This is a genomic window from Azospira sp. MPR-LB4 (genome assembly GCF_058809525.1).
In genome coordinates this window covers 2,960,945-3,073,185 of record NZ_CM179521.1, presented here as the reverse complement: position 1 = coordinate 3,073,185, position 112,241 = coordinate 2,960,945, and the positions used below count along the sequence as shown (strand labels likewise).

Annotated in this window: 110 protein-coding genes (2 of these 110 running past the window's edge); 54 read left to right on the top strand and 56 right to left on the bottom strand. The window is 66.7% G+C overall.

Annotated elements, in window-relative coordinates; all coding sequences use genetic code 11:
- The 5 genes from AC3QLZ_RS14495 to AC3QLZ_RS14475 all read left to right on the top strand — a co-directional run.
- Positions 1-192: the 3' portion of a hypothetical protein gene (locus tag AC3QLZ_RS14495; RefSeq protein ID WP_014236618.1), read on the top strand. 96 nt of this gene lie to the left of the window's left edge; 192 of the gene's 288 nt are visible here — the last part of the coding sequence; the start codon falls outside the window, past its left edge; it ends in the stop codon at positions 190-192.
- A 31-nt stretch (positions 193-223) separates the two neighbouring features.
- Positions 224-934, top strand: coding sequence for a winged helix-turn-helix domain-containing protein (locus tag AC3QLZ_RS14490; protein WP_014236617.1), 711 nt, complete (start codon positions 224-226; stop codon positions 932-934).
- Positions 921-2,360: an ATP-binding protein gene (locus AC3QLZ_RS14485; protein ID WP_014236616.1), complete on the top strand. Its 1,440-nt coding sequence runs from the start codon at positions 921-923 to the stop codon at positions 2,358-2,360. The genes AC3QLZ_RS14490 and AC3QLZ_RS14485 overlap by 14 nt, the downstream gene beginning before the upstream one ends.
- Positions 2,361-2,525: 165 nt before the next feature.
- Complete coding sequence (locus tag AC3QLZ_RS14480) at positions 2,526-2,735, top strand: hypothetical protein (RefSeq protein ID WP_014236615.1); 210 nt, start codon at positions 2,526-2,528, stop codon at positions 2,733-2,735.
- Between the two features lie 635 nt (positions 2,736-3,370).
- Positions 3,371-3,568 carry a hypothetical protein gene (locus tag AC3QLZ_RS14475; protein ID WP_014236614.1) on the top strand — a complete coding sequence of 66 codons (198 nt, stop codon included), beginning with the start codon at positions 3,371-3,373 and terminating at the stop codon, positions 3,566-3,568.
- A 73-nt stretch (positions 3,569-3,641) separates the two neighbouring features.
- Here AC3QLZ_RS14475 and AC3QLZ_RS14470 read toward each other — a convergent pair whose 3' ends face one another.
- A complete protein-coding gene (locus AC3QLZ_RS14470; RefSeq protein ID WP_014236613.1) occupies positions 3,642-4,649 on the bottom strand; it encodes a sulfate ABC transporter substrate-binding protein in 1,008 nt (335 codons plus the stop codon).
- 87 nt (positions 4,650-4,736) lie between these two features.
- Complete coding sequence (locus AC3QLZ_RS14465) at positions 4,737-5,240, bottom strand: MarR family winged helix-turn-helix transcriptional regulator (protein ID WP_014236612.1); 504 nt, start codon at positions 5,238-5,240, stop codon at positions 4,737-4,739.
- 64 nt (positions 5,241-5,304) lie between these two features.
- On the opposite strand from AC3QLZ_RS14465, the gene AC3QLZ_RS14460 reads away from it, so the two are divergent.
- The 3 genes from AC3QLZ_RS14460 (at position 5,305) to AC3QLZ_RS14450 (ending at position 8,692) form a co-directional block, all read left to right on the top strand.
- Positions 5,305-6,756 (top strand): DHA2 family efflux MFS transporter permease subunit, encoded by a 1,452-nt coding sequence (locus AC3QLZ_RS14460; protein ID WP_014236611.1) that lies wholly within the window; start codon positions 5,305-5,307, stop codon positions 6,754-6,756.
- Positions 6,757-6,887: 131 nt separating this feature from the next.
- On the top strand, positions 6,888-8,222 hold the full coding sequence (locus tag AC3QLZ_RS14455) for a serine/threonine-protein kinase (RefSeq protein ID WP_014236610.1): 1,335 nt from the start codon (positions 6,888-6,890) through the stop codon (positions 8,220-8,222).
- The gene (locus AC3QLZ_RS14450) at positions 8,219-8,692 is read left to right on the top strand and encodes a TssQ family T6SS-associated lipoprotein (protein WP_130460098.1); all 474 of its coding nucleotides are present in this window, start codon (positions 8,219-8,221) and stop codon (positions 8,690-8,692) included. Before AC3QLZ_RS14455 ends, AC3QLZ_RS14450 begins: the two co-directional genes overlap by 4 nt.
- 72 nt (positions 8,693-8,764) lie before the next feature.
- On the opposite strand, the gene AC3QLZ_RS14445 is transcribed toward AC3QLZ_RS14450, so the two are convergent.
- Complete coding sequence (locus AC3QLZ_RS14445; protein ID WP_014236608.1) at positions 8,765-9,082, bottom strand: c-type cytochrome; 318 nt, start codon at positions 9,080-9,082, stop codon at positions 8,765-8,767.
- Positions 9,083-9,168: 86 nt separating this feature from the next.
- A complete protein-coding gene (gene purM / locus AC3QLZ_RS14440) occupies positions 9,169-10,218 on the bottom strand; it encodes a phosphoribosylformylglycinamidine cyclo-ligase (protein WP_014236607.1) in 1,050 nt (349 codons plus the stop codon).
- A gap of 75 nt (positions 10,219-10,293) precedes the next feature.
- Between purM and AC3QLZ_RS14435 the strand changes: the two genes are divergently transcribed.
- The 11 genes from AC3QLZ_RS14435 (at position 10,294) to panD (ending at position 19,225) form a co-directional block, all read left to right on the top strand.
- Positions 10,294-11,373, top strand: coding sequence for an AI-2E family transporter (locus AC3QLZ_RS14435; protein WP_043797916.1), 1,080 nt, complete (start codon positions 10,294-10,296; stop codon positions 11,371-11,373).
- Between the two features lie 16 nt (positions 11,374-11,389).
- On the top strand, positions 11,390-12,061 hold the full coding sequence (gene hda, locus AC3QLZ_RS14430; RefSeq protein ID WP_043798932.1) for a DnaA regulatory inactivator Hda: 672 nt from the start codon (positions 11,390-11,392) through the stop codon (positions 12,059-12,061).
- A 19-nt stretch (positions 12,062-12,080) separates the two neighbouring features.
- Entirely contained in the window at positions 12,081-12,743 is a 663-nt protein-coding gene (locus tag AC3QLZ_RS14425; protein ID WP_014236604.1) for a histidinol-phosphatase, read from the top strand.
- Positions 12,744-12,813: 70 nt separating this feature from the next.
- The gene (gene pcnB, locus AC3QLZ_RS14420; protein WP_014236603.1) at positions 12,814-14,199 is read left to right on the top strand and encodes a polynucleotide adenylyltransferase PcnB; all 1,386 of its coding nucleotides are present in this window, start codon (positions 12,814-12,816) and stop codon (positions 14,197-14,199) included.
- 15 nt (positions 14,200-14,214) lie between these two features.
- Positions 14,215-14,688, top strand: coding sequence for a 2-amino-4-hydroxy-6-hydroxymethyldihydropteridine diphosphokinase (gene folK, locus AC3QLZ_RS14415; protein WP_014236602.1), 474 nt, complete (start codon positions 14,215-14,217; stop codon positions 14,686-14,688).
- Positions 14,685-15,044: a DMT family protein gene (locus AC3QLZ_RS14410; RefSeq protein ID WP_130460104.1), complete on the top strand. Its 360-nt coding sequence runs from the start codon at positions 14,685-14,687 to the stop codon at positions 15,042-15,044. Before folK ends, AC3QLZ_RS14410 begins: the two co-directional genes overlap by 4 nt.
- A 100-nt stretch (positions 15,045-15,144) precedes the next feature.
- Positions 15,145-16,275 (top strand): methyl-accepting chemotaxis protein, encoded by a 1,131-nt coding sequence (locus tag AC3QLZ_RS14405; RefSeq protein WP_014236569.1) that lies wholly within the window; start codon positions 15,145-15,147, stop codon positions 16,273-16,275.
- A 118-nt stretch (positions 16,276-16,393) separates the two neighbouring features.
- On the top strand, positions 16,394-17,068 hold the full coding sequence (locus AC3QLZ_RS14400; protein WP_014236568.1) for a deoxynucleoside kinase: 675 nt from the start codon (positions 16,394-16,396) through the stop codon (positions 17,066-17,068).
- A 4-nt stretch (positions 17,069-17,072) separates the two neighbouring features.
- Positions 17,073-17,885 (top strand): 3-methyl-2-oxobutanoate hydroxymethyltransferase, encoded by an 813-nt coding sequence (gene panB, locus AC3QLZ_RS14395; protein WP_014236567.1) that lies wholly within the window; start codon positions 17,073-17,075, stop codon positions 17,883-17,885.
- A gap of 56 nt (positions 17,886-17,941) precedes the next feature.
- Positions 17,942-18,766 (top strand): pantoate--beta-alanine ligase, encoded by an 825-nt coding sequence (gene panC / locus AC3QLZ_RS14390; protein ID WP_014236566.1) that lies wholly within the window; start codon positions 17,942-17,944, stop codon positions 18,764-18,766.
- 90 nt (positions 18,767-18,856) lie between these two features.
- Positions 18,857-19,225 carry an aspartate 1-decarboxylase gene (panD, locus tag AC3QLZ_RS14385; protein WP_268907599.1) on the top strand — a complete coding sequence of 123 codons (369 nt, stop codon included), beginning with the start codon at positions 18,857-18,859 and terminating at the stop codon, positions 19,223-19,225.
- 211 nt (positions 19,226-19,436) lie between these two features.
- Here the strand turns inward: panD and AC3QLZ_RS14380 are convergent, their stop codons facing one another.
- The 3 genes from AC3QLZ_RS14380 to AC3QLZ_RS14370 are packed head-to-tail and all read right to left on the bottom strand — an operon-like array spanning position 19,437 to position 23,206.
- Complete coding sequence (locus tag AC3QLZ_RS14380) at positions 19,437-20,816, bottom strand: NYN domain-containing protein (RefSeq protein WP_014236564.1); 1,380 nt, start codon at positions 20,814-20,816, stop codon at positions 19,437-19,439.
- 48 nt (positions 20,817-20,864) lie between these two features.
- Positions 20,865-22,043, bottom strand: coding sequence for an ABC transporter permease (locus AC3QLZ_RS14375; RefSeq protein WP_014236563.1), 1,179 nt, complete (start codon positions 22,041-22,043; stop codon positions 20,865-20,867).
- Positions 22,044-22,045: 2 nt separating this feature from the next.
- Positions 22,046-23,206 carry an ABC transporter permease gene (locus tag AC3QLZ_RS14370; protein WP_014236562.1) on the bottom strand — a complete coding sequence of 387 codons (1,161 nt, stop codon included), beginning with the start codon at positions 23,204-23,206 and terminating at the stop codon, positions 22,046-22,048.
- A gap of 79 nt (positions 23,207-23,285) precedes the next feature.
- Between AC3QLZ_RS14370 and AC3QLZ_RS14365 the strand changes: the two genes are divergently transcribed.
- The gene (locus tag AC3QLZ_RS14365; protein ID WP_157870596.1) at positions 23,286-23,882 is read left to right on the top strand and encodes a hypothetical protein; all 597 of its coding nucleotides are present in this window, start codon (positions 23,286-23,288) and stop codon (positions 23,880-23,882) included.
- A 287-nt stretch (positions 23,883-24,169) separates the two neighbouring features.
- Here the strand turns inward: AC3QLZ_RS14365 and AC3QLZ_RS14360 are convergent, their stop codons facing one another.
- Positions 24,170-25,681 carry a protein adenylyltransferase SelO gene (locus AC3QLZ_RS14360; RefSeq protein ID WP_014236561.1) on the bottom strand — a complete coding sequence of 504 codons (1,512 nt, stop codon included), beginning with the start codon at positions 25,679-25,681 and terminating at the stop codon, positions 24,170-24,172.
- A gap of 102 nt (positions 25,682-25,783) precedes the next feature.
- On the bottom strand, positions 25,784-27,304 hold the full coding sequence (gene adh, locus AC3QLZ_RS14355) for an aldehyde dehydrogenase (RefSeq protein ID WP_014236560.1): 1,521 nt from the start codon (positions 27,302-27,304) through the stop codon (positions 25,784-25,786).
- Positions 27,305-27,604: 300 nt separating this feature from the next.
- Here adh and AC3QLZ_RS14350 point away from each other — a divergent pair, with 300 nt between their 5' ends.
- Entirely contained in the window at positions 27,605-29,545 is a 1,941-nt protein-coding gene (locus tag AC3QLZ_RS14350) for a sigma-54-dependent Fis family transcriptional regulator (protein WP_014236559.1), read from the top strand.
- Positions 29,546-29,652: 107 nt separating this feature from the next.
- On the opposite strand, the gene AC3QLZ_RS14345 is transcribed toward AC3QLZ_RS14350, so the two are convergent.
- Positions 29,653-30,417 carry an ABC transporter ATP-binding protein gene (locus AC3QLZ_RS14345; protein WP_240190361.1) on the bottom strand — a complete coding sequence of 255 codons (765 nt, stop codon included), beginning with the start codon at positions 30,415-30,417 and terminating at the stop codon, positions 29,653-29,655.
- 35 nt (positions 30,418-30,452) lie between these two features.
- A complete protein-coding gene (locus tag AC3QLZ_RS14340; protein ID WP_014236557.1) occupies positions 30,453-31,622 on the bottom strand; it encodes an efflux RND transporter periplasmic adaptor subunit in 1,170 nt (389 codons plus the stop codon).
- 219 nt (positions 31,623-31,841) lie between these two features.
- Between AC3QLZ_RS14340 and AC3QLZ_RS14335 the strand changes: the two genes are divergently transcribed.
- The 3 genes from AC3QLZ_RS14335 (at position 31,842) to sixA (ending at position 34,691) form a co-directional block, all read left to right on the top strand.
- Positions 31,842-32,534, top strand: a complete 693-nt coding sequence (locus tag AC3QLZ_RS14335; RefSeq protein ID WP_014236556.1) for a Crp/Fnr family transcriptional regulator — start codon at positions 31,842-31,844, stop codon at positions 32,532-32,534.
- A 140-nt stretch (positions 32,535-32,674) separates the two neighbouring features.
- Entirely contained in the window at positions 32,675-34,198 is a 1,524-nt protein-coding gene (locus AC3QLZ_RS14330; RefSeq protein ID WP_014236555.1) for a CYTH and CHAD domain-containing protein, read from the top strand.
- A 28-nt stretch (positions 34,199-34,226) separates the two neighbouring features.
- Positions 34,227-34,691 (top strand): phosphohistidine phosphatase SixA, encoded by a 465-nt coding sequence (gene sixA / locus AC3QLZ_RS14325; RefSeq protein WP_043797885.1) that lies wholly within the window; start codon positions 34,227-34,229, stop codon positions 34,689-34,691.
- A gap of 101 nt (positions 34,692-34,792) precedes the next feature.
- Here sixA and AC3QLZ_RS14320 read toward each other — a convergent pair whose 3' ends face one another.
- From AC3QLZ_RS14320 to AC3QLZ_RS14255, 14 genes are all read right to left on the bottom strand, one after another.
- Positions 34,793-35,188, bottom strand: a complete 396-nt coding sequence (locus AC3QLZ_RS14320) for a pilin (protein ID WP_014236553.1) — start codon at positions 35,186-35,188, stop codon at positions 34,793-34,795.
- A gap of 170 nt (positions 35,189-35,358) precedes the next feature.
- Entirely contained in the window at positions 35,359-36,948 is a 1,590-nt protein-coding gene (locus tag AC3QLZ_RS14315; protein WP_014236552.1) for an HD domain-containing phosphohydrolase, read from the bottom strand.
- Positions 36,949-36,958: 10 nt separating this feature from the next.
- Positions 36,959-39,325: a GspE/PulE family protein gene (locus AC3QLZ_RS14310; protein WP_014236551.1), complete on the bottom strand. Its 2,367-nt coding sequence runs from the start codon at positions 39,323-39,325 to the stop codon at positions 36,959-36,961.
- Positions 39,325-40,407 (bottom strand): cyclic nucleotide-binding domain-containing protein, encoded by a 1,083-nt coding sequence (locus AC3QLZ_RS14305; RefSeq protein WP_014236550.1) that lies wholly within the window; start codon positions 40,405-40,407, stop codon positions 39,325-39,327. Before AC3QLZ_RS14305 ends, AC3QLZ_RS14310 begins: the two co-directional genes overlap by 1 nt.
- A gap of 7 nt (positions 40,408-40,414) precedes the next feature.
- Entirely contained in the window at positions 40,415-41,188 is a 774-nt protein-coding gene (locus AC3QLZ_RS14300) for an MBL fold metallo-hydrolase (protein ID WP_014236549.1), read from the bottom strand.
- A 13-nt stretch (positions 41,189-41,201) separates the two neighbouring features.
- Entirely contained in the window at positions 41,202-43,415 is a 2,214-nt protein-coding gene (locus tag AC3QLZ_RS14295; RefSeq protein ID WP_014236548.1) for a CHASE2 domain-containing protein, read from the bottom strand.
- A gap of 43 nt (positions 43,416-43,458) precedes the next feature.
- The gene (locus tag AC3QLZ_RS14290) at positions 43,459-44,187 is read right to left on the bottom strand and encodes an FHA domain-containing protein (RefSeq protein ID WP_014236547.1); all 729 of its coding nucleotides are present in this window, start codon (positions 44,185-44,187) and stop codon (positions 43,459-43,461) included.
- Positions 44,188-44,209: 22 nt separating this feature from the next.
- Complete coding sequence (locus AC3QLZ_RS14285; protein WP_014236546.1) at positions 44,210-45,037, bottom strand: Stp1/IreP family PP2C-type Ser/Thr phosphatase; 828 nt, start codon at positions 45,035-45,037, stop codon at positions 44,210-44,212.
- Positions 45,038-45,053: 16 nt separating this feature from the next.
- Complete coding sequence (locus AC3QLZ_RS14280; protein ID WP_014236545.1) at positions 45,054-47,570, bottom strand: CHASE2 domain-containing serine/threonine-protein kinase; 2,517 nt, start codon at positions 47,568-47,570, stop codon at positions 45,054-45,056.
- A 233-nt stretch (positions 47,571-47,803) separates the two neighbouring features.
- Complete coding sequence (locus AC3QLZ_RS14275) at positions 47,804-48,775, bottom strand: ornithine cyclodeaminase family protein (protein ID WP_492783261.1); 972 nt, start codon at positions 48,773-48,775, stop codon at positions 47,804-47,806.
- Positions 48,776-48,777: 2 nt separating this feature from the next.
- Positions 48,778-49,479 carry a TerC family protein gene (locus AC3QLZ_RS14270; RefSeq protein ID WP_014236543.1) on the bottom strand — a complete coding sequence of 234 codons (702 nt, stop codon included), beginning with the start codon at positions 49,477-49,479 and terminating at the stop codon, positions 48,778-48,780.
- A gap of 212 nt (positions 49,480-49,691) precedes the next feature.
- Positions 49,692-50,588, bottom strand: coding sequence for a succinate--CoA ligase subunit alpha (sucD, locus tag AC3QLZ_RS14265; RefSeq protein WP_014236542.1), 897 nt, complete (start codon positions 50,586-50,588; stop codon positions 49,692-49,694).
- Between the two features lie 11 nt (positions 50,589-50,599).
- Positions 50,600-51,760: an ADP-forming succinate--CoA ligase subunit beta gene (gene sucC / locus AC3QLZ_RS14260; RefSeq protein WP_014236541.1), complete on the bottom strand. Its 1,161-nt coding sequence runs from the start codon at positions 51,758-51,760 to the stop codon at positions 50,600-50,602.
- A gap of 51 nt (positions 51,761-51,811) precedes the next feature.
- The gene (locus AC3QLZ_RS14255; protein WP_014236540.1) at positions 51,812-52,363 is read right to left on the bottom strand and encodes a DUF2889 domain-containing protein; all 552 of its coding nucleotides are present in this window, start codon (positions 52,361-52,363) and stop codon (positions 51,812-51,814) included.
- 233 nt (positions 52,364-52,596) lie between these two features.
- On the opposite strand from AC3QLZ_RS14255, the gene paaK (AC3QLZ_RS14250) reads away from it, so the two are divergent.
- Positions 52,597-53,913 (top strand): phenylacetate--CoA ligase PaaK, encoded by a 1,317-nt coding sequence (paaK, locus tag AC3QLZ_RS14250; protein WP_014236539.1) that lies wholly within the window; start codon positions 52,597-52,599, stop codon positions 53,911-53,913.
- Between the two features lie 96 nt (positions 53,914-54,009).
- Here the strand turns inward: paaK (AC3QLZ_RS14250) and AC3QLZ_RS14245 are convergent, their stop codons facing one another.
- Positions 54,010-55,374, bottom strand: coding sequence for an MATE family efflux transporter (locus AC3QLZ_RS14245; protein ID WP_014236538.1), 1,365 nt, complete (start codon positions 55,372-55,374; stop codon positions 54,010-54,012).
- A 154-nt stretch (positions 55,375-55,528) separates the two neighbouring features.
- Here AC3QLZ_RS14245 and paaK (AC3QLZ_RS14240) point away from each other — a divergent pair, with 154 nt between their 5' ends.
- The 12 genes from paaK (AC3QLZ_RS14240) (at position 55,529) to AC3QLZ_RS14185 (ending at position 67,497) form a co-directional block, all read left to right on the top strand.
- A complete protein-coding gene (gene paaK / locus AC3QLZ_RS14240) occupies positions 55,529-56,833 on the top strand; it encodes a phenylacetate--CoA ligase PaaK (protein WP_014236537.1) in 1,305 nt (434 codons plus the stop codon).
- Between the two features lie 157 nt (positions 56,834-56,990).
- Positions 56,991-57,356, top strand: a complete 366-nt coding sequence (locus tag AC3QLZ_RS14235; protein WP_014236536.1) for a response regulator — start codon at positions 56,991-56,993, stop codon at positions 57,354-57,356.
- Positions 57,357-57,360: 4 nt separating this feature from the next.
- Positions 57,361-58,632: a methyl-accepting chemotaxis protein gene (locus AC3QLZ_RS14230; RefSeq protein WP_014236535.1), complete on the top strand. Its 1,272-nt coding sequence runs from the start codon at positions 57,361-57,363 to the stop codon at positions 58,630-58,632.
- Positions 58,633-58,641: 9 nt separating this feature from the next.
- Positions 58,642-58,950: an STAS domain-containing protein gene (locus AC3QLZ_RS14225; RefSeq protein ID WP_014236534.1), complete on the top strand. Its 309-nt coding sequence runs from the start codon at positions 58,642-58,644 to the stop codon at positions 58,948-58,950.
- Positions 58,951-58,959: 9 nt separating this feature from the next.
- Complete coding sequence (locus AC3QLZ_RS14220; RefSeq protein WP_014236533.1) at positions 58,960-61,194, top strand: chemotaxis protein CheA; 2,235 nt, start codon at positions 58,960-58,962, stop codon at positions 61,192-61,194.
- An 18-nt stretch (positions 61,195-61,212) separates the two neighbouring features.
- Positions 61,213-62,835 carry a methyl-accepting chemotaxis protein gene (locus AC3QLZ_RS14215; protein ID WP_014236532.1) on the top strand — a complete coding sequence of 541 codons (1,623 nt, stop codon included), beginning with the start codon at positions 61,213-61,215 and terminating at the stop codon, positions 62,833-62,835.
- 12 nt (positions 62,836-62,847) lie between these two features.
- Positions 62,848-63,405 (top strand): chemotaxis protein CheW, encoded by a 558-nt coding sequence (locus tag AC3QLZ_RS14210; RefSeq protein ID WP_014236531.1) that lies wholly within the window; start codon positions 62,848-62,850, stop codon positions 63,403-63,405.
- Positions 63,405-64,217, top strand: coding sequence for a CheR family methyltransferase (locus AC3QLZ_RS14205; RefSeq protein WP_014236530.1), 813 nt, complete (start codon positions 63,405-63,407; stop codon positions 64,215-64,217). Before AC3QLZ_RS14210 ends, AC3QLZ_RS14205 begins: the two co-directional genes overlap by 1 nt.
- The gene (locus AC3QLZ_RS14200) at positions 64,217-64,714 is read left to right on the top strand and encodes a chemotaxis protein CheD (protein WP_014236529.1); all 498 of its coding nucleotides are present in this window, start codon (positions 64,217-64,219) and stop codon (positions 64,712-64,714) included. The genes AC3QLZ_RS14205 and AC3QLZ_RS14200 overlap by 1 nt, the downstream gene beginning before the upstream one ends.
- Before the next feature lie 8 nt (positions 64,715-64,722).
- Entirely contained in the window at positions 64,723-65,850 is a 1,128-nt protein-coding gene (locus AC3QLZ_RS14195) for a protein-glutamate methylesterase/protein-glutamine glutaminase (RefSeq protein ID WP_014236528.1), read from the top strand.
- A gap of 43 nt (positions 65,851-65,893) precedes the next feature.
- A complete protein-coding gene (locus AC3QLZ_RS14190) occupies positions 65,894-66,511 on the top strand; it encodes a chemotaxis protein CheC (protein ID WP_014236527.1) in 618 nt (205 codons plus the stop codon).
- Entirely contained in the window at positions 66,511-67,497 is a 987-nt protein-coding gene (locus AC3QLZ_RS14185) for a GGDEF domain-containing protein (RefSeq protein ID WP_014236526.1), read from the top strand. The genes AC3QLZ_RS14190 and AC3QLZ_RS14185 overlap by 1 nt, the downstream gene beginning before the upstream one ends.
- Before the next feature lie 6 nt (positions 67,498-67,503).
- On the opposite strand, the gene AC3QLZ_RS14180 is transcribed toward AC3QLZ_RS14185, so the two are convergent.
- From AC3QLZ_RS14180 to AC3QLZ_RS14170, 3 genes are all read right to left on the bottom strand, one after another.
- Positions 67,504-70,980: a bifunctional diguanylate cyclase/phosphodiesterase gene (locus AC3QLZ_RS14180; protein WP_014236525.1), complete on the bottom strand. Its 3,477-nt coding sequence runs from the start codon at positions 70,978-70,980 to the stop codon at positions 67,504-67,506.
- A 154-nt stretch (positions 70,981-71,134) separates the two neighbouring features.
- Entirely contained in the window at positions 71,135-71,851 is a 717-nt protein-coding gene (locus tag AC3QLZ_RS14175; RefSeq protein ID WP_014236524.1) for a fumarylacetoacetate hydrolase family protein, read from the bottom strand.
- 19 nt (positions 71,852-71,870) lie between these two features.
- The gene (locus AC3QLZ_RS14170) at positions 71,871-72,617 is read right to left on the bottom strand and encodes a Nif3-like dinuclear metal center hexameric protein (RefSeq protein WP_014236523.1); all 747 of its coding nucleotides are present in this window, start codon (positions 72,615-72,617) and stop codon (positions 71,871-71,873) included.
- A gap of 20 nt (positions 72,618-72,637) precedes the next feature.
- On the opposite strand from AC3QLZ_RS14170, the gene AC3QLZ_RS14165 reads away from it, so the two are divergent.
- Positions 72,638-73,792 (top strand): Do family serine endopeptidase, encoded by a 1,155-nt coding sequence (locus tag AC3QLZ_RS14165; RefSeq protein ID WP_014236522.1) that lies wholly within the window; start codon positions 72,638-72,640, stop codon positions 73,790-73,792.
- A 23-nt stretch (positions 73,793-73,815) separates the two neighbouring features.
- Positions 73,816-74,640 (top strand): class II glutamine amidotransferase, encoded by an 825-nt coding sequence (locus AC3QLZ_RS14160; RefSeq protein ID WP_014236521.1) that lies wholly within the window; start codon positions 73,816-73,818, stop codon positions 74,638-74,640.
- 69 nt (positions 74,641-74,709) lie between these two features.
- Here the strand turns inward: AC3QLZ_RS14160 and tatC are convergent, their stop codons facing one another.
- From tatC to hisB, 10 genes are all read right to left on the bottom strand, one after another.
- On the bottom strand, positions 74,710-75,585 hold the full coding sequence (gene tatC, locus AC3QLZ_RS14155; RefSeq protein ID WP_014236520.1) for a twin-arginine translocase subunit TatC: 876 nt from the start codon (positions 75,583-75,585) through the stop codon (positions 74,710-74,712).
- An 8-nt stretch (positions 75,586-75,593) separates the two neighbouring features.
- Positions 75,594-75,977 (bottom strand): Sec-independent protein translocase protein TatB, encoded by a 384-nt coding sequence (gene tatB, locus AC3QLZ_RS14150; protein WP_014236519.1) that lies wholly within the window; start codon positions 75,975-75,977, stop codon positions 75,594-75,596.
- Positions 75,978-76,055: 78 nt separating this feature from the next.
- Positions 76,056-76,280 carry a Sec-independent protein translocase subunit TatA gene (gene tatA, locus AC3QLZ_RS14145; protein ID WP_014236518.1) on the bottom strand — a complete coding sequence of 75 codons (225 nt, stop codon included), beginning with the start codon at positions 76,278-76,280 and terminating at the stop codon, positions 76,056-76,058.
- A gap of 1 nt (position 76,281) precedes the next feature.
- A complete protein-coding gene (locus AC3QLZ_RS14140; RefSeq protein ID WP_014236517.1) occupies positions 76,282-76,641 on the bottom strand; it encodes a histidine triad nucleotide-binding protein in 360 nt (119 codons plus the stop codon).
- A 39-nt stretch (positions 76,642-76,680) separates the two neighbouring features.
- Entirely contained in the window at positions 76,681-77,004 is a 324-nt protein-coding gene (locus AC3QLZ_RS14135) for a phosphoribosyl-ATP diphosphatase (protein WP_014236516.1), read from the bottom strand.
- Complete coding sequence (gene hisI / locus AC3QLZ_RS14130) at positions 77,001-77,408, bottom strand: phosphoribosyl-AMP cyclohydrolase (RefSeq protein WP_014236515.1); 408 nt, start codon at positions 77,406-77,408, stop codon at positions 77,001-77,003. Before hisI ends, AC3QLZ_RS14135 begins: the two co-directional genes overlap by 4 nt.
- A 7-nt stretch (positions 77,409-77,415) precedes the next feature.
- Entirely contained in the window at positions 77,416-78,177 is a 762-nt protein-coding gene (gene hisF, locus AC3QLZ_RS14125; protein WP_014236514.1) for an imidazole glycerol phosphate synthase subunit HisF, read from the bottom strand.
- Positions 78,177-78,917, bottom strand: a complete 741-nt coding sequence (gene hisA / locus AC3QLZ_RS14120) for a 1-(5-phosphoribosyl)-5-[(5-phosphoribosylamino)methylideneamino]imidazole-4-carboxamide isomerase (protein WP_014236513.1) — start codon at positions 78,915-78,917, stop codon at positions 78,177-78,179. Before hisA ends, hisF begins: the two co-directional genes overlap by 1 nt.
- 48 nt (positions 78,918-78,965) lie before the next feature.
- Positions 78,966-79,604, bottom strand: a complete 639-nt coding sequence (gene hisH / locus AC3QLZ_RS14115; RefSeq protein WP_014236512.1) for an imidazole glycerol phosphate synthase subunit HisH — start codon at positions 79,602-79,604, stop codon at positions 78,966-78,968.
- On the bottom strand, positions 79,604-80,191 hold the full coding sequence (gene hisB, locus AC3QLZ_RS14110) for an imidazoleglycerol-phosphate dehydratase HisB (protein WP_014236511.1): 588 nt from the start codon (positions 80,189-80,191) through the stop codon (positions 79,604-79,606). Before hisB ends, hisH begins: the two co-directional genes overlap by 1 nt.
- 125 nt (positions 80,192-80,316) lie before the next feature.
- Here hisB and hisC point away from each other — a divergent pair, with 125 nt between their 5' ends.
- Positions 80,317-81,393 carry a histidinol-phosphate transaminase gene (gene hisC / locus AC3QLZ_RS14105; protein WP_043798910.1) on the top strand — a complete coding sequence of 359 codons (1,077 nt, stop codon included), beginning with the start codon at positions 80,317-80,319 and terminating at the stop codon, positions 81,391-81,393.
- A gap of 153 nt (positions 81,394-81,546) precedes the next feature.
- Here hisC and AC3QLZ_RS14100 read toward each other — a convergent pair whose 3' ends face one another.
- The 4 genes from AC3QLZ_RS14100 to hisG are packed head-to-tail and all read right to left on the bottom strand — an operon-like array spanning position 81,547 to position 84,611.
- A complete protein-coding gene (locus AC3QLZ_RS14100; RefSeq protein WP_014236509.1) occupies positions 81,547-82,068 on the bottom strand; it encodes a chromate transporter in 522 nt (173 codons plus the stop codon).
- Positions 82,065-82,664 (bottom strand): chromate transporter, encoded by a 600-nt coding sequence (locus AC3QLZ_RS14095; RefSeq protein ID WP_014236508.1) that lies wholly within the window; start codon positions 82,662-82,664, stop codon positions 82,065-82,067. Before AC3QLZ_RS14095 ends, AC3QLZ_RS14100 begins: the two co-directional genes overlap by 4 nt.
- On the bottom strand, positions 82,657-83,964 hold the full coding sequence (gene hisD, locus AC3QLZ_RS14090; RefSeq protein ID WP_014236507.1) for a histidinol dehydrogenase: 1,308 nt from the start codon (positions 83,962-83,964) through the stop codon (positions 82,657-82,659). The genes AC3QLZ_RS14095 and hisD overlap by 8 nt, the downstream gene beginning before the upstream one ends.
- Entirely contained in the window at positions 83,961-84,611 is a 651-nt protein-coding gene (gene hisG, locus AC3QLZ_RS14085; protein ID WP_014236506.1) for an ATP phosphoribosyltransferase, read from the bottom strand. Before hisG ends, hisD begins: the two co-directional genes overlap by 4 nt.
- A 122-nt stretch (positions 84,612-84,733) precedes the next feature.
- Between hisG and AC3QLZ_RS14080 the strand changes: the two genes are divergently transcribed.
- Positions 84,734-85,621, top strand: a complete 888-nt coding sequence (locus AC3QLZ_RS14080; RefSeq protein WP_014236505.1) for a cation diffusion facilitator family transporter — start codon at positions 84,734-84,736, stop codon at positions 85,619-85,621.
- A 24-nt stretch (positions 85,622-85,645) separates the two neighbouring features.
- On the opposite strand, the gene AC3QLZ_RS14075 is transcribed toward AC3QLZ_RS14080, so the two are convergent.
- The 11 genes from AC3QLZ_RS14075 to AC3QLZ_RS14025 all read right to left on the bottom strand — a co-directional run bounded on the left by AC3QLZ_RS14075 (position 85,646) and on the right by AC3QLZ_RS14025 (position 93,123).
- Positions 85,646-85,915, bottom strand: a complete 270-nt coding sequence (locus AC3QLZ_RS14075) for a nitrogen fixation protein NifZ (protein WP_014236504.1) — start codon at positions 85,913-85,915, stop codon at positions 85,646-85,648.
- Between the two features lie 134 nt (positions 85,916-86,049).
- Positions 86,050-87,303 carry a UDP-N-acetylglucosamine 1-carboxyvinyltransferase gene (murA, locus tag AC3QLZ_RS14070; RefSeq protein WP_014236503.1) on the bottom strand — a complete coding sequence of 418 codons (1,254 nt, stop codon included), beginning with the start codon at positions 87,301-87,303 and terminating at the stop codon, positions 86,050-86,052.
- Entirely contained in the window at positions 87,296-87,541 is a 246-nt protein-coding gene (locus AC3QLZ_RS14065) for a BolA family protein (RefSeq protein ID WP_014236502.1), read from the bottom strand. The genes murA and AC3QLZ_RS14065 overlap by 8 nt, the downstream gene beginning before the upstream one ends.
- Positions 87,542-87,544: 3 nt before the next feature.
- On the bottom strand, positions 87,545-88,300 hold the full coding sequence (locus tag AC3QLZ_RS14060; protein WP_014236501.1) for an ABC transporter permease: 756 nt from the start codon (positions 88,298-88,300) through the stop codon (positions 87,545-87,547).
- Positions 88,297-89,220 carry an ABC transporter ATP-binding protein gene (locus AC3QLZ_RS14055; RefSeq protein ID WP_014236500.1) on the bottom strand — a complete coding sequence of 308 codons (924 nt, stop codon included), beginning with the start codon at positions 89,218-89,220 and terminating at the stop codon, positions 88,297-88,299. The genes AC3QLZ_RS14060 and AC3QLZ_RS14055 overlap by 4 nt, the downstream gene beginning before the upstream one ends.
- Positions 89,221-89,239: 19 nt before the next feature.
- Positions 89,240-89,527, bottom strand: a complete 288-nt coding sequence (locus AC3QLZ_RS14050) for an STAS domain-containing protein (RefSeq protein ID WP_014236499.1) — start codon at positions 89,525-89,527, stop codon at positions 89,240-89,242.
- Complete coding sequence (locus AC3QLZ_RS14045; RefSeq protein WP_014236498.1) at positions 89,527-90,156, bottom strand: MlaC/ttg2D family ABC transporter substrate-binding protein; 630 nt, start codon at positions 90,154-90,156, stop codon at positions 89,527-89,529. The genes AC3QLZ_RS14050 and AC3QLZ_RS14045 overlap by 1 nt, the downstream gene beginning before the upstream one ends.
- Positions 90,157-90,253: 97 nt before the next feature.
- The gene (locus AC3QLZ_RS14040) at positions 90,254-90,943 is read right to left on the bottom strand and encodes an MlaA family lipoprotein (RefSeq protein WP_083833936.1); all 690 of its coding nucleotides are present in this window, start codon (positions 90,941-90,943) and stop codon (positions 90,254-90,256) included.
- 113 nt (positions 90,944-91,056) lie between these two features.
- On the bottom strand, positions 91,057-91,527 hold the full coding sequence (gene mlaD, locus AC3QLZ_RS14035; RefSeq protein ID WP_014236496.1) for an outer membrane lipid asymmetry maintenance protein MlaD: 471 nt from the start codon (positions 91,525-91,527) through the stop codon (positions 91,057-91,059).
- On the bottom strand, positions 91,527-92,309 hold the full coding sequence (mlaE, locus tag AC3QLZ_RS14030) for a lipid asymmetry maintenance ABC transporter permease subunit MlaE (protein ID WP_014236495.1): 783 nt from the start codon (positions 92,307-92,309) through the stop codon (positions 91,527-91,529). Before mlaE ends, mlaD begins: the two co-directional genes overlap by 1 nt.
- A complete protein-coding gene (locus AC3QLZ_RS14025) occupies positions 92,302-93,123 on the bottom strand; it encodes an ABC transporter ATP-binding protein (RefSeq protein WP_014236494.1) in 822 nt (273 codons plus the stop codon). Before AC3QLZ_RS14025 ends, mlaE begins: the two co-directional genes overlap by 8 nt.
- 157 nt (positions 93,124-93,280) lie before the next feature.
- Here AC3QLZ_RS14025 and AC3QLZ_RS14020 point away from each other — a divergent pair, with 157 nt between their 5' ends.
- From AC3QLZ_RS14020 to AC3QLZ_RS13965, 12 genes are all read left to right on the top strand, one after another.
- Complete coding sequence (locus AC3QLZ_RS14020) at positions 93,281-94,744, top strand: sigma-54-dependent transcriptional regulator (protein WP_014236493.1); 1,464 nt, start codon at positions 93,281-93,283, stop codon at positions 94,742-94,744.
- The gene (locus AC3QLZ_RS14015) at positions 94,734-96,179 is read left to right on the top strand and encodes an AAA family ATPase (protein WP_014236492.1); all 1,446 of its coding nucleotides are present in this window, start codon (positions 94,734-94,736) and stop codon (positions 96,177-96,179) included. Before AC3QLZ_RS14020 ends, AC3QLZ_RS14015 begins: the two co-directional genes overlap by 11 nt.
- A 154-nt stretch (positions 96,180-96,333) precedes the next feature.
- Complete coding sequence (gene mshL / locus AC3QLZ_RS14010) at positions 96,334-98,238, top strand: pilus (MSHA type) biogenesis protein MshL (protein WP_014236491.1); 1,905 nt, start codon at positions 96,334-96,336, stop codon at positions 98,236-98,238.
- Between the two features lie 592 nt (positions 98,239-98,830).
- A complete protein-coding gene (locus AC3QLZ_RS14005; protein ID WP_238526365.1) occupies positions 98,831-99,502 on the top strand; it encodes a tetratricopeptide repeat protein in 672 nt (223 codons plus the stop codon).
- A complete protein-coding gene (locus AC3QLZ_RS14000) occupies positions 99,499-101,205 on the top strand; it encodes a GspE/PulE family protein (protein ID WP_014236489.1) in 1,707 nt (568 codons plus the stop codon). The genes AC3QLZ_RS14005 and AC3QLZ_RS14000 overlap by 4 nt, the downstream gene beginning before the upstream one ends.
- A gap of 9 nt (positions 101,206-101,214) precedes the next feature.
- A complete protein-coding gene (locus tag AC3QLZ_RS13995; protein WP_014236488.1) occupies positions 101,215-102,414 on the top strand; it encodes a type II secretion system F family protein in 1,200 nt (399 codons plus the stop codon).
- Between the two features lie 3 nt (positions 102,415-102,417).
- Positions 102,418-103,962 carry a hypothetical protein gene (locus AC3QLZ_RS13990; RefSeq protein ID WP_014236487.1) on the top strand — a complete coding sequence of 515 codons (1,545 nt, stop codon included), beginning with the start codon at positions 102,418-102,420 and terminating at the stop codon, positions 103,960-103,962.
- Complete coding sequence (locus AC3QLZ_RS13985; RefSeq protein ID WP_014236486.1) at positions 103,959-104,558, top strand: hypothetical protein; 600 nt, start codon at positions 103,959-103,961, stop codon at positions 104,556-104,558. Before AC3QLZ_RS13990 ends, AC3QLZ_RS13985 begins: the two co-directional genes overlap by 4 nt.
- Positions 104,559-104,576: 18 nt before the next feature.
- Positions 104,577-105,080 carry a hypothetical protein gene (locus AC3QLZ_RS13980; protein WP_014236485.1) on the top strand — a complete coding sequence of 168 codons (504 nt, stop codon included), beginning with the start codon at positions 104,577-104,579 and terminating at the stop codon, positions 105,078-105,080.
- A gap of 3 nt (positions 105,081-105,083) precedes the next feature.
- Positions 105,084-107,240 carry an L-type lectin family protein gene (locus tag AC3QLZ_RS13975; protein ID WP_014236484.1) on the top strand — a complete coding sequence of 719 codons (2,157 nt, stop codon included), beginning with the start codon at positions 105,084-105,086 and terminating at the stop codon, positions 107,238-107,240.
- The gene (locus tag AC3QLZ_RS13970) at positions 107,237-107,953 is read left to right on the top strand and encodes a type II secretion system protein (protein WP_014236483.1); all 717 of its coding nucleotides are present in this window, start codon (positions 107,237-107,239) and stop codon (positions 107,951-107,953) included. Before AC3QLZ_RS13975 ends, AC3QLZ_RS13970 begins: the two co-directional genes overlap by 4 nt.
- 88 nt (positions 107,954-108,041) lie before the next feature.
- Positions 108,042-109,358 carry an adenylate/guanylate cyclase domain-containing protein gene (locus tag AC3QLZ_RS13965; protein ID WP_014236482.1) on the top strand — a complete coding sequence of 439 codons (1,317 nt, stop codon included), beginning with the start codon at positions 108,042-108,044 and terminating at the stop codon, positions 109,356-109,358.
- Here the strand turns inward: AC3QLZ_RS13965 and AC3QLZ_RS13960 are convergent.
- The gene (locus AC3QLZ_RS13960) at positions 109,348-111,051 is read right to left on the bottom strand and encodes an ATP-binding protein (protein WP_014236481.1); all 1,704 of its coding nucleotides are present in this window, start codon (positions 111,049-111,051) and stop codon (positions 109,348-109,350) included. The genes AC3QLZ_RS13965 and AC3QLZ_RS13960 overlap by 11 nt on opposite strands.
- Positions 111,052-111,219: 168 nt before the next feature.
- Between AC3QLZ_RS13960 and AC3QLZ_RS13955 the strand changes: the two genes are divergently transcribed.
- Positions 111,220-111,897, top strand: a complete 678-nt coding sequence (locus AC3QLZ_RS13955; RefSeq protein WP_014236480.1) for a prepilin-type N-terminal cleavage/methylation domain-containing protein — start codon at positions 111,220-111,222, stop codon at positions 111,895-111,897.
- Positions 111,898-111,942: 45 nt separating this feature from the next.
- Here AC3QLZ_RS13955 and AC3QLZ_RS13950 read toward each other — a convergent pair whose 3' ends face one another.
- Positions 111,943-112,241, bottom strand: the 3' end of a protein-coding gene (locus tag AC3QLZ_RS13950) for a monovalent cation:proton antiporter family protein (protein ID WP_014236479.1). The gene runs 1,669 nt beyond the window's last position; only the last 299 of its 1,968 coding nucleotides appear in the window; the start codon falls outside the window, past its right edge; its stop codon occupies positions 111,943-111,945.

Here is a 112,241-nt window from a genome sequence, read left to right as displayed (position 1 = left end):
GCCCTCAGCCTCTATCACTGCAAGGAGAGCGGCCCCGGTGGCCGGGACAGCATCGCCGTCTCCCTGCCCGACGGCCAGTGTCTGCTCATCACCCTGCCCGAGCCCGCTGCCGGCCATCCGGAGCGGCGCAAACGGAGCGGCGCCGCGGGGGCCGCCAACGGCAAGGACACCCAGCCGCCAAAGTCGGGGTAAACTCGCGTTTTCCCCTTCCGCCTGGAGCGTCATGGCCGCCCCCCGCATTCTTCTGGTCGAGGACGACGAGCGCCTCGCCGAGCTGACCGCCGAATACCTGAGCAAGAACGACTTCGAAGTCGCCATCGAACCCCGGGGCGACACGGCCTGCACCCGCATTCCCGCCGACAATCCGGACGTGGTGGTGCTGGACGTGATGCTGCCCGGCAAGGACGGTTTCGAGGTCTGCCGCACCGTGCGCCCCCATTACCAGGGCGTGATCCTCATGCTCACCGCCCGGGACGAGGACATGGACCAGATCCTCGGCCTCGAACTGGGCGCCGACGACTTCATCTCCAAGCCGGTGCAGCCCCGGGTGCTGCTGGCCCGGGTGCGGGCCCTGTTGCGCCGGGCCGGCCCCAGCGAGGGCAGCGAAGGCGGCGGGGCCGGCGACGAGCTGGTGTTCGGCCGTTTCCGCATCAACCAGGCCACCCGCAGCGCCGAACTGGGCGATGCGGCCATCGACCTGACCACCGCCGAATTCGACCTGCTCTGGCTGCTGGCCTGCCACGCCGGCACCGTGCTGTCCCGGGACGACCTGCTGCAGCGCCTGCGGGGCATCGGCTTCGACGGCCTGGACCGCTCCATCGACGCCCGCATCTCCCGCCTGCGCAAGAAGCTGGGGGACGACCCGGACAATCCGGCCCGCATCAAGACCGTGCGCGGCAAGGGCTACCTGTTCTCCCGGCATGACTGGAATTGACCCCCGCCGCCTGCCGGAGCAGGAGGTAGAAGCAGCGCCGGAGGACAACAGCCCGGGCAAGGAACGGCGGGAGTCGGAACAGCGCTTCGCCCGCCTCTCCCGCGCCCGCTACAGCCTGTCCCGGCTGTTCTTCAATTTCTACCTGCTGGCCATGGGCTCCTTCGTCGGCATCGCCATGATCGCCGACTTCGCCATTTCCACGGCCCTGCAGGGCATCACCGACGACTACGCCAAGCGCTTCATGCGCGGCACCATCGTCCTCATCGAGGACGAGCTGCAGCGCTATCCCCGGCACCAGTGGGAAAAGCAGATCAAGGCCCTGGACGAGAAATTCGCCTACCGCCTGGTGCTGGAAGACCTGGACCAGGTGCTCCTGCCGCCCAAGCAAAGGGAAAAGCTGGAACTGGGCGACATCGCCATCGACTCCCACCGGGACATCATGTTCCACCGCATCCGCGGCGGCGACAAAGTGCTGGTGGTGGGCCCCCTTTCCCCTGACCTGAACCCGGAGTACCAGCGCGCCATCCCCCTGGAACTGCGCATCCGGCTGATGACCTGGACCGCCATCGGCCTCGGCTTCGCCGTCCTGGTATGGATCTGGATCCGGCCCATCTGGCGCGACCTGGAATCCCTGCGCCAGACCGCCCGGGCCCTGGGTGAGGGCCGTTTCGAGACCCGCGCCCCGGCGGCCCGCAGCAACCTGTTCGCGCTCCTGGCCGACACCCTCAACGGCATGGCGGAGCGGGTGCAAAAACTCATCGCCGCCCAGCGGGAGCTTTCCAGCGCCATCTCCCATGAACTGCGCACCCCCATCGCCCGCCTCCGCTTCGCCCTGGAAATGGCGGCCGACACGGACTGCCGCGACGAACGCCAGCGCCACTGGAAAACCATGGAAGAGGACCTGGAGGAGCTGGACAACCTGATCGACTCCAGCCTCACCCACGCCCGCTTCGAGCGGGAGCGCCCCACCCTCAACCTCACCTCCATCGCCCTGGTGCCCTGGCTGGAGGAGGAGGTGGACGACCTGCGCATACTGGCCGGACAACTGGCGGTGGAGGTGGACCTGGGCCATCTGCCGCCCAACCTGATGGCCCGCCTGGACCGCAAGTCCATGCCCTACGCCGTGCGCAACCTGCTGCGCAACGCTTTCAAGTACGCCAAGACCCGGGTCCGGGTCAGCGCCGAAGTGCAGGACGGCCAGGTGCAGATCCACGTCGAGGACGACGGCATCGGCGTACCGGCGGACGAACGGGAGCGCATCTTCGACGCCTTCACCCGCCTCGACCGCTCCCGGGACCGCACCAGCGGCGGCTATGGACTCGGCCTGGCCATCGTGCGCCAGGTCATGGAGGCCCACGGCGGCCATGCCAGCGCCGGCGAGTCCAGTCTCGGCGGCGCCCGCTTCACCCTCTCCTGGCCGGGCTGAAAGCCCGTGCCCAGGCGGCCCGGGGCCACTGGCGTTACATTGCGTTACAAACGCTCACGCTAGCGGCCATGACGCCAGGCCGCGTCCTGCCTAGAATGCAGCCCATACCGTGCCGGATGGCTCCACGGCCGTCCGCGGTATGCCCGCTCCACTAGCCCATCTTCAATGCCCCTCCCATCCGTCCCCGACTGCCTGCTGCGCTGCAAACGCCGTTTCAAGGCCACCTTTCCGGCGGCGGAGAGCCTGGGCGTCCTGCTCGGCATCCTGGGCTTCGACCTGGTCACCGAAGGCCGCGCCAACCTGCCCAAGGCCCTGCTGGCCACCGCTCTCTTCGCCATCGCCGTCATGGCCTGGCGCTTCTGGCGGCGGCGCTGAGCGCCCCCCTCCCCGCGCCACTGCCGAACGGCCCCGCCCCCTCGCCTGCCAAGGCTGCACATGGGGCATTACAAACCGTCAAAGTCCCTCACCCCCGGTTACACAACCCTCCTGCAATCGCCACAGACGGCAGCCGGGGGGCTCCCTAGAATGGATTCTGCGTTGACAGCGCATGACTCCCCCAAGTCCCATCCACCTCCCCCCCTTCGGATGGGCACCCTCTCCACCCCACCTCCCCCGGTGGGGTTTTTTTTGCCCGGATTTTCCGCTCCGGGTCTGTCTCCCGCCATACCCCGGGGGCTGTTACAAATGGAGAGGAGGACCGCCACAGACCGTTACACAAGGGCCCAGGAATCGCCACAGACGGCACCGCCGGGCCTGCCTAGAATGCATCCATGCGTTGACAGCGCATGACTCCCCCAAGACCCATCCCCTCCCTCCCTGGATGGGCCTCCTCTCCAACCCCGCCGCTCTCGGCGGGGTCTTTTTTTGTCACGCTGTCACACGCGGTCATCAAAGCGCATGGGCCGTTACCGGTCGCTACAGGGAGGCGACAGACGCAACCCGGGGTCCTGCCTAGAATGACCCCATCGACAACTACAAGGGCCCAGGCCCTCGCCTCCGGGAGAATCCACATGCAAGACAAGACCATGACCGCCAATGCCCGCAAGATCCTGCTGCTTACCGCCAGCGCCTTTTGCCTGTCGTCCGCGGGGGCCTATCTGGCTGCGGAAACCTTCAAGAGCGGCAACGAACGCCGCACCACGGAGCGCACCCAGCAGCGCGGCGACAACGACAGCCGTGCCAGCACCAACCTGGCCCTCGGCCGCTAAGCCCCGATCATTCAAAAAGAAGCCCCGGCCTTCCTCAGGAAGGCCGGGGCTTCTTGTTTGTGGTGCCGAAGAATCAGCGCTTGGTCTGGATCTGGTCGTAGATGGCGCCGTCGGCGAAGTGGGCCTTGGTGGCAGAGGTCCAGCCACCGAACAGCTGGTCGATGGTGAAGAGATTCACCTTGCCGAACTGCTTGGCGTACTTGGCCGCCACCTTGGGATCGATGGGCCGGTAGTAGTTCTGGGCAGCGATTTCCTGGCCGGCCGGGGTGTAGAGGTACTCCAGGTAGGCCTGGGCCTGCTTGCGGGTGCCGTGCTTGTCCACATTCTTGTCCACCACGGCCACCGGGGGCTCGGCCAGGATGGAGAGGGAAGGCGTGACGATGTCGAACTTGTCCGGCCCCAGTTCCTTCACCGCCAGATAGGCCTCGTTTTCCCAGGCGATCAGCACATCGCCCTGACCCCGCTCGACGAAGGTGGTGGTGGAGCCCCGGGCGCCCGTATCCAGCACCAGCACATTCTTGTACAGCCGGGCGACGAAGTCCTTGGCGCTGGCGTCGTTGCCGCCCGGCTGCTTGAGGGCGAAGCCCCAGGCCGCCAGGTAGTTCCAGCGGGCGCCGCCGGAGGTCTTGGGATTGGGGGTGATGACGCCGATACCCGGCTTCACCAGGTCGTTCCAGTCCTTGATGCCCTTGGGATTGCCCTTGCGCACCAGGAAGACGATGGTGGAGGTGTAGGGGGAGGCGTTGTGGGGCAGCTTCTTCTGGTAGTCGGCGGCGAGCAGGCCGCGCTCGGCCAGGGGATCGATGTCGCCGGCCAGGGCCAGGGTCACCACATCGGCCTCCAGGCCGTCGATGACGGAGCGGGCCTGCTTGCCGGAACCGCCGTGGGACTGCTTGATGGTCAGGGTCTCGCCGGTCTTTTCCTTCCAGTGCTTGATGAAGGCGGCGTTGAAGTCCTGGTACAGCTCCCGGGTGGGGTCGTAGGAAACGTTGAGCAGGGTGGCGTCGGCCAGGGCCTGGCCGGCGAAGGCCAGGGACAGGGATGCTGCCAGGGTGGCGATGAGCTTGCGGGGGTGAGCCATGATTTCTCCCAGGAGGTGATATGCGATGGGAGAAGTCTAGGGCGCCCTTTTTATAAGAAGAAATACTGTTTCGTAAATTGGTTATATCTATAAAGGAATATCAGACCCACTCTCCGGATCGACAGCTCCTTTGGCCAGCAGGCCTTCGGCCCGCTCCCGGACCGTTTCCAGGATGTCGATCATGGCCTCCAGCTGGGCCGGGTCCAGCCCCGCCAGCAGTTCGGCCCGCAACTCCTCCACCGTGGCTTCCATGCTCTCCGCCAGCTCCAGACTGGCGGCAGTGAGCACCACCCGTTTGCTGCGCCGATCCCGGGGATCGGACTGGCGCTGCAGCCAGCCCTGCTTTTCCATGCGGTCCAGGAGGCGCACCAGGGTGGGCGCCTCGATCCCCAGGCGCTCCGCCAGGACGGCCTGATTGCAGCCTTCCGGCTGGCGCCGCAGGGCAATCAGGGCGCGCCAGCTGGCCTGGGAAAAGCCCAGGGGCCGCAGGCGCCGGTCCAGGGCCGTGCGCCACAGGGCCGCCGTCTGGTGCAGCAGGACGGAAAATCGCTGCTGGGGCGGGAACGTCGCTTCAGGCTGGCGGTCTGACATATAGTTAGCATGCTAATTATTTGCTGATACAATCATTTTACTCAGCCCCCGCTCCGGAGTCACCGTGTCATTTTCAAGCTCTCCCCGCAGCCTGGAAGCCCTGCAGGCCCGCCATGGCGGACGTTACCCCTGGCTGGTCCTGGCGGCCATGGCCTGCGGCATGGTCACGGCCGTGCTTTCCTCCACCATTTTCAACGTGGCCATTCCCTCCCTCATGGCGGACTTTCACCTGGGCCAGGACCGGGTGCAGTGGGCCGTCACCGGTTACATGGCCGCCATGACCGTGGCCATGCTGCCCACCGCCTGGCTCATCGAGCGCTACAGCTTCCGCCGGGTCTTCCTCGGTGCCGTGCTGCTGATCGGCATCGGCAGCCTGGGCGGCGCCCTGGCCTGGAACTTCCCCTCGGTGGTGGCCATGCGCATTGTCCAGGGCCTGGCCGCCGGCCTGCTGCAGCCCATGAGCACCCTGCTGGTGCTGCGCCTCTTTCCCCTGGAACGCCAGGGCCGGGCCATGGGCATCCTGGGTTTCGGCATCATCCTGGCGCCGGCGGTGGCACCCATTGCCGGCGGCTTCCTGGTGGACCATTTCGGCTGGCGCGCTATTTTCCTCATCACCGTGCCCGGCAGCCTCGCCGCCCTGGCGGCGGGCCACCTGCTGCTGCCTCACAAGCCGGCGGCCCGGGCCGAGCACCCCTTCGACTGGACTGGCCTGTCCCTGCTCACCCTGGCCATCCTCAGCCTGCTGCAGACCGTCGGCGGCCTCCACGCCCACGGCCTGCTGTCGACCCAGAGCGGCGTCGGCGCCCTGGTGGCAGCCGCCGGCATCGCCCTCTTCCTGCGCCACGCCCGCCGGGTGCCCGGGCCGATCCTGGCCCTGGGCCTGTTCAGCGAACGGGCCTTCGCCATGGGCACCCTGGTGTCCTTCATCTTCGGCGTCGGCCTCTATGGTTCCACCTATCTGGTGCCGGTGTTCCTGCAGAGCATCCTCGGCTACAACGCCGCCACGGCGGGCCTGGCCCTGCTCCCCGGCGGCATCGCCCTGGCCCTCATGACCCCGGGAGCCGGCTACCTGGCGGACCGCATCCGGCCCCATCGGCAGACGGCCCTGGGGCTGCTGCTGTTCGCCATCTCCTTCGTGCTGCTGGCGCTGCTGGCCGGCATTTCCCTCGGCCTGCCCCTGCTGCCCACCCTGATGGGCACGGTGGTCATCGGCCGCATCGGCCTGGCCCTGATCCTGCCGGCCCTCAACCTGGGCGCCCTGCGCCCCCTGGCCCAGCGCCTGGTGGGCCAGGGCTCGGCCCTGCTCAATTGCACCCGGCAGCTGGGAGGCACCCTGGGCATCAGCCTGGGTGCCGTCTATGTGGAATGGCGCAGCAACCACCTGGGCCAGCCGGCCGGCAGCGCCCAGGCCTTCGCCGAGGTCTTCGCCCTGGTGGCCCTGGCCTTCTTCCTGGCCCTGGGCGGGGCCCTGGCCATGGGCAAACCGGCCACGGCGGCCACGGCCGCGGGACGCTAAGCCGGCCCGGCGCTGGGGATGGTCAGGGGGCGGACAGGTTCTGTTAAACTTGCCCGTCAGAGTTCGGACCCCGGGGTGGAGGGAGCTGTTGCCGTCCCGGATTGACCGACCCCAATTTCCGTAAGAAGCGCATGACCATTCAACAACTGGGCCGCTACCGTATCGACGGAGTACTCGGCGAGGGAGCCATGGGCGTGGTGTACCGCGCCTTCGATCCCCTGCTGGAACGGGTCGTGGCCATCAAGACCATCAAGTTCGACGCCAGCCTGTCCGAGAAGGAGAGCTTCGAGCGCCGCTTCTTCCGCGAGGCCAAGTCGGTCGCCCGCCTCAGCCACCCGGCCATCGTCACCCTGTACGACGCGGGCAAGGCGGAGGACGTGGCCTACATGGCCATGGAATTCCTCGAAGGCCGGGAACTGCGCCGCTTCATCAGCGAAGCCGGCCCCCTGCCCTACACCCGCATCGCCGACATGATGGCCGCCGTCGCCGACGGCCTGGACTACGCCCACCGCCAGGGCGTGGTGCACCGGGACATCAAGCCGGCCAACCTCATGGTGCTGGCCGACGGCGCCGTGAAAATCACCGATTTCGGCATCGCCCAGCTGCAGACCGGCAGCAAGACCATGACCGGCCACATGCTGGGCACGCCCAAGTACATGGCGCCGGAGCAGATCATGGGCCATCCGGTGGACGGCCGGGCCGACATCTTCTCCCTCGGCGTGGTGCTCTACCAGTGGCTCACCGGCGTCGCCCCCTTCGACGGCGAAACGGTCACCACCATCATGTACCGGGTCATCAACGAAGGCCCGGTGCTGCCCACCCGGCTCATGCCGGAACTGCCGCCGGGCTTCGAGGCCATCCTGGCCAAGGCCCTGGCCAAGTCGCCGGAGGAACGCTACCAGACCGCCGGCGAACTGGCCGCCGACCTGCGCCGCTACGCCGAGCTCGGCTCCCCCGGCCCGGTCCTCGGCCTGGCCGCCCAGGCCCAGCCCCAGCCGCGCATTCCGCCCAGCCCGTCGGAAGATCCGACCATGCTGCTGGCCCACCCGTTCACGGACACCAACCCCCTCAGCCTCTCCCCTGCGCCCCAGGAAGCACCGGCCTCGCCGCCGGCACGCCGCGGCAAGGCGCTGTGGTTGGGCATCGCCGCGGTGGCCATCGCCGGCGGCGCATTCGCCCTGCTGCCCACGGAACGCAGTGCCGGCAACGGCGCCACGCCTGCCCCTGCGGCCAGTACTGCAGCGCCCGAACCCCAGCCCGCCGCCCGGGTGGACCTGGCCATCGCCCCCTGGGGCGAAGTGGTGGTGGACGGCGAACCCAAGGGCATCTCGCCGCCCCTGGAAAGCATCGAGCTGCTGCCGGGCCACCACGAGGTGGAAATCCGCAACGGCCAGTCCGAACCCCATCGCCTGACCCTGGAACTGGGCGCCGGCGACACCTACAAGATCAAGCACAAATTCAAATGAGCACACCTACCGCCATGCGATCCCTCTCCTCCCTGCTGCTTGCCTCCTTGCTGGCCCTGGCCGGTTGCGCCAGCCAGAACACCCCGCCCCCGGCCGCCGAACCGGCGCCCCCGCCCGAAGCGGCCAAGCCGGCCGAACCGGTGAAGACGCCGACCGCGCGCAAGGCCGAGAGCGAACTGGCCCGGGGCATCAGCGCCTACGAAAACGGCGACTACAAGAGCGCCGGCCAGACCCTGCAACAGGCCCTGGACCTGGGCCTGCCCAACCGCATCGACCAGGCCCGGGCCTACAAGCACCTGGCCTTCATCGCCTGCGCCTCCCGCCAGGTGGACAGCTGCAAGGCCAACTTCCGCAAGGGCCTGGCCGCCTACCCCAAGCTCAGCCTGACCAAGGCCGAATCCGGCCACCCCATCTGGGGCCCGGCCTTCCTCGAGGTGAAGGCGGAAAGCACCAGGAAAAAGGCCAAGTAGGCTTTTCCTGCAGACGCAAAAAAGCCGGCGATTGCCGGCTTTTTTGTTGGCATTGTCGGGATCAGCCCAACTTCACTTCAGGCTGAGAATCCATTTGGCCAGGGTGGTGGCGTCGGCCTCGGAAATGGCCGGGTTGGGCGGCATTTCGGCACCGCCCCAGACGCCCTTGCTGCCGCCGCGAATCTTCTTCGCCAGATCGGCTTCGGCGGTTTTCACGCCGGCGTACTTCTGGGCCACGTCCTTGTAGGCAGGGCCCAGGACCTTGGCGGAGACCTGGTGGCAGCCGACGCACAGCTTGGCCTTGGCCAGTTCTTCGGAAGCCTGGGCCAGATTGGCGGACAGGCCGGCGGCCAGGATCAGGCCGGTAACGATGACAGCGGATTTGCTCACTTCTTACCTCCAAGCGGTTTTTTTTATGGGGAAACCATAGCTTGCCCGGACACCGCAGCCCGGGCAAGTCCTGTATGCGGTGAGGCTCAGTTCACCTGGGTCTGGGCCTCGTCGCCCTGGCGGGCGCGGATGTCGCCGATCTGCCACACCTTCTCGCCGGCGGCCTGCAGCAGCTGGATGGCCTGGCGGGCGTGTTCCTGGGCCACCACCACCACCATGCCGATGCCGCAGTTGAAGACCCGGTGCATTTCGTCGTCGCTGACGTTGCCTTCGGCCTGCAGCCAGTCGAACAGCTTGGGACGCTGCCAGGAGGACTTGTCCAGGATGGCCACGGTATTTTCCGGCAGCACCCGGGGCACGTTCTCGGTCAGGCCGCCGCCGGTGATGTGGGCCATGCCCTTGACCGGCAGGGTCTGCAGCAGGGCCAGCAGAGGCTTGACGTAGATGCGGGTGGGGGCCATCACGGCATCGGCCAGGGTGGCCTCGCCGTCGAACTTGGCATTGAAGTCGGCGCCGGAACGCTCGATGATCTTGCGCACCAGGGAGTAGCCGTTGGAGTGGGCGCCGTGGGAGCCCAGGCCCAGCACCACGTCGCCGGGGACGATGGACTTGCCGTCGATGAGCTTGCTCTTTTCGGCGGCGCCGACGGCGAAACCGGCCAGGTCGTATTCACCATCCGGGTACATGCCGGGCATCTCGGCCGTCTCGCCGCCGATGAGGGCGCAGCCGGCCTGTTCGCAGCCGGTGGCGATGCCCTTGATGACGTCGGCCGCCGCATCCACGGAGAGCTTGCCGCAGGCGAAGTAGTCGAGGAAGAAGAGGGGCTCGGCACCCTGCACCAGGATGTCATTGACGCTCATGGCCACCAGGTCGATGCCCACGGTGTCGTGGCGGTTGAGCTGGAAAGCCAGCTTCAGCTTGGTGCCGACGCCGTCGGTACCGGACACCAGCACCGGCTCCTTGTACTTCTTCGGCACTTCGAAAAGGGCGCCGAAGCCGCCGATGCCGGCCAGCACGCCTTCCCGCATGGTCTTCTTGGCGAAAGGCTTGATGCGCTCGACGAGGGCATCGCCGGCGTCGATATCCACGCCGGCGTCACGATAGGAAAGGGAGGTCTTGCTGGTATCTTGGGTCATGGTCGGGAAGGGCCTGGCATCCGGAGTGATAGAATGGGCGCCGGAAAGCTATTGAAAACCCGCATTTTAGCCCAAATGACCGAAGATCGGCCCGACAACCGCACCCAAAGACTGCAGGCCCTGCTCTGGCTCGGCTTTGCCGCGGCCTGCGTCTGGCTGCTGCTCGCCCTTTCCCCCATCCTCACCCCCTTCCTGCTGGCCGCCATCCTGGCCTACATCGGCAATCCGGCCACCGGCTGGCTGGCCCGCCACCGGGTGCCCCGCCCCCTGGCCGCCCTGCTGGTGATCCTGGGCCTGATCGGCGCCCTCACCCTGCTGGCCCTGACCCTGGTACCCCTGCTGCAGAAGGAAGTGGGCCTCATCGCCGAGCGCCTGCCGGCCACCCTGACCCTGCTGCAGACCAAGCTGGACCCCTGGCTGCAGAAGCGCCTGGGCATCGACCTGCCCCTGGACCCGGCCAGTTTCAACGCCCTGGTGCGCAAGAACCAGGATGCGGCCCAGCAGATCCTCGGCCACGTGCTGACCACCCTCGGCAGCAGCGGCCTGGCCCTGGTGGCCTTCGTCGCCAACCTGCTGCTCCTGCCGGTGGTCATGTTCTACCTGCTGAAGGACTGGGACAGCCTCCTGCACCGTATCGAGGACCTCATTCCGCGCCGTTTCCACAACCTGGCCCTGCGTCTGGCCCGGGAAGTGGATGCGGTGCTGGCCGAGTTCCTGCGCGGCCAGCTGGCGGTGATGCTGCTGCTGGCCCTCTACTACAGCCTGGGCCTGTGGCTGGCGGGGCTGGAATTCGCCCTGCCGGTGGGCCTGCTCACCGGCCTGCTCATTTTCATTCCCTACGTCGGTTTCGCCACCGGCCTGCTCCTGGCCCTGGTGGCGGCCCTGCTGCAGTTCCAGGGCCTCGGCCTGGTGCTGGCGGTGGCCATCGTCTATGGCGGCGGCCAGATTCTCGAAAGCGTGGTGCTGACCCCCTGGCTGGTGGGCGAGCGCATCGGCCTGCATCCGGTGGCGGTGATCTTCGCCCTGATGGCCTTCGGCCAGCTGTTCGGCTTCTTCGGCATCCTCATCGCCCTGCCCGCCTCCGCCGCCCTCCTGGTGGGCCTGCGGGAACTGCAGCGGCATTACAAGGCCAGCCCCTTCTACCTCAACTCCTGACCCCATGCTGCCCCCCATGCGTCAATTGCTGCTGGACCTGATGCCCGAGTCTCCGCCCTCCCTGGCCAACTTCGTCGGCGACGGCAACGAGGAGGCCCTGGCGGCCCTGGCCGACTGGTTCTCCGGCCCCCAGCCCCTGTTCCTGCTGTGGGGCGAGGCGGGCAGCGGCAAGAGCCACCTGCTGCAGGCCTCCGGGCTGCATTATGTGGACGGCGCCCAAGACCCGCTCCTGGCCGGCGCCCCGGCCGAGGCCGAGGGCCTGGCGGTGGACAACGTGCAGGCCCTGGCCGAGGCCGGCCAGATCGCCCTCTTCAACCATTTCAACCGCCTGCGCCTGGCCGTGGAAAACGGCCGGCCGGGCAAGCTGCTGGTGGCCAGCGACCAGCCGCCGGCGGCCCTGCAACTGCGGGAAGACCTACGCACCCGCCTCGGCTCGGCCCTCATCTTCCGCCTGCGCCCCCTCTCCGACGAGGAGAAGCTGGCGGCCCTGGCGGCCCAGGCCGCCGACCGGGGCCTCAAGCTCTCCCGGGAAGCCCTCACCTACCTGATGAACCGCAGTTCCCGGGACATGCGCACCCTGGCCGCCCTGCTGGCGGCCCTGGACCGCTACTCCCTGGAACACAAGCGGCCCATCACCCTGCCCCTGCTGCGCGAAGTGCTGCAGCATGCCGGCGACTCCACCGTCTAACCCTTCCGAAACAGGCACGATGAATCTCGCACTCTTTGATCTCGACAACACCCTCCTGGCCGGCGACAGCGACTTCGAGTGGGCCCAGTTCCTCATCGGCCAGGGCGCCCTCGACGGCGAAATCCACGCCGCCCAGAACGAGAAGTTCTACGAGCAGTACAAGGCCGGCACCCTGGACATTTACGAGTTCCTTGATTTCCAGCTGAAGCCCCTGGCCCGTCACTCCCGCGCCCAGCTGGACGCCTGGCACCAGGAATTCATGGCCCGCAACATCCGCCCGATCATGACCGACCAGGCCCGGGCCAAGGTGCAGGAGCACCTGCAGCGGGGCGACCTGGTGCTGCTGGTGACCGCCACCAACGCCTTCGTCACCGGCCCCATCGCCCGGGAATTCGGCATCCACCATCTCATCGCCACCATCCCGGAACAGCGGGACGGCCAGTTCACCGGCGGCGTGCGCGGCACCCCGTCCTTCCAGGACGGCAAGATCACCCGGGTGGAGGACTGGCTCGAAGCCCAGGGCCTCAACTGGGGCAGCTTTGCCGACAGCTGGTTCTACAGCGACTCGCGCAACGACCTGCCCCTGCTGGAAAAGGTCAGCTGCCCGGTGGCGGTGGACCCGGACCCCATCCTCAAGGCGGAGGCGGAACGGCGCGGCTGGCCGGTAATCAGCCTGCGCTAACCGCCCCGTACGGATATAATGCCTTGTTTTTTCAGGCGGACGAACCGCCAGATTGCATAAAAAAACCTACATGATCCGCAAACTAATTTCCCGGGTGTTTGGCGGCAAGAACAACGCCGGCAAGAGCGAAACCCGGAACGCCCGTAGCGGCGGCCACGGCGACAGCGCCGCCATCATCCCCGTCAAGAACCACGGCATCCGCCGCGAGCAGCTCAGCTCCGGCGCCCGCCGCACCGTCGAAGGGCTGCAGAAGGCCGGCTACAAGGCCTACGTGGTGGGCGGCGCCGTGCGCGACCTGCTGGCCGGCATCCCGCCCAAGGATTTCGACGTGGCCACCAACGCCACGCCGGAGCAGGTGCGGGCCTGTTTCCGCCGCTCCCGCATCATCGGCCGCCGCTTCCAGATCGTACACGTGATGATGGGGGCGGAGACCCTGGAGGTCACCACCTTCCGCGCCATCCACGCCAGCAACGCACCCACCGACGAACACGGCCGGGTGCTGCGCGACAACGTCTTCGGCACCATGGCGGAAGATGCGGCCCGCCGCGACTTCACCGTCAATGCCCTGTACTACGACCCGGCCGACGAGACCATCCACGACTACCACCACGGCGTCGCCGACCTCAAGCAGAAGACCCTGCGCATGATCGGCGATCCCAAGGTGCGCTACCGGGAAGACCCGGTGCGCATGCTGCGGGCGGTGCGCCTGGGGGCCAAGCTGAACCTGGCCATCGACCCGGCCGCCCGGCGTCCCATCCGGGAGATGTCCGAGTTGATCGAAAACGTGCCGCCGGCCCGCCTCTTCGACGAAATGCTCAAGCTGCTCACCTCCGGCTACGCCGTGCGCTGCGTCAAGCAGCTGCGGGAAGAGGGCCTGCACCACGGCCTGCTGCCCCTGCTCGACGTCATCCTGGAGCAGCCCCTGGGCGAACGCTTCGTCATGCTGGCCCTGGCCAACACCGACGAGCGGGTCCAGGCCGGCAAACCCACCTCCCCCGGCTTCCTCTTCGCCACCCTGCTGTGGCACGAAGTGCTGGGCCAGTGGGAAAAGAACAAGGCCAACGGCGAGCGCCCCATTCCCGCCCTCTTCGCCGCCATGGACGAGGTGCTGGACGTGCAGGCGGAAAAGCTGGCCATCACCCGCCGCATCGCCGGCGACATCAAGGACATCTGGGCCCTGCAGCCCCGCTTCGAGGCCCGCTCCGGCAAGAAGCCCTACGCCGTGCTGGAGCAACCCCGCTTCAAGGCCGGCTACGATTTCCTGCTGCTGCGCGCCGAGTCGGGCGAGGTGGACAGGGAGCTGGGCGAATGGTGGCGCCGCTTCCTCAACGCCGAAGGCGAAGAGCGCCAGGCCATGCTGCTGCCCGAGGCCAAGGGCGACAAGAAGCGCCGGCGTCGGCGCAAGAAGCCGGCCGGCGGTGGTGCCGGCGCGGGCGAAGGCGGCAGCGGCGACTAGGCCGCGGCGAGTTCCATGCACCGCGCCTTCATCGCCCTGGGCGCCAATCTGGAAGATCCGGCAGCCCAGGTCCGCGCCGCCCTGGCGGACCTCACCGGCAGCGGCGACATCGCTCTGGTCGCCGCCTCCTCCCTCTACCGCACTGCCCCCATCGGTGCCGACGGCCCCGACTACATCAACGCCGTGGCGGCGGTGGACACGCCCCTGCCGCCGACCGGGCTGCTGTCCCGGCTGTTCGCCGTGGAAGCCCATTTCGGCCGTACCCGCAGCTACCGCAACGCCCCCCGCACCCTGGACCTGGACCTGCTGCTCTACGACGACCAGGTGCTGGACGGCCCCGAACTGACCCTGCCCCACCCGCGCCTGCATCTGCGCGCCTTCGTCCTGGTGCCCCTGGCGGAGATCGCTCCGGACCTGGCCCTGCCCGGCCGCGGCAGCGTCGCCGCCTGGCTGCCGGCGGTGGCCAACCAACGGATCGAGAAACTATGAGCCTGTGGACCGAACTGCCGGTGCTGTGGAAGACGGTATTGCTGCTCTCCGCTTCCAACGTCTTCATGACCTTCGCCTGGTATGCCCACCTAAAGAACCTGGCGGACAAGCCCTGGTGGATCGCCGCCCTGATCTCCTGGGGTATCGCCCTTTTCGAATACCTGCTGCAGGTGCCGGCCAACCGCATCGGCCATACCGATCTCACCCTGGCCCAGCTGAAGATCCTGCAGGAAGCCATCACCCTCACCGTCTTCGTGCCCTTCGTCGTCTTCTACATGGGCCAACCCCTCAAGCTCGACTATCTGTGGGCCGGCCTGTGCCTGCTGGGGGCCGTTTACTTCATATTCCGCAGCTGATCCGGTCAGGAAATGCCAGCTTGCTGGCTTATTTCATAACCACACTCTTATAAAGGCTATTAATATCTCCCTTTGCTAATAGTCAAAATAACTTAGGGAGATGTCTGTGGCATTGTTCGGCAACAACCAGCGGCAACGAGAACTAGAAGCGGCCCTTGCCGCCCTGCAGAACGAGAACGCCAGCCTGCGCTCCCAGGTGGCCAATCTGGAAAACGAGCAGCAGACCCTGGAGCAGAAGTGCCACGCTGCCGAAACCGTGGCCCGGGGCTGGGAAAAGCTGCTGCACAACCTGGACCGCTTCGGTTCCAGCCTGGCCAAGTCCCAGGGCACCATGGCCGCCATGGCCCACAGCCTGAAGACGGAAAAGGAAGAGGCCGTCACCGCCGGCCGCATCACCACCGACAGCCAGGCCCAGATGCATGGCATCAGCGCCAACCTGAGCCAGCTGGCCCTGCAGTCCCAGACCACCATGGGCCAGGTCGAAGGCCTCAATGCCAGCACCGAGAAGATCGGCAGCATCCTCAACCTGATCAAGGAAATCGCCGACCAGACCAACCTGCTGGCCCTGAATGCCGCCATCGAGGCGGCCCGGGCCGGCGAGGCGGGCCGCGGCTTTGCCGTGGTGGCCGATGAGGTGCGCAAGCTGGCCGAACGCACCGCCACCGCCACCAACGAGATTTCCGGCCTGGTCAGCGCCATCCGCCACGACACCGTCTCGGCCCACGCCAGCATCTCCTCCCTGGCCAAGGAGGCGGACCACTCCAGCCACGAGGGCAAGCAGGCGACGGAGAACCTGGACAACATCATCGGCCTCTCCCGCCACATCGAGACCGCCGTGGCCGTGGCTGCTCTGCGCAGCTTCACCGAACTGGCCAAGATGGACCACCTGGTGTTCAAGTTCGAGGTGTACAAGGTCTTCATGGGCGCCTCCCAGAAACGCCCGGAGGATTTCGCCGTGCATACCTCCTGCCGCCTGGGCAAGTGGTACTACGAGGGCGAGGGCCGGGAGTGCTTCTCCCTGCTGGACGGCTACCGGGCCCTGGAAGCGCCCCACATCAATGTGCACAAGAGCGGCAAGGAAGCCCTGGAACGCCTGCGCCTGGGCGATTTCGACGGCGGCGTGGCCCTCCTGGAGCACATGGAGGCGGCCTCCGAGGAGGTCTTGGACTGCCTGGAGCGCATGGCCCAGGCCGGGGAGCAATCCCCCGACGTGCTCTGCCTGGAACACTGAGGCCGGACGGTCCGGGCCGCCCCTCTGGCCTCCCGGACCTGCCTGCCGTACCATAGAGCCGCCGGGCTGGACCCGGCGCTTTTTTTCCCGTCCCGACCCACACCCCATCCCGCCGCCCATGCCCGGTACCCCAGCCCGCAACCTGCTCGAGCACGCCCGCAACATCGTGGTGGAAGGCCCCATCGGCGTCGGCAAGACCAGCCTGGCCCGGCGCCTGGCCGAGCATCTAGGCCAGAGCAAGGAATGCCAGCTGCTGCTGGAGCAGCCGGAACTCAACCCCTTCCTCACTCGCTTCTACCAGGAGCGCAGCCGCTACGCCCTGCAGACCCAGCTGTTCTTCCTCTTCCAGCGCCAGGACCAGCTGCGGGACCTGGCCCAGCCGGACATCTTCCGCCAGACCGTGGTCTCCGACTTCCTCTTCGAGAAGGACCCGATCTTCGCCCGCCTCACCCTGGCCGAGGACGAATACAAGCTCTACCGCCAGATCTACGACACCCTGGCACCCCAGGTAGTATCGCCGGACCTGGTGATCTACCTGCAGGCCAGCCCGGAAAACCTCATCGCCCGGGTGAAGAAGCGGGGCCTGGACATGGAGCGGCGCATCGGCGACGTGTACCTGACCCAGCTGGCGGAAAGCTACAGCCGCTTTTTTTACGGCTACAATGCCGCGCCGGTGATGATCGTCAATTCCGACCGACTCAACTTCGTCGATCAGGACCGCGACTTCCACCTCCTCCTGGAACGGCTCGCCGCCATGCGCGGCCACCGGGAATACTTCAACCGGGGAGAATGAACCCATGTCCAGCCAATCCACGACCCGCCGCCTGACCATCACCGACATGGCCAAGCTCAAGGCCGCCGGCGAAAAAATCGCCATGCTGACCTGCTACGACGCCAGCTTTGCCCGCCTCTGCGACAACGCCGGGGTCGATACCGTGCTGGTGGGCGATTCCCTCGGCATGGTGGTGCAGGGCCACGATTCCACCCTGCCGGTGACCCTGGCCGACATGGTCTACCACACCGCCATGGTGGCCCGGGGCTGCGACCGCCCCCTGATCATCACCGACATGCCCTTCGGCACCTACCAGGAAACCCCGGAACTGGCCTTCCGCAACGCCGTGCAGCTGATGGCCGCCGGCGCCCAGATGGTCAAGATCGAGGGCGGCGAGGACATGGCCGAGACGGTGCGTTTCCTCACCCACCGCGGCATCCCGGTGTGCGGCCATATCGGCCTGACGCCCCAGTCGGTACACCAGCTGGGCGGCTACCGGGTCCAGGGCAAGGACGAGGCCGGCGCAGCCCAGCTCAAGGCCGACGCCCTGGCCATCCAGGCCGCCGGCGCCAGCATGGTGGTCCTGGAGGCCATTCCCCGGGCCCTGGCGGCCGAGGTCACCGCCCTCCTGCAGATCCCCACCATCGGCATCGGCGCCAGCGTGGAGTGCTCCGGCCAGGTGCTGGTGCTGCAGGACATGCTGGACATCGCCCCCGGCCGCAAGGCCCGCTTCGTGCGCAACTTCATGACCGGCCAGCCCTCCGTGGCTGCAGCCATCGCCGCCTACGTGGCGGCGGTGAAGGACTGTACCTTCCCCGCTGCCGAACACTGTTACTGAGTCACCCCACCGGCAACGGGCCGCCAAGTACGGCCCGGCCATCAGGAGAAACAGCCATGCAGATCTTTTCCCGGGTCGACGACCTGCGCGCCGCCCTTGCCGGCAAACCCGAGGTGGTGTTCGTGCCCACCATGGGCAACCTGCACGAGGGCCACATTTCCCTCATGACCCAGGCCCGCCGGCACGGCCGGACCGTGGTCGCCAGCATTTTCGTCAATCGCCTGCAGTTCGGCCCCGGCGAGGACTTCGACAAGTACCCGCGCACCTTCGAGGCCGATTGCGCCAAGCTGCAAGCGGCCGGCGTGGACGTGCTGTTCGCCCCCACCGAAGCCGACCTCTACCCGGAACCCCAGACCTACCAGGTGGAACCGCCGGAAATCCAGAACTGGCTCGAGGGCGAATTCCGCCCCGGCCACTTCCGCGGCGTTGCCACCGTGGTGCTGAAGCTGTTCAACATCGTCCAGCCCCAGACCGCCCTCTTCGGCAAGAAGGACTACCAGCAGCTGATGGTCCTGCGCAACATGGGGCGCCAGCTGGCCCTGCCCATCCGCATCCTGGGCGGCGAGACGGTGCGGGCCGAGGACGGCCTGGCCCTGTCCTCCCGCAACGGCTACCTGACCCCCGCCGAACGGGCCGAGGCACCGCGCCTGGCGCGGGAGCTGAACAGGCTGCGGGACGCCATCCGCGCCGGCAACCGGGACTACCCGGCCCTGGAGCGGGCCGCCATGGCCGCCCTTGACGCTGCCGGCTGGAAGGCGGACTATGTTGCGGTGCGGCAGCAAGCCGACCTCCAACTTCCCGGCAGTCCCGATGCACCCCTGGTGGTGCTGGCCGCCGCGCGCCTCGGCGTTACGCGACTCATTGATAATCTTGAGATTTAATTCAAAAACTGGGCGTTGACAGACGGCGGTGAGCCGTTAAAATGCCGTTCCCCTTACCTTTTGCCTACGGGTGAAGCCATGCAGAGAACCATGCTCAAGTCCAAGCTCCACCGGGTGACCACCACCCACTCGGAGCTGCATTACGAAGGCTCCTGTGCCATCGACCAGGACCTGCTGGACGCGGCCAATATCAAGGAATACGAACAGATCGACATCTGGAACGTGAACAATGGCGAGCGCTTCACCACCTACGCCATCCTGGCTGAACGCGGCTCCGGCGTCATTTCCGTCAACGGCTCCGCCGCCCGCAAGGCTGCGCCCGGCGACATCCTGATCATCGCCACCTTCGCCACCTACACCGAAGTGGAACTGGCCAAGCACGAACCCCAGCTGATCTACGTCGATTCCCAGAATCGCATTGCCCGCATCGGCAACAAGATTCCGGCCCAGGCCGCCTGAGACACCGGATTTTTACCCGGCCCTTCGGGTAAAAGAAGGTAAAAAAGCCGCGAGCAATCGCGGCTTTTTCTTTTGGGGCTGGCCCTGAGCTGCATCGGCCAAGACACGGCAGAAGCGGGCGGCGCAAACCAAGAAGGGACGGGCCTCTTCAGGCAGGCCTGCCCGACAGGCCCATGGCGCCTGCCTGTGCGGGCATCCCCTTGATAGGGCCCTACTCGGCGGCAGCCTTCTTCGCCGGCCGCTTGGCCGGGGCGCGCCGGGTCTTGGGCTTGGCGGCGGCTTCGGCGGCAGCAGCAGGCGCAGCCTCCGCCTGGGGCGCAGCCTTGGCGGCGGCCTTGGGTTCGGACTTGGCCTTGGCCGGCGTCTTCTTGGCGGCTTCGATCTCCTGGGCGGCGGCCGTCTTGCGGGCCCGGGTACGGGCGCCGCTGCGGGCACCGGAAGACTCGCCGCGGCCGGAAGGCTTCCTGGCCGCGGCCGGGCTGGCGGCGACCGCTTCGACTGCCGCCGGGGCGGCCACAGCGGGCGCTGCCACGGCTTCCACCACGACCGGAGCGGGGGCCGCTGCCGGGGCGGGTGCCTCGGCTGCCGCCTCCTGGACCCGGGGACCATCCTTCACGCCGTTTTCCTTGGCGCCGTCGCGGCCGCGGCCGCGCCGACGGTTGCCGCCGCGCCCTTCCCGGACCGGCGCTTCCGCCGTCTCGGCAGCCGGCGCCTGCGCCTCGGCAGAGCTTTCTTCCGGCTGCGTCACTTCCCGCACCGACACATTGCCCGGACGGGCTACGTAGGCGCCGGACTTCTCGTCCCGGCCGAAGGCCAGCAGGCCCCGGTTCTGGGCCTCCTCCAGCAGATTGCCGAAGGCGCGGAAGCCGTAGTAGGACTCGTTGAAGCCCGGATTGCGGCGCTTGATCGCCTCCTTCAGCACCGAGGCCCACAGCTTCTCGGTGTCGCTGCGCTCGGCCATGAGGTCCTCGAAGGTGGCCATGGCCAACTCGATGCCCTTGGTGCGGCGGGCGTCCTGATCGTCCTTGCGCTTCTTCTCGTCTTCCGGCGAACGGCGGGGCGCCGCCTCCTTGGCCGGGTCCTTGCGGTTGGCGGCGGCCCGCTTGGCTTCACGGTCCCGCACCAGATCGTCGTAGAAAATGAATTCGTCGCAGTTGGCGATGAGCAGGTCCGAGGTGGACTGCTTCACACCGACGCCGATGACGTGCTTGGCGTTTTCCCGCAGCTTGGAGACCAGGGGCGAGAAGTCGGAATCGCCGGAGATGATGACGAAGGTGTCCACGTGGGACTTGGTGTAGCAGAGGTCCAGGGCGTCCACCACCAGGCGGATGTCGGCGGAGTTTTTGCCGGACTGGCGCACGTGGGGGATTTCGATCAGTTCGAAATTGGCCTCGTGCATGGTGGCCTTGAAGGTCTTGTAGCGCTCCCAGTCGCAGTAGGCCTTCTTGACCACGATGGAGCCTTTGACCAGCAGGCGCTCCAGCACCGGCTTGATGTCGAATTTTTCGTATTGGGCGTCGCGCACGCCCAGGGCGATGTTCTCGAAATCGCAGAACAGGGCCATGCTGACGGTATCGGCAGGAGCTGCCATGGGTGTTTCTCCGTAAGGAATTGGATCAAGTATAAGGCCGGGGACCGCTCAGGCGGCGCGCAGGGCCTCGACGATGTTCATGCGGGCGGCCCGGAAGGCAGGCAGGAAGCCGCCCAGCAGGCCCATGAGCAGGGCAAAGAGCAGGCTCTTGACGACGATGCCCGCATCGAGGGAAAAGGTGAAGGCCAGTTCGGCGAAGGACTGCCAGTTCATGGTGGAAATGGTGAACAGCTGCATGGTGGAAGCCAACAGCAGCCCCACCAGCCCACCCAGCAGCGCCAGGCCCAGGGATTCGGCGAGGAAGGCCAGCAGGATGGCCCGGCGGTTGAAGCCCAGGGCCCGCAGGGTGCCGATCTCGCCGGTGCGGTTGGCTACCGCAGCATACATGGTGATCATGGCACCGATGATGGCGCCGATGGAAAAAATCACCGACAGGGTGATGCCCAGGATGCTGATGAACTTGGACAGGGCCTCCGACTGGTCGGCGTAGAACTGGGCTTCCCGCTTGGCTTCCAGGGTCAGGCGCGGGTCGTCCTCGATGGCCGCCTTGACCGCGGCGAAGGCGCCCGGGTCGTTGAGGCGGAAGATCAGGGAAGAGAACACCGGCCGGCGGAAGGCCTGCATCAGCTGCTCCGCATCGCCCCACACCTCCGAATCGAAGCCGCTGCCGCCCGCATCGAAGACCCCCACCACCACCCAGTCCCGGGCGCCGAAGCGCATGGTTTCGCCCAGGCCGGCGCCGTTGAAGCGGCTGGCGATGGCCTGGCCAGTGACGATCTCGTTGGAGCCGGGGCGGAACGGCCGCCCCGCCACCAGCCGCACCTGGGGCCGCAGCTGCAGGCCCACCGGCGACAGGCCGCGGATAATGACGTTGGAAGGTTTGGCCGCCGCCCCCTCGGCCACCCGCTTGTTGAGGGAGATCAGCACCACCGTCTCCTTCGACAGCATGCGCAGGCCGCCGGCCCCCAGGGCCACCTGGGGCAGGCTCTCGACGATGGCCGCCGGCCCCCGCTCGATGCCGCTCTGCACCTCGGTGCCGGAGGCCCGGCGGGTCACCACCACGTTGTCCGGGCTGCCCGTATCCACCAGGGTCTTCTTCAGCCCCGCATCCAGCATCAGCACCGTGGCGAAGACGAACACCACCAGGGCCATGCCGCCGGCGGTGAGGGCCGTGGTCAGCTTGCGTGCCGCCAGGTTGCGCAGGGAATAGGAAAGGGGAATGGCCATGATCAAGCGACGCTGCGCAGCCCTTCGACGATCGGAATACGGGCCGCCCGCCGGCTGGGGAACCAGGCGGCGATGAGGCCCACCCCCAAGGCACAGGCAGCCTGCAGCAGCACCGTGGTGCCGGAGACGAAGAAAATGGGGAACAGGGTGCCCATGGCCTGGGCGAAGGCGGCCGCCGCAGGAAAGGTCAGGGCGATGCCGAGGCCGCCGCCGATGGCGGCGATGGCCACCGACTCGCCGAAGATCAGCCCCTGCACGAAGCCGGGGCCGAAGCCCAGGGCTTTCAGGGTGGCATATTCACTGGTGCGCTCCCGCACCGTCATGGCCATGGTGTTGGCCATCACCGCCAGGATGATGGCGATGACCACGTAGGAAACGATGCGGATGGCGACGACGATGGCCTCGGTCATGGAGACGAAGGAAAGCTGGAAGGCCTTCTCCGTCTCCGTCAGGGTTTCCGCCGCGCTGTTGCGGAACTCGGCATCGATGAGGCGCGACAGCTCCGCCGCCCGCCCCGGGTCGTCGATGGTCACCACATAGACCCCCACCTGGTTCTGCCGCCGCGGATAGCGCACCTTGGCCACCTCATTCAGGTAGTCCCAGTGAAAGAGCATCTGGGCCACGTCCGTCTTGGCGTCCCGCCCGGTGTAGATGCCGCGGATGACGAACTCCCAGGTGCCGGGAAAGATGGTGCCCTTCAACTGCACCACATCCCCCACCTTGAAGCCGTACTGGGCCGCCAGCTTGCGCCCGACGACGGCCCCCTTGCGGTCCCGGGCGAAGGCGGTGCGCTCGTCGTCGCTGAGCAGGTACTCCGGGTACAGCTCCAGATAGTTGGGGTCCACCGCGAACTGGGGAAAGAAGTTCTTCGGCTCCTTGTAGATGCCGCCGAACCAGTTGGCCGTGGTGATGGCCTTGACCCCGTCGATCTGCCGGATCTTCTGCTTGTAGGTCAGAGGCAGGGGGAAAACCAGGGAAATGGAATTGCGCGTCACCAGCCGGGCGTTGGACGCCCCTTCCGCCCCGGCGTACCAGGCATCCACCACCGTGGACAACAGCCCGAAAGACAACACCGCCACCATCAACCCCACCAGGGTCAGCAAGGTGCGCAGCTTGTGCCGGAAGGCGTTGCGGAGGACGAGATTGAGGAGGATGAAGAGCACAGGGAACTCCGGGAGATGTTGCATTATAGGCGGAGCGGAGTTCCAGGCAGGTTATGGGAAGGGCTCGATGCATGGAGGCATGCAACTGGATCGTCATTCACCAACAACCACCGCTTACATGCTCTTAGAATATGGGCAACTATTTGAGCAACCTAGTCATCCCACACAACATATGCGAAAGCTACAAATTCGATTCTGGCTGATTGTCCTAGCGTGGTTCTTATATGGGCAGATGATTGCCGGTGGGCTCTCTGCAGGCTATCTCAACAATATTGGGGTTTATGCTTGGGAGGCTTTTGGGCAATACATTCCCTCGATAGCACGACTACATGAGTCTTATGAAATATTGCCAAGACTTCATTCTTCGCTAATGTTGATGTCCATGCCTTTCTTATTCATCGCGCTTCTTCTCACCGATGTTGAAGGCTCTGTTGAAGGCGTTCGAAAGAAGGGCACAGAGGTGCCCGCAACCATCTTCATAATTCTCATGGGCAGTATGGTCTTCGTTGCAGGTTTCGGTGCTCGACGCTTCAACGGCAGCTTTTTCACCTTCTCAATTGGTGCATCTTTCCTGACTGCAGTCTCAGCATATTGCTTCCGTGCTGCTTACTGCATCGTGTTTCAGTCACCGCACAGACCAAGCCATCAAGAATCACCAGGGCGACCAGGGCAATAGGGATCTCCTATGAGAAAAGCTCTTCTCGAATACCTCGGGGCACTAAGCGCCATCGGTGGCATAACGCTATTGCTGTTTTCCTTTGTCCGACGCAAGGATATTCGGGACTTTCTGTGGTCATTTCTACTGCATGGAAAAATCTCACAGGATTGGGATGCTGCTGTGCTCCTGGCGCTCGGGGGATGCTTAACCGCCTTTGCTGTCTATTCGGGAGTATTGGGACCCCACCGTGATGGCAGAAAAAGTTGAATCGCCATCACCAGAAGCCATCAACCCAAAACCAGAGATCACGTCCCGCAAAACGTCTGAAACGTCCGCATGAATTCCCGGGGTGCCGGTTCGGCTAGGTCGGCGTAGCGGGGCTGTTCCCGGTAGGGCTCGGCCAGGGCGCCGAGCAAATGGTGGAAGGGTGCGAGATCGCCCTGCTCGGCGGCATCGAGGGCTGCTTCCACCTGGTGGTTGCGGGGAATGAGCCAGGGGTTGTGCCGGGCCATGGCGGCGGCCCGGGCGGCCCCGGCCACGCGGGCGTTGTCCCCCTCCCCGTCGGCGGCGGTGCACTGCCGGCGCCAGCGTTGCAGCCAGGCGGCGAGGGCGGCGCCATCGGCGAACAGCGTTCTTAGCCGCTCCTCCCGGCCTTCGGCCGCTTCTCCCAGATAACGCCAGGCCAGGGTGAAATCCACGGACTGGGCCTGCAGCAGGGCCAGCCAGTCGCCGCCCAGGGCCTCGGCCTCAGCCCCGCCATCGGGCAGGCCCAGCTTGGCTTTCAAAGCGGCCAGCCAATGCTCTTGGTAGCGGGCGGGGAAGGCTTCGATGATGGCCGTGGCCCGCGCCACGGCCCGTTCCATATCGGCATCGATGAGGGGCAACAGAGTCTCGGCGAAGCGGGCCAGGTTCCAGGCGGCGATCTCCGGCTGCCGGCCGTAGGCATAGCGACCCTGGCGGTCGATGGAGCTGAACACGGCCCCCGGGTCGTAGGCCTCCATGAAGGCGCAGGGGCCGTAGTCGATGGTTTCGCCGGCGAGACTCATGTTGTCCGTGTTCATGACGCCGTGGATGAAGCCCACCGCCATCCACCGGGCCACCAGGGCGGCCTGGCGCTCGGCCACGGCCCGCAGCAATTCCAGATACCCATTCTCCGCCCCGACCAGTTCCGGGTAATGGCGGGCGATGGTGTAGTCGGCCAGTTGCCGCACCTGGGCCGGGCCGGCGTGGGCGGCGAAGAACTGGAAGGTGCCGACCCGCAGATGGCTGTCCGCCACCCGGGTGAGGACGGCGCCGGGCAGGGGACGCTGCCGCCGCACCGGCTCGCCGGTGGCCACCACGGCCAAGGCCCGGGTGCTGGGAATGCCCAGGGCGTGCATGGCTTCGCCGGTCAGCACCTCCCGCAGCATGGGGCCCACGGCGGCCTTGCCGTCGCCGCTGCGGGAGAAGGGGGTTCGACCCGAGCCCTTGAAGGCGATGTCGCGGCGCCGGCCCTGGCCGTCGATCACCTCCCCCAGCAAAAGGGCCCGGCCATCGCCCAGCTGGGGCGAGAACTGGCCGAACTGGTGGCCGGCGTAGGCCTGGGCGATGGGGCTGGCGCCCTCCGGCAGGGCGTTGCCGGAGAACAGGGCGGCCAGCTGATCCGGCGTGGCCTCCGCCAGGGGCAGGCCCAGTTCCCGGGCCAGGCCGGGGTTGAAGTGCAGCAGCCGGGGGGCCGGAACGGTGGCAGGCTGCCAGGGCACGGCGAAGCCGGGCAGGTCCCGGGCGTAGCTGTTATCGAAGGGGAAGGTGAAGGCGGGGGCGGTAGGGGCGGACATGCCTGAGTAGAACGGTGCCCGGCGGGAAAGTTCGCCCGGCCGCACCATAAAAAAAGGGGCGCAGCCCGCACCGGCCGCGCCCCTGCCAAGGGAGGAGACGTTTTAGAAGAAGCCCAACGCCTTGGGGCTGTAGCTCACCAGCAGGTTCTTGGTCTGCTGGTAGTGGTCCAGCATCATCTTGTGGGTCTCGCGGCCAATGCCCGATTCCTTGTAGCCGCCGAAGGTGGCGTGGGCCGGGTAGGCGTGGTAGCAGTTGGTCCACACCCGGCCGGCCTTGATGCCGCGGCCCATGCGGTAGGCGGTGTTGCCATCCCGGCTCCACACCCCGGCGCCAAGGCCGTAGGGGGTGTCGTTGGCGATTTCCAGGGCTTCGGCTTCGGTCTTGAAGGTGGTCACGGCCAGCACCGGGCCGAAGATTTCCTCCTGGAAGATGCGCATCTTGTTGTGGCCCTTGAACAGGGTCGGCTGGATGTAATAGCCCTCGGCCAGTTCGCCGCCGAGGCGGGCCCGATCGCCGCCCACCAGGCATTGGGCGCCCTCTTCCTTGCCGATGGCCAGGTAGGACATGATCTTGTCCATCTGCATCTGGGAGGCCTGAGCGCCCATCATGGAGTCGGTGTCCAGGGGACTGCCCTGCTTGATGGCCTTGACCCGGGCCAGCACCCGTTCCATGAAGTGGTCGTAGATGGATTCGTGGATCAGGGCCCGGCTGGGGCAGGTGCACACTTCGCCCTGGTTGAAGGCGAACAGCACCAGGCCTTCGATGGCCTTGTCGAAGAAGTCGTCGTCGGCGGCGGCCACGTCGGCGAAGAAGATGTTGGGGGACTTGCCGCCCAGTTCCAGGGTGGCGGGAATGAGGCTGTTGGCGGCAGCCTGGGCGATGACCCGGCCGGTGGCGGTGGAGCCGGTGAAGGCGATCTTGGCGATGCGCTTGCTGGAAGCCAGGGCCATGCCGGCGTCGCGGCCGTAGCCATTGACGATGTTGAGCACACCGGGGGGCAGCAGGTCGGCGATCAGCTCGGCCAGCACCAGGATGCTGATGGGGGTGGATTCGGCGGGCTTCAAGACCACGCAGTTACCGGCGCCCAGGGCCGGGGCCAGCTTCCAGGCGGCCATCAGGATAGGGAAGTTCCACGGGATGATCTGGCCCACCACGCCCAGGGGTTCGTGGAAGTGGTAGGCGATGGTGTTTTCGTCGATCTCGCTGATGGAGCCTTCCTGGGAGCGCAGACAGCCGGCGAAGTAGCGGAAGTGGTCGGCGGCCAGGGGAATGTCGGCGTTGAGGGTTTCGCGGATGGCCTTGCCGTTGTCCACCGTCTCCACGTAAGCCAGCATTTCCAGGTTGGCCTCGATGCGGTCGGCGATCTTCAGCAGGATGTTGGAGCGTTCGGTGGCGGAGGTCTTGCCCCACTTGTCGGCGGCGGCGTGGGCGGCGTCCAGGGCCAGCTCGATGTCCTCGGCGCCGGATTGGGCGGCCTGGGTGTAGGGCTTGCCGGTGATGGGGGTGATGACGTCGAAGTACTGGCCCTTGACCGGGGCCACCCACTTGCCGCCGATGAAGTTGTCGTAGCGGGCCTTGTACTGGTGTTTGGCGCCGGCGCTGCCGGGGGTCGCGTAAAGCATGGTGTCTCCTTCCGTTTTTATGGGGATAGAACAAGGCTCCAGAAAGGGAGCCCGGCTTCTCCTTATCAAGGGCCGTGCCAGCGCCGCCACCCAATCCCAAGCCATTGATTCCTAAGGCACCACCCCCTGCCGCCGGCGGCGACCGCCGCCCCGTGGCACGTCCCGTCCCGGCACAGCTGTACCAAAATGACACACCCGGCCGGACACTTCCGGGGAAAGCATTGCACCGGGGAAACAGAGGGCTATACTCGCCGGACCACACCATCCGACCCGTCAGAGGCCGGAGCGAAGGAGACATTGATGAACCATCCGCACCCGCGGGCTGGCGCTCCCTTGCTGCGCCAGGCCCGACGCCTGTTTCTCGAGCAGGGCGAGCTTCCCCCCGGCCTGGTGGACGAGCGCCTGCTGCGCTCCTGGCACCGCAGCCGCGGCGCCGGCCTGGAGCCGGTGGGCCGCAACCCGGAAACGCCGCGCCTCTCCGAACAGCACCTGCGCCAGGCCCTGGAGCGCCACCAGGAATTCGTCGCCCACGCCGAGCCGGTCATGGAATACCTCTACGCCCAGGTCCAGGCCTCCCACAGCATGGTGGTGCTGGCCGACAACCGGGGCCTGCTGGTGCATGCCCTGGGGGACCCGGACTTCCTCGGCAAGGCCGAGCGGGTGGCCCTGGCCCCCGGCGCCTCCTGGCACGAACAGCACCGGGGCACCAACGCCATCGGCACCGCCCTGGCCGAAGGCGCCGCGGTGGAAATCCACGGCGCCGAGCACTTCCTCGAACGCAACACCTTCCTCACCTGCGCCGCCGCCCCCATCCTTGATCCGTCCGGCAAGCTCCTCGGCGCCCTGGACATTTCCGGCGACCACCGCAGCCACCACCCCCACACCCAGGGCCTGGTGCGCACCGCCGCCCAAATGATCGAAAACCGGCTGCTGCTCTCCCGCCACCGCCGCCACATCCGCCTGCACCTGCATCCCCGGGCCGAAGGCATCGGCACCGTGGCCGAAGGGGTGCTGGCCCTCTCGGAAGACGGCTGGATCGTCGGCGCCAACCGGGCCGCCCTGGCCATGCTCGGCCTGCAGCCGGCGGACCTGGGGGCGACGCCCCTGGAGCGGGTGCTGGACAGCCGCAGCGAGGACCTGCTCGACTGGGGCCGGCGCCAGGGCCAGCAGGCCCTGCTGGTGAACACCCGGCGCGGCGGCAGGCTGTTCCTGCAGATCCACGCCGGCAAGGCGCCCATCCCCGTCGGCACTGCCGCGGCGAGCACCCCGCCCCAGGACGCCCTGGCCGCGCTGGATACAGGCGATGCCCGGCTGAAAGCGGCCCTGGACAAGGCCCGCAAGGTGGCAGGCAAACCCATTCCCCTCCTGCTCCACGGCGAATCCGGGGTCGGCAAGGAACTGCTGGCCCAGGCCATCCACCGCAGCAGCCCCCGCCGGGAAGGCCCCTTCGTCGCCGTGAACTGCGCCGCCCTGCCGGAAAACCTGATCGAGGCCGAACTCTTCGGCTACGCCCCCGGCGCCTTCAGCGGCGCCCGCAAGGAAGGCAGCCCCGGCCGCCTGCGCGAAGCCCACGGCGGCACCCTGTTCCTGGACGAGATCGGCGACATGCCCCTCAACCTGCAGAGCCGCCTGCTGCGGGTGCTGCAGGAACGCCAGGTGACGCCCCTGGGCAGCGGCAAGCCGGTGGCGGTGGATTTCGCCCTGGTCTGCGCCACCCACCGGCCCCTGCGCCAGGAGGTGGAAGCGGGCCGCTTCCGCGCCGACCTGTATTACCGCCTCAACGGCCTCACCCTGACCCTGCCGGCCCTGCGCGAGCGCAGCGACTTCTCCGCCCTGGTGGCGCGGCTGCTGGCGGAAATGGCCCCCGGGCGGAGCCTGGCCCTGGCTCCGGCGGTGGCCAGGGCCTTCGCCGACTACGCCTGGCCGGGCAACCTGCGCCAGCTGGCCAACGCCCTGCGCACCGCCACCGCCCTGCTCGAGGCAGACGAGGAATGCATCGACTGGCCCCACCTGCCGGACGACCTGGCGGAGGAACTGCAGCAGCGCCCCCTCGCCGCCGACGCCGCCGCGACGATGGCGGAGCCGGCGCCGGACCGGCTGCAGGAAGTCTCCCGCCTGGCCATCCAGCGGGCCGTGGCCGCGGCCCGGGGCAATCTGTCGGAAGCGGCCCGGCGCCTGGGCATCAGCCGCAATACCCTGTACCGCAAGCTGAAGGCCGGCGCCGCGGGGGAAGTTTCGTAGACGCCCAGGACGGCCGGCCTGACACCCAATAAGGACGGGCCTGTGCGGCATGGCATGCCGGACAGGCCCGTTTTCATTGGCTCCCGGGGCAGGCCCCGGTGCGGGGATCAGCGCGGACGGATTTCCTGGCGGGCGGAGAGTTCGCCCTTTTCCAGATGCATGATGGCGTGGGCCGATTCCGCCGCCCGCTGGTCGTGGGTGACCATGACGATGGTTTTGCCCAGCTCGTCGTTGAGGCGCTGCAGGAGGTGCAGGATGTCGCCGGCCGACTCCCGGTCCAGGTCGCCGGTGGGTTCGTCGGCCACGATCAGGGTGGGGTCGGTGATGAGGGCCCGGGCGATGGCCACCCGCTGCTGCTGGCCGCCGGAAAGCTCGTTGGGTGTGTGGTCCATGCGGTCCGCCAGGCCCACCATGGAAAGGGCCAGTTCGGCCCGCTCCCGCCGCTCGGCCTTGCCGAGGTTTTTCAGCAACAGGGGCAGTTCCACGTTTTCCAGGGCGGTCAGCACCGGCATCAGGTTGTAGAACTGGAAGATGAAGCCCACGTTTTCCGCCCGCCAGGCCGCCAGCTCGGCCTCTTCCAGGGCGGCGATGTCCTGGCCGGCGACGCTGAGGGTGCCGGAGTCGGGCCGGTCGATGCCGGCGATGAGGTTGAGCAGGGTGCTCTTGCCGGAACCGGACGGCCCCATCAGGGCCAGGAACTCGCCGGCGGCGATGTTGAAGCTGATGCGCTCCAGCACCGGCACCACCTGCTGGCCCCGGCGGTAGCTCTTGGAAAGGTTGTCGAGGACGATCAGGGGCGCCGCGGGGGTGCCGCTGCCAGTGTCACCTGTCCCGGCACCCAGTCCGGCTTGATGGCCGACAGCGTTCAGCACGCTGCCCGCGGCGGCGCTTCCGTCCACCGCGCCGCTCACTTGCTCACCACCTTGACCCGGTCCCCGTCCCCCAGGCGCTCGCCGGGACGGGCCACCACCTTGGCTCCCGGCTGCAACGCCGGGTTAGCGCTCACTTCCAGCAGATCGTTGATCTGGCGGCCAACCGTCACCGCCACCCGCTTCGCCTTGCCATCCTCGATAAGGAACAGGGACTTGCCGTCGGCCGCCAGGGCATCCTTGTGCACCGCCACCAGGGGCTGGCGCTCGCCGTCGCCCATGGGCTTTTCCAGGAAGGCCACCTTGGCGCTCATTTCCGGCAGGATGCGCTCATCCCGGTCCACGAAGCGCACCTTGGTCATGACCGTGGCCTTGGAGCGGTCCACCGTCGGCACCAGGCGGCTCACCTCGCCGCGGAAGCGCAACTCGGGAAAGGCGTCGAGCTGGATTTCGCAGGGCTGGCCCACCTTGATCCTGGCCAGGTTGGATTCGGCCACGTCGGCTTCCACCTCCAGGCTGTCCATGTCGGCCATGGTCACCACCGCGCCCTTGCTTTCCAGGGCCGAGGAGAAGGGGGTGATGACGTCGCCGATGTTGGCGGTCTTGGTCAGCACCACGCCGTCAAAGGGGGCGCGGATGAGGGTCTGCTCCACCCCCACCTGGGCCGCCCGCAGATTGGCCTGGGCCACCGCCACGGCGGCGGCGGCCTTGTCGAAGCGGGCCTGGGCCGTATCCAGGGAGGAGCCGGAGACGAACTTCTTCTGGGCCAGGTCCTTGGCCCGCTCCAGGGCGGCCCGGGCATCCTTCAGTTCGGCCTGGGCCGACAGCACGCCGGCGCCGGCCTGGTCGGCCTGGGCCTGCACGTCCTTGTTCTCCAGCCGGGCCAGCACCTCGCCGGCCTTGACCCGGCTGCCTTCCAGCACCCCCAGCCATTCCAGGCGGCCGGTGGCCTTGGAGGCGACGGAGGCCTTGCGGCTGGCCACCACGTAGCCGGCCGCATTGAGCAGGGTGACGCCCTGGTAGGGATAGGCGGTGGTGACGGAGACCGTCTCCACCTCGGTCTCGCGCCGGGAGAGGGAGGCCAGCAGCAGGCCGCCCAGCACGAGGACAGCGGCGCCGATGAGCCAGGTGCGGCGGCGGGAGCGGGGCGCGGCCGGGGCGGCAGGCCCCCGTTTGAGGCTGAGGCGGGAGAGATCGGGCTTGGACATGGCAGTGGGGGGAGTCGGGATTCCGGGCTGTCGGCAGAGGCGCAATGATGGGCCGATTATAGCCGTCCCCGGCCCGTCCCCTGCCGGGAATGGGGACCGCCGCCGTATCGGGCGCCGGCAGCGGCTAATCCCCATAAATGACGGGGACTTCCCGGGCTTGTCAGCGTGGGCCTCTAATGCGACCATGGAGCCCATTTTTCCATTCGAGGAGTGCCGTTCGTGACCACCAGCAATCTGAACATCGACGCCTTGCTGTCCTATGTGCCCATGTTCAATGGCCTGGCCCCGGACGAAATTGCCCGCATTGCCCGCGGTACCCGGGAAATCCACGCGGCCCGCGGCGACATCCTGTTCCACAAGGGCGATCCCTGCCAGGGCCTGCACCTGGTGGTCTACGGCCAGGTCAAGCTGGCCTTCACCTCTGCCCAGGGCGGCGAGAAGGTGGTGGAAATCCTCGGCCAGGGCCAGACCTTCGGCGAAGCCCTGATGTTCATGGACAAGCCCTACATCGTCTACGCCCAGGCCCTCACCGACTCCCAGCTGCTGCACATCTCCAAGGCCGTGCTGTTCGAGGAACTGGAACGGGACCCCAAGCTGGGCCGCAAGATGATCGCCGGCCTCTCCATGCGCCTGCACCAGATCATCACCGACGTGGAATCCTATTCCCTGCACTCCGGCCGCCAGCGCATCATCGGCTACCTGCTGCGGGACCTGCCGGACGAGGAACACCTGCCCAAGGAAACCACGGTGAACCTGCCCACCAACAAGGGCATCATCGCCTCCCGCCTCAACCTGACCCAGGAACACTTCTCCCGCATCCTGCACGAACTCTCCGAGCGGGGCCTGATCAAGGTGGAAGGCCGCAAGATCCACATCCCCGACGTGGAAAAGCTGCGCACCTTCGACCTCTAGGCATTCCGGGGCCGCCGGCGCGGCGCCCGCAGTCCGCGAAAAAGCCCCTCTGCCGGGGCTTTTTTGTTGCTGCCAACAGGCCCGGCGGGAAAGCCGCCGCTGTCATATTGGGATAAATCGCCGGGTGTAGAATCCCCGCTATGGCCCTCGAAACCGAACTCAAGCTGCGCCTGCCCCCCGGCGGCGCCGCCCGCCTCCTGCGGCATCCGCTCCTGGCCGGCAGCGCCCCCCAGCGCCAGCGGCTGCTCAACACCTATTACGACACCCCCGACCTGGAACTGCTCGGCCAGCGCATGGCCCTGCGCCACCGGCGCAAGGGCTGGGACTGGCTGCTGACGGTGAAGACCGCCAACCCGGCCAGCGGCGGCCTGGCCCGGCGCAACGAGTGGGAAGCCAAGGTGGCACCCGGCCAGTTCGATTTTTCCCACGTGGACGATGGGGACCTGCGGCGCTGGCTGGAAAAGCGCACGCCCCGCCTGGAAGCCGCCTTCACCACCGACTTCACCCGCCTCGCCTGGATCGTCGAACCGGCACCCGGCACCCGCATCGAGATCGCCCTGGACCGGGGCACCATCCAGAGCAAGGGTCAGCGGGAGCCCCTGGGGGAACTGGAACTGGAGCTCCTGGCCGGCCCCGAGACCGCCCTCTTCGCCCTGGCCCGGGAACTGTCCACCGCCCTTGGCGAACGCCAGGCCCTGCACCCGGTGGCGGCGAGCAAGGCGGAGCGGGGCTACGCCCTGTTCACCGGCCGCCGCAGCCCGCCCCAGAAAGCCCGCCCGGCCCCCCTGGAAACGAACCTGACGCCCCTGGCCGCCTGCCGCAGCGCCGCCCTGGACTGCCTGCAGCACCTGCAGGCCAACGAGGCCGGCGCCCAGCGCGGCGACAGCCCGGAATACGTGCACCAGGTGCGGGTCGCCATCCGCCGCCTGCGTTCCCTGCTCAAGCTGTTCGCCCCGGTGCTGCCGGAAGCCTTCCGGCAACGCTGGACCGGCCCCTGGCGCGACCTGGGCCGGGGCCTGGGAGAAGCCCGCAACTGGGACGTGTTCCTCAGCGAAACCCTGCCTCCCCTGAACGCCGCATTCCCCGGCGCTGCCGAGCTGACCCGCCTGGAACGGCACGCCAACAGCCGCTCCCAGGCCGCCCACCTCGCGGTGCGCCGCCTGCTGGGCTCGCCGGCCTACTCCCGCCTGCTGCTGGAATTCAGTGCCGACCTCTTCGCCCTCGGGGAAGAGCCGGCCGGCCAGCGCCCCCTGGCCGATTTCGCCGCCCGGCGCCTCGACCGCCGCGCCCGCCAGGCCAGCCGTCTGGCCCGCAACCTGGCGGAGCTGGACCACGCCGGCCGCCACCGCCTGCGCATCGCCTTCAAGAAGCTGCGTTACGCCATCGAGTTCCTCGCTCCCGCCGGCGGCAACGGCGCCCCCTACGCCCAATCCCTGGCCCGCCTGCAGGAACACCTGGGGCGCCTCAACGACCTGGCCACCGCCCGGGAGCTGCTGGCTCCCACCCTGCCGGCCCGGCCCGGCCTGGTCATGGGCTGGCTCGGCGGCCGCAGCGACCTGCTGCTGGAAGAACTGCCGGCTTTCCTCGAGGATTTCCTGGCCCAGACGGCGCCCTGGGAAAAATCCCCCGGCAAGCGCAACAAGACTGCAAAGCGGAGCGGCTAGGATGGCGCCTTTGTCCCCGGAGACCGCCATGGACCTGATCCTCTGGCGCCACGCCGAAGCCGAGGTCGGCAGCGACGACCTGGCCCGCCGCCTCACCGTCCGCGGCGCCAAGCAGGCCCGGCAGATGGCCGCCTGGCTCAAGCCCCGCCTGCCCAAGCACACCCGCATCCTGGTCAGCCCGGCGGTGCGCACCCAGCAAACCGCCGACGCCCTGGAACTGCCCTACGAAACCAGCCGCAAGCTGGCGCCCGATGCCAGCGTCTACGACCTGCTCTCGGCCGCCGGCTGGCCCGACAGCCGGCAGACCATCCTCATCGTCGGCCACCAGCCCACCCTGGGCCAACTGGCCGCCCTGCTCCTCTCCGGCCAGGAAGCGCCGTGGACGGTCAAAAAGGGCGCCGTATGGTGGTTCTCCAACCGGGTCCGGGCCGGGGAGACCCAAACGTTGTTGCGCTGCTGCCTGGGCCCCGACATTTTGGCTAGCGGCAGTTGAAATTCGCTTAGTTAGGCAAGAAGCGACAGCGTGCTCTGATACACGCCGCCACCCATAAAAAAAGCCCGCCGAAGCGGGCTTTTTCATCACAAAACCTGGGATTAGCTGCAACCCTTCGGCTTCATATCAGTGGGCAGGGCGCTGGCGTCGCAGGACCAGGCACCACCGGCAGCCCGGGCCAGCTTGATAGCCAGACCATTGACCTTGGTCGGGGCATTCTTCAGGGCGCAGGAGATGCCGGTGTTGTCCACGGTGTAGGTACAGTGGCCGCTCTTGGAAGTGTCAAGCCCGATGGTAGCTTCGGTCGGGGTGCCGCCATCGTTGGCGATCATTTCATAGGCGGTACGGACGGCAGAAATTTCTGCCAGACCGGCGGCGATCTTACCCTTGGCCTGGTAGTCGGAGTAAGCCGGCAGAGCAACTGCGGCCAGGATACCGATGATAGCAACCACCACCATCAGTTCGATCAGGGTGAAACCTTGCTGAACCTTGTTCATGACAATCTCCTATTGGAAGAAGGATATATGGGAGTCTCTGAATATCCGGAACTCCTCAATCAAGTATGAGCAAGTAGGATGCCAGCTTGCTTTTCCTTGATTTCACCGGGGCTACGCCGCAAAAACTGACGTTTTTTGTCACAACACATCCCTATCGCGGCACTTTCTGACTAGGCGACGTCAAGCTGGCTCTTGTCCATAAAACGCTCGGCATAGCGCAGAAACACCCGCTGCTTCAGGAAAACGTCGAGCAAATCCCCGTCCACATGTCCGTTGTCGCGGAATTTCCGCATGATGGCGAGGGCCTGGGACAGCTTCATGCCTTCCTTGTACGGCCGGTCCCGGGCGGTGAGGGCTTCGAAGATGTCGGCGATGCCCATGATCCGGGCCTGGACGCTCATCTGTTCACGGGTCAGGCCCCGGGGATAGCCCTTGCCGTCCATGCGTTCGTGGTGGCCGCCGGCGTATTCCGGCACGTTTTTCAGGTGCTTGGGCCAGGGCAGGGATTCCAGCATGCGGATGGTGGCGACGATGTGGTGGTTGATGATCTCTCGCTCGGCCTCGGTCAGGGTACCGGCCCGAATGGTCAGGTTTTCCACTTCGTCCGCGCTGAGGAAATCGTTTTCCTTGCCCTGCGCATCCTGCCAGCGGTAGCGGCGGGCGATCTGCCGCACCCGCTCTTGGTCTTCCGGCTGCATGGCTTCGCCGCCCACATTGCAGCGCTGCAGGAAACGCTGGTCTTCCTCCATCTGGGCCAGACTCGCCTCCAGCTCCTGGCGCGCCTGGCTTTCCCCACGGCCGCCGGCAATGGCTTGCCACATGCGGATCTGGGCATCGCGGCGGATCACCTCGAAGCGGGTATCCAGCAGATGGATGCGGTCGAAGATGGTCTGCAGCTTGGTCGCCTTGTCCACCACGTGCACCGGCGTCGTCACCTTGCCGCAATCGTGCAGCAGACCGGCCATTTTCAGCTCGTAGCGGTCCTTGTCGGACATGCTGAAGTCGGCCAGGGGGCCTTCCGTGGTGGCATTCACCGCCTCGGCCAGCATCATGGTCAGCTCCGGCACCCGCTGGCAGTGGCCGCCGGTGTAGGGGGATTTTTCGTCGATGGCGGTGTTGATGAGCTGGATGAAGGACTCGAACAGTTCTTCCAGCTGGGAAATGAGCTGCCGGTTGGTCAGGGCGATGGCCGCCTGGGAGGCCAGGGATTCGGCCAGGCGCTGGTCCGCATAGGAGAAGGCCCGCACTTCACCGCTGACGGGATCCTGGGCGTTGATCAGCTGCAAGACGCCGATCACCTCGTTCTCATGGTTCTTCATGGGCACCGTGAGAAAGGACTGGGAGCGGTAGCCGGTGCGGGCGTCGAAGGCCCGGGTGCCGGAGAAATCGAAGCCCTCCGCCGTGTAGGCGTCGGCGATGTTGACCGTCTGCAGATTGAGGGCGCTGTAGGCGGCCACCATGGAATTGTTGGGCTCGCCGCTTTCGGTGTACAGCGGCAGGTCGGGGAACTTGGAAGAGAGGGGCTGGCCGCTGCTGCCGCCAAAGGCGATGGCCAGGGAGTCGGTGCGGACAATCTCGAAGCGCAGATGGCGCCCGTCCTCGGTCATGCGGTAGAGGGTGCCGCCGTCCGCGTGGGTGATCTGCTTGGCCGCCAGCAGGATGCGCTCCAGCAGGCGATCCAGGTTGCGCTCGTGGGAGAGGGCCGCCCCGATCTCGTTGAGTTGCTCCAGGCGCCGGAAAAGATCGTCCAGGGTATCCATGCCCTACCTCCTATTTGATGCAGACCGCGTGTACCTGCTTCATGTCGGTAATGCCCTGCAGCACCTTGTCGATGCCGTCCATCTTCAGGGTACGCATGCCGTCGTTGAGGGCGCAGGCCACCAGCTCGGCCACCCGGGCATGTTCCTGGATCAGTTTCTTGACGCCGTCGGTCCCGGCCATCAGCTCGTGCAGGCCGACCCGGCCCTTGTAGCCGGTGTCGTTGCAGACGGGGCAGCCCTTTGGACGATACAGGGTGAACTGGCCATCCTTGGCGTAGCGGCTGTTCCAGTCCCGGTAAACGGCTTCATAGGAGCCTTTGGGGTCCTTCTTCCAGCTGTCGGTGTTGGTCAGCTCCTCGCAGTACTCGGTCAGCAGCCGCTTCATGTCCTCCGGCGAGGGCTGGTAGGCCTCCTTGCACTCCTTGCACAGGCGCTTGGCCAGGCGCTGAGCCAGGATGCCGAGCAGGGCGTCGGCGAAATTGAAGGGGTCCATGCCCATGTCCAGCAGGCGGATCACCGATTCGGGGGCGCTGTTGGTATGCAGGGTGGCGAACACCAGGTGGCCGGTGAGGGAGGCCTCGATGCCGATGCCGGTGGTTTCCGCATCCCGCATTTCGCCCACCATGATCACATCCGGATCGGCCCGCAGGAAGGAGCGCATGACCGTGGCGAAATCCAGGCCGGCCTTCTTGTTGATCTGCACCTGGCGCAGGCCCTTCTGGGTGATTTCCACCGGGTCTTCCGCAGTCCAGATCTTGGTGTCCGGCGTATTGATGTGGCCCAGGATGGAATGCAGGGTGGTGGTCTTGCCCGAGCCGGTGGGGCCGCAGACGAAGAAGAGGCCGTAGGGCTTGCTGATGATGCTCTTCAGGGTCTCGTGGTTGTGGGGCGTCAGGCCCAGGCTGTCCAGGGGAATGGGCTCGCCGGCGGCCAGGATGCGCATCACCACGTCTTCCATGCCGCCGGCGGTGGGGATGGTGGCCACCCGCAGCTCGATATCCAGGGGGCCGTATTTCTTGAACTTGATCTTGCCGTCCTGGGGCTTGCGCTTCTCCGAGATATCCAGATCGCACATGATTTTCAGGCGGGCAATGAGGGCATTGCGGTAGGAGGCGGGAATCTCGATGTAGGGCACCAGGGAGCCGTCCTTGCGGAAGCGGATCAGGGTCTTTTCCTTGCCCGGCCGGGGTTCGATGTGGATGTCGGAAGCCCCTTGCTGGGAAGCCTCGATGATGATCTTGTTCACCAGCTTGACCAGCTCGTTCTCGGCGGCGGCAGAAACGTCGTCGCCGACAACGTCGCCTGCCTCGTCGTCACCATCCCCCAGGTCGGAGAGCAGGTCGCCCACCGAGGCCACGTCCGCCAGGGCACCGAAGAAATGGTCCAGCACCTGGAGGAATTCCCGGTTAGTGGTGACCCGGTAGACCACCTTGCTCTTGGGGAAGATGTTGTTCACCACCCGGGAGTTGCGCACCCGCTCCGGGTCCGTCGCCACCACCACCACGCCTTCCCGGGTTTCCTCCACCGGCACCCATTGCTGGGATTCGAGATAGTCGCGCTTGAGGTTGCGCAGCAGGTCGATGGGCTTGACCCGCTCGCTGCGGTAGGGCTCGTAGGGGTCGCCGAAGTACTTGGCCAGTGCCTGGCCGATGGCCGCCGGCTTGACCTGGAATTCCTTGACCAGGACCTCCTCCAGATCGAGCCCCTTGCGCCGGGCCGAGCGCTGGGCCAGGTCCAGTTCGGCGGCGGAGATGACGGCATCGCTGACCAGGCCGTCGTACTTGGAGCGCACCCCCGGCACCGCCTTCTGCCGCTGGGCGAAGGCGATGGCCAGGGTCTGGGCCAGGCCCTGGACGCCCTCCTCCGCCACGGCGGCAAAGGGCACATCGTCCCGGTTATTGATGATCTGCACCACCCCCAGCAAAGCCCCCTCCCCGTCGCTGATGGGCGCCACCAGCATCTGCTTGGTGCGATAGCCGGTGCGCTTGTCCACCTCCTGCAGGAAGTTCATCTTGGGGGAATAGGCCTTCAGCTCCACGTCGTCGTAGACGTCCCGGATATTGGCCATTTTCTGGGTCATGGCCACGTAGCCGGCCACGCTCTGCTCGGTGATGGGCAGCTTCAGGTCCTTGAAGGAATTGAGGCCGGTCTTCACCTTGGAGACGATGCTGCTACGGTCTTCGCTGACGGTGTAGATGGTCAGCCGGTCTGCATTGAAGAGATTGCAGATGTCCTGGGACAGCTCCAGCATGATCTCGTCAATATTGCTGGTGGCGTGGATCTTGTTGGTGACCGCCTGCAGGTTCTTGAAAAAGAGCAGGCGGCTATTGACGTCGCCCTGGGCGCTGCTGTCGGGGGTGGGATGTGCTGCGTTCATTATTGTTCCTTCGTTTCGGCCAGGGGGCCCCAGAGCCCGCCTTCCAGCCACCAGGCCTGATAGCCCTGCTGCGTCAGGAGAAAGGCGACGGCCGAGCTGCGGCGTCCGCTTTGACAATAGACCACGTATTCCCGGTTCGGATCGAGGCTGCCGAAGGCGCCGCGCACCTCGTTCACCGGCAGGTTGATGGCCCCGGGCAGGCCGTCGAAACGGAACTCCGCCGGATAGCGCACATCCACCCAGACGGCGCCCCGGGCCACCCGATCCTGGGCCTCGTCGCGGGACAGCCCCTTGAGCAGGGGCGCCCGCAACAAAGCATCGAAATCCTCCTTGCCCAGCTTCAGCAGGACGCCCTTGCTCTTCATGGTGACGCTGGCGTTGCGCCGGGCATTGGCCACCAGGGCCTCCTCGCCGAAAGCCTGGCCGGCCCCCAATTGGGCCAGGACGACCTCCTTGTTGCCGAGGCGGCGGGTCACCTCGCAGCTGCCGGACTCGATCAGGTAGTAGGCATCACCCACGTCCCCTTCCCGGATCAGTACTTCTCCGGCCGGCACCCGCAGGCGGCGGAAGCGTTGCAGCAGGACATCGATGTGGGCCGGCGGCAGCTGGCCCAGGGCGCTGGCGGTGAGCACCTGGACATTGAAGGCGCCGGACATCTGCCGCCAGTCGGTGGTCTCCTCCGGGGCGGCAGGGGCGACGGCCGGGGCTTTCTGCACGCCGGCGTTGGCCGCCAGCTGTTCCCAGGTAAGCAGGATGTCCAGCAACTGCCCATCAACGCCCAGCAGTTCAACGTTCCCCACCGCCAGCAGCGCCTGGGGCCGGGGCTCCTGCAGGCCCAGGGGCCAGGCAGCCGCCTCGCTGCCGGCCTGCAGCACGGCGCTGCTGCCGTCGGCAAACGACAGCCGCAGTTCGCCCTGCAGCAGGTAGAGGGAAAGCCCGGCCTCCAGGCGCTGGCGCGGCAGCGCCTGGCCCGGGGTCAGGCTTTCCAGGCGGCAGTAGGCGGCCAGTTCAGCCAGCCGCTCTCCCGACAGATTGCCCAGGGGCGAAAGGCGCGCCAGGGCTTCCACGCTCACCTTGGCCATGACGCGCTCACAGTTCGAAGACCTGGTTGTTCTGCAGCATGCGAGGCTTGAAGCCGGCCACGCCTTCCTCGATCTCCTGCATGGTCTGCTCGATCTGGCCGGGCTTCAGGTGGGTGATGAAAACCTCGGCCGGTCGCGCCAGCTTGGCCAGTTCCTCCGCCAGCAGGCTTGGACAGAGGTGCTTGGAGGCGATGGCCAGGGCCCGCTCCTTGTTGGAGAAGGCCGTCTCGATGATGAGGTAGCGCAGGTTGGCAACCTCGTTCACCCGGGGCCAGAAGCTGTCGTTGCTGGTGGTGTCGCCGCTGAAGGCCAGGCTGTTGCTGCCCGAATCCAGCAGATAGCCCACTGCCGGCACCGTGTGTTCCGCCGGCAGGGCGGTGATGCTGCGGCCGCAGCCCAGATCTACCCGCTGCCCCAGCTCCATGGCCTGGAACTGCAGGCAGGGGGCTTCCCGGCTCGGGATTTCGCTGAAGTCGGGCCATACCAGCCAGTTGAAGACATGCTGGCGCAGGATGGCAAGGGTGGCCTCGCTGGCGTGCACCGTCACCGGCCGGCCGATGCGCATGTCCATGACGGTGTCGATCAGCAGGGGTAGGGAGGCGATGTGGTCGAGATGGGAATGGGTGAGGAAGATGTGGTCGATCGCCCCCAGCTCCGCCAGGGAAAGGTCCGCCACGCCGGTTCCCGCATCCACCAGCACATCGTGATCCACCAGCATGGAGGTGGTCCGCAAATGCCGGCCGCCGATGCCGCCGCTACAACCGAGAATCCTGATTTTCATGATTTTCCGGCCGCTACTTGGTTTCGAAAGTGGTGACGCCGTCCCAGCCGTCGCCCGGAGCTTGCTGCCGCAGATGGGCAACGCGCTCGCCGTAAAGCTGATAGAGCCGGCAGTCGCCGTTGAGGCGCACCAGGTTCATCAGCTGCAGCTCGGCCTGGTCCCATTCCTGGGCACGATAACAGCGCAGGGCCTGCTGCCACAGTTTCAGTTCATCCAGCACGGCCTGGGGCACGCTGCCCGCCAGGCCCAGGGGTTCGTAAATGGCCACCGGCTCATCCTTGCCCTTCACCCGGACCCGGTCAAGCTCGCGGAAGACACCGTCCCGCACCGCCGCCCGGGTGGCCTCGCCGACAATGATGCCGACGCCGTACTGCTTGGTCAGGCCCTCCAGGCGGGAGCCCAGGTTCACCGCATCGCCCATCACCGTGTAGGCCTGGCGCAGGGGCGAGCCCATGTCGCCGACGGTCATGAGGCCGGTATTGATGCCGATGCCGATCTGCAGGGCCGGCCAGCCCCGGGCGGCGAAGGGGGCGTCGAGACGGCGCAGCTCCACCTGCATCTCCAAGGCCGCCAGCAGGGCGTGACGGGCATGGTCGGGGTCGGCCACCGGCGCCCCCCAGAAGGCCATGATGGCATCGCCGATGTATTTGTCCAGGGTGCCCCGGTGGTGCCGGATCACCGTGGTCATGGCGCCCAGGTATTCGTTGATCAGATGGGCCAGGTCCTTGGGGTCCAGACCTTCCGAGATGCTGGTGAAGCCGCGGATGTCGGAGAACAGCACGGTCAGCTCGGCGTTGCGGCCTTCCATGCTGTAGCGCTCCGGGTCCCGGGCCATTTCGTCCACCAGCTCCGGCGGCACGTACTGGCCGAAGAGCTGGGTCAGCTGGCGCTTGCTGTGGGATTCGACGAAATAGCCCCAGGACATGTTCATGGCGTAGAGGGCCAGGATCAGGAGCAGCACGCCGGCCACCGGCAGGGCCAGGCCGGACTGCCACAACGCGAGGTTGAGGCCCACCACCCCGGCCAGCACCGCCCCGGTGAGCAGGGTGGCCCGGGACGGAGACAGGGACGGCAGCAGCAGGGACAGCAGCAGGCCCACCAGCAGCACCTGGACCACGTCGAATCCCAGGGCGTAGGGCGGCTTGTGCTTGAGGCTGCCGTCGAGCATGCCGGCAATCAGGTTGGCGTGGATTTCCACCCCCGGATAGGCCTCGCCCACCGGGGTCGCCCGCAAATCCATGAGGCCGGGCGCGGTGGTGCCCACCAGCACCACCTTCCCCTGCAGGCTGGCCGGCGCCACCCGCCCCTGCAGCACGTCCGCCGCCGACAGGTAGACGAAGCTGCCCTGGCCGCCCCGGTAGGGCACCAGGGTGGCCACGTTCTCGTCCACGGGAATGCGCAGCGCCCCCCGGGGGGTCGGCAGGTCCAGCCATTCCAGGCCGGCATAGCCGGAACCGCCGCCCCCTTCGGCGTAGCCCGGCCGCACCGGCACATTGCCCAGCAGCAGGCGCACCATGGCCAGGGAGAGGGATTCGTAGTACTGGCCGCCGTGCTCCACCAGCATGGGTACCCGGCGGGAAATGCCGTCAAAATCCACCAGGGGATTGAAGTGGCCGCCGGCCGGGGCCGCCGCCTGGAAGGCCGGCAGGTTGCCGCCGTAGCCGCGCCAGGAGGTGAACAGGATGTTGCGCCCCTGGAAGGTGCCGGCCGGCAGCACCGCCGGCGGCAGCGCCCCCTGGGGAATGCCGTTGGACATGTAGAAGCCCAGCACCACCGGCCGCCCCTTGAGGGTGGCAGCGAACTGGCCGTCGTAATCAAGACTGCCGCGCAGGGAGGAGAGGGAGGCAAGGAAAGCTGCGTCGCCCTTCAGGCTGGTGGCGCCCATGCGCTCCAGTACCCGCAGGCCGGAGCTTTCATCCGGTTCGGCAAAGACCACGTCGAAGCCGACCAGCTGCACGCCGTAGTGGTCCGTCAGCTGCTGCACCAGCCGGCTCACCTTGTCCCGGCTCCAGGGCCAGCGCCCCACTTCGGCCAGGCTCTTCTCGTCGATATCGACCACCACCACCCGGCTGTCCTGGCCGCCGGGCTGGGTCAGGCGCAGGCGGGCGTCGTAGGTGATGGCATCCAGATGGGACAGCAGGGGATGCTGGTAGAGGCGGATGGAATGCCCCAGGGTGAGCAGCACCAGCGCCAGGCCGAGGGCGATTCTGACAAGGTTCTTTTTCAATGTGCCCCCGGCTGGCCGTGCGGCGCCGCTGCGTCCGCGCCCCTCAGTTCTTCAGGAAGAATTCCATCTTCACCCCGGCGATCTCGACCACATCGTGGTCCGCCAGGGGATGGGCCTGGGCGTCCAGGGTCTTGCCGTTGACCACAGGGAACTGGCCGCCTTCCACATGGGTGATGAAATAACCATGGGGCCGCCGGGTGATGACGGCCACCTGCACGCCGGGCTTGCCCAGGGTGGTGAGGGTCTTCACCAGTTCCAGTTCCTTGCCCGCATTGGCGCCGTTGAGTATCTGCACCACCCCCAGCAGGGGCGCCGCGGCGGCGGCAGGGGCAGCCGGCGGCGGCGACGGGATGCGCACGTCGCCGAAGTTGGCATGGGTGGCCTCGCCCACGGCGGAGGCGGCGGGCGCCTCCTGGGGCTGGATGCAGCCGGGACGCAGCACCATGGTCTTCTCGAAGTCGGTCTCCCCCTCACGGGCGGCGGGCAGGTCGCTGATGAACTTGAGCTTGTACTTGCCCAGTTCCACCACGTCGCCGTTCTGCAGGAAGTGCTTCTTGATTGGCTGGCCGTTCACCAGGGTGCCGTTGGTGCTGTTCAGGTCCTCGAGAAAGGAATCGTTGAGGATGGTCACCAGGGCCGCGTGTTCCCCGCTGATGGCCAGATTGTCGATCTGGATATCGTTGTGGGGCTTGCGGCCGATGGTCATCCGCTCCTTGGTGAGCGGGATTTCCTTCAGGACCAGTCCGTCCATGGAGAGAATCAGCTTTGCCATAGTGCAATTCCTTAGCGAAAAATCATTTCAACCAGGCCAGGAAGCGGGACCACCAGCCGCGGGGGGCGGCGAAGTCGCGCAGGACCTTGACCAGGATCACGGACACGTTGTCGCGGCCGCCGTTGTCGTTGGCCATCTGGATCAGCTGGGTGGCGGCCAGCTCCAGGTTGGCGGAAAGGGTCTGCAGGGTGAGGCCGATTTCCTCGTCCTCCACCATGTCGTTGAGACCGTCGGAACAGAGCAGGAAGATGTCGCCCGGCAGCACCGGGTAGGAGCGGATCTCCGGCTCCACCTCCGGGTCCACGCCGAGGGCCCGGGTCACCAGGTTCTTGTTCATGGACAGCCGGGCCTGTTCCGGCGTCAGCATGCCGCTGTCGAGCTGCTCCTGCAGCAGGGAATGGTCCCGGGTGACCCGCACGAATTCCTCGCCGCGCAGGCGGTAGAGGCGGGAGTCGCCGATGTGGGCGACGGTCACCACGTTGTCGGCGAACAGGGCCAGCACCAGGGTCGTGCCCATGCCCGCGTACTGGGGCTGGCTCTGGGCGGCGTGGTAGATGGCCGAATTGGCGGTGGCGATACGCTCCCGCAGCAGGGCGTTGGCGTAGGGCTCGCCGTCGGGCTCCACCTCCCAGGCGCCTTTCAGGATCAGGCCTTCCTCGATCTCGCCCGAGAGCAGGGTGGTGGCCATGCCGCTGGCCACCTCGCCGGCGTTGTAGCCGCCCATGCCGTCGGCCAGGATGGCCAGGCCCAGGTGGGGATTGGCGAAGACCGCATCCTCGTTGTGGCCCCGAACCATGCCCGGATCGGTCTTGACGGCGATTTCCAGGGCCTCGCTCAGACTCTTATGCACGCAGTTTTCCTCCCCCTCAGAGCGTCACGTCCACGCCGCCGGCGCCGGGGGCGCAGGCCGCACGCAGGTCGCGCGCCATTTCCGCCCCGGTCTGGTAACGCTGCTCCGCGTCCTTGACCAGGGCCTTGTTGATGATTTCCGCCAGGGCCGCGGGCACGGCCGGATTGGCCAGGCGCACGTCGGGGCTGGCCTCGTTGGCGATCTTGAACATCAGCTGGGCCATGGATTCGCCATGGAACGGCAGCTGGCCGCAGCACAACTGGTATAGGGTCACGCCCAGGGAAAACAGGTCGGAGCGACCGTCGATCTTCTTCCCCGCCAGCTGCTCCGGCGACATGTAGGACGGGGTGCCGAGAACCATGCCGGTACGGGTGCGGGACGAATCGGTGATGCGGGCAATGCCGAAGTCGGTCACCTTGACCTGGTCCGACTCGGGCTCGTACATGATGTTGGCCGGCTTGATGTCCCGGTGCACCACGTTGTTGCGGTGGGCGTAGTCCAGGGCCTCGGCCACCCGGGCGACGATGTCGGCTACCCGCTCGGGCGGCAGCAGGTGGTCGGCCTTGGTGAAGGGCACCAGGTCCTTGCCCTTGAGGAACTCCATGGCGATATAGGCCAGGTCGTGCTCTTCGCCGGCATCGAAAATGGTGACGATATTGGGATGGTTGAGGCGGCCGGCGGTTTCCGCCTCGCGGAAGAAGCGCTCCTTGACGTCGGCCAGCTCGTCTTCCTCGAACTCCTGGGCCAGGGCCATGGTCTTGATGGCCACCACCCGGTTGATCTTGGGGTCGCGCCCCTGGTAGACCACGCCCATGGCGCCCTTGCCCAGCTCCTTTTCCACCTGGTAGCGGCCCAGCATGGGCTTTTCCACCTCGCCGCCGGTGAGTATCTGGGTGCCCCCGCTGCTGCGGGCGCCGGCGCCGCCGAGCATGATGGTTTCCGACATGGCCTTGGCCCGGGACAGGCGCATTTCCAGGTCCCGGAACTTGGGGTTGTAGCCGGACATGTAGCGGAACACGGCCTCGGCCTTGTTGAACTGGCGCTTGCGTTCGAAGTCCAGGGCCAGGTTGTAGAGGTTCTCCATCAACTGGTCGTCCAGGGGGCACTTGCGCAGCTTGTCGAAGGCCATGTCGAGCTGGCCCTGGCCCTGGAAGGCCAGGCCCAGCATGCGGTTGGACTCGGCCGACTCCTGGTCGGATTTCTCCTTGCCCCGCTCCGTCACCAGGAAGCGCTTGGTGGTGAGCAGGAGATGGCCCAGCAGCAGCAGGGTGGCGGCGCCCATCAGCTGCAGCCACAGGCCGGCCCCCAGCATCAGGCCGAAGTGCAGGCCGAGCAGGGCCGCCAGCAGCAGGGCAGTGAGCCCGGCGCCGACGCCGGCGGAAAGCCGGGGCAGCAACAGGATCAGGTACAGGGCCACCAGCAGGTAGGCGGCCAGCTCGGCCCCCAGGCCCCAGGCCGGGATGACGAAGAAGTGTTCCTGCAGGATGCTGGAGACGGAGTGAGCCAGGGTCAGCACTGGTGCCATGGCCGGGGATACGGGCGTCACCTGGCTGGAGCCGACCCCGGCGGCGGTGGCGCCGATGAGGACGATCTTGTCCTGGTACTTGGCGGCGGGAATCTTGCCGGACAGCACGTCGTAGAAGGAATCCACCGCAAAGGCGGGCTTGCCCTCCCGGTCCTTGTAGAAGAAGGTCAGCATGCGGCTGGCCGGGTCTGTCGGGATGCGCAGCTTGCCCAGGCGCACCGACTCCCCCAGGGTCGCCTGGATGTCGGCGGGGCCGAGGTTGAGGCTGCGGGCGGCGATCAGCAGGGACAGGGAGGGATAGAACTGGTCGTAGTAGCTGAGCACCAGGGGTTCGCTGCGGATGCCGCCGTCCACGTCCACGGAGGCGTTGAGATGGCCGATGGCGGCGGCCTTCTCGCCGATGCCCGGCACCGGCAGCTGCACCGCGTTGGTAGGCAGGGCAAAGCCGCTGCCGGCATTGACCCGGGTCAGCTGGTTGCGGCTGACGAACTCCGGCAGGGGCTGATCCGGGCGCCCCAGGGGATCGCCCAGCTGGAACAGCATGGGCAGCAGCACCGTGTCGGTGGCGCCGTAGCTCTGGGCCAGGCGGCGGTCCGTGTTGAGGGCGGCCTCGGCCTCCTGCAGGATGCCGGCGGCCTCCGCCGGCATGGCGCCCTGGCGGGAGAGTTCCAGCAGCCGGGTGATGTAGGCGTAGCCCGGATCGATCTGGGGCTCGGAGAACAGCACCGTGTTGCCGATGACCTTGGCCTTGGCCCCCACCAGGAGGTCGGTGAGGCGGGCATGGACGTCCCGGGACCAGGGCCAGCGGCCGATGTTGGCGATGCTCTGGTCGTCGATGGCGATCACCGCCACCCGCTCGGACGGGGTCCGGCTGGAGGCGGCCACGCCCATGTCGTAGGCCTTGCGCTCCAGGCTCTGGATCAACTCCCCATTGGCGGCGGCCAGCATGGCCAGGGACAGGGCCAGGCCGAGGAACCAGTCGGTCTTCCAGAATCCGGCTTTGCGCATGGCGCAGGGCCTCCAATGCCAAATTGATTAGTTGTCTTCTTCTATGGCCTGCCGGAACGGCCCAATGCTGGCTCCCTCCGACTCCCTCGTGCCGCAACCCTATTATTCAGCGGCGTATTCTGCATTCTTACAGTGCCGCCTTAACTCAGTCAAATGGGATTCTCGCCGAGAAAGCCGGCGCCGGGCGCGCCATAATTCACGCTCCCCGGCGGGCGAGAAACAAACGGGCGTTTTCAGCCGCCGAACGGCAGTTCCAGGCCCAGCCCCCGGGCCGGGGCCTGGGCCAGCACCAGGGAGGCCAGCACCAGATCCTGGACCGCCAATCCCTGGGATTCGAACAGGGTGATCTGCTCGGGCGAACTGCGCCCGGCACGGCGGCCGACGATGACATCCCCCAGCTCCACAAGCTGGCGGGCGGAAAGGCGGCCCTTCTCCAGCAGGGGCACCAGGTCGCCGGCCTCCTTCAGGGCCGTATCCACCGTATCCACCGCCACCAGGTCGCAGCGGCGCACGGCGGCTTCGGACAGCTCCTGGCGGATCAGGGCATTGGAACCGGCGGCATTGATGTGCACGCCCGGCACCAACCAGTCGGCGTCGAACAGGGGGGCGGCGGCCGTGGTGATGGTGCCGATCACATCGGCGCCGCGCACCGTCGCTTCCGCATCGGCGGCGGGGACGATCTCGACCCCGGGCAGGCGCTGGCCCATCTCGGCGCAGAAGGCTTCCAGCTTGTCCCGCTTGCGGCCATAAACCTTGACCCGGCGCAGCGGCAGGGCGGTGCAGATGGCTTCAACATGGCCCCGGGCCTGCCAGCCGCTGCCGAAGACGCCGGCCACTTCGGAATCGGGCCGCGCCAGCCATTTGGCGGCGATGCCCGAGGCGGCGCCGGTGCGCATCATGCCCAGGTAATCGGCTGCCACCACGGCCTGCAGCACGCCGCTGGCGGCGTCGAAGAGAAAGACGTTGAAGCGGTTGCCGCTGCGGTTGCTGGTGTAGGCCTTGTAGCCCAGGATGCCCAGCCCGGGCAGGCCGCCGTGCAGCAGGTGCAGGGCTGTCTGGGGCAGGCGGGTGCGGGCCCGGGGCGTGTCCTGGGCGGCCAGGGCGCCCTCCCGGGACAGTTCGCGGTGGGCGGTTTCCACGGCCTCCAGGGCCATGGGCATGGTCAGCACCGACTGGACGTCGGCTTCGCTCAGATACAGGGCCATTCTTACTCCACGGTAATATCGACGGGGGCCGGGCGCCGGGCCTGCAGCACCTTGCCGGCCAGCACCACCAGCACGGCGGCGAGGAGGCCGACGGCCTTGGGCAGCCAGGCCGGAGTGCCGGTCAGCCAGGGGGCCAGGCCGGGATCGGCGGCGATCATTTCGCCGGCGACGAAGCCGAGCAGGGCGGCGCCCAGGGTCACCACCACCGGCCAGCGCTCCATCAGCTTGAGGATCAGCTGGCTGGACCAGACGATCAGGGGAATGCTCACGGCCAGGCCGAAGAGCAGCAGGAACAGGCTGCCGTGGGAGGCGCCGGCAACGCCGATGACGTTGTCCAGGCTCATGACGAAGTCGGCGACGATGATGGTCTTCACCGCGCCCCACAGGTGGTCGGCGGCGTTGATGTCGTGGCCGTCGTCGTCCTCCGGCAGCAGCAGCTTGATGCCGATCCACAGCAGCAGCAGGCCGCCCACCAGCTTGAGCCAGGGCAGGTTCATCACCAGGGCGGCGAAGGTGGTCAGCACCACGCGCAGGCTGACGGCGCCGGCGACGCCCCAGAAGATGCCTTTCTTGCGCTGCTCGGGGGAAAGGTTGCGACAGGCCAGGGCGATGACCACGGCGTTGTCGCCGGAGAGCACCACGTCGATGGCGATGATCTGGGCCACCGCCAGCCAGAAAACGGGAGAAGTGAGGTCGAGTTCCATGGGGCCGGATTGTACCGTGGCAGGGCCCTGGCCCGGCATTTCCCGGACAGGCGGGGTCTGCGATGACAGAGCATGGAGCCGCTCAGGCAGGAAGGACGGGCATTTCCGGCATGGCATCGCCAGCAGCGGCGCCCCGCCTGCCTCCCAGGGCACGCCCCAAAAGAAAAAGGCGGGCCAGAAGGCCCGCCTTGGCGTTGCGCCGGGGACGCTGCTTACTTCAGCAGGCCCTTGAGCAGACGGCCCATTTCGGAGGGGTTGCGGGTCACGGTGAAGCCGCACTCTTCCATGATGGCGAGCTTGGCGTCAGCGGTGTCGGCACCACCGGAAATCAGGGCGCCAGCATGGCCCATGCGCTTGCCCGCGGGGGCAGTCACACCGGCGATGAAGCCGACGATGGGCTTCTTCATGTTGGCCTTGCACCACATGGCGGCTTCGGCTTCATCGGGACCGCCGATTTCGCCGATCATGATGACGGCGTCGGTATCCGGATCGTCATTGAACATCTTCATGACGTCGATGTGCTTCAGACCGTTGATGGGGTCGCCACCGATACCCACGGCGGAAGACTGGCCCAGACCGATTTCGGTCAGCTGGGCAACGGCTTCGTAGGTCAGGGTGCCGGAGCGGGAAACCACGCCGATGCGACCCTTCTTGTGGATGTGACCGGGCATGATGCCGATCTTGATTTCATCGGGGGTGATCAGGCCGGGGCAGTTGGGACCCAGCAGCAGGGTCTTCTTGCCGCCCTTGGCTTCCTTTTCCTTCATCTTGTTGCGCACTTCCAGCATGTCCCGCACGGGGATGCCTTCGGTGATGCAGATGGCCAGGTCCAGGTCGGCTTCAACGGCTTCCCAGATGGCGGCAGCAGCGCCGGCGGGCGGCACGTAGATGACGGAAACGGTGGCGCCGGTGTCCTTGGCAGCTTCCTTGACGGTGGCGTAGATGGGGATGTCGAAGATCTTCTCGCCAGCCTTCTTGGGGTTCACGCCGGCAACGAAGCAGTTCTTGCCGTTGGCGTATTCCTGGCACTTTTCCGTATGGAACTGGCCGGTCTTGCCGGTGATGCCCTGGGTGATGACCTTGGTGTCTTTGTTGATCAGGATGGACATTCAATAACTCCTTACTTGACCGCGTCGACGATCTTCTGGGCCGCTTCGGCCATGGTATCGGCGGAAATGATCGGCAGACCGGAATCCTTCAGGATCTGCTTGCCCAGGTCCTCGTTGGTGCCCTTCATGCGGACCACCAGCGGCACGGACAGGTTCACTTCCTTGGCCGCGGTCACCACGCCGGTGGCGATGGTGTCGCACTTCATGATGCCGCCGAAGATGTTGACCAGGATGCCCTTGACCTTGGGGTTCTTGAGCATGATCTTGAAGGCTTCGGTGACCTTCTCGGTGGTGGCGCCGCCGCCCACGTCCAGGAAGTTGGCCGGCTCGGCGCCGAACAGCTTGATGGTGTCCATGGTGGCCATGGCCAGACCGGCACCGTTCACCAGACAGCCGATGTTGCCGTCCAGGGAGATGTAGGCCAGGTCGAACTTGGAGGCTTCGATTTCGTCGGCGTCTTCTTCATCCAGATCGCGGTATTCGACGATTTCGGGATGACGGAAGAGGGCGTTGGAGTCGAAGTTGAACTTGGCGTCCAGAGCCTTGATGTTGCCGTTGCCTTCCAGGATCAGCGGGTTGATTTCCGCCAGGGAAGCATCAGTTTCCATGTAGCACTGGTACAGCTTCTTGATCTCGGCCTGGGCCTTGGCCACGGAGTCGGCGGGAACGCCGATGCCCTGGGCCAGGTTCAGGGTCTGCTGGTCGGTGATGCCGACCAGGGGATCAACGAATTCCTTGAGGATCTTCTCGGGGGTGGCGTGGGCCACTTCCTCGATGTCCATGCCGCCTTCGGAGGAGGCCATGACGGCGACCTTCTGGGTAGCGCGGTCGGTCAGGACAGCCAGGTAGTATTCCTTCTTGATGTCGGCGCCTTCTTCAATCAGCAGGCGGCGGACCTTCTGGCCTTCCGGGCCGGTCTGGTGGGTCACCAGTTGCATGCCCAGAATCTGGGTGGCGTATTGGCGCACTTCATCCAGGGACTTGGCAACCTTCACGCCACCGCCCTTGCCGCGGCCACCAGCGTGAATCTGGGCCTTCACGACCCACACCTTGCCGCCCAGTTCCTCGGCGACCTTGACAGCTTCGTCGACGGAGAAGGCAGGCTTGCCGCGCGGCGTCGTCACGCCGAACTTTCTCAGGATCTCCTTACCCTGATATTCATGAATTTTCATGCGCTTTCCTTGCTTGGTTGAAGTTGCGAGCAAAAGGCAGGAGTGTCTCCCCTACCCCATTTTCTGGTCACGGTACCAGCGCGGGTAATAGCGCTGGACCGCTTCCGAAGTGGATTCGAGGGCATGGCAGCGGTCAAGCTGATAAGGCTTGTGACCATGGTCCTCGTTGTCTTTCATTTCACTGGCAAAGGTCTGGATCGCCGCCGTCGGCAGCACCATGACCAGCTCGGTCAGATGGGAGCAGCCTTTGACATCGCCAAAACGCTCCTTGACCGCCCTGCGGAAGCCGTGAAACAGATTCAAGCCTACCAGCCTGTTGTAATCCGCGTTGATACGGTCGCATTGTCCCACATAGGGCATGCCGTCCGTCCGGGTCTCCGCCGCGAGAATGTTGAATTCCCGATCGATGGTGACCCGTACCCACATATCGTGCACCGGTTCTCCTGCTGGCCGCAGCCCGGAGGAAAGGGGGTAATCATGATCCTTGACGTCGGTCAGACGCGCCTCCACGTCCCACAGACCATCCTCGCGCTTGAAGCCATACAACTGGATGCTGCGGACGTGCAGGCGCTGGCGGGCAACAGGGGCAGGGGAAAGTGGCATGGGGAGGCCGGATTCTTTATGCAACGGATTACAGCAGCGGAGCGCTATCTTATTGTTAGTCCGCCAATATTAACACAAGAAAAAAGGCGCCCCGCTGTTTTGCATTCATAATTATGGATACAAATCCCGGGCCCGCAGCGCCTCCATTTGATCCAGATTAAGCGCCCCCCGCCGCGTCGCCCCCAGAATCCCGGACAGCATTATTACAACGACAAAAAGTCGGGGAGAAAACCATGCACCGGGAGTCCGCCGCCGCCCTGGAAGGGGAACGCATCGCCCGCGCCAGCCGGGACGAAATCGCCGCCCTGCAGCTCAAGCGCCTGCAACAGTCCCTGCGCCACGCCTACGAGAAGGTGCCCCATACCCGGGCCAAGTTCGACGCCCATGGGGTCCATCCGGACGACCTGAAGACCCTGGCGGACCTGGCCAGGTTCCCCTTCACCGGCAAACAGGACCTGCGGGACAACTACCCCTACGGCCTTTTCGCCGTACCCATGCGCGACATCGTGCGGGTACACGCCTCCAGCGGCACCACCGGCAAGCCCACCGTGGTCGGCTATACCGCCGGCGACATCGACCGCTGGGCCGACATCATGGCCCGGGCCCTGCGCGCCGCCGGCGCCGGACCGGAGGACATCGTCCATGTGGCCCACGGCTACGGCCTGTTCACCGGCGGCCTCGGCGTCCATTACGGCGTCGAGCGCCTGGGCGCCACGGCGGTGCCCGTTTCCGGCGGCCAGACCGAGCGCCAGGTGCAGCTCATCGCCGACTTCAAGCCCACGGTGCTGGTGGTGACGCCCTCCTACGCCCTCAACCTGGCCGACGAATGCGAGCACCAGGGCTTCGACCTGGCCGGCTCCAGCCTGCGCATCGGCCTCTTCGGCGCCGAGCCCTGGGGCGAAAGCATGCGGGCGGAGATCGAGCGCCGCTTCGGCATCGCCGCCATGGACCTCTACGGCCTGTCGGAAGTGATGGGCCCCGGCGTCGCCAGCGAATGCATCGAATCCCGGGATGGCCCCACCATCTGGGAAGACCACTTCTACCCGGAGATCATCGACCCCAATACCGGCGAAGTCCTGCCCGACGGCGCCCACGGCGAACTGGTGTTCACCTCCCTGACCAAGGAGGGTATGCCGGTGGTGCGCTACCGCACCCGGGACCTGACCACCCTGCTGCCGCCCACGGCCCGCAGCTTCCGCCGCATCGGCAAGATCACCGGCCGTTCCGACGACATGCTGATCATCCGCGGCGTCAACGTCTTCCCCAGCCAGATCGAGGAATTCGTGCTCAAGCAGGCCGAGCTGTCGCCCCACTACCAGCTGGAGGTGTGGCGTGAGGGCCACCTGGACAAGCTGGACATCCGGGTGGAACTGAAGCCCGAGTTCGCCAATGCGGGCACCCACGTCTCCGAGCAGGCGGCGCGGGAGCTGCAGCATCACATCAAGTCCTATATCGGCATTTCCACCCGGGTGCGGGTGGAGGCGGTGGGCAGCATCGAACGGGCCGTCGGCGGCAAGGCCCGGCGGGTGGTGGACAAGCGGCCGCAATAGCGGCCGCCTGGAAGGCAGGCAGGACGCCGCTGCCAGCCGTGCCTTGCCTGACAACGAGGCGGGATGCGTCTTTTCAGGCAGGACCGGCGAAGCGCCCTATTCCCGGGTTGCCGCCAGCACCCGCCACAGCAGGCCGCCCAGCAGCACCGCCGCCAGCACCAGGCTGGCGGTGGATGCGGCCCAGTAGCCGGCCACGCCCATGGCCGGGCTGCCGTAGGCCAGCCACCAGCCGCCCCCCAGGCCGACACCCCAGAAGCAGAGGGTATGGATCAGCATGGGCAGGAAGGTGATCTTGCAGCCCCGCAGGGAAAAGCCCGCCACCGTCTGGATCGCGTCGAACAGCTGGTAGGCCGCCAGATAACCCACCAGGCCGACTGCCACCGCGGCCACCCGGCCATCCCCCGTGGCGGCTCCCACCAGGGGCCCGGCGCCCCACCACAGCAAGCCCCCGAACAGCAGCGACAGGCCGGTGGCCAGGACCATGCCGGCACCGACCGCCCGCTCCATGCCGGCCTGATCCCGGGCCCCAGCCGCCCGCCCGACCCGGGCCAGGGTGGCGATGGCCACCGCCAGGGGCAGCATGTAGAGCAGGGCCGCCAGGTTGGCGACGATGCGGTGCCCCGCCACCACGGTGGCCCCTTCCCGGGCGATGAAGAGGGCAATCAGGGTGAAGGCGCTGATTTCCACCAGGTTGGAAAAGCCCATGGGCAGCCCCAGGCGCAGCAGCTCCCGCAAGCGCACCCACTGGGGCCGGTGCCAGCGCCCCAGCAGGGCCAGGGGCGCCAGGGCGGCCGAGCGCCGCAGATAAGCGAAACCGCAGAAAAAACCGACCCCGACGATGATCAGGGTGGACCAGCCGGTGCCCTCCACCCCCAAGGGCGGGCCACCCCAGCGCCCCTGGATCAGGCACCAGGAGAGGGGCAGGTGCAGGGCGGTGGTCGCCAGGCTGATCAGCATGAAGGGCCGGGAATGGCCGAGGGCATTGGCGAAGGCGAACAGGGTGCGGTACAGCAGCACCAGGGGCAGGCCCCAGGCCAGCAGGTCGAGGTAGGCCCGGGTCTTGGCCTCCACCGCCGGCTCCATGGTGGCCATGGCCAGCAGCGGGTCGGGGAAGCGCATCAGCAGGCAGGCCGGCACGGCCAGCACCAGGGCCACCCAGAAGGCCTGCTGCAGGGCGGCGGCGATTTCCCCGTGGCGCCCAGCGCCGTGCAGGTGGGCCACCACCGGCGCCACCGCCTGCAGCACGCCGGCGCAGGCCATGATGACGGCAATGTAGATGCCGCCGCCGATGGCCACCGCCGCCAGGTCGGCGGCACCGTAGTGGCCGAGCAGGGCCGTGTCGATCAGCATCAGGCCCATGGAGGCGAGTTGGGCCACCAGGATCGGCCAGGCGTGTCGGGCAATGTGGCGGATTTCCTCCCCCAGGCGGGGAGCGGCAGGAGCAGGAACGGAAGCGGTCATGGCGCCCGCAGTATATAAGGGAAGGCAGGCCGCCGACGGGGCGCCCCCGCCTCCTTCGTGGCAAATGCATTGAGCGGGGGGGGAAAATCCCGGAAAATGCGTGACTTGCCCCAGCCGTTAGGGAGGAGGGGGCCATGACAAGGACTATATAAAAATGACGGCAGCAAAGATCGGCCTCGACGCCATCGAAAATGCCAGCCGCGACGAAATCACCGCACTGCAGGTGGAACGTCTGCGCTGGACCCTGAAGCACGCCTACGACAACGTGCCCCACTACCGGGCCAAGTTCGACGCCCAGGGCGTGCATCCGGACGACTTCCACAGCCTGGACGACCTGCGCAAGTTCCCCTTCACCACCAAGCAGGACCTGCGGGACAACTACCCCTTCAAGATGTTCGCCACGCCCCGGGAAGAGGTGGTGCGGGTGCACGCCTCCAGCGGCACCACCGGCAAGCCCACCGTGGTCGGCTACACCCAGAAGGACATCGACACCTGGGCCCACCTCATGGCCCGCTCCATCTACGCCGCCGGCGGCCGCCGCGGCGACATCATCCACGTCGCCTACGGCTACGGCCTGTTCACCGGCGGCCTGGGCGCCCACTACGGGGCCGAGGCCCTGGGCTGCACGGTCATCCCCATGTCCGGCGGGCAGACGGAAAAGCAGGTGCAGCTGATCGCCGACTTCGCGCCGCGCATCATCATGTGCACGCCCTCCTACATGCTCAACATCGCCGACGAGTTCAAGCGCCAGGGCATGGATCCCCGGGGCACCTCCCTGCGCATCGGCATCCACGGCGCCGAGCCGTGGACCGACGGCATGCGCCAGGAAATCGAGAACCTGCTGGGTATCGACGCGGTGGACATCTACGGTCTTTCCGAAGTCATGGGCCCCGGCGTCGCCAACGAGTGCATCGAGTCCAAGGACGGCCCGGTGATCTGGGAAGACCACTTCTACCCGGAAATCATCGACCCCAACACCGGCGAAGTCCTGCCCGAGGGCAGCCAGGGCGAGCTGGTATTCACCTCCCTCTCCAAGGAGGCCCTGCCGGTGGTGCGCTACCGCACCCGGGACCTGACCCGCCTGCTGACGCCCACCTCCCGCAGTTTCCGCCGCATCGGCAAGATCACCGGCCGCTCCGATGACATGCTGATTATTCGTGGCGTTAATGTGTTCCCCAGCCAGATCGAGGAATTGATCCTCAAACAGGCCAAGCTGTCCGGCCATTACCTGCTGGAAGTGGCGCGGGACGGCCATCTGGACAGCATCACCGTGAACGTGGAAATGAAGCCGGAGTTCGGCATCGCCACCGCCGCCGAGAAGGAATACGTGGCCCACGAGCTGCAGCACCACATCAAGTCCTACATCGGCATTTCCACCCAGGTGCGCATCGTCGAGGTCGGCGGCATCGAACGTTCCGTCGGCAAGGCCAAGCGGGTCATCGACAAACGCCCCCGCTGAGCCCCGCCCGGCGCCCCCCGGATCGCCCGCCAGGGCGCATCCGCAAGCCCTGGGCGGCAGATGGGCCTTGTCTCTGATATAAATCAGAAATAATTGACCGCTGCCGCCCCTATCCCCCATTATTCGAAGCTAAAAACGCCTTGAGGGAAGCTGCTCCATGAAAACCATTTTCCTTGTCGACGATTCGGCAACCATTCTGCTATCCATCTCCAACATCCTCGCCAAGGCAGGCTATGCTGTTGAAAAGGCTGGAAATGCGGAAGAGGGAATGAAGAAGTTCCAGGCCGGGGTGAAGGTGGACCTGCTCATCACCGACCTCAACATGCCCGGCATGAACGGCATCCAGTTCATCCGCGAAGTGCGCAAGCTGCCCAATTACAAGTTCATGCCCATCCTGTTCCTGACCACCGAGTCGCAGCAGGAAAAGCGGGCTGAAGCCAAGGCGGCAGGGGCCTCCGGCTGGATCGTCAAGCCGGCCACCGCCGACCAGCTCCTCAACACCATCAAACTGGTACTGCGCTAAGCCCATGGACTTCGGACTGTTGCTACGGCGGGCCTCCCTGGTATTCGCCATCGTCGCCATCGGAGCAGGCCTCATGGTCTACTTCCTGCACGACTGGTTCCATAGCGACTTCCTGAACTCCTTCGACGTTGCCCAGCCCCTGGGCGACGCCATCGGCACGGTGATCATCGTCGTCGTCGCCTACCTGGCCCAACGCCTGGTTTCCATCGCCTTCTACCGGGACATGATGTTCGGCCTGGCGCGCAACCAGGAGGTCTTCGCCAGCACCAACACCAACTACCAGGCCGTGGCCGAAGAGGTGGCGGAAGAACTGGCGGCCGTGCCGGCCTTCAACGAGGTGCTGCAGGGCCAGCTGCACAGCGTCATCCAGGCCACCGAAGAGGCGGCCTACCAGATCACGGAGCGACTGCAGGCGGTGGACGGGGTGGTGACCCACCTCAACGAGTTCGTCAGCACCAGTTCCACCGAGTCGAGCCAGATGGTCAACGAGTCGGAAAGCCGCATCGCCGACAACCAGAAGCTCATCGTCGAGATGGGCCTCTACATCGAAAACCGCATCCAGGAAGCCCAGACCGACCAGCAACGGGTGGCCCAGGTGGTGGCCGAGGCCCGCTCCCTGGAATCCCTGACCAAGCTGATCAAGGGCATCGCCAGCCAGACCAACCTGCTGGCCCTCAACGCCGCCATCGAGGCGGCCCGGGCCGGCGAGGCGGGCCGCGGCTTTGCCGTGGTGGCCGACGAGGTGCGCAAGCTCTCCAGCGAAACCGAGGCGGCGGTGACCCAGATCAACCAGGGCATCGTCGGCGTCGCCAGCACCATCGAACAGCAATTCCAGGACAAGCTCTCCCACTCCAACCTGGACCGGGAGCGGGCCGCGCTGCAGCAGTTCGCCACCCAGCTCACCACCCTGGGCCATAGCTACGAGCAGGTCATGCAGCACCAGAGCACGGTGATCGCCACCGTCCAGAGCAGCAGCCAGGAACTGGCGGCCATGTTCATGGATGCGGTGGCCAGCGTGCAGTTCCAGGACGTCACCCGGCAGCAGATCGAAACCACCATCGAAGCCCTGTCCCGACTGCAGCAGCATGCCGCCACCCTGTCCGAACGCCTGCGCCAGGCGGAAAACCCCAATTTCCAGTACCAGCCTTTGTCCGAGCACCTGGACCAGCTGTACAGCCGCTATGTGATGAAACAGCAACGCACCACCCACAAGCAGGCCCTGCACCAGTCCGCCCCCGGCGGCGAGCCGGACCTGCCCCAGGTGGAGCTCTTCTAAGGGGGACTCGTGAGCACCGGCACCCATCGCGTCACCATCCTGGATGACCTGACCATCTACAACGCCCTGACCCAGAAGGCCGCCTTCATGGAAGCCCTGGGCCAGTGCCGCGACCTGGAAATCGACCTGTCCCACGTCGGCGAGGTCGATACCGCAGGCTTCCAGCTGCTGCTGCTGACCAAGCGGGAAGCCGCGCTGCAGAACAAGACCGCCCGCATCGTCGCCCACAGCCCCGCCGTGCGGGAATTGCTGGACTTCTTCAACATGGCCGCCTTCTTCGGCGACCCCCTGGTCATCCCGGCCCGGGAACAGGGCTGAGGAGGAATCATGGACGAACTGACCACCGTATTCGTCACCGAGAGCCGGGAACAGCTGGCCGCCATGGAGGAGGCCCTGCTGCAGCTGGAGGCCAATCCGGAAGACAGCGACCTGATCAACGCCGTGTTCCGCCCGGCCCACACCATCAAGGGCGGCGCCGGCGTCATCGAGTGCAACTTCATCGTCGCCTTCACCCACGTGGCGGAAAACGCCCTGGACAAGCTGCGCAACGGCGACATCAAGGTCAGCAGCGACCTGGTGGCCGTGCTCCTGGGCTGCTGCGACCACATCGGCAACCTGCTCTCCGTGCTGGAGGCCGGCGCCGCCGAACCCGACGAGGACCTGCGGGCCGAGGGCGATTCCCTGCTCTCCCGCCTGCAGCGCGACTGGCTCGACGCCAAGGAAGAGGCCCCGGCGGCCAGCGTGCAGCCCAACCGCCCCCCGGTGGAGAAGGTGGACGACGTCCAGGCTTCCGGCGGCGGCCTGGTGGAAACGGATTTCTGGCACATCTCCCTACGCTTCGGCGCCGGCGTCCTGCGCAACGGCATGGACCCCATTTCCTTCCTGCGCTACCTCTCCACCCTGGGCCAGATCGTGCACATCGAGACCATTCCCGATGCCATGCCCAGCGCCGAGGAGATGGACCCGGAAGCCTGCTACCTGGGCTTCGAGATCAAGTTCAAGAGCGACGCGGACAAGGCCGCCATCGAGGCCGTCTTCGACTTCGTGCGCGACGAATGCACCCTGCACATCCTGCCGCCCAATAGCAAGCTGGCGGACTACATCGCCCTGCTGCAGGCCCTGCCGGAAAACACCATGCGCCTGGGCGAGATCCTAGTGAAGATCGGCGCCCTGACCCAGGCCGAGCTGGACGACGGCCTCAAGCAGCAGCATGCGGTGCCGCCGGAGGAAGGCGGCGAGGAGGCCTCGCCGCCCCTACCCCTGGGTGAAATCCTCATCGAACAGCAGGTGGTGCAGCCCGAGCTGGTGGAAGCCGCCGTCATCAAGCAGAAACAGGTATCGGAGAAGAAGGCCGCCGAAGCGCGCCTGATCCGCATCCAGGCCGACAAGCTGGACCGCCTCATCGACCTGGTGGGGGAACTGGTGATCGCCGGGGCCAGCACCAACCTGCTGGCCAGCCGCGCCGGCCTGTCCGACCTCAACGAAGCTACCTCCCTGCTCAACCGGCTGGTGGAACAGATCCGCGATTCCGCCCTGCAGCTGCGCATGGTGCAGATCGGCGAAACCTTCAACCGCTTCCAGCGGGTGGTGCGGGACGTTTCCAAGGAGCTGGGCAAGGACATCGAGCTGACCATTGCCGGCGGCGAGACCGAACTGGACAAGTCCGTGGTCGAGAAAATCGGCGACCCCCTGATGCACCTGGTGCGCAACGCCATGGACCACGGCATCGAGTCCGCCGAGGTGCGCCAGGCCAAGGGCAAGTCGCCCCGGGGCCGGCTCTCCCTCAACGCCTACCACGACTCCGGCAGCATCGTCATCGACGTGGCCGACGACGGCGGCGGCCTCAACCGGGACAAGATACTCAAGAAGGCCGTGGAAAAGGGCCTGGTCCAGGCCGGCGTCCATCTTTCCGACCAGGAAATCGCCAACCTCATTTTCGAACCCGGCTTCTCCACGGTGGACAAGGTCTCCAACCTCTCCGGCCGCGGCGTCGGCATGGACGTGGTCAAGCGCAACATCCAGGGCCTGCGGGGCCGGGTCGAGGTGCATTCCGAGGAAGGCCATGGCACCCGCTTCTCCATCCGCCTGCCCCTGACCCTGGCCATCATCGACGGCTTCCTGGTGGGGGCCGACCGGGCCTCCTACGTCATTCCCCTGGACATGGTGGTGGAATGCCTGGAGCTTCAGGCCCACGCCACCAGCAGCGGCGAGCGCAACTATCTCAACCTGCGGGGCGAGGTGCTGCCCTTCATCCGTCTGCGGGACCTCTTCGAAATTCCCGGCGAGCCGCCCAAGCGGGAGAACGTGGTGGTGGTCAAGGCAGCCGGCCAGAAGGCGGGGATCGTGGTCGATACCCTGCTGGGCGAATTCCAGACCGTCATCAAGCCCCTCGGCCAACTGTTCCGCCACCTGCGCGGCATCGGCGGCTCCACCATCCTGGGCAGCGGCGACGTGGCCCTGATCCTGGACGTCCAGGCCCTGGCCCAGATCGCCATCGGCAGGGAAGAGCGCAGCCTGGCCGCCCCGTCGTCCGTCAATACACCCCGCATCAGCCAAGTTTAATAATTTCAGGAGAATCAGATGATCGCCAACTTGCGTATCGGCACCCGTCTCGGTATTGCCTTTGCCATCCTCGTCCTGCTCCTCACCGGGGTGGCCGTGCTCTCCGTCACCAAGGCCAACGCCATCAACGACGAGCTCAACGTCATCGTCAAGGACCGCTTCCCCAAGGTGGTCAAGGCCAACGTGATCATCGACATCCTCAATGCCAACGCCCGCGTGGTGCGCAACATGCTGCTGCTGACCAAGGCCGATGACATCAAGCGCGAGGCCGACCGCCTGCCCGACATGAGCAAGCGCATGAGCGAAGAGCTCGACGCCATCTCCAAGATGCCCATGAATGACGAGGAAAAGGCCGTCCTGGCAGAAATCAATGCCGCCCGCGGCCCCTACCGGGACCACCTGGTCAAGGTCATCAAGCTGGCCAATGACGGCGCCCGGGAAGAAGGCACCGCCCTCCTGCTGGGCGACATGCGCAAGTCCTTCAACGACTACATCAAGACCCTGGAAAAGCTGATCGAGCTGGAAACCAAGTCCATGGAGGCTACCGGCAAGTCCGCCGACGAACTGGTGGTGGCCACCCGCAACCAGATCATCACCGTGGGCATCATTGCCGGCCTGCTGGCCATCGTCCTCGGCGTCTTCATCACCCGCAGCATCACCACCCCGCTAAACCAGGCCGTGGGCGTCGCCAACAAGCTCTCCGAAGGCGACCTGACCGTGCGCATCGACGCCTCCAGCAAGGATGAAACCGGCCAGCTGCTCGCCGCCATGCAGGCCATGGTGGCCAAGCTGGCCCAGATCATCGGCGAAGTGCGGGGCGCTGCCGACAACCTCTCCTCCGCTTCCGAGCAGGTGTCCGCCACGGCCCAGTCCCTCTCCCAGTCTTCCAGCGAACAGGCTGCTTCCGTGGAAGAAATCACCTCCACCCTGGAAGAGTCCACCGCCTCCATCAACCAGAACACCGAGAACGCCAAGGTCACCGACAACATGGCCGCCAAGGCCGCCAATGAAGCCAACGAAGGCGGCACGGCGGTGAAGGACACGGTGGTGGCCATGAAGCAGATCGCCGGCAAGATCGGCATCATCGACGACATCGCCTACCAGACCAACCTGCTGGCCCTCAACGCTGCCATCGAGGCCGCCCGGGCCGGCGAGCACGGCAAGGGCTTCGCCGTGGTGGCCGCGGAAGTGCGCAAGCTGGCCGAACGCTCCCAGGTGGCGGCCCAGGAGATCGGCGAACTGGCCGACTCCTCCGTCAAGCTGGCGGAAAAGGCCGGCGGCCTGCTGGACAACATGGTGCCCACCATCCGCAAGACCTCCGACCTGGTGCAGGAAATCGCCTCCGCCTCCGCCGAGCAGTCCGGCGGCATCGCCCAGATCAACCAGGCCATGAACCAGCTGAACCAGGCCACCCAGCAGAACGCCTCCGCTTCCGAAGAGCTGGCGGCGACCGCCGAGGAAATGGGCGGCCAGGCCGAACAGCTGCAGGGCCTGATGCAGTTCTTCCGGGTCGAGGAAGGCCGCAGCGCAGTGGCCTACAGCGCCCGTCCGGCCCAGACCGCCCGCAGCGCGGTGAAGAGCCAGCCGGTCCGCCCCGTGGCCACGGCCGCCCCTGACGAACACGATTTCGAGCGCTTCTGAGGAGGCATAGCCATGGGCAACCTCGTTCCCCAGGCCGGATCGACCCCGGCCAAGACCGGCGATGAGTCCCGCCAGTACCTGACCTTCACCTTGGGCGGGGAAATCTTCGCCCTGGGCATCCTCAACATCAAGGAAATCATCGAGTACGGTAGCCTCACCGAGATTCCCATGATGCCGGGCTTCATCCGCGGGGTGATCAACCTGCGCGGCGCCGTGGTGCCGGTGATCGACCTGGTGGCCCGCTTCGGCGGCACCCCGGCGGCCATCGGCCGCCGCACCTGCATCGTCATCGTGGAGATGGTGCAGATGTCCGAAGGCAGCGAAACCCGCCAGGACATCGGCGTGGTGGTGGACTGCGTGAACGAGGTGCTGGAAATCCCGGCCACCGATATCGAACCGCCGCCCGCCTTCGGCGCCAAGATCCGGGCCGACTTCATCCTCGGCATGGGCAAGGTGGCCGGCAAGTTCGTCATCATCCTCAATGTGGACCGGGTCCTGTCCCTGGAGGAAATGACCTTCCTGGCGGACCTGGGCGGCAGCACTCCCGCAGCCGAACCCAGCGCAGCCTGATGGACGGCCCTTCGGGCATCTCCGATCAGGAGTTCGGCCGCTTCCGGGACCTGATCTACCAGATCGCCGGCATTCAGCTTTCCGACGCGAAAAAGGTGCTCCTGGTGGGGCGCCTTTCCCGCCGGCTCAAGCACTACGGCCTCAGCACCTTCGCCCAGTATTACCAGCTGGTCACTTCGCCCCAGGAAAGCAGGGAGTTGCAGACCATGGTGGACCTGCTGACCACCAACGAGACCTACTTCTTCCGCGAACCCAAGCACTTCGACTACCTGGCCCAGGAAATCCTGCCGCACAAGGCCAAGCCCGGCGTGCCCTTCAACATCTGGAGCGCCGCCTGCTCCAGCGGTGAAGAGCCCTACACCCTGGCCATGGTCCTGGCCGAGCACCTGGGCAACCGGCCCTGGCAGGTGGTCGGCTCGGACATCTCCACCGTGGTCCTGGCCAAGGCCCAGGCCGGCCATTACCCGCTGGAACGGACCGAGGGCATCCCACCCCAGTACCTGAAGAAATACTGCCTGAAGGGCGTCCGCTCCCAGGAGGGAACCCTGCTGGTGGCCAAGGAGCTGCGGGAGCGGGTGCGCTTCCTCCAGGTCAACCTGACCAAGCCGGCGCCAGACCTGGGGCCCTTCGACGTTATTTTCCTGCGTAACGTCATGATCTATTTCGACATGGAAACCAAGCGCAAGGTGGTGGAGAACCTCATCACCCGCCTCAAGCCGGGCGGCACCTTCATCGTCGGTCACTCGGAAAGCCTCAACGGCATCACCGACCGGCTGAAGTGTCTGCGGCCCACCATCTACGAAAAACCCTGATGCCTGCCGACTCCGTCCAGGAGGTGTTCCTCAATCCGGGGGATTTCCACTTCGCCGGCGGCCACACCCGCATCCGGACCCTGCTCGGTTCCTGCGTTTCCATTGCCCTGTGGCATCCGGAAAGGAAGCTCGGCGGCATGTGCCACTTCATCCTGCCGGAACGGGGCCAGCCCGCGGCCGGCCAGGAGCTGGACGGCCGCTACGCCACGGAGGCCATGGGCCTGTTCGACCGGGCCATCGGCCGGGCCGGCACCCGCCCCCAGGACTACCGGGCCAAGATATTCGGGGGAGGCAATATGTTCCCCGGCCGGGAAAACCATGCCGGCATACAAATAGGTCAGCGTAATATAGAGGTTGCGCACCGGCTTCTGGCGGAACGAAAAATCGCCGTCGTTGCCGAACACCTCGGAGGCGCCGGCCATCGCAAGCTGGTCTTCGACATCTGGAGTGGAGACGCCTGGCTGGTATTTCGCGAAGCCGGGACCAATAAGAACTAGGGAAGCCTATGAGCCTCATCAAAGTCATGATCGTGGACGATTCCGCCGTGGTGCGGCAGGTCGTCAAGCAAACGCTGGAAACCGACCCGAGCATCAAGGTGCTGGGCGCCGCCTCCGACCCCCTCTTCGCCATGGAGCACATGAAGCGGGAATGGCCGGACGTGATCGTTCTGGACATCGAGATGCCGCGCATGGACGGCCTCACCTTCCTCAAGAAGATCATGGCCGAGCGTCCGACGCCGGTGGTGATCTGCTCCTCCCTGGCGGAGAAGGGGGCCGAAGCCTCCATGAACGCCCTGGCGGCGGGGGCGGTGGGCATCATCACAAAACCCAAGATGGGCCTCAAGCAGTTCCTCGAAGACGCATCGTCCGACCTGCTCGGCGCCGTCAAGGCCGCCTCCCGCGCCAATGTGCGCAAGATCATCACCTCCACGGCCAGCGGCACCTCCTCCCACGCCGAGCGCATCGCCAATGTGGCCAAGGGCCTCAACATCGCCCCCAAGCTGTCCGCCGACGCGGTCATCTCGGCCGGCGGCCTGGGCAGCGGAGCCTCCATGGTCAAGACCACCGACAAGATCATCGCCATCGGCACTTCCACCGGCGGCACCCAGGCCCTGGAAGCCGTGCTGACCAAGCTGCCGGCCGTCTGCCCGGGCATCGTCATCGTCCAGCACATGCCGGAGAAATTCACCGCCATGTTCGCCGAGCGCCTCAACGGCCTGTGCCAGATCGAGGTGCGGGAAGCCAAGCACGGCGACCGGGTGATCCCGGGCCGGGCCCTCATCGCCCCCGGCGGCAAGCACATGATGCTGACCCGCAGCGGCGCCCAGTACACCGTGGAAGTGGTGGACGGCCCCCTGGTGAACCGCCACCGCCCCTCGGTGGACGTGCTGTTCCGCTCCTGCGCCAAGTTCGCCGGGCGCAACGCCCTGGGCATCATCATGACCGGCATGGGCGACGACGGCGCCCGGGGCCTCAAGGAAATGGTGGATGCGGGGGCCGACACGGTGGCGGAGGACGAATCCACCTGTGTCGTCTTCGGCATGCCCAAGGAAGCCATCAAGCTGGGGGCGGCGCGCACCGTGCTGCCCCTCAACCGCATCCCGGAAGCCATTGTCGCGGCTGGCCGCGGCTGACCATTTATAATGGTTCCTTCCCTGCCCTAGCGAAACCCGAGACATGGAACTGAACGAGCTGCAGCGCGACGCCCTGGTGGAAGCCTTCAATATCGGCGTCGGCCAGGCCGCAGCCAGCCTGGCCAGCATGGTCAATGAGGAGGTCAAGCTGTCGGTGCTGACCCTGCAGCTGATCCCGCGGCACGAGGCCATGCAGCAGTTCAGCTTCCGCCACAGCGACAAGATCTGCGCCGTGGCCCAGCGCTTCTCCGGCGCCTTCGACGCCCAGGGCTTCCTCATCTTCCCCGAGGAAAAGGGCCTGGAAATCGTCCGCCGCATGGTGGGCGACAGCCTCTCCCTGAAGGAGCTGACCGAGCTGGAACAGGAGGCCATGAGCGAGATCGGCAACATCCTGCTCAACGCCTGCGTCGGCACCCTGGCCAACCTCTTCCGCCGCCCCCTCAACAGCACCCTGCCCACCTATCACCTGGGCAGCCCGGACGAGGTGCTGGGCGGCCAGATCCAGGGCAACGACGAAGCGGTGCTCCTGCTGCACATCGACCTGACCCTGGAACAGCACGAGATACAGGGCTATGTGGCCTTCCTCCTCAGCGTCGATTCCATCGCCAACCTGGTGGCCGAGGTGGACAGCTACATCGCCCAGGCCATGGGGGGACGCTGATGGGACATCCGCATCTGGCGGCACCGCTCCTGCTGGAGCTGGCCCACACAGTCAATGCAGGCCTGATCCTGATCGACGCCGAGGGCAAGGTGCAATTGTGGAACCGCTGGCTGGCGGAGCGTTCCGGCGTCAGCGCCCAGGAAATCCAGGGGCGCCGCCTGGAAGAGGTGTTCCCCCACCTGGCCAACAGCCGCCTCGCCCATGCCGTGCAGACCGCCCTGCAGCAGCAGTTGCCGGCCATCCTGTCCCAGACCCTGAACCGGCGGCCCTTTCCCCTGCAGGATCATCTGCACAACGACGCCCACCCCATCGAGCAGGCCATCACCATCGCCCCCCTGGCCCGGGAATCCGGCCATATCCACTGCCTGATCCAGATCCAGGACGTCACCGCGGCGGTAAGGCGGGAACAGCAGTTGCGGGAACAGGCCCAGCAGCTGCAGGCCCTCTCCAACATCGACGGCCTCACCGGCGTTGCCAACCGGCGCAGCTTCGATGCCCGCTTCCAGGAGGAATTCCAGCGGGCCCAGCGCCATGGCAGCGACATTTCGGTGCTCATGCTGGATATCGATTACTTCAAGGAATACAACGACTGCTACGGCCACCAGGCCGGCGACACCTGCCTCACCGTGGTCGCCAACACCCTGCGCCGCTGCCTGCAGCGGGGCGGTGACTTCGTCGCCCGCTACGGCGGCGAGGAGTTTGCGGTGGTGCTGCCGGGCGCCAGCCACGGCGCCGCCTGCAAGCTGGCCAGCAGCCTGCAGCAGGAAATCAGCCGGCTGGGCATTCCCCACGCCAACTCCCACGCCGCCAGCCATCTCAGCATCAGCGTCGGCGTCGCCACCCACACGCCCCAGCGCAATGACCGGGCCCAGGACCTGCTGCGCGGCGCCGACATCGCCCTCTACCAGGCCAAGCGCCAGGGCCGTAACCGGGTGGTCAGCGCCGACGCCCTGGACCTCACGGTCCAGCCCGAAAAGCTGATGTAGGGCCGGCTAGCGCCGGTCGTCCCAGAAGGCCCGGATGTCCGCCGCCGGCATGGGCCGGGCAAAGTAGAAGCCCTGGGCCGAAGCGCAATCGTGGGCCTGCAGGAACTCCAGTTGGGCTTCCGTCTCCACCCCTTCGGCGATCACCGACAGCCCCAGGTTGTGGGCCATCTGGATGATGGTGGCCGTGATCGCCGCCCCCCCGGCGTCGCTGGCGATATCCCGTACGAAAGCCTGGTCGATCTTCAGCTTGTCCAGGGGCAGGCGCTTCAGATAGGCCAGGGAGGAATAGCCGGTGCCGAAATCGTCGATGGAGAGGCGCACCCCCCGGGCCTTGAGCCGGTCCAGCAGGTCCGTGGCGCCCTGGCCCTGGTGCAGCATCATGCTCTCCGTCAACTCCAGCTCCAGCCAGGCCGGCTCCAGGCCGCTTTCCGCCAGGGCCCGCTCCACCGAGGCCTCGAACTGGGGCTGGCGGAACTGCAGGGCGGAAATGTTCACCGCCACCGGCACCGCCGGCATGCCCTGCTCCTGCCAGGCCCGGTTCTGCCGGCAGGCCTCCCCCAGCACCCATTCGCCGATGGGCACGATGAGGCCCGAATCCTCGGCCACGGGAATGAAACGGGCCGGGGAAACCAGGCCCATCTGGGGATGCTGCCAGCGGATCAGGGCCTCGAAACCGATCACCCGGCCGCTGGGCATGTCCACCTGGGGCTGGTAGTAGAGCAGGAATTCCTGCCGCTCCAGGGCGCGGCGCAGGCTGTTCTCCAGGGACAGGCGCTCGAAGACCCGGGCATTCATGTCCGGGGTGAAGAAGTGGAAGCTGTCCCGGCCCGCCTCCTTGCTGTAGTACATGGCGGCATCGGCATTCTTCACCAGGGTCTGGAAATCCCGGCCGTCCTCGGGGAAGACGGCGATGCCGATGCTGGCGGTGATCACCAGTTCGTGCCCGCCCAGCTGGTAGGGGCGGTTGAGGGACTCCAGCAGCTTTTCCGCCACCCGGGCCGCATCCTGGGGCGTCTCGATGGACGGCAGGAGGATGATGAACTCGTCGCCGCCGGGCCGGCTGACCGTGTCGGCGCTGCGCACGCAGGCCTGGATGCGCCGCCCCACCTCCTGCAGCAGCTGGTCACCGACCTGGTGGCCGAGGGAATCGTTGATGTTCTTGAAGCGGTCCAGGTCGATGAACATCAGGGCCAGGGACTCACTGTTGCGCTCGGCCAGGGCAATGGCCTGCTGCAGGCGGTCGTGCAGCAGGGAGCGGTTGGGCAGGCCGGTGAGGTAGTCGTGCTCGGCGAGGAAGCGGATGTGTTCCTCGTTGCGCTTGCGTTCCGAAACATCGGCGAACACGGCCACGTAGTTGCTCACCTCCCCCGCCTCGTCGCGCACGGTGGTGATGGAAAGCCACTCCGGATACACCTCGCCGCCCTTGCGCCGGTTCCATATCTCGCCCTGCCAGGTGCCCGCCGTCTTCAGGTGGTGCCACAGGTTGGCGAAGAAGGCGGCGTCGTGGCGACCCGAATTGAGCACCCGCGGGTCCCGCCCCTGGACCTCGGCCTCGGCGTAGCCGGTGATTTCGACGAAGGCCCGGTTCACCGACATGATGCGGTTGTTGCGGTCGCAGATGACGATGCCCTCGCTGGCCCCCTCGAAGACCTTGGCGGAGAGGCGCAACTGCTCCTCGGCCCGGCGGCGGGCGGTGATGTCGTGGATGATGGAATAGAGCAGGCGGCGCCCCCGCAGCAGCACCGGGCCGCTGTGCACCTCCACCTCCCGCACCTCGCCGCTGGCCAGGCGATGGCGGAAGTTGAAATAGCGGCGCTGCTGCTGGTCCGCCAGGGCCATTTCCGCCCGCACCTCCTCCACCGAGAGCTGGTTGAGCTGGGCGATGTTCATGCGGCGCAGGGTGTCCAGGGGATAGCCGTAGAAGTCGGCCGCCGCCGGATTGGCATCGACGATGGCGCCGTCGCCGGCATCGATCAGCAATTTGATCGAGGTGTTGTTCTCGAACATCTGGCGGTAGCGCTCTTCGCTTTCCCGCAGCACCTCTTCCTGGTGCCGGGCCTGGTCCACATCCTCGATGACGATGATGATGCCCCGCTGGGGCTGCTGGGCGTCGATCTGGCGGGCGTAGAAGTTGGCCCAGAAGAGAGTGCCGTCGGCCCGCCGGAAGCGGCGCAGGAAGTGGGCGACGCGGCCGTCGGCCACGGCCGGATAGAGCTGCTGGCCGAAGTCGGCGAATTCCTCCGGTGTCGGGTAGTAACCCACCACGGTCTGTCCCAGGGCCGTCTCCAGGGAGACGCCGAAAAGCCGCTCGAAAGCCCGGTTGGCCTGGATCAGGCAGCGGTCCCGCACCACCCCGATGACCACCGGGCTGGCGTCGAAGATGGATTCCATCTCGGCGATGCGGCTGCCCAGGTCGTCCCGGGCCTGGCCCAGTTCGTCCAGCAGCAGGTAGAACTCCCGCGCCAGGCCGCCGATTTCGTCCTGGCCCAGGACCGGGTCGGCCAGCTTGCGCGCATGGTCCTGGCGCACCTCCACCACGTGCTGGCGCAGGCGGGAAAGGGGGGCCAGCACCCGGCGCATGGCCAGCCAGGCCAGGACCGCCACCGCCAGGGCCGTCAGCAGCAGGTAATAGACCGTGCCCCAGCGGCCCGTCTCGATGGGGGCGTAGGCCTCCTCCACCGGCAGCAGGGCGCCCAGCACCCAGTCCGTGGACGGCACGGACTTGAAGCTCATCAGCACCCGCTGGCCGTAGCTGGTGGCGCCCTCGTCGCTGCCCTCGAAACCGGCGATGGCCCGGTCGAAAACCGGGTTCTGCCCCGGCGCCGCGTTGGGCTGCAGCACCCGCTCGGGGAAGCGGCTGACCAGGGTGGTGCGGTCCCGGGTGACCAGGACGAAGTGGCCGCTGCGTCCCACCTTGCGCCCGGCCAGGCCGCCGAGGAACTGGGGCTTGAGAATCTGCAGGGTGCCGGAGAGGGAGGCGATGACCCGCCCTTCCCCGTCCAGCACCGGCGCCGTCATGGCCAGGGTGGGCAGGCGGGTGACGCGGCCCAAGAAGGGCCGGGAAACCACCGCCCGCCCCTCCTCCAGGGCCTCCCGGACGTGGGGGAAGGCGGAGACATCGGTGCCCCGGCGCTCGGGCATGACCGGAGAATCGGCGATGACGCGGCCGTCCCGGCCGACCACGATGAGGTCGTCGAAGAGCAGCAGCAGGGAATACTTGTCGTTGAGGAAGGCCTGCAGCTTTTCCGGCTGGCCCAGCATGGCCGGGGTGATGGCGGCGGCGGTGCGGGCCAGGGAGGCCTGGTTGAGCTGGATGCGCTGGTCGATTTCCTCGGCCACCCGGGACACCAGGGAAAACTGCTGGTCGGCGACGGTCTGCTTCAACTGGGCCTGGGCCAAATGCAATTGCACCGCACTGCCCAGCGCCACCAGGAGCACCACCAGTGCCGTGATGGCCAGGGCCATTTTGGTTTTCAGGCTCATCGTTTCTGTCGCCGGCTTCCGTAGAGGGTTACGGGTAGGGATACCCATTACGGAAGCCATATTACCATCGGCGTAGGGGGCGCCAAACCCCTTTAGGGACGCGGCTTCCAGCCCGGCGCCCAGGCTGGAGGGAAGCCCTTGCCGGAGGCCTGCCTCAGGCCAGGGTCACGGCCAGCCGGCCGATGCCCTCCACGCCCCCCACCAGGGTATCGCCCCGCACCACGGTGGAGACGCCGGCCGGAGTGCCGGTGAAGATCAGGTCGCCGGGGGCCAGGCGCAGGAAGGTGGAAAGATTGGCCACCACCTCCGCCACGTTCCAGCTCATCTGGGCCAGATCGCCCGATTGGCGCCGCTCGCCATTGACCTCCAGCCAGATGGCGCCACTGGCGGGGTGTCCGGCCTGGGCGGCCGGGACAATGGCGCCAATAGGGCCGGACTGGTCGAAGCCCTTGCCCATGTCCCACGGGTGGGCCTTTTCCTTGGCCTTCTGCTGCTGGTCGCGGCGGGTCAGGTCGAAGCCCACGGCATAGCCGAAGACGCCCTCCAGGGCCGCCGCCACCGGGACGTTGAGTCCCCGCTGACCCAGCTCGGCGATGCGGGGGCCGAGGGCCACCACCAGTTCCACCTCGTGCTGCAGGTTGTTGGTGGCGGGCGGATAGGCCACCGTGGCGGCGGAGCCGTCCGCCACCGGCACCAGGGCATCGGCCGGCTTGCTGAAGAAGAACGGCGGCTCCCGGGTATCGGCGCCCATTTCCCGGGCGTGGTCGGCGTAGTTGCGGCCGACGCAATAGACCCGGCGCACCGGGAAGCGGGCCTGGCTGCCGGCAATGGCCAGGGCAACGACAGGCGGCGGAGTGAACAGGTAATCCATGGCAGCAGGCTTTCTCCGGTCAGACCGGGTTGTCGATATCGATGAACTGGCAGTGCAGGCCGAAACGCTCGGCCAGGTGGGCCGCCAGGGCCCGGGCGCCGCCCCGCTCGGTGGCGTGGTGGCCGCAGGCCAGGTAGGGGACGCCGCATTCCCGGGCCAGATGGGTGTTCTGCTCGGAAATCTCGCCGGAAATGTAGGCATCCAGCCCCAGGGCCACGGCCTGCTCGAAATAGCCCTGGGCGCCGCCGGAGCACCAGCCGAGACGACTCACCAGCTTGTCTTGCGGGCCCACCAGCTGCACCGGGCGCCCCAGCAGGGTGCCGGTTCGGGCCGCCAGTTCCCCGGCGCTGAGCGGCTCGGGCAGGCGGCCGTACCAGGCGATGTCCTGCTCGCCGAAGCTGCCTTCCGGCTGCCAGCCACAGAGCCGGGCCAGCTGGGCGTTGTTGCCCAGTTCCGGATGGGCGTCCAGGGGCAGGTGGTAAGCGATGAGGTTGAGGTCGTGCTGCATGAGGGTGGCCATGCGCCGCTTGCGAAAGCCGGTGAGGCGCCCGTCCTCGTTCTTCCAGAACCAGCCGTGGTGCACCAGCACGGCATCGGCGCCCTGGGCCACGGCCGCATCGAGCAGGGCCTGGCTGGCGGTGACGCCGGCCACCAGACGGCCGATCTCGGCCTTGCCTTCCACTTGCAAACCGTTTGGGCAATAATCCCGAAACCGGCCCGCTTCCAGCAGTTCATCGAGATAGCGCGTCAATTCTTCACGTTTCATGGGTGCGACCTTTTTCCTTCATGCGTAAGACCTGGTTGATTTTTGCACAAACGGTAACGGTGAGTCTCGCCGTACTGTTCGTCATCAGCACCCTCAAACCCGAATGGCTGGGCCATCGGGCCAGCGTGGTGGCCCTGCAGGAGGCCGCGCCGGCCGCCGCCGACGGCGGTGCCGGCCTCGGCGGTTTCCGCGAGGCGGTGCGCCGCTCCCTGCCCTCGGTGGTCTATATCTTCACCAGCAAGGAAGTGAAGAGCAGCCGCCACCCCCTCTTCGACGACCCGGTGTTCCGCCACTTCTTCGGCGACCGTTTCGACAACGAGCCCCAGCGCTCCTCCGGCCTGGGCTCCGGCGTCATCGTCAGCCCCGAAGGCTACATCCTCACCAACTACCACGTGGTGGAGGCCGCCGACGACATCGAGGTGGCGGTCAACGACGGGCGCAAGCTCAAGGCCAAGGTCATCGGCAGCGACCCCGAGACCGACCTGGCGGTGCTCAAGGTCAATGCGGACAAGCTGCCGGCCATCGTCTTCGGCCAGATGGACGGCATCCGGGTCGGCGACGTGGTGCTGGCCATCGGCAACCCCTTCGGCGTCGGCCAGACCGTGACCATGGGCATCGTCTCCGCCCTGGGCCGCTCCCACCTGGGCATCAACACCTTCGAGAATTTCATCCAGACCGACGCCGCCATCAACCCGGGCAACTCCGGCGGCGCCCTGGTGGACGCCCAGGGCAACCTGATCGGCATCAACACCGCCATCTACTCCCGCTCCGGCGGCTCCCTCGGCATCGGCTTTGCCATCCCCGTCTCCACCGCCAAGAGCATCATGGAGCAGATCATCCAGACCGGCACCGTGACCCGGGGCTGGATCGGCGTCGAGGCCCAGGAAATCACCGCCGAGCTGGCCGAGTCCTTCGGCCTGCCCGATGCCAGCGGCGCCCTCATCGCCGGCGTCCTGCGCGGCAGCCCAGCCGACGGCGCCGGCATCAAGCCCGGCGACATCCTGCTGGCGGTGGGTGGCAAGGAGGTGAAGGATCCACAGGTGATGCTGGACCTCATCGCCGAACTCAAGCCCGGCGCCAGCGTGCCCTTCAAGCTGCGCCGCAACCAGAGCCTGCTGGAACCCCAGGTCAGGATCGGCAAGCGCCCGCCCATGCGGCGCGACCCCGACCAGTAAGCCCCGCCTCCCGGAGACGTCCCATGTGCCAGTTGCTCGGCATGAACTGCAATGTCCCCACGGACATCTGCTTTTCCTTCACCGGATTCCAGGCCCGGGGAGGCCTCACCGACGTCCATGCGGACGGCTGGGGCATCGCCTTCTTCGAGGGCAAGGGCACCCGGGTCTTCCTCGACCCGGAACCCTCGGCCCACTCCCCGGTGGCGGCCCTGGTGCGCCAGTATCCGATCCGCTCGCGCAACGTCATCGCCCACATCCGCAAAGCCACCCAAGGCGTGGTGGCCCTGGAGAACACCCATCCCTTCATGCGCGAACTGTGGGGCCGTTACTGGATCTTCGCCCACAACGGCAACCTGCTGGACTTCGCCCCGCCCCTGGACGGCAGCGTCATGCCCGTGGGCAACACGGACAGCGAACGGGCCTTCTGCTGGCTGCTGACCGCCCTGCGCCGGCGCTTCGGCGACCAGGCGCCGCCCACCGCCGAACTCTTCGCCGCCCTCACCGAACTGAGCGTGGACCTGGGCAGCCGCGGCGAATGCAATTTCCTGCTCTCCAACGGTGACTGGCTGTTTGCCCACTGCTCCACCCAGCTCACCTACATCGTGCGCCGGGCCCCCTTCGCCAAGGCCCACCTGACGGACCAGGACGTGACCGTGGACTTCAGCGAGGTGACCACGCCCAACGACCGGGTGGCGGTGATCGCCACCCAGCCCCTGACCGACGACGAGGTCTGGACGCCCCTGCCCCCGGGCAGCCTGTGGTGGTTCGAGGAGGGGGAAGTGCGGGCCTCGGCCCCGACCGTGGCCGGCCCGGCGGAGAAATGCCGCTACCACTGCGGCGGCGGCTGACCGGGCGGAGCGCAAAAACAAAGGGCCCCGCAGGGCCCTTTTTCATTGCTGCCGGCACTAACTGCCGGTTCAGTCCTGCTTCCGTTCCGGCGCCTGGCTGTGGCCCAGGGCCTGGTCCATTTCGCCGGCGCTCATGGGCTGCCAGTCGGCGGCAGGAGCGGCCGCGGGGGCCGGATCGCTGGGCGCCGGCGCCGCCACCTCGGGCTGGGGCCGGCGGCCGATGAGGCTGGCCAGGATGATGCCCAGTTCGTAGAGCAGCCACAGGGGCACCGCCAGCATGATCTGGGAAAGCACGTCGGGCGGGGTGAACACGGCGCCGATGATGAAGGCGCCGACAATGACGTAGGGCCGCCATTCCTTCAGCTTGGCGATATCCACCAGGCCGATGCGCACCAGGACGATGACGATCACCGGCACCTCGAAAGTGACGCCGAAGGCGACGAAGGTGGACAGGACGAAGGACAGGTACTTGTCGATGTCCGTCATCCAGGCCACCCCTTCCGGCGCCACCTTGGCCATGAAGCCGAATACCGTGGGGAACACCAGGAAATAGGCGAAGGCCATGCCGCTGAAGAAGAGCAGCACGGAGGCGAAGACCAGGGGCAACACTAGCCGCTTCTCGTGGGAATAGAGGCCGGGGGCGACGAAGGCCCAGGCCTGGAACAGCACATAGGGCAGGGCGATGAGGAAGGCCACCATCAGGGTGATCTTCATCGGCACCAGGAACACGCCCACCACGTCGGTAGCGATCATCTGGCCGCCGACGGGCAGGGAGGCCAGCAGGGGGTTGGCCAGCAGGGTGTAGAGTTCCCGGGACCAGGGGAAGAGGCAGACGAAGACCACCAGCACGGCCAGCAGGGCCCGGATCAGGCGGTCCCGCAGCTCCACCAGGTGGGAGAGGAAGGATTCTTCGGCGGCGCCGCTCTCTTGGCTGTCGAGACTCATGGGGGCAATCAGGCTTTCGGCGCCTCAGCCGGGGCGGCTGCGGCAGCTTCCGCGGCAGGCGCAGCGGCGGCGGGCGGTGGTACTTCCGCTGCCGCCACCGTTTCGGCCGGCGGCTGGATGGCGTTGTTGAGGGACTGCTCCGTGCTGGAGAGCCCCTGCTGAATGGAATTTTCGAAACTGCGGGCCGAATCCTGCACCTGGGTCTGCAGCTTCTTCAGTTCTTCCAGCTGCATTTCCCGGTTGATGTCGGACTTCACGTCATTCACGTAACGCTGCAGACGCCCAAGCAGATGGCCGGCCGTGCGCGCCACCTTGGGCAGGCGCTCGGGGCCGATGACGATCAGCGCCACCACGGCGATGACGATTAGCTCGGAAAAACCGATATCAAACATAGGTCAGGCAACCAGGAAAAAGGAAACCGGGGCCGGGGAGACAGACGATCTCCGCCAATCCCCGGCCGGAGGGACGGTTCAGGACTTGGTCTTTTCCTTGACCTCGCCCTCGATGGTCTGGCCGCCGGCGACCTGCTGGGGCGGCGTGGTGCCGCCTTCGGCGGTGCCTTCCTTGATGCCGTCCTTGAAGCCCTTCACCGCGCCGCCCAGGTCCTGGCCGATATTGCGCAGTTTCTTGGTGCCGAAAACCAGCATGACGATCACCAGAACGATGAGCCAGTGCCAAATGCTAAAGCTACCCATATCAGTCTCCTTGAATTCGTTTCAGCATCGGCCCCACGGGAGCGTCGCCCCCGACGATGTGGGCGTGCAGGTGCGGTACTTCCTGCTGGCCGATGCGGCCGGTGTTGATGATGACGCGGAAGCCCTCGGGGCTGCCTTGATCGACCGCAATTTTGTTGGCCACCGCCAGCAGGCGCCCCAGCACCGGCGCATCGGCCTCGCTGGCATGGGCCAGGGATTCGATGTGGCGCTTGGGAATCACCAGCACATGGACCGGCCGCAAGGGATTGATGTCGTGGAAGGCGAACACGTGCTCGTCCTCGTACACCTTGCGCGAGGGAATCTCGCCGCGCACGATCTTGCAGAAAATGCAGTTGTCCATATCAGGTCCGGATGGCTTGAAAAATCGCGGGGAGCCGCATCATTTCGTGCGGGAAGCCTTTTCGTCAATCCCGGAAATACCCTCACGACGGCGCATTTCCTGGGACACGTCCTCGATGGACAGGCCGTAGAAGGCCAGCAGCACCAGGATGTGGTAGATGACGTCGGTGGATTCCCAGACGATGTTGAGGCGCTTGCCTTCCTTGCCGGCCATGATCAGCTCGGCGCATTCCTCGCCGATCTTCTTCAGGATGGAGTCCGGGCCCTTGGAAAAGAGCTGGGCGGTGTAGGAAGTCTCCGGGTCCGCGTTGCGGCGGGAAGCCAGGGTGTCGGAGAGGCGATGCAGGATGTCGTGAGTGCTCATTTTGCGTAAATTTCCTTCGGGTCTTTGAGAACCGGGTCGGCCGGAATCCAGCGATCGCCTTCCCGCCGGTAGAAGAAACAGCTTTCGCGGCCGGTGTGGCAGGCGATGCCGCCTTCCTGCTCGACGCTGAGCAGGACCACATCGCCGTCGCAGTCGGCGCGCATTTCCTTGACGTGCTGGAAGTGGCCCGATTCCTCGCCCTTGCGCCAGACCTTGTTGCGGGAACGGCTCCAGTAGGTGGCGCGGCCGGTACGGGCGGTTTCTGCCAGGGTTTCCCGGTTGGCGTAGGCGAACATGATGACGCGGCCGCTGGCGGCGTCCTGGGCGATCACCGGAATGGTGCCGTCGGCGCCGAACTTGAGGGCGTCCAGCCAGGACAGGGAGGGATCGAGATCGTGGCTCATGGTTTGCCTAGAGGCGCACCTCGATGCCCCGGTCGCGCATGTATTCCTTGGCCTGGCGCACCGTGTATTCGCCGAAGTGGAAGATGGAGGCGGCCAGCACCGCATCGGCACCGCCCTGGGTGACGCCGTCGGCCAGGTGCTGCAGGTTGCCGACGCCGCCGGAGGCGATCACGGGAATGGCCACCGCATCGGAGACCGCCCGGGTCAGGGCCAGGTCGAAGCCGTTCTTGGTGCCGTCCCGGTCCATGGAGGTGAGCAGGATCTCGCCGGCGCCCCGGGTCGCCACATCCTTGGCCCAGGTCACCACGTCGATGCCGGTGTTGTTGCGGCCGCCGTGGGTGAACACGCACCACTGGCCCGGCGCCGTCTGCTTGGCGTCGATGGCGACGACGATGCACTGGGAGCCCACCTTGGCCGAGGCGTCGGACACCAGGTCCGGATTCTGCACGGCGGCAGTGTTCATGGAGACCTTGTCGGCGCCGGCGTTGAGCAGGCGGCGCACGTCCTCCACCTTGCGCACGCCACCGCCCACCGTCAGGGGGATGAACACCTGGGAGGCGCAGGCCTCGATGATGTGCAGGATGATGTCGCGCTGGTCGGAGCTGGCGGTGATGTCGAGGAAGGTGACTTCGTCGGCGCCCTGCTCGTCGTAGCGGCGGGCGATTTCCACCGGGTCACCGGCATCCCGCAGTTCGACGAAATTGGTGCCCTTGACGACGCGACCGGCGGTCACGTCCAGGCAGGGGATGATGCGTTTGGCCAGCGCCATTACTTGCCGGCCTTGTCTGCTGCTTCCTGGGCCGCCTTGAAGTCCAGGGAGCCGTCGTAGATGGCCCGGCCGGCGATGGTGCCGACCACGCCTTCGCCTTCCACTTCGCACAGCTTGCGGATGTCGTCCAGGTTGGAGAGGCCGCCGGAGGCGATGACGGGAATCTTCAGGGCCTGGGCCAGCTTCACCGTGGCTTCGATATTGATGCCGGAGAGCATGCCGTCGCGGCCGATGTCGGTGTAGATGATGGATTCGACACCGTAGTCCTCGTACTTCTTGGCCAGGTCGATAACGTCGTGGCCGGTCAGCTTGGACCAGCCGTCCACCGCCACCTTGCCGTCCTTGGCATCCAGGCCGACGATGATGTGGCCGGGGAAGGCGACGCAGGCGTCATGCAGGAAACCAGGATTCTTCACCGCGGCGGTGCCGATGATGACGTAGGTGAGGCCGGCATCGAGGCAGCGCTCGATGGTGTCCAGGTCGCGAATGCCGCCGCCCAGTTGCACCGGAATCTCGTCGCCCACTTCCTTGAGGATGGCCTTGATGGCCCCCTGGTTCTTCGGCTGGCCGGCAAAGGCGCCGTTGAGGTCCACCAGGTGCAGGCGGCGGGCGCCCTGGTCCAGCCAGTGGCGGGCCTGCTCGGCGGGAGACTCGGAAAAGACGGTCGCCTCTTCCATCAGGCCTTGCTTGAGACGGACGCACTGGCCGTCCTTCAGGTCAATCGCGGGAATGATCAGCATGATCGCGAATACGTAGAGAGAGTAAGTCGGAGGGGATGCCGGCGGCCGTCAGGGCTGCCAGCGGATGAAGTTGCGCAGCAGGGCGAGGCCGTCGCGGGCGCTCTTTTCCGGGTGGGACTGGATCGCAAAAATATTATCCCGGGCCACCGCACAGGTAAAGGGGATGCCGTAGTCGGCTGTGCCCGCCACCACGGCCGGGTCTTCCGGGGTCACGTAGTAGCTGTGCACGAAGTAGAAGCGGGCGCCGTCCTCGATGCCTTCCCACAGGGCGTGGGGCCGGGTGTGGCGCACCTGGTTCCAGCCCATGTGGGGCACCTTGAGGCGGCTGCCGTCGGCGGCCACCATCTTGTCGGCGGGGAAACGGCGCACCTGGCCGGCGAAAACGCCCAGGCCGGGCACGTCGCCCTCTTCACTGTGCTCGAAGAGCATCTGCAGGCCGATGCAAATGCCGAGGAAGGGCTTGTCCTTGGCGGCCTGCAGCACGGCGGGGCGCAGGCCCCGGGCGTCCAGTTCGGCCATGCAGTCGGGCATGGCGCCCTGGCCGGGGAAGACCACCCGCTCGGCGGCGGCGACCACCGCCGGATCGGCGGTGACCACCACTTCCCTGCCTTCGGCCACGTGCTCCAGGGCCTGCCAGACGGAGCGCAGGTTGCCCATGCCGTAGTCGATGACGGCGATCTTGCCCATTACAGCGCCCCCTTGGTGGAGGGAATGACGCCGGCAGTGCGCGGGTCCGGGCTCACCGCCATGCGCAGGGCGCGGGCGAAGGCCTTGAACACGGTCTCGCACTGGTGGTGGGCGTTCTCGCCGCGCAGGTTGTCCACGTGCAGGGTGATGAAGGCATGGTTCACCAGGCCCTGGAAGAATTCGTGCACCAGTTCCGTATCCAGGGTGCCGAGCATGGCCCGCTTGAAGTCCACATGGAACTCCAGGCCGGGGCGGCCGGAAAGGTCCACCACGACGCGGGACAGGGCTTCGTCCAGGGGCACGTAGGCGTGGCCGTAGCGGGTCAGGCCCTTCTTGTCGCCCAGGGCCTGGGTGAGGGCCTGGCCGATGGCGATGCCGATGTCTTCCACCGTGTGGTGACCGTCGATGTGCAGGTCGCCCTTGGCCTCCACCTCCAGATCGATCAGGCCGTGGCGGGCGATCTGGTCCAGCATGTGGTCGAGGAAGGGAATGCCGGAATTGAGCTTGGCACAGCCGGTGCCGTCCAGATTGAGACGGACCGTGATCTGGGTTTCGAGGGTATTTCGGGAAACTTCGGCTTGCCGCATGGGAGCACCGTTGAATGGGTAAGTCGGAAACAGCGGCCATGATACCATTTCAGCCCTGCACCAGCCGTGGCGGTGTGCCCTTTCGCGCCGCCCGCCCCATCCACTTTTCCCTGATCCGTCCGGCCATGAGCAAATTCTGGAGCCCCCTGGTAAATCGCCTCACCCCCTACGTTCCCGGGGAGCAGCCCAAGCTGCCCAATCTGGTGAAGCTGAACACCAACGAAAATCCCTACCCGCCCTCCCCCAAGACCGTAGCCGCCATGCAGGCGGAAATCGGCCATGACGGCGCCAGCCTGCGCCTCTACCCGGACCCCAGCGCCGACCGGCTGAAGGAGGCGGTGGCCGCCTTCTACGGCGAATTCGGCATCGGCGCCAGGCAGGTCTTCGTCGGCAACGGCTCCGACGAGGTGCTGGCCCACGTTTTCATGGCCCTGCTGCAACATGACGCCCCCCTGCTCTACCCGGACATCAGCTACAGCTTCTACCCGGTCTATGCCGGCCTCTACGGCATTAGCGCCGAAACCGTGGCCCTGGACGGGGATTACGGCATCGACCTTTCCGCCTACCGCCGCGCCAACGGCGGCATCATCTTCCCCAATCCCAACGCTCCCACCGGCCGCCTGCTGCCCCTGGGAGAGATCGAGGCCCTGCTGACGGCCAATACGGAATCGGTGGTGGTGGTGGATGAGGCCTACGTGGACTTCGGCGGTGACACGGCCATCGCCCTGGTGAACCGTTTCCCCAACCTGCTGGTGGTGCACACCCTGTCCAAGTCCCGCTCCCTGGCGGGCCTGCGGGTGGGCTACGCAGTGGGCCACCCGGACCTGATCGAGGCCCTGGAACGGGTCAAGAACAGCTTCAACTCCTACCCCCTGGACCGTATCGCCATCGCCGGCGCCGTGGCCGCCCTGGAGGACCGGGCCTGGTTCGACCGCACCCGCAATGCGGTGATCGCCAGCCGGGAACAGCTGGTGAGCGATCTCACCCTGCTCGGCTTCCAGGTCCTGCCCTCCGCCGCCAACTTCGTCTTCGCCCGCCACCCGGGCCGGGACGGCGCCGAGCTAGCCCAGGCCCTGCGCCAGCGCAGCATCATCGTGCGCCACTTCAAGGCGCCGCGCATCGACCAGTTCCTGCGCATCACCATCGGCACCGACGAGCAGTGCGGCGCCCTGGTGGCAGCCCTCAAGGAAATCCTCGGCTAAGTCGCCGGCGCTTCGAAAACAAAAGGCCCGTCCAGCTGGACGGGCCTTTTGTTTTCCCCTTGCCCTACGAGGCAGCAGGGACGGCACTCTCCACCACGGCATGGCCGGAAGGCGCGCAGATATTACCTCTCCAGCCACCGCTCCCGGACCGCCTCACACCCAGCCCAGCAAGCCCGCCACACCGCCCAGGCCGATCAGCCACAGGGGGTGCCACTTGGTCTTGAGCAGGGCGGCGGCCGTCAGGCCGGCCAGCAGCACCCCGCCCCAGCCCAGGCCGGCCGCCTGGCCGATGAGGAAGGCGGCGGCGAAAACCAGGCCCACCGCCAGGGGTGCCACTCCCAGCTGCACCGACTGCTGCCAGCGGGCACCGGCGAAGCGGTGCCAGTGCTGCATCAGCAGGTAGATCATGATGCCCGTGGGCAGCACCATGCCCAGGGAAGCGGCCAGGGCGCCGGGCACGCCCGCCACCTCCCAGCCGATCAGGCTCACCACCAGGCCGTTGGGGCCGGGGGCGGCCTGGGCGATGGCGTAGAGATGGGTGAAGGTGGCATCGTCCAGCCAGTGCTTTTCCAGCACCACCACCCGGTGCATTTCCGGCAGCAGGGCCGAGGCGCCGCCGAAGGCGACGCAGAAGAGCAGGGCGAACTGGAAGAAGAGGTCGGCCAGGAGGCTCACGGCGCCCCCTTGCGTTTCAGGTGGGCGTAGGCGACGCCGGCGGCAAGCGCCAGCAAGGCCACCATGACGATGGGCATGGGCCAGCGCAGCAGGGCCACGGCGACGAACACCGCCAGGGTGAAGGGCAGGAACAGGCGCTTCACCTGCAAGGCCAGGCCCATGCGCAGGGCGGTGCCGAAGAGCAGGCCGCAGCCCACCGCCGCCACGCCCCGCAACAGGCCCTGGACCTGGGGCAGCTGGCCGTAGCGGTCATAGAGCAGGCCCAGCAGCAGCACGATCAGCAGGGGGCCGCCGAAGAGGCCGCTCACCGCGGCGATGGCGCCGCGGATGCCCTGGTAGCGGGAGCCCACGGCGATGGAGAGGTTGGCCACATTGGGCCCGGGCAGGAACTGGCACAGGCCCAGCAGGGAATTGAATTCCTCCGCCGTCAGCCAGCGCCGCTCCTCCACCAGCATGCGCCGGGCAAAGGGCAGGACGCCGCCGAAACCGGAAATGCCGACGGAGGAAAAGCCGAGAAACAGCTGCCTGCACGTGACAGGGGCGGGAGAGTTGCCTCCCCCGCCCCCGGGCTGTTCCTGTGCGCCGGCCTCAGGCATCGAGACGGTAGCGGGCCGACTGGGCGTGGGCCGGCAGGCCCTCCCCGTCCGCCAGGGTGGCGGCGATGCGGCCCAGGGTCTGGGCCCCGGCCCGGGACACCCGGATCAGGCTGGTGCGCTTCTGGAAGTCGTAGACCCCCAGGGGCGAGGAGAAGCGGGCGCTGCCGGAGGTGGGCAGCACGTGGTTGGGGCCGGCGCAGTAGTCGCCCAGGGACTCGGAGGTGTAGGGGCCGATGAAGATGGCGCCGGCATGGTGAATCTTCTCCACCCAGGCATCGGGCTCGGCCAGGGACAGCTCCAGGTGTTCCGGGGCCACCCGGTTGGCCATGGCCACGGCCTCTTCCAGATCCCGCACCAGGATCAGGGCGCCCCGGTTTTCCAGGGAGGTGCGGATCACGTCGCGGCGCGGCATGGTGGGCAGCAGCTTGTCGATGCTGGCCTGCACCTTCTCGATGTAGGCGGCGTCGGGGCAGATCAGGATGGACTGGGCCAGCTCGTCGTGTTCGGCCTGGGAGAAGAGGTCCATGGCCACCCAGTCCGGGTCCGTGGAGCCGTCGGCCAGCACCAGGATCTCGGAGGGGCCGGCCACCATGTCGATGCCGACGATGCCGAACACCCGGCGCTTGGCGCAGGCCACGTAGGCGTTGCCCGGACCGACGATCTTGTCCACCTGGGGCACGGTTTCGGTGCCGTAGGCCAGGGCGGCCACGGCCTGGGCGCCGCCGATGGTGAAGACGCGATCCACGCCGGCCAGACAGGCGGCCGCCAGCACCAGGGCGTTATGCTCGCCGCCGGGGGTGGGCACCACCATGATCAGTTCCTTGACCCCCGCCACCTTGGCCGGCAGGGCGTTCATCAGCACCGAGGAGGGATAGGCGGCCTTGCCGCCGGGCACGTAGAGGCCGACCCGGTCCAGGGGCGTCACCATCTGGCCGAGCATGGTGCCGTCGGCTTCGGTGTAGGTGAAGCCGGCACCCAACTGGCGCTCGTGGTAGGTGCGGATGCGCTGGGCAGCCGCTTCCAGGGCGGCCCGGCGCTCGGCGGGGAGGCCGTCCAGGGCGGCCTGCAGCTCGGCCTTGGGCAGCTCCAGGGCGGCCATGCCGGCAACGGAGAGACGGTCGAAGCGGTTGGTGTATTCCACCACTGCGGCGTCGCCCCGGGCCTTGACGTCGGCCAGGATGCCGACCACGGTCTTTTCGATGTTCTCGTCCTGGGCGCCCTCGAAGGCCAGCAGTTCATCGAGGCGCTGCTGGAAATCGGCGTCGGCGCTGTTCAGGCGCTTGATGTTCACGCTGCTCATGCATTCTTCTCCACGGCCTGGGTAAAGGCGTCCAGGATGGGACCGAGGATTTCCCGCTTAAGTTTCAGGGAAGCCTGGTTGACGATGAGACGGGAGGAGATGTCCATGATGTGTTCCACCTCCACCAGGTTGTTGGCCTTCAGGGTGCCGCCGGTGGACACCAGGTCCACGATGGCGTCCGACAGGCCGGCCAGGGGCGCCAGTTCCATGGAGCCGTAGAGCTTGATGAGGTCCACGTGCACGCCCTTGGCAGCAAAATGCTCCCGGGCGATCTTGGTGTACTTGGTGGCGATCTTCAAACGGGCGCCCTGGCGTACGGCATGCTCGTAGTCGAAGCCGGCGGGAACGGCCACGCTCATGCGGCACTTGGCGATCTTCAGGTCCAGGGGCTGGTACAGGCCGGCACCGCCGTGCTCGATCAGCACGTCCTTGCCGACCACGCCGAGGTCGGCGGCACCATGCTGGACGTAGGTCGGCGCATCGGTGGCGCGGACGATCACCACCCGCACGTCGGGGCGGTTGGTGCCGATGATCAGCTTGCGGGAGGTTTCGGGATTTTCGGCGGGCACGATGCCGGCCGCCGCCAGCAGGGGCAGGGTTTCTTCGAAGATGCGGCCCTTGGAGAGGGCGATGGTAATGCCGTTCACGGCGTTTTCCCGGGGCAAAAGAAGGCATTTTACCGTATCGCCGCCCCGCCTTGGACCATGCTTCTTGGGCCGCGGCCGGGCTTATGGTAAAAGCATGACCTTCCCCCGCCTCCGGACTGCCCATGAGCGCCATCATCTACGCCCTTTCCGCCAACGCCGGCATCGCCGCCTCCAAGGCCGTGGCAGCCGCCTACACCGGCTCCTCCGCCATGCTGGCCGAAGCCGTGCACTCCGCCGCCGACTGCGCCAACCAGCTGCTGTTGCTGCTGGGCATCAGGCAGGCCAGGCGGGAACCGACGCCGGACCACCCCCTGGGCTTCGGCAAGGCCACCTACTTCTGGTCCTTCATGGTGGCCATCATGCTCTTCTCCCTGGGCGGCGCCTTTTCCATCTACGAGGGCGTGCACAAGCTGTCCCACCCGGAGCCCCTGGCAAATCCCTGGGTCGCCATCATCGTCCTGGGCGTCGGCGTGCTGCTGGAAGCCTGGTCCCTGCGCGGCTGCATCCACGAAATCCGCGAGAAGGCGGGCGACATGCCGCTTTGGCGCTATTTCCGCGACAGCCGGGAGTCGGAGCTGATCGTGGTCATGGGCGAGGACATCGCCGCCCTGGCCGGCCTGACCCTGGCCCTGGGCGCCATCCTGCTTTCCCTGGCCACCGGCAATCCGGCTTTCGACGCCTGGGGCAGCATCGCCGTCGGCGCCCTGCTGGTGGTGGTGGCCATCGGCGTCGGCCTGGAGGTGAAGGCCCTGCTCATCGGCCAAAGCGCCGAGCCCGCCGCCCATGCGGCCATGGAGCAGTGGCTGCGGCAGCGCCCGGAGGTGGAAACCCTCTACAACCTGATCTCCTTCCAGATGGGCAGCTACCTCTTCGTCGCGGTGAAGGCCCGCATGGCCGAACAGCAGAGTGCCAGCGGCCTCATCGACCAGATCAATGCGGTGCAGGACGCCCTCAAGGCATCCTTCCCGGACGTGCGCTGGGTCTTCTTCGAACCGGACGACAAGGGCTAGGGCCGCGCCCCGCCCTCCGCCGGCTCAGGCCAGGGCCGCAGCTTCGGCCTCGTCCTGGGTCAGTTCCTCGGGCAGGCAGCCGACGGGCGGACCGAGCACCCCGTCCGTGCCTTCGAAGCGCACCAGGATGATTTCCTGGCGCATGTCGGCCGCGGCGGCGCCGATCTGCACCACCACGCCGCGGCTTCCCGGCCGGGCGAAGACCGCATCTTCCGGCTGCTCGGGCACGCCGCCGTCGTTCTGGATGGTTTCCCGGGCGAAAATCACGTCGCCGATGTTGAGGTAGTTGGGCATGGGCTTTCTCCATTGAGGACAGTCCCATCCAGCAATCTTGATGCCTGAACGAAATCCCTTGTTTTTCATGCAGTTAAAAAAAGCCCCGTTGTCGCATGCACGACAACGGGGCTTTTTTGTCGGGGAACGGCGGTTCAGCGCACCCGGCGCACGCTGGCTCCCAGCTTGGAAAGCTTCTCCTCGATGCGCTCGTAGCCCCGGTCCAGGTGATAGATGCGCTCGATCAGGGTCTCGCCCTTGGCCACCAGGGCGGCGATGACCAGGGAGGCGGAGGCCCGCAGGTCGGTGGCCATCACCGTGGCCCCTTCCAGCTGGGGCACGCCCTTGACCACCGCGGTGTTGCCGTTGATGTCGATGGCGGCGCCCAGGCGGGCCAGTTCCACCGCATGCATGAAGCGGTTCTCGAAAATGGTCTCGCGGATGGTGGCGGCGCCGTCGGCCACGGTGTTGAGGGCCATGAACTGGGCCTGCATGTCCGTGGGGAAGGCGGGATAGGGGGCGGTGCGGATGCTGACGGCCTTGAGGCGGGCCGGGGCCTTGAGGCTGATGGCGTCGCGCTCGGTCTGGATGTCGCAGCCGGCGTCCATGAGCTTGTCGATGACCGCGTCCAGATAGGCGGAGGAGGTGCGGGTCAGACGCACCTCACCGCCGGTGGCGGCGGCGGCACAGAGGTAGGTGCCGGTCTCGATGCGGTCCGGCATGATGCGGTGAGTGGCGCCGTGGAGCTTGTCCACGCCCTGGATGCGGATGACGTCGCTGCCGGCGCCGGAGATGCGGGCGCCCATGGAGATGAGGCAGTTGGCCAGATCCACCACTTCCGGTTCCCGGGCGGCGTTCTCGATGACGGTTTCGCCCTCGGCCAGCACGGCGGCCATCATCAGGTTCTCGGTGCCGGTGACGGTGACCATGTCGGTGCAGATGCGGGCGCCCTTGAGGCGGCTGGCCTTGGCATGGATGTAGCCGTGCTCCACCTTGACCTCGGCCCCCATGGCCTGCAGGCCCTTGATGTGCTGGTCCACCGGCCGGGCACCGATGGCACAGCCGCCGGGCAGGGACACCTTGGCCTCGCCGCAGCGGGCCACCAGGGGGCCCAGCACCAGCACGGAGGCGCGCATGGTCTTGACCAGGTCGTAGGGAGCCACCGGGTTGTTGAGGCCCTTGGCGTCCAGGACCACGCCGTCGGCGCCGTCCAGTGTCACTTCCAGGCCCATCTGGCCGAGCAGGCCGAGCATGGTGGAGACGTCGTTGAGGTGGGGCAGGCTGGACAGGCGCAGGGGCTCGGCCGACAGCAGGGAGGCGCAGAGGATGGGCAGGGCCGCATTCTTGGCGCCGGAAATGGCCACTTCGCCGCGCAGGGGCGTGCCGCCCTGGATGAGGAGCTTATCCACGCTGGGCCTCCCATTCTTCCGGGGTGAAGGTCTTGAAGGAGAGGGCGTGGATTTCGCCGCTGTCCAGCCGGTCCTTGATGGTCTGGTAAACCCGTTGCTGGCGCTGCACCCGGCTCTTGCCGGCGAACTCGGCGCTGACGATCACCGCTTCAAAGTGATGGCCGTCCCCGTCGATCCGGATGTGGTCGCAGGGCAATCCCTCCTGGATGTAGGTTTGGATGTCTTCGGGTCTTACCATGGGTCAGGCTCTCAATTTGTAGCCCCGCTTGAGCAGGGCCAGGGTCAGCGCGGTGAGCGCGGCAAAGCAGACGGACACCACCAGCAGGCTTTGTTGCGGAGCGGCGTCGGAAACGCCGAAGAAGCCGTAGCGGAAACCGTCGATCATATAGAACACGGGGTTGAAATGGGACACCTGCTGCCAGAAGGGCGGCAGGCTGTGAATGGAGTAGAAGACGCCGGAGAGCATGGTCAGCGGCATGATCAGGAAGTTCTGGAAGGCCGCCAGCTGGTCGAACTTGTCGGCCCAGATGCCGGCGATCATGCCCAGAGCCCCCAGCATGGCGCCGCCGAGCACGGCAAAGGCCAGGGCCCACAGGGGATGGGCCAGTTGCAGGGGGGCGAAGGCCAGCGTCATCAGCAGCACCCCCAGCCCCACCACCACGCCCCGGGCCAGGGCCGCCAGGACGTAGGCGAGGAAAAACTCGCCGTAGGCGATGGGCGGCAGCAGCACGAATACCACGCTGCCGGTGACCTTGGATTGGATCAGGGACGAGGAGGAATTGGCGAAGGCGTTCTGCAGCACCGACATCATCACCAGCCCGGGCACCAGGAAAGCGGTGTAGGTGACGCCGTGGATACGGGTGTTTTCATCCAGCACGTGGGCGAAGATGAGCAGGTACAACAGGGCCGTCAGCACCGGTGCCGCCACGGTCTGGAAACCGACCTTCCAGAAACGCAGCACTTCCTTGTAGAACAGGGTACGAAAGCCCAGCATCATGGCTGCACCGCCTCCCGGCTGACTTCGCCGCGCATCAGGCGAACGAAGACTTCTTCGAGGTCCGGCTCGTCCAGCTTCAGGTCGGCGACGCCGCAACCTGCCTGGCGCAGGTCGGCCAGCACCTGTTCCAGTTCGGCAAAGCCCGCCAGACGTAGACGGCAGACGGCCCCCTCCCGGGACAGCAGGCGCGGCACCAAGGCTGCGGGCAGGTCACCCTGGCCCAGGCGCAGGGTCAGGGTGTGGCCGGAAAACTGGCGCAACAGGCTGGCCGTCTCATCCAGAGCCACCAGCTGCCCCTGCTTGAGCATGCCGATGCGGCCGCACAGGGTTTCCGCCTCTTCCAGGTAATGGGTGGTGAGGATGATGGTGTGGCCCTCGCCGTTGAGGCGGCGGATGAATTCCCACAGCCCCTGGCGCAGCTCCACATCGACGCCGGCCGTGGGTTCGTCAAGGACGATCACCGGCGGCCTGTGCACCAGGGCCTGGGCCACCAGCACGCGCCGCTTCATGCCACCGGAGAGACGGCGCATGTTGGTATCGGCCTTGGCGGTGAGGTCCAGGTTTTCCAGAATCTCGTCGATCCAGGCATCGTTGTTGCGGATGCCGAAATAGCCGGACTGGATGCGCAGGGTTTCGCGCACGGAAAAGAAGGGGTCGAAAACCAGCTCCTGGGGCACCACGCCCAGCAGGCGCCGGGCCTCCCGATAGTCGGCCACCACGTCGCGGCCGAGCACCCGGACGCTGCCGGCATCAGGCCGGGCCAGGCCGGCAAGGCAGGAAATCAGCGTGGTCTTGCCGGCGCCGTTGGGCCCCAGAAGGCCGAAGAACTCGCCCTCGGCGATTTCCAGGGAGACTCCGGCCAGGGCCTGCAGGGAGCCGAAGCGCTTGGCGACACGATCGAAGTGGACAGCAGTGCCCATGGGATTCCGGGCGACAGGCTCAGGCCAGGGGCAGGAGGTCGGAAATACCGTACAGCTCCGCCAGGCTCAACAGGCCGGCGGGAGGCGCAACGATATCCAGCTGACGGCCCTGGGTCTGGGCACGGCGCAGCCAGGCGAAGAGCAGGGTCAGGGCCGAGGAATCGGCCTCGGTCACGGCGGACAGATCGACCCGGGTTAGCCCGGGCGTGGCGGCCAGGGCATCCTGGCCCTGGGCCAGGAGTTCCCGTGCATTGGCAATCACCATGGGGGCGGTCACCCTCAGGGTGGAACCTTCAATGGAGATCATCACTTCTTACCGGCGGCAGCGGCTTCCAGGCCCTTGTTCTTGGCAGCCAGGGTGCTGATCAGGCCATCGACGCCATTGGCGCGAATTTCCTGGGTGAAGGATTCGCGGTAGTTGGTCACCAGGGAAACGCCGGCCACCACCACGTCATAGACCTTCCAGCCGTCTGCCTGCTTGTCCAGGGCGTAGTCCAGGCCGATATGCTTGCCGTTGGTCTGGTGCACCAGGGTGCGCACGGTCACGTCGGTTTCGCCGGCCTGCATCTTGAAGGGCTTGTACTCGACGGTCTGATCCTTGTAGGCGGTCAGGGCGTTGGAATAGGTACGCACCAGCAGGATGCGGAATTCATTGGTCAGCCGGGTCTTCTGCTCGGCGCTGGTCTTGGACCACTCGCGGCCCAGGGCCAGGGCGGTCATGCGGGTGAAGTTGAAGTGAGGCAGCACCTTGGTTTCCACCAGGTCGATGGCCTTCTTGGTGTTGCCGTTCTGCAGGTCCTTGTCGGCGCGGACCACGGCCAGCACCTCATCGGTCACTTTCTTGACCAGCACATCGGGGGCCATGTCGTCGGCGAAAACGGGAGCGGACAGGAGACCGAAGCTGAGAATGGTGAAAAGGACACGAATGGCTTTCATGGCGCAATCTCTCTAATTGGGAAGCGGATTTTAACTTAGGGGGGAGCACAAAGACATACCCCGCCTGGCGGCGGGGTATGGTCAGGAGGGGGAAGACTCAGTCCTCAAGCTTTTCCCGGGGCGGGTTGCCGTCGTAAACCAGGCTCTTGCGGCGCTGCAGGTAGGCATCGCGCATATAGGTGTACTTGTCCAAGGCGGCATCGTCGATGACCTTCTCCGCCGGCAGCAGGGAAGCGCGGGTATCCACCAGGCGCAGCACGGCCAGGCTGTTGCGGGTCGGCACGTGATCCACGTTCCATACCGGATCAACAGCCACATCCACCACGTAACCGGCGGTATCACGCACGGTGCGGGAGCCGATGAACGGCCACACCACGTAGGCGCCTTCGCCCACACCCCAGCGGCCGAAGGTCTGGCCGAAGTCCTCGTCATGCTTTTCCAGACCGGCGGGCGTGGCCACATCGAACACGCCCAGGACGCCGATGGTGGTATTCAGCAGGAAGCGGCCGGCATCGGAGGCGGCGTCGGCGGGCTTGCCCTGCAGCAGGTTGTTCACGGCGATGAAGACGTCGGCGATGTTGCCGAAGAAGTTGCCGACCCCGGTCTGCACCGGCTGGGGCAGAACGTAGTCGTAGCCCTGGGCCACCGGCTTGATGATGGCCTTGTCCAGGCCGTCATTGAAGGAGAACATGGCCCGATTGAAACCTTCCAGGGGATCCTTGGGGTTGTTGGCGGTGCTGGCACAGCCGGAGAGTCCGGCCAGCAAAGCCGTGGCTAACGCGAACATACCGAAACGCTTGGCTACCTTTTTATCCACTTTTGTCCCTCGAAATATCGATAGTTAGTTATTTGTGCGTCGCGCCAAGCATGCCAGAGGAATGAAGCCATGGCAAAACCGGCTTACTTCTTGTCCTGTCCTTCGGATGCCTTGTTGAACAGGAACTGGCTGATCAGTTTCTCCAGCACCACCGCCGACTGGGTCTTGGAGATGGAGTCGCCGGGGGAGAGCATTTTCTCGTCCCCGCCCACATCCAGCCCGATGTACTGCTCACCAAGCAGGCCGGAAGTCAGGATCGAAGCGAAAGTATCCTTCGGAAACTTAAAACGGGTATCCACCGTCATGGTCACCACGGCTTCGTAGGTCTGGGGATCGAAATGGATTTCCGACACCCGACCCACCACCACACCGGCACTTTTCACCGGACCGCGGACCTTCAGGCCCCCGATATTATCAAACTTGGCCTGCAGGACGTAGGTCTCGGCAAAGTTGGAACCGGACAGATTCCCCACTTTTAGTGCCAAAAACAACAGTGACAGGAAACCAATAGCGACAAAAACACCGACCCACAGGTCGAGCACCTTACGATTCATCAAGCCCCCCGGAACATAAACGAGGTGAGAACAACATCCAGCGCCAGGATAACCAGGGCCGACGTCACCACAGTGCGCGTGATCGCGCGAGAAACCCCCTCGGCGGTCGGCGCCGAGTCATAGCCTTCAAATACGGAAATCCACGACACGGCGGCACCGAACACCACGCTCTTGATGACGCCGTTGAGGATGTCTTCGCGGAAATCGACGGAAGCCTGCATCTGGGACCAGAAGGCGCCGTCATCGACGCCGATCAGCACCACGCCGACCAGCCAGCCGCCGAACACCCCCATGGCCGAGAACAGGGCCGCCAGGAAGGGCATGGAAATGACACCACCCCAGAAACGGGGCGCCACCACCCGGGCCAGGGGATTGACGGCCATCATGTCCATGGCCTTCAACTGCTCGGTGGCCTTCATCAGGCCGATTTCCGCCGTGATGGAGGAACCGGCCCGGGAGGCGAACAGCAGGGCCGCCACCACGGGGCCCAGCTCCCGCACCAGGGACAGGGCCACCAGGATGCCCAGAGCTTCGGAGGAACCGAAGCGCTGCAGGGTTTCATAGCCCTGCAGCCCCAGCACCATGCCGACGAAGAGGCCGGAAACGGTGATGATGAGCAGGGACAGCACGCCACTGAAATAGACTTCCCGGACCGTCAGGTTGGGCCGGGTCAGGCACTGGCCGGAATAACGCAGGACGGCCCAGAAGAAGCGGCTGGCAAAACCCAGCTGCCAGATACGATCCACCAGGCTGGCGCCCAGCCGACGCAACAAATCAGCCACGCACACCTCCCAGCAGGGAATCGGCCACGGACACCGCCGGGTAATGGAAAGGCACCGGGCCGTCGGCCTCGGCATGGACAAACTGATGCACGAAGGGGTCCCGGGAGGCCCGGATCTCGTCCGGCGTGCCCTGGGCCACGACCCGTCCGGCAGACATGAAGTAGATGTAGTCGACGATCTGCAGGGACTCCTGGATATCGTGGGTGACCATGATGGAGGTCGCTCCCAGGGCATCGTTGAGCTTGCGGATCAGCTGACCGATGACGCCCAGGGAAATGGGGTCGAGGCCGGTGAAGGGCTCGTCGTACATGATCAGCATGGGGTCCAGGGCCACCGCCCGGGCCAGGGCCACCCGGCGGGCCATGCCGCCGGAAAGCTCGTTCGGCATCAGCCCGGCGGCGCCGCGCAGGCCGACGGCCTGCAGTTTCAGCAGCACCATGTCGCGGATCAGCTCTTCCGGCAGATCGGTATGTTCCCGCATCTGGAAGGCCACGTTGTCGAACACGGACATGTCGGTGAACAGGGCGCCGAACTGGAACAGCATGCCCATGCGGCGGCGCAGGGCATAGAGTTCCCGGGTATTCATGCGGTGCACCGCATGGCCGGCCACCTTGACCTCGCCCGCACTGGGACGCAGCTGGCCGCCGATCAGGCGCAACAGGGTGGTTTTGCCGCAGCCACTGCCGCCCATGATGGCCACCACCTTGCCCTTGTGGAAGCTCATGTCGATGCCTTCCAGCACCTTGCGGGGGCCGGAATCGGTATCGTAGGCGAAGTTGAGGCCGCGTATTTCGACCAAACTCTCGGTCGGCACGGAAAATCCTTGCTGAAAAAACCAAAGGGGGCGATTTTAGCAGATAGACCCTGGGGCTCCGTGAAAAATTCCAGCGAAACTCCCGGGGAAGTGGCGTATTTTGGCCACATAAAGCGCTGCAAGCCCCCTTGCTGCCACCAATTTCGAGCGAACGAAAATGCCCGATAAAAGCGCCTTCCCCGCGGCATCGTCACGCCCCCTGCTGCTGATCGTGGACGACGACCCCCTGATCAGCGACACGCTGGCCTATTCCCTGGCGTCCTCGTTCGAAGTCCTCACCAGCCCCTCCCGCAGCCACTGTGCCAGCCTGCTGCGCCAACTGCGCCAGCCACCCGACCTGGCCCTGGTGGACCTGGGACTGCCTCCCCTGCCCCACCAGCCGGACGAAGGTTTTGCCCTCATCGGCGAACTGCTGGCCCTGTCGCCGGCCATGCGCATCCTGGTGCTTTCCGGCCAGGACGGGGAAGCCCACGGCCGCCACGCCCGCACCCTGGGAGCGGTGGACTTCATCGCCAAACCGGCCGACCCCGCCCTCCTGCGCCAGGCCCTGCTGAACAGCCTCACCTTCCGCGAGGCGGCCCCGGCCGATTCGCCCCTCCTGGGCCACAGCGAACCCATGGAGAAGCTGCGGGCCCAGATCCACCACTACGCCGACTCCCCGTTTCCGGTGCTGATCGAAGGCGAATCGGGCAGCGGCAAGGAAATCGTCGCCCACCAGCTGCACCTGGCCACCGGCCGCCGCGACAAGCCCTACCTGGCCCTCAACTGTGCCGCCATCTCGCCCACCCTGCTGGAGCCCACCCTGTTCGGCCACGCCAAGGGTGCCTTCACCGGGGCCGCCGGCGCCCGCAGCGGCTATTTCGAGGACGCGGCGGACGGCACCCTGTTTCTCGACGAAATCGGCGAACTGCCCCTGGAGCTGCAGCCCAAGCTGCTGCGGGTCCTGGAAAACGGCGAGTTCCAGCGGGTCGGCGAAACCCAGAGCCGCCGCAGCAACGCCCGCATCGTCGCCGCCACCAACCGGGACCTGAAAAGGGAGGTGCGCGAGGGACGCTTCCGGGCCGACCTCTACCACCGCCTCTCCGTATTCAGCATCCTGGTCCCGCCCCTGCGGGAAATGGGCCGGGACCGGCAGGAACTCCTGGAGCACTTCCGCCAGCGCTATGCCCAGCAGAGCCACCTCCCGCCTTTCCAGCTGGACGAGCCGGCCCGGGCCCTGTGGGATGGCTATGCCTTCCCCGGCAATGTGCGGGAGCTGCGCAACATCGTCATCCGCCTCACCGCCAAATACCCGGGCCAAACGGTGACGGCTGAACAGCTGGCCGGCGAACTGGACCTGCCCCAGCCCGATACTGGTCCCCGCCACGACCAGCCCGTGACACCCGACATCCGGGCCGCCCGGGAGCACCTGCAGCAGGCCCCGGCCGGTTTCGACCTGGACCAGCACCTGGCCCGCTGGGAAAAAGCCTATGTGGAGGCCGCCCTGCAGATCACCCAGGGCAACCTGAGCCAGGCAGCCCGCCTGCTCGGCATCAACCGCACCACCCTGCACGCCCGCCGGGACAGCCTGGAGCGCCTGCCCAGCCAGGACCAAGGAAACGAGGACCGCCATGTACCTTGAACACTACGGCCTGCGGGAGGCTCCGTTCCGCATCACCCCGCACACCGACTTCTTCTTTGCCGGCGGCAACCGGGGCGCCACCCTGGAAGCCCTGATCTACGCCATCAGCAACGACGAGGGCATCGTCAAGGTGACGGGCGAGGTGGGCAGCGGCAAGACCATGCTGTGCCGCATGCTGCTGGAAAAGCTGCCGGCCACGGTGGAGACGGTCTACCTGGCCAACCCCTCCTATTCCCGGGACGAGATTCTCCATGCCCTGGCAGCCGAGTTGCAGCTGGAGCTGCCCGAAGGACGCCCCTCCCTGCTGCTCAAGGCCCTGCAGGAACGCCTGCTGCAAAGCTATGCCGCCGGACGCCGGGTGGTGGTGCTGATCGACGAGGCCCATGCCATGCCGGGGGAAACCCTGGAAGAAATCCGCCTCCTCTCCAACCTGGAATCCTCCCGCCACAAGCTCCTGCAGATCGTCCTCTTCGGCCAGCCGGAGCTGGACGAGCGCCTGGCCCAGCCGGACCTGCGCCAGCTGAAGGAACGCATCACCCACAACTTCGGCCTGGAGCCCCTGCGCCGCACCGACATCGGCCCCTACCTGATGTTCCGCCTGCGGGCAGCGGGCTACCACGGGCCCGACATCTTCAGCCCGCGGGCCCTGCAGGACATCGATGCGGCTTCGGAAGGCCTCACCCGGCGCATCAACATCCTGGCCGACAAGGCCATGCTGGCCGCCTTCGCCGCCAACACCCACCTGGTGGACCAGCCCCAGGTCCAGGCCGCGGTGAAGGACGCCCAGTTCGCTCCCCTGCCGGCCGCCAACAAGGCAAGTCCCCTGCGCCCCATGCTGCTGGCCCTGCCCCTGGGCCTCGCCCTCACCCTCGGCGCCTACTGGGCAGGACGGCAAAGCGTCGCCGCCGACGCGGCGCCGCCCGCGGCTGCCGCCGCACCCACCGCCCAGACACCCGCCACCACGCCATCAGCGGCCGCCCCGGAAGCTGTCACAGCCCCCGAGGCAACGCCGGCGCCCCAGGAGCCAGCGGCAACCCCGGGGGCCGAATCCGCACCGGCGGAAACGCCGGCGGCCACCTCCGCCGCCCCGCTCCCCGCCGACCTGCCGCCAAACACCGGCCGCCTCACCCGGCAAGCCCTGGCGGCGCACCAGGCCTGGCTGCCCCAGGCCGACGACCGCCACTATGTGCTGCAACTGCTGGCGGTGAGGGGTTCCGCCACCCGGGAAGTGGAAGCCTTCCTGGCCCAGGCCGCCCGCGACCTGCCCCCCGGGACGCTGCGCGCCTACTACCGGACGGCGGCGGAGGGACCGCGCTGGGGCGTGACCTACGGCGACTTTCCGGACCGCAACAGCGCCGTGACGGCCCTGGCCGCCCTTCCCGAAGCCATCCGCAACACCCGCCCTTACCCGCGGCAGGTGCAGCGGCTACGTTAAAAAAAGGGAAAACAGGCGAAAAAGTGTGAGGAAAGCCCAATTTCCACCAAAAAAAACATGCTAGAGTGAATCGAAGCTTCAAAAATAATCAACGTTAAAACATAGCGTTACATAAGAACGGCCCCATAACGAGACAACCGATAAGGCCCGCCCCATGAAGCCTGCCCATTACGGCCCCCGCCCCGACGGCCTCCCGTCGTTGCCCAAGCATTTCCCCGTGCGCGCCCTGCTGGCAGCACTATCCCTGGGACTGCTCGGCGCCTGCGCCTCCCCCGTTGCCAAGGACCCCAGCAAGGCCCACCTGCAGGCGGACTCGGCGCCCGTGGTCAGCGGTGCCATTCCGGCACCGGTGATGCAGACGGCGGCCTTGCCCAAACCCCGGATCGCCCCCCGCACCGAGACCTATTCGGTGGTGGTGAACAACGTCAAGGTGCAGGAACTGCTGTTCGCCCTGGCCCGGGACGCCAAGCTCAACGTGGATATCCACCCGGGCATCAGCGGCACGGTGACCCTCAACGCCATCGACCAGACCCTGCCCCAGATCCTCAACCGCCTGGCCAAGCAGGTGGACATGCGCTTCGAACTGGACGGCCCCAATCTGGCGGTGATGCCGGACACGCCCTACCTGCGCAATTACAAGATCGACTACGTGAACATGACCCGGGACACCGCCGGCACCGTCTCGGTCACCACCCAGATCGCCACCGCCGGCGCCGGCGCCAGCACCACCGGCACCACCACGGTCCCGGGCACCGCCGGCAGCGGCAACAGTTCCGTCACCCGCATCGAGAACAAGGCCCAGCACCATTTCTGGGACAACCTGATCCAGAACATCAAGGACATCCTGCGGGAAACCGACAAGGTCATGCCCGAAGGCTCATCGGAAACGGTCACCGAAGTAGCCGCCACCCAGACCACCACCGGCACCGGCACGCCGCCGGCGGCCGGCAGCCGCACCTCGGCCCCCGCCACCAGCCTGGCGGGCAGCGCCAATCCGGCCACCCTGCAGAACAGCGGTGCCATGGTGGTGCGGCGCACCACCTTCCGGGAGGCCGCCTCGGTCATGGCCCACCCGGAAACGGGCATCGTCACGGTGCGCGCCACCTCCCGGCAGCACGAGAAAATCCAGGAATACGTGGACCAGGTGATGGGCAGCGCCCGGCGCCAGGTGCTGATCGAGGCCACCATCGCCGAAGTGCGGCTGGACCAGAACTACCAGCAGGGCATCAACTGGAGCCGCATCACCGGCGGCGCCGCCGGCTTCACCTTGACCCAGACCCTGGGCGGTGCCGTGGCCGGCATCATCGCCAGCGGCAGCAATTTCGAGATCGGCTACAAGAACTCCACCTCCGGCGGCGGCTTCACCAGCGCCCTGCGCCTGCTGGAAACCTTCGGCACGGTGAAGGTGCTGTCCAGCCCCAAGATCAGCGTCCTCAACAACCAGACGGCGGTGATCAAGGTGGTGGACAACCACGTCTATTTCACCATCAAGGCCGACACCAGCCAGAACCAGGTGAACACCGTCACCACCTACACCACCACCCTCAACTCGGTGCCGGTGGGCTTCGTCATGAACGTCACTGCCCAGATCAGCGGCGACGACACGGTGCTGCTCAACATCCGCCCCAGCATCTCCCGGGTGGTGGATGAAATCCCCGACCCCAATCCGGCCTTGAAGAAGGGCATCAACGGCCTGGCCGACAGCATCGAGAGCAAGGTCCCGGTGATCCGCACCCGGGAGATGGAATCGGTGCTGCGGGTGGAAAACGGCAACATCGCCGTCATGGGCGGCCTCATGGAGGAGATGCTGCAGAACCGGGCCGACAGCGTTCCCGGACTCTCCCGCCTGCCCGTGGCCGGCGGCCTCTTCTCGGCCAAGGACGACTCCCTGCAGAAGACCGAACTGGTCATCTTCCTGCGCCCGGTGATCATCCGCGAAGCCAGCATCGGCGGCGACTACGCCAACCTGAGGGACGCCCTGCCGACCAAGGACTTCTTCGCCAACAACCCGGGGCCCCAGCAGCAGATGGCGCCCTCCGGCATGGAGCCACGGCCGTGAGCCTGCTCATGGATGCCCTGAAGAAGGCGGAGGAGGCCAAGCGCAACGCGGCCCCCGCCACCGGGGCGCCCGGCGAACTGAGCCTGGAGCCGGTGAGCCCCCAGCCCGGCAGCCAGGGGCAGTCGCCCCTGCCCAACCTGGACGACCACCTGGCAACGGTGGATGCCGACCTGGCGGCGGTGGCCGCCAGCCCGGCGCCCAGCCCCGCCGCCCCGCCGCCCCAATCCTCCCACCAGCCCGCCCCGCCGCCGCCCACGCCAAGTGCCGCTCCTGCCGCCGCAGCCGATGTGGAAGCGGAGCGCCAGGCGGCCCGCAATCTCTTCAACGCCAAGCTGTCCGCCGGCAACGGCACACCGCCCAACCGCAACAAGCTGTGGCTTGCCCTGGGCGCCCTGGCGGTGGGCCTGCTCGGCATCGGCATCTATTTCTGGTTCCAGTTGCAGGGCCTCAGCCAGAACCCCATGATCGCCCGCCCGGCGCCGACACCGGTGCAACCCCAGCCCCTGCCGCCGGCACCAATGGCAACGCCCATCGCCATGGCCCCCACGCCAGTAGCGGCTATAGAAGCGCCTCCCAGCCCCCCGTACCGGAAATGCCCACCCCCCTTACCCGGGAGCGTCCCGTGCCCCAGGAACGCCAGCCGGCGCTGCCGCCGGAGGAGCCCAGCCCCATCCGCCTCAGCCGCGGCAAGCCGGCCACCAATCCGCTGCTGGAACGGGCCTACGGCGCCCTGCAGCGGGAGGATTTCGCCGCCGCGGTGCAGGACTACGACAAGGTGCTGCAGGCCGACCCGCGCAACACCGACGCCCTGCTCGGCATGGCCAGCATTGCCGGCCGCGAGGGCCAGACGGCCAAGGCCGAAGCCCTCTACCTGAAGGCCCTGGAGGCGGACCCGAAAAACCCGGTGGCCCTGGCCGGCCTGGTATCCCTCCTCGGCAACGGTGATCCGGCGGCGGCGGAAAGCCGCCTGAAGAATCTGCTGGCAACCCAGCCCGAGGCCGGCCACGCCCACTTCGCCCTGGGCAATGTGTACGCCCGCCAGGGCCGCTGGAGCGAAGCCCAGCAGGCCTATTTCAAGTCCCTGGCCAGCGACGGCGACAACCCGGACTATCTCTTCAACCTGGCGGTGAGCCTGGACCACCTGCGCCAGATCAAGCCGGCCCAGCAGTACTACCAAGCGGCCCTCGGCGCCGCCGCCGGCCGCTCCGCCATGTTCGACAAGGAAGGCGCCCGGCGCCGGCTGCAGGAGTTGGCCGCGCCATGAACGCCCCCAGCCCCCAGCGCCGCCCCCTGGGCCAGATTCTCATCGCCCAGGGGATCATCTCCGAAGACCAGCTGCGCATCGCCCTGCTGGAGCAGATGAAGTCCAACCAGCCGGTGGGCAAGCTGCTGGTATCCCTCGGCTTCGTCTCGGAAACGACCCTGCGGGAAGCCCTTTCGGAAAGCCTGGGCAAACGCTCCATCGACCTCTCCCGGGCGGTCATCGACCCCTCTGCCCTCAAGCTGGTGCCGCGGGAGCTGGCCAAGCGCCACCACATCCTGCCCCTGGACTTCGATGCGGAAAGCCACCGCCTGACCCTGGCCCTGGCGGACATCAACGACATCGTCGCCCTGGACAAGGTGCGCAGCCAGCTCAACGCCGAGCTGGAAATCGAGACCCTGCTGGCCGGCGAGTCGGAAATCGACCGGGCCATCGACCAGTACTACGGCTACGAGCTGTCCATCGACGGCATCCTGCACGAGATCGAGACCGGCGAGATCGACTGGAAGAGCCTGCAGTCCTCCTCCGACGAATACAGCCAGCCGGTGGTGCGCCTGATTGACGCCATCCTGGCCGACGCGGTGAAGCGGGACGCCTCCGACGTGCACTTCGAGCCGGAGGCCAACTTCCTGCGCATCCGCTACCGCATCGACGGCATGCTGCGGCAGATCCGGGCCCTGCATAAGTCCTACTGGCCGGCCATGGCGGTGCGCATCAAGGTCATGAGCGGCATGAACATCGCCGAGACCCGGGCGCCCCAGGACGGCCGCATCAACCTGGTGCTGAGCGGCCGCCAGGTGGACTTCCGGGTTGCGGCCCAGCCCACCATCCACGGCGAAAACGTGGTGCTGCGCATCCTGGACCGGCAGAAGGGCATCGTGCCCCTGGAAGGTCTGGGCCTGGCGGAGGACCACCTGGACCTGCTCAAACTGATGATCGCCCGGCCCGAAGGAATCATCCTGGTCACCGGCCCCACCGGCAGCGGCAAGACCACCACCCTCTATTCGGTGCTCAACCACATCAATTCCGAGGGCGTGAACATCATGACCCTGGAAGACCCGGTGGAGTACCCCATGGCCCTGGTGCGCCAGACCTCGGTGGCGGAATCGGCCAAGCTGGACTTCGCCAACGGCATCCGCTCCATGATGCGCCAGGACCCGGACGTGATCCTGGTGGGCGAAATCCGCGACACGGACACCGCCGAGATGGCCTTCCGTGCCGCCATGACCGGCCACCAGGTGTATTCCACCCTGCACACCAACTCGGCCATCGGCGCCATTCCCCGCCTGCTGGACATCGGCATCCTGCCGGATCTGATGGCCGGCAACATCATCGGCATCGTCGCCCAGCGCCTGGTGCGCCGCCTCTGCCCCGGCTGCAAGACGCCCTACCAGGCCGAGGCCCACGAATCACGCCTGCTCGGCATCCCGGCGGAAGGGCCGCGACCGGTGATCTACCACCCCTGCGGCTGCGAGCGCTGCGACTTCCAGGGCTACCGGGGCCGCATCGCCATCATGGAACTGCTGCGCATGACGCCGGCCATGGACGAGCTGGTGGCGCGCCGCGCTACGGCCCGGGACATCCGCAACGAGGCCACCCGCCAAGGCTTCCGCCCCCTGGCCGACGACGGCCTGCGCCGCGTGCTGGACGGTTCCACCTCCCTGGAGGAGCTATCCCGGGTGGTGGACCTCACCGACCGGATGTAGGGTCCGGCCATGGGACTCTTCAACTACAAGGCCGTCGATGCGGATGGCCGCATGATCCAGGGGCGCCTCGACGCCATCAATCTGGTGGACCTGGAGATGCGCCTCAAGCGCATGGAAATGGACCTGGTCAACGGCACCCCGGTCAGCAGTTGGGACATGTTCGGCGGCTCGGTGCCGCGCCGGGAGCTGATCAACTTCTGCTTCCACCTGGAACAGCTGAACCGGGCCGGCGTGCCCATCCTCGAAGGCCTCTCCGACCTGCGGGACTCCCTGGAGCATCCGCGCTTCCGCGAAGTCATCGCCAGCCTGGTGGAATCCATCGAGGGCGGCCAGACCCTGTCCCAGGCCATGGCCCTGCATCCCCGGGTGTTCACCAAGGTCTTCGTCAGCCTGGTGCGGGCCGGGGAACTGACCGGCCAGCTCTCCGAAGTACTGCAGAACCTCACCGAATCCCTCAAGTGGGAGGACGAGATCGCCTCCCAGACCAAGAAGCTGCTGATGTACCCGGCCTTCGTCGGCACCATCGTCCTGGGCGCCACCTTCTTCCTCATGGTGTACATGGTGCCCCAGCTGAAGCAGTTCGTGCGCAACATGGGCCAGGAGCTGCCAGCCCAGACCCGGGCCCTCTTCTTCGTCTCCGACCTGCTGGTCAACTACTGGTACCTGGCCCTGCTCCTGCCCATCCTCGGCATCGCCCTGCTCAGCTACCTGCTGCACACCAATCCGGCGGTGCGGCACGGCTTCGACGCCTTCAAGCTGAAACTGCCGGTGTTCGGGCCGATCCTGAAGAAGATCGTGCTCTCCCGCTTCGCCAACACCTTCGCCCTGCTCTATTCCTCGGGCATTCCCATCCTGGAGTCGATCCGCACCACGGAAGAGGTGGTGGGCAACCGGGTCATCCGCCAGGGCCTGGAAAAGGTGGAACAGCTGATCGGCGAAGGCCAGAACGTCACCACCGCCTTTCACACCATCGGCCTCTTTCCGCCCCTGGTGATCCGCATGCTGCGGGTGGGGGAAAGCACCGGCTCCCTCGACACCGCCCTGCGCAATGTCAGCTACTTCTTCAACCGGGACGTGAAGGAGTCGGTGGAAAAGATCCAGTCCCTGATCGAGCCCGCCCTGACCCTGATCCTCGGCTCGGTCCTGGGCTGGATCATGCTGGCCGTCCTGGGGCCGGTGTACGACGTCATCAGCAAGATCAAGACCTGAGCCATGCCCCAGCGCCATCTCCTCTACCTCTCCGCCCACCAGCTTTCGGCCCATGCCTGGAAGGGCGGCCGCCTGGACGCCCAGGCCAGCTTCCCCCATTCGGAGGAGGGCCTGGTGGCCTTCCGCCAGTACCTGGAAAAGCGTCGCCACGACCTTTTCTACCTCCTCATCAACGTGGCCGACGAAGGCTTCCAGCTGGACACCATCCCCTTCCTCCAGGGCAAGGACCGGGAAGCCGTGATCCAGCGCAAGCTGGGCCAGTATTTCTACAGCACCAACCTGAACATGGCCCAGCGCCTGGGCTTCGAGAAGAACCGGCGCAAGGACGAACGCCTGCTGCTGGCCGGCTTCACCAACCCGGCCCAGATCATGCCGTGGACGGCCCTGATCCAGTCCCTGGGCGTGCCCCTGGTGGGCATCTACTCCCTGCCCCTGCTCGGCCCCCAACTGCTGAAAAAGCTGCAGCCCGGCCCGGCCCCCTGCCTGATGCTGACGGTGCAGGATCACAGCCTGCGCCAGAGCTTCTTCGACAAGGGCGAACTGCACTTCTCGCGCCTGGTGCCCCTGCACGATTCCAGCATCCACGGCATCGGCCACGCCATGGCGGCGGAGGCGGCCAAGATGCACCAGTACCTGACCAGCCAGCGCCTGCTGGCCCGGGGCCAGTCCCTGCAGGCCCTGGCCCTGGTCCATCCCCAGGCGGTGCGGGCGGTGCAGGAAGCCTGCAGCGACAGCCCGGCCGTCACCTTCCGCATCGTCGGCAACGACGAGGCCGCCCGCCTCATCGGCCTGGCCGATGCCCCGGAGGACAGCCGCAGCGAAGCCCTGTTCCTGCACCTGCTGGCCGTCCAGACGCCGGCCCAGCAGTTCGCGCCGCCGCCCCTGCGCCACGACTACCGGGTGTGGCAGCTCAAGGCCCTGCTCTCTTCCGGCGGGCTGCTGGTCTTCCTCGCCTGCCTGCTTTTCGCCGGCAAGCAGCTGTACGACGCCAGCCGCCTCGGCAGCGAACGGGCCGCCATCCAGGCCCAGGCCGACAGCGCGGCCCAGCGCTATGCGGAACTGGCCAGGACCTTCCCGCCCATGCCGGTGGACAACGACACCCTGCGCCAGGTCATCAACCGTTACCAGGCCATGGAACGGCAGCCCACCACCCCGCGAGACTTTTACCTGCTGCTCAGCCGGGCTCTGGAAGCAACGCCCCAGGTGGAACTGGAGACCATCGCCTGGCAGCGGGGCGGCACCAGCGCCGGAGGCAATGGCAACGCCACTGCCGCGGCGGCAGCGCCGGGCGAGGGGGACGAGAGCGCCCTGGTGCGGGGCAGCATTCCCTCCGGCCCGCAGGCCAATCCGCGCCAGGTGCTGGCCATTTTCGAGCGTTTCCTGGCGGCCCTGCGGCAGCAGCCCGGCCTGCAGGTGAATGTGCAGCAGCAACCGTTCGACGTGGAATCGGGCAAGTCCCTCAAGGGCGGCAGCAGCAGCGACGATGCCCCGGCCAGCGCCGAGCCCCGTCATTTCGTCGTGCAGATCGTGCATCGGGTGACGCCATGAAACTGACCACAGCCGACTGGCGCAAGCTGCGCCTCAGCCTGGTGATCTTCGTCCTCTTCTGCCTCGGCGGCGCCGTCCTGGTGCTCTTTTCCCTGGAGCAGCAGCAACAGGCCCGCCGCCTGCTGGCAACGGCCCAGGCCCACAACGCCCAGGCCCAGGCCAAGCTGAAGCAGGTACGGGAAGAGGAAAGCGAGATCAAGCTCAAGGCCGCCCTCTTCAGCAACCTGGCCGCCCGCGGCGTCATCGGCGAGGAACAGCGCCTGGACTGGGTCGAGCTGCTGCGGGACATCCGCAACAACCGGCGCCTGCTGGACATCCAGTACGAGTTCTCGCCCCAGCAGCCCCTGGGCAACGGCCAGGGGCCGTGGAGCTTCCAGGTCAGTTCCATGCGCCTGCAACTGCAGCTGCTGCATGAGGAGGATCTGCTCAACGTCCTCGCCGACCTGCGCAACACGGCCAAGGCCCAGGTCCTGGTGCGCAGTTGCGAAGTCAGCCGGCAGCCCCGCCCCCCGGGCGACAGCACCGGTCTGCACGCCAACCTCAAGGCCCAGTGCCTGCTGGACTGGATCACCCTGCGAGGCCCCCAAACCCGCTGAGACGGGGAGGAACCTGCCATGAACGCCCATTCCCTGCGCCCTCCCCAAGCCGCCCGCCCCGGCGCCCGCCTGGCCAGGCTCGCCGGCCTGCTCCTGGCCCTGGGCACGGCCGCCTCGCCGCTCCTGGCCGACGAAGCCCTGGGCCGCCTCTTCTTCACGCCGGAACGGCGCCAGGCCCTGGAGCGCCAGCGGCTGTACAACATCCAGGACACCAGCCACGCCACAGAGGAGCCGGTGGTGACCCTCAACGGCATCGTGCGCCGCTCCAGCGGCAAGGGCTCGGCCTGGATCAACGGCATGGTCCAGCACGACCGGGAGGACATCAGCGGCCTGCAGGTCCGGCCCGATGGCCGCCACCCGGGCCGCGCCACCCTGAAGGACCTGGGCAACGACAGCAGCACCAGCCTCGGCGTCGGCGACTCCCATCGCCGCGGCAGCAACGAATCCGCCGGCCTGCTGCCCGATGGCAGCGTGCTGCGGGTCCATCCCGCTCCCGCCGGCAGGCGCCCTGCGGCGCCCTGAGCCGTGGCCCGCCACCCCGCTCCCGCCTGCCGTCAGCGCGGCGCCGCCCTGCTGGCGTTCTTCCTCATCGTCTTCGTGCTCGGGGCCTACGGCCTTTACCGGCACCTGACCGCCGTCTCCAGTAATCCCCAGGTCCGGGCGGAAGCCTCCATGGCGGCCCTGGCCCAGGCCCGGGAAGCCCTGCTCGGCTTCGCCGCCACCTACGACCAGCGCAACAGCGGCCAGGTCTTCGGCCAGCTGCCGTGCCCCGACACCAACAACGACGGCGAGGCCGAAGCCAGTTGCGGCACCGCCGGCACCACCGTGGTCGGCCTCCTGCCGTGGAAAACCCTGGGCCTGCCGATGCTGCAGGATGAAGGCGGGGAATGCCTGTGGTACGCCGTCGGCCGCTTCAAGAACAGCCCCAAGAGCACGCCCCTCAACTGGGACAGCCAGGGCCAGTTCGCCGTGCGCAGCAGCGACGGCAGCCAGATCCTGACCGAGCCGGAGAACGCCGAGGGCGGCGCCGTCGCTGTTCTCTTCGCCCCCGGCATCGCCCTGGGCGGCCAGCACCGCAGCGGCGGCAGCGGCGCCTGCCCCGGCGGCGACAGCCCCAATGCGGCCAACTATCTGGACGGCAACTACAGTTTCGGCGGCGGCGCCAGTCTCAGCCTGACCCAGGGCACCCCGGGCAGCACCTCCAACAATGACCTGCTGCTGTGGCTCAGCCCCCGGGACATTTTCCAGCGCATCAAGCAGCGCAGCGATTTTCCGAGCCGCATCGACACCCTGATGGCAGGCCTGAAGTCCGCGCTGGATGCGGCTCCCAGCCTGCCGACCGGGGACGCCTCGAGCGACGGACTGCAGCGCCTGCCGGCCGCCTTCGATTTCAGCGCCAGCCTCGGCAGTGGCGACGAGGAGTTCCGCCGCCACTGGGACAACCAGCTGCGTTACCTCAACTGCGGCAGCGACGGCTGCCTCACGGTGCGGGGCAAGCCCTGCCGGGGCGCCCTCATTTTCACCGGGGAACGGGCCGCCACAGGCCCCCGCACCGCCACGGAAGGCGCTTCTGCCTCCAGCTTCCTGGCCGCCGCCAACATCGCCGCGGCCACGGCCACCGACGCGGCCGCCCGCCAGTTCCCCCTGCCCCAGGCCCTGGCCGCCTACGACAAGAGCCAGCCCGCCGGCGACGTGGTGCTGTGCCTGAAGGAGAGCGTCACCCTCAATTTCAGCAACGACCTGGGCGCCGCCACCGCCATCCGCAACGAGCTTGCCAGCGGCAACCCCACCCTTGCCGTGGACAGCGGCGCCGGCACCGCCACCCTGGGCACCAGCGACGTGCCTATCGGCAGCCCGCCCAACCTGCGTTACGGCTGCCTCTGGTTCAACCAGGTGGTGCGCTTCGGCAGCGGCCTGCGGGCCTTTTTCGAGTACCGGGTACTGGACCTGGGTGACGGTTTCACCTTCACCATCGCCGACGCCGAGCGCAACCCGGATGCCTCCATGTGCGGTGCCCCGAACCAGCACCTGGGCTACTCCGGTGAGCCGACGCCGCCCACCGGCGTCACCCTGCGCCCCATCGCCCCGCCCAAGCTCGGCCTGGAGTTCGATTTCGTGCAAAACCTGGGATACAACGAGAGCAACAGCAACCACGCCTACGGCCGCCAGGATCCCCTGACCATCCGACACCTGGCCTTCACCTACTGGGGCTACCGGGAGGCCAACTGGTGGGCCGGCGTTGCCGAACCCCTGTGGGACGACAACGTGCACGGTTTCGGCAGCGGCAGCGGCGATTCCCCCCGCAACCCGGCCGCCCTCACCAGCGGTCTGGCCACGCCCGGCGGCCTGGCCCCCCTCGGGCAGCTGGTGCGCATCCGCCTGGAAATCAGCCGCAACTACGACAGCGGCGCCGGAGCCGGCACCTACGACCTGAAGGCCTGGGCCTTCCCCGCCAGCAATTCCCTCTGTTTCGTCGAGGACGTGGCCATGGCGGATCTCAGCACCACCTTCGCCCCCAATACCGCCGCCTGTTCGCCGCCCACCATCAGGGATACCATATCCATCAGCGATTTTTCAGGCAGCGAGTCCCTGCGCAACGTCCGGCTGGGTTTCACCACCGGCTTCGGCAGCGGCGGCCAGCTGATCCTGCTGCAAAACTTCAAGGCCCAGTTCATTCCATGAGCCCCCACCTGCGTCGTCCCCACGGCTTCACCCTGGTTGAACTGGCCATCGTCCTGGTCATCGTGGCCCTGCTCACCGGGGGCATGCTCTTTTCCCTGTCGGCCCAGACCGAAGTGCGGGACAACGGCGACACCAAGAAGCAGTTGCAGGACATCGGCGACGCCCTCATCGGCTATGCGGCCAGCCACTATTCGCTCAATGGCCAGCACCCCTATCTGCCCTGCCCGGACACGGATTACGACGGGGTGGAAGAGGCCCGCGACGGCAGCGGCGACTGCCCCAGCGCCGAGGGCGTGCTGCCGTGGAGCAGCCTGGGCCTGGGCCAGTACGACAGCTGGCGCAACCATTACCGCTACCGAGTGCACGCTAGTTTCAGCAACAGCAAGGTCGGATTCGTACTCGCCACTACAGCCGGCAACATCACGGTCTGCAGCGTCGCCTCGACCAGCAGCGGCTGTTCCGTGGCCAATTCCACCCTGGCCTCCGGCCTGCCGGCCCTAGTGCTCTCCCACGGCAAGAACGGCCTGGGCGCCATCAACGCCCAGGGCGCCGCCAACGGCGCCAGCAGCGATGCCGACGAGGTGGAAAATCACGATGGCGACAACGTCTTCGTCAGCCGGGCCGTCACCCAGCAGGGCTTCGATGACCAGGTGCTGTGGCTGTCGCCCAATCTCCTGTTCAACCGCCTGATCGCCGCCGGCCGTTCCCTGTGAGGAAATGACAGCTTCAAGCATTGACCGGCCCCGGCCCCAACTGCCACACTCAGACCATCCGCCCACGCCTTCGCATCGACCCCGGCCCATGTCCTCCGACTCCTTCTTCCATTCCTTCCGCGACGTCGGCCTCTCGGCCAACGACAGCGAGGAAATGCGCCTCAACAAGTCCCTGCTGATTTTCGCCACGGGCCTCATCAGCGCCGCCTCCATGCTCTGGCTGCTGCTCTACTGGCAACTGGGGCCGCGCTTCTCCTCCACCATCCCCTTCATCTTCCAGCTGCTGCTCACCGGCAACCTGTTGCTCTACTTCAAGACCCGCAATTTCACCCTGTTCCGCACCACCCAGCTGGGGCTGTTCCTGTTCATGCCCTTCGTTGCCCAGTGGAGCATGGGCAACTTCATCACCGCCTCGGGCATCAGCCTGTGGGGCCTGCTGGCGCCCATCGGCGCCATCCTGTTTTTCGGCGTGCGGGAATCCCTGGCCTGGTTCATCGCCTACCTGTTCCTCACCGCCCTCTCCGGCTTCTTCGACTTCTACCTGGCCGACATGGCGGCCATGGAAGCCAGCCACGTGCCCCTGCGCACCAGCATCTTCTTCTTCGCCCTCAACTTTGCCGCCGTCTCCAGCATCGTCTATCTGCTGCTGCGTTTTGCCACCCTGGAGAAGCAGAAGCTGCAGGAACGCATGGTGGAGGCCCACGCCCTGCTCCAGGCGGAGCAGGAACGCTCGGAACGGCTGCTGCTGAACATCCTGCCGGGGGCCGTGGCGGAACGGCTGAAACACAGCAACCAGACCATCGCCGACGGCTTTGCCGATGTCACGGTGATGTTCGCCGACATCGTCAATTTCACCAAGGTGGCGGAGGGCCTGTCGCCCCAGCAGGTCTTCTCCATGCTCAACCGCATCTTCTCCTCCTTCGACGAACTGGCCGAAGCCTACGGCCTGGAGAAGATCAAGACCATCGGCGACGCCTACATGGTGGCCGGCGGCCTCAGCCAGGAGCGGGAGGAGTATTCCGACGCCATCGCCGACCTGGCCCTGGCCGTGCGCGATCTGCTGCACCGGGATTTCGAGGTGAACCGCATGCACCTGGAAGTGCGCATCGGCATCGGCACCGGGCCGGTGGTGGCCGGCGTGGTGGGCAAGAAAAAGTTCATCTACGATCTGTGGGGCGACACGGTCAATATCGCCAGCCGCATCACCACGGAAGGCGTGCCCGGCATGATCCAGGTGGATGAAACCACCTACCGTCGCCTGCGGGACCGCTACGATTTCTACGAGCCCCAGACCCTCTATCTCAAGGGCAAGGGCAACATGACGGTGTACCGGCTGGCCGGCAAGCGCAGCGACGGCGGCACCGGCAGCAGCCTCGGCGCCGTGCCGACCGAGGTCACCGGCTGAGGGGACGCAGGCTGAAGCACACCCGGCCCGGCTCGTTGGCGGCCAGGCACAGTTCGTAACCGCTCTCGGCCGCCAGGCGCCCGGCCTGGTAGAGACCGATGCCCAGCCCGTGGGCCGAGCTCACCGGCGCCCGCCCCAGTTCCGCCGCCAGCTCCGGCGGCACCGGACTGCCCGAATCCTCCACCTGCAGCTCCAGACCCGCCCCGTCCGCCCCGGGCAGCAGGCGTGCCTCGATGCGCAGGTCCATTTCCCTGGCGGCCTTGCTCAGGGCGTTCTGCAGCAGGTTCTCCGCCACCATGTCGAACAGCCCGGCAGGCAGGGGCTGCTCGCCCCCGCGCCAAGCAGTAAAGGTCACTGCCTCGCCGCTGTAGCGCTGGCCCAGGGCCGTCCACCAGCTGCCGGCAGCAGGCTCCTCACCATCGGCGGCGGGCCGCTGCTCCAGCTTGTCCAGGGCCTGGCGCAGGCGCTGGGTAATCAGGGGCAGCTGGCGCTGCATCAGGGCCTGGAAAGCCTCGGCATCGTCCGCTTCCGCCTGTTCGGCCGCATGGCAGAGATTGGTCAGGGACTGCAGCAGGTTTTTCACGTCGTGGGTGAGACGGGCGCCCGTCTCGTGCACGGCCTGGATGTAGCTCATCTGCTGCAGGGCCCGGCCTCGCAGCTTGGCCAGGTAGAACTCGGCCAGCAGCCGTAGCAGCAGATGAAAATGCAGCATCAGGGCCGGCGACAGCTTGTGCCGGGTGAACAGGGTCACGTTCAGGGGCGGACATTCGAAGCGCTGGGAGAAGGCGCCGTCGGCCAGCCCGAAGGCGCCGTGCCGGTGCTCCGCCGCCCAGGTGCCGCCCAGGACCCAGGGCAGGGCCAGCATCTCCTCCAGGGTCTGGCCGAGGAAACGTTCCGGATCGACCTCGAACTCGGCATGGTAGGTGAGGCGCCGCATCCACTGCTCGAAGGGCAGGGCCACGCTCAGGACGTAACGGGAAAAAAGCACGCCGAAGCCGGAAAAGCCGCCCCGGGGGTCCCAGGCCCAGGCCAGCAGGAACAGCAGGCCGGCCATGATGAACACGGTGGAGGCCACTGCCACACCATAGCCGCTGCGGTCGAGCAGCATGAAGGCCAGGGTGCCCAGCACCAGCACGGCCAGCAGGAGAAAGACGAACAGGCTGTAGACGAAGTCCACCATTTCGGCCCGGCGCGGGGGCGCTTCCTCCCGGGAGCGGGGCCACACCAGCATGGACAGCAGCAGCAGAGGCAGGGCGTAGATGAACACGGGGCTGAGGGCCGGATCCACGGCCATTTCCCGGGGCACCACCTGGGGCACCTGCCAGGCCAGCAGGGCGCCCAGCAGATAGCCGAAGGCCAGGAGCAGGAAAATGCGCTGGCGCCGGCGGCGGACAAAGAGGACCCGGCCGCCCACCAGGGCCGAGAGGATGGCGGTCCAGAAGATCAGCAGCCAGTCGTTGAGGCCCAGGGTCAGCAGCAGGATGCCGGCTCCCATCAGGGCCAGTTCGGCCACGCTGAGTCGACGGCCGGTTTCGACGAAAGGCTGCCAGAGGATCAGCAGGCCGATGTGGGCCAGCCACAGGCCCCGCCCCCAGGGCTGCTCCGGCCCCACCGCGAGGGCCACGTGGTAGAGGCCGAGGAGCGCCACCAGCAGGCTCTCTGGGCCCAGGGCAAGACGGGTTCTGGCTAGCACGGACACTCCCGCGACAGGAACGGGTGACGATTCTCCGACGGGAGCGTCAAGAATTTGACACTTTTCAGCGCTTTCCCGTCAGAATTGCACCCATAATGCCTTCCAGGCCCATGGCATATGATGTGCTTGGAAAAAGCAGACACATTTTCAAATTGGAAGGAGACCGCCATGTCCGCACGCCAAAAAGGCTTCACCCTGGTTGAGATTGCCATTGTACTCGTCATCATCGGCCTGCTTCTGGGCGGGGTGCTGAAGGGTCAGGAACTGATCAACAGCGCCAAGGTGAAAAATTTCATCAACGACTTCAAGACCGTCCCCCTCTTCATCTACGGCTACCAGGACAAGTACCGGGCGCTGCCGGGCGACGACCGGGACGTGGCCACCCACCTGGGTTCCGCCGCCACCAACGCCAGCGTGACCCTGCTCACCGTCACCTCCACCACCCAGGGTAACGGCCGCATCGAAGGCAACTACAACTCCACCACGGCCACCGACGAGAGCGTCGCCTTCTGGCAACAGGTGCGCCTGGCCAACCTGGCGGCCGGCAATGCCAACTTCACCGATCCGGCTGCCGCCATGCCCACCAACGCCGACGGCGGGCGCCTGGGCATCCAGAGCACCAGCCCCATCACCGGCATGACCGGCTCCTACTTTGTCTGTTCCGAAGGCATCCAGGGCAAGTTCGCCAAGCAGATCGACATCACCCTGGACGACGGCAACACCGCCACCGGCTCCGTGCGCGTGGCTTCCGGTACCTATGCCGGCACCGCCCTGACCGCCGTGCCCACCACCGGCACCGGCGGCATCGAGGACAACAACACCTACATCGTCTGCACCGCCTTCTAAGGCAGCTTCACCAAGAAAAAAGGCGCCTGCGGGCGCCTTTTTTTGTCAGCCCTTGAGCAGGCGCAGTTCCGCCGCTTCCAGGCTGGCGACCGAGCCCAGCAGCACCACCACGTCCCCTTCCCGGAAGCGGGTTTCCGGCAGGGGTTCCAGGGCCCGGATGTCGCGCCGGCGCACGGCGCTGATCTCGACGCCGAAATAGGCCAGATTCAGTTCCTCCAGGCTGCGCCCCACGGCATAGGCGCCGGCCCCCAGGGCCACCGAATGCAGGCGGAACTGCTGGGTTTCGCTGAGGTCGCTGTCCCGGTCGGAAAGACCGTGGAAGAAGCCCCGCAGCAGGCGATAAC

Coding starts and splice junctions, on each gene's coding strand:
- AC3QLZ_RS13990 (WP_014236487.1), top strand. CDS start 102,418: ATGCCCCAGCGCCATCTCCTCTACCTCTCCGCCCACCAGCTTTCGGCC.
- AC3QLZ_RS14220 (WP_014236533.1), top strand. CDS start 58,960: ATGGACGAACTGACCACCGTATTCGTCACCGAGAGCCGGGAACAGCTG.
- purM (WP_014236607.1), bottom strand. CDS start 10,218: ATGACCCAAGATACCAGCAAGACCTCCCTTTCCTATCGTGACGCCGGC.
- AC3QLZ_RS14165 (WP_014236522.1), top strand. CDS start 72,638: ATGCGTAAGACCTGGTTGATTTTTGCACAAACGGTAACGGTGAGTCTC.
- AC3QLZ_RS14230 (WP_014236535.1), top strand. CDS start 57,361: ATGGACTTCGGACTGTTGCTACGGCGGGCCTCCCTGGTATTCGCCATC.
- AC3QLZ_RS14205 (WP_014236530.1), top strand. CDS start 63,405: ATGGACGGCCCTTCGGGCATCTCCGATCAGGAGTTCGGCCGCTTCCGG.
- AC3QLZ_RS14275 (WP_492783261.1), bottom strand. CDS start 48,775: ATGGCCCTGTATCTGAGCGAAGCCGACGTCCAGTCGGTGCTGACCATG.
- AC3QLZ_RS14080 (WP_014236505.1), top strand. CDS start 84,734: ATGAGCGCCATCATCTACGCCCTTTCCGCCAACGCCGGCATCGCCGCC.
- AC3QLZ_RS14005 (WP_238526365.1), top strand. CDS start 98,831: ATGCCCACCCCCCTTACCCGGGAGCGTCCCGTGCCCCAGGAACGCCAG.
- AC3QLZ_RS14055 (WP_014236500.1), bottom strand. CDS start 89,220: ATGGGCACTGCTGTCCACTTCGATCGTGTCGCCAAGCGCTTCGGCTCC.
- paaK (WP_014236539.1), top strand. CDS start 52,597: ATGCACCGGGAGTCCGCCGCCGCCCTGGAAGGGGAACGCATCGCCCGC.
- AC3QLZ_RS13965 (WP_014236482.1), top strand. CDS start 108,042: ATGTCCTCCGACTCCTTCTTCCATTCCTTCCGCGACGTCGGCCTCTCG.
- folK (WP_014236602.1), top strand. CDS start 14,215: ATGCACCGCGCCTTCATCGCCCTGGGCGCCAATCTGGAAGATCCGGCA.
- AC3QLZ_RS14290 (WP_014236547.1), bottom strand. CDS start 44,187: ATGGCAAAGCTGATTCTCTCCATGGACGGACTGGTCCTGAAGGAAATC.
- AC3QLZ_RS14185 (WP_014236526.1), top strand. CDS start 66,511: ATGGGACATCCGCATCTGGCGGCACCGCTCCTGCTGGAGCTGGCCCAC.
- sucC (WP_014236541.1), bottom strand. CDS start 51,760: ATGAAAATTCATGAATATCAGGGTAAGGAGATCCTGAGAAAGTTCGGC.
- hisF (WP_014236514.1), bottom strand. CDS start 78,177: ATGGCGCTGGCCAAACGCATCATCCCCTGCCTGGACGTGACCGCCGGT.
- hisA (WP_014236513.1), bottom strand. CDS start 78,917: ATGCTGATCATTCCCGCGATTGACCTGAAGGACGGCCAGTGCGTCCGT.
- AC3QLZ_RS14020 (WP_014236493.1), top strand. CDS start 93,281: ATGCCCGATAAAAGCGCCTTCCCCGCGGCATCGTCACGCCCCCTGCTG.
- sucD (WP_014236542.1), bottom strand. CDS start 50,588: ATGTCCATCCTGATCAACAAAGACACCAAGGTCATCACCCAGGGCATC.
- hisI (WP_014236515.1), bottom strand. CDS start 77,408: ATGAGCCACGATCTCGATCCCTCCCTGTCCTGGCTGGACGCCCTCAAG.
- AC3QLZ_RS14195 (WP_014236528.1), top strand. CDS start 64,723: ATGAGCCTCATCAAAGTCATGATCGTGGACGATTCCGCCGTGGTGCGG.
- tatA (WP_014236518.1), bottom strand. CDS start 76,280: ATGGGTAGCTTTAGCATTTGGCACTGGCTCATCGTTCTGGTGATCGTC.
- AC3QLZ_RS14365 (WP_157870596.1), top strand. CDS start 23,286: ATGCAACTGGATCGTCATTCACCAACAACCACCGCTTACATGCTCTTA.
- AC3QLZ_RS14210 (WP_014236531.1), top strand. CDS start 62,848: ATGGGCAACCTCGTTCCCCAGGCCGGATCGACCCCGGCCAAGACCGGC.
- AC3QLZ_RS14410 (WP_130460104.1), top strand. CDS start 14,685: ATGAGCCTGTGGACCGAACTGCCGGTGCTGTGGAAGACGGTATTGCTG.
- AC3QLZ_RS14490 (WP_014236617.1), top strand. CDS start 224: ATGGCCGCCCCCCGCATTCTTCTGGTCGAGGACGACGAGCGCCTCGCC.
- panD (WP_268907599.1), top strand. CDS start 18,857: ATGCTCAAGTCCAAGCTCCACCGGGTGACCACCACCCACTCGGAGCTG.
- AC3QLZ_RS14340 (WP_014236557.1), bottom strand. CDS start 31,622: ATGTCCAAGCCCGATCTCTCCCGCCTCAGCCTCAAACGGGGGCCTGCC.
- hisH (WP_014236512.1), bottom strand. CDS start 79,604: ATGGGCAAGATCGCCGTCATCGACTACGGCATGGGCAACCTGCGCTCC.
- AC3QLZ_RS14075 (WP_014236504.1), bottom strand. CDS start 85,915: ATGCCCAACTACCTCAACATCGGCGACGTGATTTTCGCCCGGGAAACC.
- AC3QLZ_RS14315 (WP_014236552.1), bottom strand. CDS start 36,948: ATGGATACCCTGGACGATCTTTTCCGGCGCCTGGAGCAACTCAACGAG.
- AC3QLZ_RS13970 (WP_014236483.1), top strand. CDS start 107,237: ATGAGCCCCCACCTGCGTCGTCCCCACGGCTTCACCCTGGTTGAACTG.
- AC3QLZ_RS14170 (WP_014236523.1), bottom strand. CDS start 72,617: ATGAAACGTGAAGAATTGACGCGCTATCTCGATGAACTGCTGGAAGCG.
- hisC (WP_043798910.1), top strand. CDS start 80,317: ATGAGCAAATTCTGGAGCCCCCTGGTAAATCGCCTCACCCCCTACGTT.
- AC3QLZ_RS14095 (WP_014236508.1), bottom strand. CDS start 82,664: ATGCCTGAGGCCGGCGCACAGGAACAGCCCGGGGGCGGGGGAGGCAAC.
- AC3QLZ_RS14465 (WP_014236612.1), bottom strand. CDS start 5,240: ATGTCAGACCGCCAGCCTGAAGCGACGTTCCCGCCCCAGCAGCGATTT.
- hisB (WP_014236511.1), bottom strand. CDS start 80,191: ATGCGGCAAGCCGAAGTTTCCCGAAATACCCTCGAAACCCAGATCACG.
- AC3QLZ_RS14300 (WP_014236549.1), bottom strand. CDS start 41,188: ATGAAAATCAGGATTCTCGGTTGTAGCGGCGGCATCGGCGGCCGGCAT.
- AC3QLZ_RS14470 (WP_014236613.1), bottom strand. CDS start 4,649: ATGGCTCACCCCCGCAAGCTCATCGCCACCCTGGCAGCATCCCTGTCC.
- AC3QLZ_RS14330 (WP_014236555.1), top strand. CDS start 32,675: ATGGCCCTCGAAACCGAACTCAAGCTGCGCCTGCCCCCCGGCGGCGCC.
- AC3QLZ_RS14485 (WP_014236616.1), top strand. CDS start 921: ATGACTGGAATTGACCCCCGCCGCCTGCCGGAGCAGGAGGTAGAAGCA.
- pcnB (WP_014236603.1), top strand. CDS start 12,814: ATGATCCGCAAACTAATTTCCCGGGTGTTTGGCGGCAAGAACAACGCC.
- AC3QLZ_RS14270 (WP_014236543.1), bottom strand. CDS start 49,479: ATGGAACTCGACCTCACTTCTCCCGTTTTCTGGCTGGCGGTGGCCCAG.
- AC3QLZ_RS14235 (WP_014236536.1), top strand. CDS start 56,991: ATGAAAACCATTTTCCTTGTCGACGATTCGGCAACCATTCTGCTATCC.
- AC3QLZ_RS14065 (WP_014236502.1), bottom strand. CDS start 87,541: ATGGTAAGACCCGAAGACATCCAAACCTACATCCAGGAGGGATTGCCC.
- tatC (WP_014236520.1), bottom strand. CDS start 75,585: ATGAGTCTCGACAGCCAAGAGAGCGGCGCCGCCGAAGAATCCTTCCTC.
- AC3QLZ_RS14215 (WP_014236532.1), top strand. CDS start 61,213: ATGATCGCCAACTTGCGTATCGGCACCCGTCTCGGTATTGCCTTTGCC.
- AC3QLZ_RS13980 (WP_014236485.1), top strand. CDS start 104,577: ATGAACGCCCATTCCCTGCGCCCTCCCCAAGCCGCCCGCCCCGGCGCC.
- AC3QLZ_RS14255 (WP_014236540.1), bottom strand. CDS start 52,363: ATGCCACTTTCCCCTGCCCCTGTTGCCCGCCAGCGCCTGCACGTCCGC.
- AC3QLZ_RS14480 (WP_014236615.1), top strand. CDS start 2,526: ATGCCCCTCCCATCCGTCCCCGACTGCCTGCTGCGCTGCAAACGCCGT.
- AC3QLZ_RS14135 (WP_014236516.1), bottom strand. CDS start 77,004: ATGAGCACTCACGACATCCTGCATCGCCTCTCCGACACCCTGGCTTCC.
- tatB (WP_014236519.1), bottom strand. CDS start 75,977: ATGTTTGATATCGGTTTTTCCGAGCTAATCGTCATCGCCGTGGTGGCG.
- AC3QLZ_RS14305 (WP_014236550.1), bottom strand. CDS start 40,407: ATGGCCAAGGTGAGCGTGGAAGCCCTGGCGCGCCTTTCGCCCCTGGGC.
- AC3QLZ_RS14320 (WP_014236553.1), bottom strand. CDS start 35,188: ATGAACAAGGTTCAGCAAGGTTTCACCCTGATCGAACTGATGGTGGTG.
- AC3QLZ_RS14040 (WP_083833936.1), bottom strand. CDS start 90,943: ATGTTCGCGTTAGCCACGGCTTTGCTGGCCGGACTCTCCGGCTGTGCC.
- AC3QLZ_RS14045 (WP_014236498.1), bottom strand. CDS start 90,156: ATGAAAGCCATTCGTGTCCTTTTCACCATTCTCAGCTTCGGTCTCCTG.
- mshL (WP_014236491.1), top strand. CDS start 96,334: ATGAAGCCTGCCCATTACGGCCCCCGCCCCGACGGCCTCCCGTCGTTG.
- panC (WP_014236566.1), top strand. CDS start 17,942: ATGCAGATCTTTTCCCGGGTCGACGACCTGCGCGCCGCCCTTGCCGGC.
- AC3QLZ_RS13955 (WP_014236480.1), top strand. CDS start 111,220: ATGTCCGCACGCCAAAAAGGCTTCACCCTGGTTGAGATTGCCATTGTA.
- AC3QLZ_RS14380 (WP_014236564.1), bottom strand. CDS start 20,816: ATGGCAGCTCCTGCCGATACCGTCAGCATGGCCCTGTTCTGCGATTTC.
- hisD (WP_014236507.1), bottom strand. CDS start 83,964: ATGAGCAGCGTGAACATCAAGCGCCTGAACAGCGCCGACGCCGATTTC.
- AC3QLZ_RS14200 (WP_014236529.1), top strand. CDS start 64,217: ATGCCTGCCGACTCCGTCCAGGAGGTGTTCCTCAATCCGGGGGATTTC.
- AC3QLZ_RS14160 (WP_014236521.1), top strand. CDS start 73,816: ATGTGCCAGTTGCTCGGCATGAACTGCAATGTCCCCACGGACATCTGC.
- hda (WP_043798932.1), top strand. CDS start 11,390: ATGCGTCAATTGCTGCTGGACCTGATGCCCGAGTCTCCGCCCTCCCTG.
- AC3QLZ_RS14000 (WP_014236489.1), top strand. CDS start 99,499: ATGAACGCCCCCAGCCCCCAGCGCCGCCCCCTGGGCCAGATTCTCATC.
- AC3QLZ_RS14180 (WP_014236525.1), bottom strand. CDS start 70,980: ATGAGCCTGAAAACCAAAATGGCCCTGGCCATCACGGCACTGGTGGTG.
- sixA (WP_043797885.1), top strand. CDS start 34,227: ATGGACCTGATCCTCTGGCGCCACGCCGAAGCCGAGGTCGGCAGCGAC.
- AC3QLZ_RS13995 (WP_014236488.1), top strand. CDS start 101,215: ATGGGACTCTTCAACTACAAGGCCGTCGATGCGGATGGCCGCATGATC.
- AC3QLZ_RS14190 (WP_014236527.1), top strand. CDS start 65,894: ATGGAACTGAACGAGCTGCAGCGCGACGCCCTGGTGGAAGCCTTCAAT.
- AC3QLZ_RS14140 (WP_014236517.1), bottom strand. CDS start 76,641: ATGGACAACTGCATTTTCTGCAAGATCGTGCGCGGCGAGATTCCCTCG.
- adh (WP_014236560.1), bottom strand. CDS start 27,304: ATGCTTTACGCGACCCCCGGCAGCGCCGGCGCCAAACACCAGTACAAG.
- AC3QLZ_RS14245 (WP_014236538.1), bottom strand. CDS start 55,374: ATGACCGCTTCCGTTCCTGCTCCTGCCGCTCCCCGCCTGGGGGAGGAA.
- AC3QLZ_RS13985 (WP_014236486.1), top strand. CDS start 103,959: ATGAAACTGACCACAGCCGACTGGCGCAAGCTGCGCCTCAGCCTGGTG.
- AC3QLZ_RS14310 (WP_014236551.1), bottom strand. CDS start 39,325: ATGAACGCAGCACATCCCACCCCCGACAGCAGCGCCCAGGGCGACGTC.
- AC3QLZ_RS14425 (WP_014236604.1), top strand. CDS start 12,081: ATGAATCTCGCACTCTTTGATCTCGACAACACCCTCCTGGCCGGCGAC.
- AC3QLZ_RS14405 (WP_014236569.1), top strand. CDS start 15,145: ATGTCTGTGGCATTGTTCGGCAACAACCAGCGGCAACGAGAACTAGAA.
- AC3QLZ_RS14175 (WP_014236524.1), bottom strand. CDS start 71,851: ATGGATTACCTGTTCACTCCGCCGCCTGTCGTTGCCCTGGCCATTGCC.
- AC3QLZ_RS14360 (WP_014236561.1), bottom strand. CDS start 25,681: ATGTCCGCCCCTACCGCCCCCGCCTTCACCTTCCCCTTCGATAACAGC.
- AC3QLZ_RS14400 (WP_014236568.1), top strand. CDS start 16,394: ATGCCCGGTACCCCAGCCCGCAACCTGCTCGAGCACGCCCGCAACATC.
- AC3QLZ_RS14455 (WP_014236610.1), top strand. CDS start 6,888: ATGACCATTCAACAACTGGGCCGCTACCGTATCGACGGAGTACTCGGC.
- AC3QLZ_RS14375 (WP_014236563.1), bottom strand. CDS start 22,043: ATGGCCATTCCCCTTTCCTATTCCCTGCGCAACCTGGCGGCACGCAAG.
- mlaD (WP_014236496.1), bottom strand. CDS start 91,527: ATGAATCGTAAGGTGCTCGACCTGTGGGTCGGTGTTTTTGTCGCTATT.
- paaK (WP_014236537.1), top strand. CDS start 55,529: ATGACGGCAGCAAAGATCGGCCTCGACGCCATCGAAAATGCCAGCCGC.
- AC3QLZ_RS14015 (WP_014236492.1), top strand. CDS start 94,734: ATGTACCTTGAACACTACGGCCTGCGGGAGGCTCCGTTCCGCATCACC.
- panB (WP_014236567.1), top strand. CDS start 17,073: ATGTCCAGCCAATCCACGACCCGCCGCCTGACCATCACCGACATGGCC.
- AC3QLZ_RS14450 (WP_130460098.1), top strand. CDS start 8,219: ATGAGCACACCTACCGCCATGCGATCCCTCTCCTCCCTGCTGCTTGCC.
- AC3QLZ_RS14350 (WP_014236559.1), top strand. CDS start 27,605: ATGAACCATCCGCACCCGCGGGCTGGCGCTCCCTTGCTGCGCCAGGCC.
- AC3QLZ_RS14050 (WP_014236499.1), bottom strand. CDS start 89,527: ATGATCTCCATTGAAGGTTCCACCCTGAGGGTGACCGCCCCCATGGTG.
- AC3QLZ_RS14060 (WP_014236501.1), bottom strand. CDS start 88,300: ATGATGCTGGGCTTTCGTACCCTGTTCTACAAGGAAGTGCTGCGTTTC.
- AC3QLZ_RS14435 (WP_043797916.1), top strand. CDS start 10,294: ATGACCGAAGATCGGCCCGACAACCGCACCCAAAGACTGCAGGCCCTG.
- AC3QLZ_RS14280 (WP_014236545.1), bottom strand. CDS start 47,570: ATGCGCAAAGCCGGATTCTGGAAGACCGACTGGTTCCTCGGCCTGGCC.
- AC3QLZ_RS14475 (WP_014236614.1), top strand. CDS start 3,371: ATGCAAGACAAGACCATGACCGCCAATGCCCGCAAGATCCTGCTGCTT.